The sequence below is a fragment of the Rhizobium vallis genome, assembly GCF_003985155.1.
Lineage (GTDB): Bacteria > Pseudomonadota > Alphaproteobacteria > Rhizobiales > Rhizobiaceae > Rhizobium > Rhizobium vallis.
In genome coordinates this window covers 1-113,897 of the sequence record NZ_ML133692.1, presented here as the reverse complement: position 1 = coordinate 113,897, position 113,897 = coordinate 1, and the positions used below count along the sequence as shown (strand labels likewise).

Annotated in this window: 107 protein-coding genes (1 of these 107 running past the window's edge); 43 read left to right on the top strand and 64 right to left on the bottom strand. The window is 61.5% G+C overall.

The features are described from left to right. From EFQ99_RS20215 to EFQ99_RS20195, 5 genes are all read right to left on the bottom strand, one after another. Positions 1–256 carry the 5' portion of a proton-translocating transhydrogenase family protein gene (locus EFQ99_RS20215; RefSeq protein WP_126923014.1) on the bottom strand. The gene continues 143 nt to the left of window position 1, outside the view, so the window shows 256 of its 399 coding nt (coding positions 1–256); the start codon lies at positions 254–256; the stop codon falls past the left edge of the window. Beyond that, entirely contained in the window at positions 256–1,404 is a 1,149-nt protein-coding gene (locus tag EFQ99_RS20210) for a Re/Si-specific NAD(P)(+) transhydrogenase subunit alpha (RefSeq protein ID WP_126923013.1), read from the bottom strand. The genes EFQ99_RS20215 and EFQ99_RS20210 overlap by 1 nt, the downstream gene beginning before the upstream one ends. Before the next feature lie 155 nt (positions 1,405–1,559). Then, on the bottom strand, positions 1,560–1,784 hold the full coding sequence (locus EFQ99_RS20205) for an aa3-type cytochrome c oxidase subunit IV (RefSeq protein ID WP_126827244.1): 225 nt from the start codon (positions 1,782–1,784) through the stop codon (positions 1,560–1,562). 165 nt (positions 1,785–1,949) lie between these two features. Continuing rightward, positions 1,950–2,702 (bottom strand): N-acyl amino acid synthase FeeM domain-containing protein, encoded by a 753-nt coding sequence (locus EFQ99_RS20200; protein ID WP_126923012.1) that lies wholly within the window; start codon positions 2,700–2,702, stop codon positions 1,950–1,952. A gap of 143 nt (positions 2,703–2,845) precedes the next feature. Then, on the bottom strand, positions 2,846–5,149 hold the full coding sequence (locus EFQ99_RS20195; RefSeq protein ID WP_126923011.1) for a putative bifunctional diguanylate cyclase/phosphodiesterase: 2,304 nt from the start codon (positions 5,147–5,149) through the stop codon (positions 2,846–2,848). Positions 5,150–5,478: 329 nt separating this feature from the next. Between EFQ99_RS20195 and EFQ99_RS20190 the strand changes: the two genes are divergently transcribed. Together EFQ99_RS20190 and EFQ99_RS20185 are read left to right on the top strand one after the other, a co-directional pair. Next, the gene (locus tag EFQ99_RS20190; RefSeq protein ID WP_126923009.1) at positions 5,479–6,018 is read left to right on the top strand and encodes a TRAP transporter small permease subunit; all 540 of its coding nucleotides are present in this window, start codon (positions 5,479–5,481) and stop codon (positions 6,016–6,018) included. 21 nt (positions 6,019–6,039) lie between these two features. After that, positions 6,040–7,530, top strand: coding sequence for a TRAP transporter large permease (locus tag EFQ99_RS20185; protein ID WP_126923007.1), 1,491 nt, complete (start codon positions 6,040–6,042; stop codon positions 7,528–7,530). An 81-nt stretch (positions 7,531–7,611) separates the two neighbouring features. Here EFQ99_RS20185 and EFQ99_RS20180 read toward each other — a convergent pair whose 3' ends face one another. After that, the gene (locus EFQ99_RS20180; RefSeq protein ID WP_126923006.1) at positions 7,612–8,718 is read right to left on the bottom strand and encodes a TRAP transporter substrate-binding protein; all 1,107 of its coding nucleotides are present in this window, start codon (positions 8,716–8,718) and stop codon (positions 7,612–7,614) included. A 292-nt stretch (positions 8,719–9,010) separates the two neighbouring features. Here EFQ99_RS20180 and EFQ99_RS20175 point away from each other — a divergent pair, with 292 nt between their 5' ends. Continuing rightward, the gene (locus tag EFQ99_RS20175; RefSeq protein ID WP_126923004.1) at positions 9,011–9,790 is read left to right on the top strand and encodes a gamma-glutamyl-gamma-aminobutyrate hydrolase family protein; all 780 of its coding nucleotides are present in this window, start codon (positions 9,011–9,013) and stop codon (positions 9,788–9,790) included. A gap of 37 nt (positions 9,791–9,827) precedes the next feature. Here EFQ99_RS20175 and EFQ99_RS20170 read toward each other — a convergent pair whose 3' ends face one another. The 7 genes from EFQ99_RS20170 to EFQ99_RS20140 all read right to left on the bottom strand — a co-directional run bounded on the left by EFQ99_RS20170 (position 9,828) and on the right by EFQ99_RS20140 (position 16,410). Continuing rightward, entirely contained in the window at positions 9,828–10,607 is a 780-nt protein-coding gene (locus tag EFQ99_RS20170; protein WP_126923002.1) for a VWA domain-containing protein, read from the bottom strand. A 2-nt stretch (positions 10,608–10,609) separates the two neighbouring features. Further along, positions 10,610–11,644: a hypothetical protein gene (locus EFQ99_RS20165; protein WP_126923000.1), complete on the bottom strand. Its 1,035-nt coding sequence runs from the start codon at positions 11,642–11,644 to the stop codon at positions 10,610–10,612. Positions 11,645–11,660: 16 nt separating this feature from the next. Then, complete coding sequence (locus EFQ99_RS20160) at positions 11,661–12,368, bottom strand: TerD family protein (protein WP_126922999.1); 708 nt, start codon at positions 12,366–12,368, stop codon at positions 11,661–11,663. 23 nt (positions 12,369–12,391) lie between these two features. Further along, complete coding sequence (locus EFQ99_RS20155; protein WP_126922998.1) at positions 12,392–13,567, bottom strand: toxic anion resistance protein; 1,176 nt, start codon at positions 13,565–13,567, stop codon at positions 12,392–12,394. 202 nt (positions 13,568–13,769) lie between these two features. Further along, positions 13,770–14,726 (bottom strand): 2-hydroxyacid dehydrogenase, encoded by a 957-nt coding sequence (locus EFQ99_RS20150; RefSeq protein WP_126922997.1) that lies wholly within the window; start codon positions 14,724–14,726, stop codon positions 13,770–13,772. A 28-nt stretch (positions 14,727–14,754) separates the two neighbouring features. After that, on the bottom strand, positions 14,755–15,777 hold the full coding sequence (locus EFQ99_RS20145; RefSeq protein WP_064805004.1) for a LacI family DNA-binding transcriptional regulator: 1,023 nt from the start codon (positions 15,775–15,777) through the stop codon (positions 14,755–14,757). 120 nt (positions 15,778–15,897) lie between these two features. After that, the gene (locus EFQ99_RS20140) at positions 15,898–16,410 is read right to left on the bottom strand and encodes a MarR family winged helix-turn-helix transcriptional regulator (RefSeq protein ID WP_126922996.1); all 513 of its coding nucleotides are present in this window, start codon (positions 16,408–16,410) and stop codon (positions 15,898–15,900) included. An 85-nt stretch (positions 16,411–16,495) separates the two neighbouring features. Here EFQ99_RS20140 and EFQ99_RS20135 point away from each other — a divergent pair, with 85 nt between their 5' ends. The 5 genes from EFQ99_RS20135 (at position 16,496) to cysE (ending at position 20,956) form a co-directional block, all read left to right on the top strand. Continuing rightward, the gene (locus EFQ99_RS20135; protein WP_126922995.1) at positions 16,496–17,284 is read left to right on the top strand and encodes a creatininase family protein; all 789 of its coding nucleotides are present in this window, start codon (positions 16,496–16,498) and stop codon (positions 17,282–17,284) included. A gap of 148 nt (positions 17,285–17,432) precedes the next feature. After that, entirely contained in the window at positions 17,433–18,521 is a 1,089-nt protein-coding gene (locus EFQ99_RS20130) for a CobW family GTP-binding protein (RefSeq protein ID WP_126922994.1), read from the top strand. After that, a complete protein-coding gene (locus tag EFQ99_RS20125) occupies positions 18,521–19,510 on the top strand; it encodes a WD40 repeat domain-containing protein (protein ID WP_126922993.1) in 990 nt (329 codons plus the stop codon). The genes EFQ99_RS20130 and EFQ99_RS20125 overlap by 1 nt, the downstream gene beginning before the upstream one ends. A 16-nt stretch (positions 19,511–19,526) precedes the next feature. Continuing rightward, a complete protein-coding gene (locus EFQ99_RS20120) occupies positions 19,527–20,024 on the top strand; it encodes a GNAT family N-acetyltransferase (RefSeq protein ID WP_126923210.1) in 498 nt (165 codons plus the stop codon). A 113-nt stretch (positions 20,025–20,137) separates the two neighbouring features. Next, positions 20,138–20,956 carry a serine O-acetyltransferase gene (gene cysE / locus EFQ99_RS20115; RefSeq protein WP_126922992.1) on the top strand — a complete coding sequence of 273 codons (819 nt, stop codon included), beginning with the start codon at positions 20,138–20,140 and terminating at the stop codon, positions 20,954–20,956. Positions 20,957–21,133: 177 nt separating this feature from the next. On the opposite strand, the gene EFQ99_RS20110 is transcribed toward cysE, so the two are convergent. Together EFQ99_RS20110 and odc2 are read right to left on the bottom strand one after the other, a co-directional pair. After that, entirely contained in the window at positions 21,134–21,724 is a 591-nt protein-coding gene (locus EFQ99_RS20110) for a GNAT family N-acetyltransferase (protein ID WP_126922991.1), read from the bottom strand. Between the two features lie 93 nt (positions 21,725–21,817). Then, on the bottom strand, positions 21,818–22,951 hold the full coding sequence (gene odc2, locus EFQ99_RS20105) for an ornithine/lysine decarboxylase (protein WP_126922990.1): 1,134 nt from the start codon (positions 22,949–22,951) through the stop codon (positions 21,818–21,820). Between the two features lie 531 nt (positions 22,952–23,482). Between odc2 and EFQ99_RS20100 the strand changes: the two genes are divergently transcribed. The 3 genes from EFQ99_RS20100 to EFQ99_RS20090 all read left to right on the top strand — a co-directional run bounded on the left by EFQ99_RS20100 (position 23,483) and on the right by EFQ99_RS20090 (position 26,222). Then, entirely contained in the window at positions 23,483–24,376 is an 894-nt protein-coding gene (locus tag EFQ99_RS20100; protein ID WP_126922989.1) for a LysR family transcriptional regulator, read from the top strand. Between the two features lie 134 nt (positions 24,377–24,510). Beyond that, a complete protein-coding gene (locus EFQ99_RS20095; protein WP_126922988.1) occupies positions 24,511–25,152 on the top strand; it encodes a DUF1007 family protein in 642 nt (213 codons plus the stop codon). Next, positions 25,146–26,222: a nickel/cobalt transporter gene (locus tag EFQ99_RS20090; protein ID WP_126922987.1), complete on the top strand. Its 1,077-nt coding sequence runs from the start codon at positions 25,146–25,148 to the stop codon at positions 26,220–26,222. The genes EFQ99_RS20095 and EFQ99_RS20090 overlap by 7 nt, the downstream gene beginning before the upstream one ends. Before the next feature lie 44 nt (positions 26,223–26,266). On the opposite strand, the gene EFQ99_RS20085 is transcribed toward EFQ99_RS20090, so the two are convergent. The 4 genes from EFQ99_RS20085 to EFQ99_RS20070 all read right to left on the bottom strand — a co-directional run bounded on the left by EFQ99_RS20085 (position 26,267) and on the right by EFQ99_RS20070 (position 28,696). Continuing rightward, positions 26,267–26,473 carry a hypothetical protein gene (locus EFQ99_RS20085; protein ID WP_126922986.1) on the bottom strand — a complete coding sequence of 69 codons (207 nt, stop codon included), beginning with the start codon at positions 26,471–26,473 and terminating at the stop codon, positions 26,267–26,269. After that, a complete protein-coding gene (locus EFQ99_RS20080; protein WP_126922985.1) occupies positions 26,470–27,165 on the bottom strand; it encodes a GNAT family N-acetyltransferase in 696 nt (231 codons plus the stop codon). The genes EFQ99_RS20085 and EFQ99_RS20080 overlap by 4 nt, the downstream gene beginning before the upstream one ends. Positions 27,166–27,228: 63 nt before the next feature. Further along, on the bottom strand, positions 27,229–27,948 hold the full coding sequence (locus EFQ99_RS20075; RefSeq protein WP_126922984.1) for a tellurite resistance TerB family protein: 720 nt from the start codon (positions 27,946–27,948) through the stop codon (positions 27,229–27,231). A 109-nt stretch (positions 27,949–28,057) separates the two neighbouring features. Further along, positions 28,058–28,696, bottom strand: a complete 639-nt coding sequence (locus EFQ99_RS20070) for a 2-dehydro-3-deoxy-phosphogluconate aldolase (protein ID WP_126922983.1) — start codon at positions 28,694–28,696, stop codon at positions 28,058–28,060. A 160-nt stretch (positions 28,697–28,856) separates the two neighbouring features. Here EFQ99_RS20070 and EFQ99_RS20065 point away from each other — a divergent pair, with 160 nt between their 5' ends. From EFQ99_RS20065 to trhO, 3 genes are all read left to right on the top strand, one after another. Continuing rightward, positions 28,857–29,345, top strand: a complete 489-nt coding sequence (locus EFQ99_RS20065; protein ID WP_126922982.1) for a CYTH domain-containing protein — start codon at positions 28,857–28,859, stop codon at positions 29,343–29,345. Continuing rightward, positions 29,323–30,231: a CHAD domain-containing protein gene (locus tag EFQ99_RS20060; protein ID WP_126922981.1), complete on the top strand. Its 909-nt coding sequence runs from the start codon at positions 29,323–29,325 to the stop codon at positions 30,229–30,231. Before EFQ99_RS20065 ends, EFQ99_RS20060 begins: the two co-directional genes overlap by 23 nt. A 61-nt stretch (positions 30,232–30,292) precedes the next feature. Further along, complete coding sequence (trhO, locus tag EFQ99_RS20055) at positions 30,293–31,222, top strand: oxygen-dependent tRNA uridine(34) hydroxylase TrhO (protein WP_126923209.1); 930 nt, start codon at positions 30,293–30,295, stop codon at positions 31,220–31,222. A gap of 6 nt (positions 31,223–31,228) precedes the next feature. Here the strand turns inward: trhO and EFQ99_RS20050 are convergent, their stop codons facing one another. The 7 genes from EFQ99_RS20050 to EFQ99_RS20020 all read right to left on the bottom strand — a co-directional run bounded on the left by EFQ99_RS20050 (position 31,229) and on the right by EFQ99_RS20020 (position 41,665). Further along, positions 31,229–33,442, bottom strand: coding sequence for a putative bifunctional diguanylate cyclase/phosphodiesterase (locus tag EFQ99_RS20050; RefSeq protein ID WP_126922979.1), 2,214 nt, complete (start codon positions 33,440–33,442; stop codon positions 31,229–31,231). Between the two features lie 151 nt (positions 33,443–33,593). Next, positions 33,594–34,967, bottom strand: a complete 1,374-nt coding sequence (locus EFQ99_RS20045; RefSeq protein ID WP_126922977.1) for a GH1 family beta-glucosidase — start codon at positions 34,965–34,967, stop codon at positions 33,594–33,596. A 368-nt stretch (positions 34,968–35,335) separates the two neighbouring features. Next, complete coding sequence (locus tag EFQ99_RS20040) at positions 35,336–36,523, bottom strand: Gfo/Idh/MocA family protein (RefSeq protein WP_126922975.1); 1,188 nt, start codon at positions 36,521–36,523, stop codon at positions 35,336–35,338. Between the two features lie 199 nt (positions 36,524–36,722). Next, a complete protein-coding gene (locus EFQ99_RS20035; protein WP_126922973.1) occupies positions 36,723–37,775 on the bottom strand; it encodes a sugar phosphate isomerase/epimerase family protein in 1,053 nt (350 codons plus the stop codon). Positions 37,776–38,027: 252 nt separating this feature from the next. Continuing rightward, a complete protein-coding gene (locus EFQ99_RS20030) occupies positions 38,028–38,975 on the bottom strand; it encodes a substrate-binding domain-containing protein (RefSeq protein WP_126922971.1) in 948 nt (315 codons plus the stop codon). An 82-nt stretch (positions 38,976–39,057) separates the two neighbouring features. After that, complete coding sequence (locus EFQ99_RS20025; protein ID WP_126922969.1) at positions 39,058–40,062, bottom strand: ABC transporter permease; 1,005 nt, start codon at positions 40,060–40,062, stop codon at positions 39,058–39,060. 76 nt (positions 40,063–40,138) lie between these two features. Continuing rightward, positions 40,139–41,665, bottom strand: a complete 1,527-nt coding sequence (locus tag EFQ99_RS20020) for a sugar ABC transporter ATP-binding protein (protein ID WP_126923208.1) — start codon at positions 41,663–41,665, stop codon at positions 40,139–40,141. Between the two features lie 270 nt (positions 41,666–41,935). Between EFQ99_RS20020 and EFQ99_RS20015 the strand changes: the two genes are divergently transcribed. Continuing rightward, positions 41,936–42,967, top strand: a complete 1,032-nt coding sequence (locus tag EFQ99_RS20015; protein ID WP_126922967.1) for a LacI family DNA-binding transcriptional regulator — start codon at positions 41,936–41,938, stop codon at positions 42,965–42,967. 64 nt (positions 42,968–43,031) lie between these two features. On the opposite strand, the gene xylA is transcribed toward EFQ99_RS20015, so the two are convergent. The 5 genes from xylA to EFQ99_RS19990 form a co-directional block, all read right to left on the bottom strand. Further along, positions 43,032–44,342 (bottom strand): xylose isomerase, encoded by a 1,311-nt coding sequence (xylA, locus tag EFQ99_RS20010; RefSeq protein WP_126922965.1) that lies wholly within the window; start codon positions 44,340–44,342, stop codon positions 43,032–43,034. A 203-nt stretch (positions 44,343–44,545) separates the two neighbouring features. Next, on the bottom strand, positions 44,546–46,000 hold the full coding sequence (gene xylB / locus EFQ99_RS20005; RefSeq protein ID WP_126922963.1) for a xylulokinase: 1,455 nt from the start codon (positions 45,998–46,000) through the stop codon (positions 44,546–44,548). A 19-nt stretch (positions 46,001–46,019) separates the two neighbouring features. Then, complete coding sequence (locus EFQ99_RS20000; protein ID WP_126923207.1) at positions 46,020–47,045, bottom strand: LacI family DNA-binding transcriptional regulator; 1,026 nt, start codon at positions 47,043–47,045, stop codon at positions 46,020–46,022. Between the two features lie 206 nt (positions 47,046–47,251). Further along, positions 47,252–48,850 carry a DHA2 family efflux MFS transporter permease subunit gene (locus tag EFQ99_RS19995; RefSeq protein ID WP_126922961.1) on the bottom strand — a complete coding sequence of 533 codons (1,599 nt, stop codon included), beginning with the start codon at positions 48,848–48,850 and terminating at the stop codon, positions 47,252–47,254. Between the two features lie 27 nt (positions 48,851–48,877). After that, complete coding sequence (locus EFQ99_RS19990; RefSeq protein ID WP_126922958.1) at positions 48,878–50,092, bottom strand: HlyD family secretion protein; 1,215 nt, start codon at positions 50,090–50,092, stop codon at positions 48,878–48,880. A gap of 153 nt (positions 50,093–50,245) precedes the next feature. Here EFQ99_RS19990 and EFQ99_RS19985 point away from each other — a divergent pair, with 153 nt between their 5' ends. The 5 genes from EFQ99_RS19985 to lysS all read left to right on the top strand — a co-directional run bounded on the left by EFQ99_RS19985 (position 50,246) and on the right by lysS (position 56,057). Next, positions 50,246–50,926, top strand: coding sequence for a TetR/AcrR family transcriptional regulator (locus EFQ99_RS19985; RefSeq protein ID WP_126922956.1), 681 nt, complete (start codon positions 50,246–50,248; stop codon positions 50,924–50,926). Between the two features lie 206 nt (positions 50,927–51,132). After that, positions 51,133–51,972, top strand: a complete 840-nt coding sequence (locus tag EFQ99_RS19975) for an AraC family transcriptional regulator (protein WP_126922953.1) — start codon at positions 51,133–51,135, stop codon at positions 51,970–51,972. A gap of 104 nt (positions 51,973–52,076) precedes the next feature. Then, positions 52,077–52,826, top strand: coding sequence for a TerC family protein (locus EFQ99_RS19970; protein WP_126922951.1), 750 nt, complete (start codon positions 52,077–52,079; stop codon positions 52,824–52,826). Positions 52,827–53,071: 245 nt separating this feature from the next. Beyond that, a complete protein-coding gene (gene gltX / locus EFQ99_RS19965) occupies positions 53,072–54,538 on the top strand; it encodes a glutamate--tRNA ligase (protein ID WP_126922949.1) in 1,467 nt (488 codons plus the stop codon). Between the two features lie 22 nt (positions 54,539–54,560). Then, positions 54,561–56,057: a lysine--tRNA ligase gene (gene lysS, locus EFQ99_RS19960; protein ID WP_126922947.1), complete on the top strand. Its 1,497-nt coding sequence runs from the start codon at positions 54,561–54,563 to the stop codon at positions 56,055–56,057. Positions 56,058–56,120: 63 nt separating this feature from the next. Here the strand turns inward: lysS and EFQ99_RS19955 are convergent, their stop codons facing one another. After that, complete coding sequence (locus tag EFQ99_RS19955) at positions 56,121–56,867, bottom strand: hypothetical protein (RefSeq protein WP_126922945.1); 747 nt, start codon at positions 56,865–56,867, stop codon at positions 56,121–56,123. A 179-nt stretch (positions 56,868–57,046) separates the two neighbouring features. Between EFQ99_RS19955 and EFQ99_RS19950 the strand changes: the two genes are divergently transcribed. The 6 genes from EFQ99_RS19950 (at position 57,047) to EFQ99_RS19925 (ending at position 63,644) form a co-directional block, all read left to right on the top strand. After that, positions 57,047–57,955 carry a LysR family transcriptional regulator gene (locus EFQ99_RS19950; RefSeq protein ID WP_126922943.1) on the top strand — a complete coding sequence of 303 codons (909 nt, stop codon included), beginning with the start codon at positions 57,047–57,049 and terminating at the stop codon, positions 57,953–57,955. A 121-nt stretch (positions 57,956–58,076) separates the two neighbouring features. Then, entirely contained in the window at positions 58,077–59,237 is a 1,161-nt protein-coding gene (locus EFQ99_RS19945) for an ABC transporter substrate-binding protein (RefSeq protein WP_126923206.1), read from the top strand. Positions 59,238–59,455: 218 nt separating this feature from the next. Continuing rightward, complete coding sequence (locus EFQ99_RS19940; protein ID WP_126922941.1) at positions 59,456–60,442, top strand: ABC transporter ATP-binding protein; 987 nt, start codon at positions 59,456–59,458, stop codon at positions 60,440–60,442. Beyond that, positions 60,439–61,401 carry an ABC transporter permease gene (locus tag EFQ99_RS19935; RefSeq protein ID WP_126922939.1) on the top strand — a complete coding sequence of 321 codons (963 nt, stop codon included), beginning with the start codon at positions 60,439–60,441 and terminating at the stop codon, positions 61,399–61,401. Before EFQ99_RS19940 ends, EFQ99_RS19935 begins: the two co-directional genes overlap by 4 nt. After that, positions 61,391–62,203, top strand: coding sequence for an ABC transporter permease (locus EFQ99_RS19930; RefSeq protein WP_126922937.1), 813 nt, complete (start codon positions 61,391–61,393; stop codon positions 62,201–62,203). The genes EFQ99_RS19935 and EFQ99_RS19930 overlap by 11 nt, the downstream gene beginning before the upstream one ends. A gap of 13 nt (positions 62,204–62,216) precedes the next feature. Then, a complete protein-coding gene (locus tag EFQ99_RS19925) occupies positions 62,217–63,644 on the top strand; it encodes a gamma-aminobutyraldehyde dehydrogenase (RefSeq protein WP_126922935.1) in 1,428 nt (475 codons plus the stop codon). A gap of 79 nt (positions 63,645–63,723) precedes the next feature. Here the strand turns inward: EFQ99_RS19925 and EFQ99_RS19920 are convergent, their stop codons facing one another. Next, positions 63,724–64,347 (bottom strand): YjbE family putative metal transport protein, encoded by a 624-nt coding sequence (locus tag EFQ99_RS19920; protein WP_208722794.1) that lies wholly within the window; start codon positions 64,345–64,347, stop codon positions 63,724–63,726. 126 nt (positions 64,348–64,473) lie between these two features. Between EFQ99_RS19920 and EFQ99_RS19915 the strand changes: the two genes are divergently transcribed. Continuing rightward, complete coding sequence (locus EFQ99_RS19915; protein ID WP_126923204.1) at positions 64,474–64,647, top strand: DUF1328 domain-containing protein; 174 nt, start codon at positions 64,474–64,476, stop codon at positions 64,645–64,647. 148 nt (positions 64,648–64,795) lie between these two features. On the opposite strand, the gene EFQ99_RS19910 is transcribed toward EFQ99_RS19915, so the two are convergent. Genes EFQ99_RS19910 through EFQ99_RS19900 form a run of 3 tightly spaced genes read right to left on the bottom strand, consistent with a single transcriptional unit; the run spans position 64,796 to position 66,758 of the window. Continuing rightward, positions 64,796–65,242, bottom strand: a complete 447-nt coding sequence (locus tag EFQ99_RS19910) for a DoxX family protein (RefSeq protein WP_208722793.1) — start codon at positions 65,240–65,242, stop codon at positions 64,796–64,798. 59 nt (positions 65,243–65,301) lie between these two features. Continuing rightward, positions 65,302–65,763, bottom strand: coding sequence for a tetratricopeptide repeat protein (locus EFQ99_RS19905; RefSeq protein ID WP_126922931.1), 462 nt, complete (start codon positions 65,761–65,763; stop codon positions 65,302–65,304). Between the two features lie 20 nt (positions 65,764–65,783). Beyond that, a complete protein-coding gene (locus EFQ99_RS19900) occupies positions 65,784–66,758 on the bottom strand; it encodes an MBL fold metallo-hydrolase (RefSeq protein WP_126922929.1) in 975 nt (324 codons plus the stop codon). 300 nt (positions 66,759–67,058) lie between these two features. On the opposite strand from EFQ99_RS19900, the gene EFQ99_RS19895 reads away from it, so the two are divergent. Next, positions 67,059–67,811: a sigma-70 family RNA polymerase sigma factor gene (locus tag EFQ99_RS19895; protein ID WP_126922927.1), complete on the top strand. Its 753-nt coding sequence runs from the start codon at positions 67,059–67,061 to the stop codon at positions 67,809–67,811. Beyond that, positions 67,808–68,602 carry an anti-sigma factor family protein gene (locus EFQ99_RS19890; protein ID WP_126922925.1) on the top strand — a complete coding sequence of 265 codons (795 nt, stop codon included), beginning with the start codon at positions 67,808–67,810 and terminating at the stop codon, positions 68,600–68,602. The genes EFQ99_RS19895 and EFQ99_RS19890 overlap by 4 nt, the downstream gene beginning before the upstream one ends. A 52-nt stretch (positions 68,603–68,654) precedes the next feature. On the opposite strand, the gene EFQ99_RS19885 is transcribed toward EFQ99_RS19890, so the two are convergent. Continuing rightward, entirely contained in the window at positions 68,655–69,323 is a 669-nt protein-coding gene (locus EFQ99_RS19885; protein WP_126922924.1) for a DUF1345 domain-containing protein, read from the bottom strand. 93 nt (positions 69,324–69,416) lie between these two features. Continuing rightward, a complete protein-coding gene (gene tal, locus EFQ99_RS19880) occupies positions 69,417–70,382 on the bottom strand; it encodes a transaldolase (RefSeq protein ID WP_007631886.1) in 966 nt (321 codons plus the stop codon). 427 nt (positions 70,383–70,809) lie between these two features. Between tal and EFQ99_RS19875 the strand changes: the two genes are divergently transcribed. Further along, positions 70,810–71,793: a sugar-binding transcriptional regulator gene (locus EFQ99_RS19875; protein ID WP_126922922.1), complete on the top strand. Its 984-nt coding sequence runs from the start codon at positions 70,810–70,812 to the stop codon at positions 71,791–71,793. Positions 71,794–71,823: 30 nt separating this feature from the next. Here EFQ99_RS19875 and EFQ99_RS19870 read toward each other — a convergent pair whose 3' ends face one another. Both EFQ99_RS19870 and EFQ99_RS19865 read right to left on the bottom strand, forming a co-directional pair. After that, positions 71,824–72,696: a methylated-DNA--[protein]-cysteine S-methyltransferase gene (locus EFQ99_RS19870; protein WP_126922920.1), complete on the bottom strand. Its 873-nt coding sequence runs from the start codon at positions 72,694–72,696 to the stop codon at positions 71,824–71,826. Positions 72,697–72,780: 84 nt separating this feature from the next. Continuing rightward, a complete protein-coding gene (locus EFQ99_RS19865; protein ID WP_126923203.1) occupies positions 72,781–73,278 on the bottom strand; it encodes a DUF2244 domain-containing protein in 498 nt (165 codons plus the stop codon). Here EFQ99_RS19865 and nth point away from each other — a divergent pair. Then, the gene (nth, locus tag EFQ99_RS19860) at positions 73,277–74,083 is read left to right on the top strand and encodes an endonuclease III (RefSeq protein WP_208722792.1); all 807 of its coding nucleotides are present in this window, start codon (positions 73,277–73,279) and stop codon (positions 74,081–74,083) included. The genes EFQ99_RS19865 and nth overlap by 2 nt on opposite strands. Here nth and EFQ99_RS19855 read toward each other — a convergent pair. After that, positions 74,048–74,626, bottom strand: a complete 579-nt coding sequence (locus EFQ99_RS19855) for a TetR/AcrR family transcriptional regulator (protein ID WP_126922916.1) — start codon at positions 74,624–74,626, stop codon at positions 74,048–74,050. The genes nth and EFQ99_RS19855 overlap by 36 nt on opposite strands. Before the next feature lie 86 nt (positions 74,627–74,712). On the opposite strand from EFQ99_RS19855, the gene EFQ99_RS19850 reads away from it, so the two are divergent. Beyond that, positions 74,713–75,138: a VOC family protein gene (locus EFQ99_RS19850; RefSeq protein ID WP_126922914.1), complete on the top strand. Its 426-nt coding sequence runs from the start codon at positions 74,713–74,715 to the stop codon at positions 75,136–75,138. A 2-nt stretch (positions 75,139–75,140) separates the two neighbouring features. Here EFQ99_RS19850 and EFQ99_RS19845 read toward each other — a convergent pair whose 3' ends face one another. Beyond that, a complete protein-coding gene (locus EFQ99_RS19845; protein WP_126922912.1) occupies positions 75,141–75,854 on the bottom strand; it encodes a sulfate transporter family protein in 714 nt (237 codons plus the stop codon). A gap of 236 nt (positions 75,855–76,090) precedes the next feature. Here EFQ99_RS19845 and EFQ99_RS19840 point away from each other — a divergent pair, with 236 nt between their 5' ends. Next, positions 76,091–76,945 carry a MurR/RpiR family transcriptional regulator gene (locus EFQ99_RS19840; RefSeq protein WP_126922910.1) on the top strand — a complete coding sequence of 285 codons (855 nt, stop codon included), beginning with the start codon at positions 76,091–76,093 and terminating at the stop codon, positions 76,943–76,945. A 225-nt stretch (positions 76,946–77,170) separates the two neighbouring features. Here EFQ99_RS19840 and EFQ99_RS19825 read toward each other — a convergent pair whose 3' ends face one another. The 9 genes from EFQ99_RS19825 to EFQ99_RS19785 all read right to left on the bottom strand — a co-directional run bounded on the left by EFQ99_RS19825 (position 77,171) and on the right by EFQ99_RS19785 (position 87,090). After that, positions 77,171–78,754, bottom strand: coding sequence for an FGGY-family carbohydrate kinase (locus EFQ99_RS19825; protein ID WP_126922907.1), 1,584 nt, complete (start codon positions 78,752–78,754; stop codon positions 77,171–77,173). Then, entirely contained in the window at positions 78,754–79,443 is a 690-nt protein-coding gene (locus EFQ99_RS19820; protein ID WP_126922905.1) for an HAD family hydrolase, read from the bottom strand. Before EFQ99_RS19820 ends, EFQ99_RS19825 begins: the two co-directional genes overlap by 1 nt. 95 nt (positions 79,444–79,538) lie before the next feature. After that, the gene (locus EFQ99_RS19815; protein ID WP_126922903.1) at positions 79,539–81,020 is read right to left on the bottom strand and encodes a mannitol dehydrogenase family protein; all 1,482 of its coding nucleotides are present in this window, start codon (positions 81,018–81,020) and stop codon (positions 79,539–79,541) included. Between the two features lie 85 nt (positions 81,021–81,105). Continuing rightward, positions 81,106–82,104: an ABC transporter ATP-binding protein gene (locus tag EFQ99_RS19810; RefSeq protein WP_126922901.1), complete on the bottom strand. Its 999-nt coding sequence runs from the start codon at positions 82,102–82,104 to the stop codon at positions 81,106–81,108. Between the two features lie 18 nt (positions 82,105–82,122). Beyond that, a complete protein-coding gene (locus EFQ99_RS19805) occupies positions 82,123–82,953 on the bottom strand; it encodes a carbohydrate ABC transporter permease (protein ID WP_126922899.1) in 831 nt (276 codons plus the stop codon). A 1-nt stretch (position 82,954) separates the two neighbouring features. After that, positions 82,955–83,827, bottom strand: coding sequence for a carbohydrate ABC transporter permease (locus EFQ99_RS19800; RefSeq protein WP_126922897.1), 873 nt, complete (start codon positions 83,825–83,827; stop codon positions 82,955–82,957). 138 nt (positions 83,828–83,965) lie between these two features. Next, positions 83,966–85,276 (bottom strand): ABC transporter substrate-binding protein, encoded by a 1,311-nt coding sequence (locus EFQ99_RS19795; protein WP_126922895.1) that lies wholly within the window; start codon positions 85,274–85,276, stop codon positions 83,966–83,968. A 145-nt stretch (positions 85,277–85,421) separates the two neighbouring features. Beyond that, complete coding sequence (locus EFQ99_RS19790) at positions 85,422–86,375, bottom strand: sugar-binding transcriptional regulator (RefSeq protein ID WP_126922893.1); 954 nt, start codon at positions 86,373–86,375, stop codon at positions 85,422–85,424. Between the two features lie 136 nt (positions 86,376–86,511). Then, complete coding sequence (locus tag EFQ99_RS19785; RefSeq protein WP_208722799.1) at positions 86,512–87,090, bottom strand: exopolysaccharide biosynthesis protein; 579 nt, start codon at positions 87,088–87,090, stop codon at positions 86,512–86,514. Positions 87,091–87,387: 297 nt separating this feature from the next. Here EFQ99_RS19785 and EFQ99_RS19780 point away from each other — a divergent pair, with 297 nt between their 5' ends. After that, positions 87,388–88,305, top strand: a complete 918-nt coding sequence (locus EFQ99_RS19780; RefSeq protein WP_126922890.1) for an ROK family protein — start codon at positions 87,388–87,390, stop codon at positions 88,303–88,305. Here the strand turns inward: EFQ99_RS19780 and EFQ99_RS19775 are convergent. Next, entirely contained in the window at positions 88,302–90,212 is a 1,911-nt protein-coding gene (locus tag EFQ99_RS19775) for a beta-N-acetylhexosaminidase (RefSeq protein WP_126923202.1), read from the bottom strand. The two genes, EFQ99_RS19780 and EFQ99_RS19775, sit on opposite strands and share 4 nt — an antisense overlap. Positions 90,213–90,469: 257 nt before the next feature. Between EFQ99_RS19775 and EFQ99_RS19770 the strand changes: the two genes are divergently transcribed. Further along, positions 90,470–90,847 carry a glyoxalase superfamily protein gene (locus EFQ99_RS19770; RefSeq protein ID WP_126922888.1) on the top strand — a complete coding sequence of 126 codons (378 nt, stop codon included), beginning with the start codon at positions 90,470–90,472 and terminating at the stop codon, positions 90,845–90,847. A gap of 60 nt (positions 90,848–90,907) precedes the next feature. Here the strand turns inward: EFQ99_RS19770 and EFQ99_RS19765 are convergent, their stop codons facing one another. The 4 genes from EFQ99_RS19765 to EFQ99_RS19750 all read right to left on the bottom strand — a co-directional run bounded on the left by EFQ99_RS19765 (position 90,908) and on the right by EFQ99_RS19750 (position 96,547). Beyond that, entirely contained in the window at positions 90,908–94,054 is a 3,147-nt protein-coding gene (locus tag EFQ99_RS19765; RefSeq protein ID WP_126922886.1) for an efflux RND transporter permease subunit, read from the bottom strand. Positions 94,055–94,079: 25 nt separating this feature from the next. Further along, positions 94,080–95,219: an efflux RND transporter periplasmic adaptor subunit gene (locus tag EFQ99_RS19760; protein ID WP_126922884.1), complete on the bottom strand. Its 1,140-nt coding sequence runs from the start codon at positions 95,217–95,219 to the stop codon at positions 94,080–94,082. A gap of 50 nt (positions 95,220–95,269) precedes the next feature. Further along, entirely contained in the window at positions 95,270–95,878 is a 609-nt protein-coding gene (locus tag EFQ99_RS19755) for a TetR/AcrR family transcriptional regulator (RefSeq protein ID WP_003590122.1), read from the bottom strand. 237 nt (positions 95,879–96,115) lie between these two features. Then, on the bottom strand, positions 96,116–96,547 hold the full coding sequence (locus tag EFQ99_RS19750; RefSeq protein ID WP_088681612.1) for an OsmC family protein: 432 nt from the start codon (positions 96,545–96,547) through the stop codon (positions 96,116–96,118). 260 nt (positions 96,548–96,807) lie between these two features. Here EFQ99_RS19750 and EFQ99_RS19745 point away from each other — a divergent pair, with 260 nt between their 5' ends. Together EFQ99_RS19745 and EFQ99_RS19740 are read left to right on the top strand one after the other, a co-directional pair. Further along, a complete protein-coding gene (locus tag EFQ99_RS19745; protein WP_126922882.1) occupies positions 96,808–97,203 on the top strand; it encodes a DoxX family protein in 396 nt (131 codons plus the stop codon). Between the two features lie 78 nt (positions 97,204–97,281). Then, positions 97,282–98,061: an SDR family oxidoreductase gene (locus tag EFQ99_RS19740; RefSeq protein WP_126922880.1), complete on the top strand. Its 780-nt coding sequence runs from the start codon at positions 97,282–97,284 to the stop codon at positions 98,059–98,061. A 14-nt stretch (positions 98,062–98,075) separates the two neighbouring features. Here EFQ99_RS19740 and EFQ99_RS19735 read toward each other — a convergent pair whose 3' ends face one another. Continuing rightward, positions 98,076–99,293 carry an adenylate/guanylate cyclase domain-containing protein gene (locus tag EFQ99_RS19735; RefSeq protein ID WP_126922878.1) on the bottom strand — a complete coding sequence of 406 codons (1,218 nt, stop codon included), beginning with the start codon at positions 99,291–99,293 and terminating at the stop codon, positions 98,076–98,078. 63 nt (positions 99,294–99,356) lie between these two features. Further along, positions 99,357–100,382, bottom strand: a complete 1,026-nt coding sequence (locus tag EFQ99_RS19730; protein ID WP_126922876.1) for a LacI family DNA-binding transcriptional regulator — start codon at positions 100,380–100,382, stop codon at positions 99,357–99,359. Positions 100,383–100,476: 94 nt separating this feature from the next. On the opposite strand from EFQ99_RS19730, the gene EFQ99_RS19725 reads away from it, so the two are divergent. The 3 genes from EFQ99_RS19725 (at position 100,477) to EFQ99_RS19715 (ending at position 103,586) form a co-directional block, all read left to right on the top strand. Next, positions 100,477–101,664, top strand: coding sequence for a phytanoyl-CoA dioxygenase family protein (locus EFQ99_RS19725; RefSeq protein ID WP_126922874.1), 1,188 nt, complete (start codon positions 100,477–100,479; stop codon positions 101,662–101,664). A gap of 96 nt (positions 101,665–101,760) precedes the next feature. Further along, complete coding sequence (locus EFQ99_RS19720) at positions 101,761–102,582, top strand: SDR family oxidoreductase (RefSeq protein WP_126922872.1); 822 nt, start codon at positions 101,761–101,763, stop codon at positions 102,580–102,582. Between the two features lie 92 nt (positions 102,583–102,674). Next, complete coding sequence (locus EFQ99_RS19715; RefSeq protein ID WP_126922870.1) at positions 102,675–103,586, top strand: SMP-30/gluconolactonase/LRE family protein; 912 nt, start codon at positions 102,675–102,677, stop codon at positions 103,584–103,586. Position 103,587: 1 nt separating this feature from the next. On the opposite strand, the gene EFQ99_RS19710 is transcribed toward EFQ99_RS19715, so the two are convergent. The 5 genes from EFQ99_RS19710 to EFQ99_RS19690 form a co-directional block, all read right to left on the bottom strand. Then, positions 103,588–104,337 carry a ThuA domain-containing protein gene (locus EFQ99_RS19710; RefSeq protein WP_126922868.1) on the bottom strand — a complete coding sequence of 250 codons (750 nt, stop codon included), beginning with the start codon at positions 104,335–104,337 and terminating at the stop codon, positions 103,588–103,590. Between the two features lie 22 nt (positions 104,338–104,359). Beyond that, the gene (locus EFQ99_RS19705) at positions 104,360–105,442 is read right to left on the bottom strand and encodes an ABC transporter ATP-binding protein (protein ID WP_126922866.1); all 1,083 of its coding nucleotides are present in this window, start codon (positions 105,440–105,442) and stop codon (positions 104,360–104,362) included. 19 nt (positions 105,443–105,461) lie between these two features. Further along, on the bottom strand, positions 105,462–106,373 hold the full coding sequence (locus EFQ99_RS19700; protein WP_126922864.1) for a carbohydrate ABC transporter permease: 912 nt from the start codon (positions 106,371–106,373) through the stop codon (positions 105,462–105,464). 1 nt (position 106,374) lies between these two features. After that, a complete protein-coding gene (locus EFQ99_RS19695) occupies positions 106,375–107,262 on the bottom strand; it encodes a carbohydrate ABC transporter permease (protein ID WP_126922862.1) in 888 nt (295 codons plus the stop codon). A 99-nt stretch (positions 107,263–107,361) separates the two neighbouring features. After that, positions 107,362–108,654 carry an ABC transporter substrate-binding protein gene (locus EFQ99_RS19690; RefSeq protein ID WP_126922860.1) on the bottom strand — a complete coding sequence of 431 codons (1,293 nt, stop codon included), beginning with the start codon at positions 108,652–108,654 and terminating at the stop codon, positions 107,362–107,364. A 203-nt stretch (positions 108,655–108,857) separates the two neighbouring features. On the opposite strand from EFQ99_RS19690, the gene EFQ99_RS19685 reads away from it, so the two are divergent. From EFQ99_RS19685 to EFQ99_RS19675, 3 genes are all read left to right on the top strand, one after another. Beyond that, on the top strand, positions 108,858–109,865 hold the full coding sequence (locus tag EFQ99_RS19685; RefSeq protein WP_126922858.1) for a Gfo/Idh/MocA family protein: 1,008 nt from the start codon (positions 108,858–108,860) through the stop codon (positions 109,863–109,865). Positions 109,866–109,874: 9 nt separating this feature from the next. After that, entirely contained in the window at positions 109,875–110,873 is a 999-nt protein-coding gene (locus EFQ99_RS19680) for a LacI family DNA-binding transcriptional regulator (protein WP_126922857.1), read from the top strand. 202 nt (positions 110,874–111,075) lie between these two features. Further along, positions 111,076–113,322, top strand: a complete 2,247-nt coding sequence (locus tag EFQ99_RS19675) for a glycoside hydrolase family 2 protein (protein WP_126922854.1) — start codon at positions 111,076–111,078, stop codon at positions 113,320–113,322. A gap of 95 nt (positions 113,323–113,417) precedes the next feature. On the opposite strand, the gene EFQ99_RS19670 is transcribed toward EFQ99_RS19675, so the two are convergent. Continuing rightward, positions 113,418–113,897: TOBE domain-containing protein (locus tag EFQ99_RS19670; protein WP_126920875.1), on the bottom strand; the 480-nt coding region annotated here is incomplete at its 5' end.

Sequence of the window (113,897 nt, the reverse complement as noted above, 5' to 3'; positions counted from 1 at the left end):
CGCCGACGACGATGACCGAGGAGATCGCATTGGTGACGGCCATCAGCGGCGTATGCAGTGCCGGCGTCACCGACCACACGACGTAATAGCCGACGAAGATCGATAATACGAAGATCGCAAGCTGGAAGACAAAGGGATCGATCGCACCGCCGGTGGCGGCACTTGCCGCTTCCGGCGCCTGAGCCGCCGCCGTGATGACGGCGGTTACGGCCTGATCGAGCTGCTCCAGCGCTCTGTCCATTGCTTCACTGGCCATCAGATATCTCCCTTCTTCGCGCCGCCGAAGGCGGGATGAACCACGTCGCCGGCATAGGTCAGCATCGTCGCCTTGACGAGCTCGTCGTCTAGATTGACGACGGCGCTCCGGCTTTCCTTGTTGACCATGGTCTCGAGGAAGGTGACGAGGTTCTTGGCGTAGAGCGCCGAGGCGCTGGCCGCGACCCGGCCCGGCATATTGGCGAAACCGATCACCCTCACACCCTCGATATCGGCGATCTCGTCGGCAACGACGCCCTCAATATTACCGCCGCGCTCGACCGCGAGGTCGACGGCGACCGCGCCCGGCTTCATCGAGGCAAGCATGCTGCGCGACACGAGCCGCGGCGCCGCGCGACCGGGAATGAGAGCGGTGGTGATGACGATGTCCTGCTTGGCGATATGTTCGGCGACGAGCGCTGCCTGCTTGGCCTGATAGTCGGCCGACATTTCCTTGGCATAACCGCCGGCCGTTTCCGCCGCCTTGAACTCCTCATCCTCGACGGCGATGAACTTGGCGCCGAGCGAGGCGACCTGCTCCTTGGCGGCCGGGCGAACGTCGGTGGCCGACACAGCCGCGCCGAGGCGACGCGCGGTCGCGATCGCCTGGAGGCCGGCGACGCCGGCGCCCATGACGAAGACCTTGGCAGCCGGCACGGTGCCTGCCGCCGTCATCATCATCGGCATAGCGCGGTCATAGATACCAGCCGCCTCGATTACGGCCTGATAGCCGGCAAGATTGGCCTGGGACGAAAGAACGTCCATGGACTGGGCACGGGTGATGCGTGGCATCAGCTCCATGGCAAATGCCGAAAGCCCGGCGCTTGCCAGAGCTGCGATCGCCTCGTCATTGCCATAAGGGTCCATGATGGCGATGACCACGGCACCGCTCTTATAACCCGAGATCTCCGATGCGCTTGGGCGGCGCACCTTAAGCACCACGTCGGCGGAGGCGGCGTCCGCGAAACTGCCGATCCTGGCGCCCGCGGCCTCGAACTCGGCGTCCGGGATGCGCGACGCCACACCGGCACCGGCTTCGACGACGACGTCGAAGCCGAAACTCTTCATCTTCTTTACGGTCTCGGCAGAAGCGGCGACGCGCGTCTCCCCATCCGTGATTTCTCTCGCAACGAAAACGATATTGCCCAACTGCCCCCTCCTCCGGGTCAGCCAGACCGCTGCAGGCTCCCCCGCGCGGGCCGAGCACCAAATTCACAAAGCTTCGGAGAAGCTTCTCCTCCCCTCAGAGCGCCGTGCGTCCTTTCGGACGCACAGGGGACGCTCTGACCCTCTGAATCTGGCGATCAGCGGAATAGGGCGATGCCGACGGCGAGAAGAACGATGAAGACGAAAAGGCCGCCGAGCAGGCCAGCGCCGCCGAAGAAACCGGCGGTCATCGCAAGCAGGAGGACGATGAGGAGCATCGAGCCATATTTCGTACCGGCAATGAACATGTTGTAGGTCTGCTCATGTTCCTTGTAGTCCATCGGCGCGCCGGTCTCGACCGGTCCGGTATGATGTTCGGCCATAAATATCGTCTCCCTCAAATGCCTTTTCGCAGCCTGATTCCCTCGCCAAACGAGGGAAGTCCCTGGCTGCAGGGATTACACAATGACAGGCGAAAGCGCAATGCATGAGAATGCCGCAGCCGCGCTTCGCAACCACCTTCTCTTATGGGCGGGGAGAAGAAGAAATCAGAGCGGCAGGTCGGTGCCGAGCTCGCCCTGCGGCACGAAGCGCGCCGTCGGAATGATGGTGAGCGGCGGCAGCGTATCGTTGGGATTGCGCGAAAACATCATGCGCTGCTCGCTGGCGCTGGAGATGAAGAAGGGATAGCGCGTCAACAGCTTGCGCCCGACCTCGACCACATTCGTCGCCATCAGCGTCACGTCAACCCCGTAACTCTCTGCCAGTCGGCCGGGCACGATGGTATCGGCATAGAAGACCCGCTTGTAGAAGGCAGCATGCGGGGGCCGGACAGACTGAATAACGCGGTCAGCCCGGAAATACGCTGCCGCAACGATGGCGGGTCTCAGCGTCAGATAGGGAACCCATGGCAGGTTGGCGGTGAGTTCCGGATCGGCGGCGAACCGCGCCGGGTCGATCAAGGTCAGTCCGGCATCCAAGAGCTCATCCATCGCCTCGGGAAAGGCCTCCCCGGACCGGCTGATACGGTGCTCCGGCGTGACATAATGAATTCGGATCGTACTGACCAGTTCACCGTAATAGTACAGACCGAAGATATAGGCATGGCTGTCGAAATCGACCTCGTCCAACAGGCCTTCCGGGGCAAGCGACAGCGCGCCGTGGGCCTTGTAGGCCTTGTAGCGCAGGCGCTCCACCTCCTCCATGTCTTCGCCGCTTTCAACACGGCGATATTCGACATGATCCAAAATTTCGAGGATTTTCCTGCTAAAATCGCCACGCGTAAAAAGTATGTCTGACATTCTCTGATCCGCTCGTTAACGGATCATTAATCATACGCCAGCGGCACTTAGGCAAGAAAATCTGAGAATTTGCGTTGGTTTTAAATTGTTAAGGTTAATGGCGGGCAAGATTTTCGGCCGGGTAACCCGTTACTTGCAGGTGCTCAGGCGACCTTGTTGCGACGGCGCTGGACCGTGCGGCGGCCGATGCCCTGTTGCAGCAGCGCGATGTTCTGCGAAGGCACCGGCTGCGAGAAGACGTAGCCCTGTACGAGATCGGTGCTGCGGTGTTTGTTGAGCAGCGCCAGCTGTTCCTCGGTCTCGACGCCCTCGATGACGATCTTCAGGCCGAGTTCCCGAGCGAGATGGACCGTACCGCGCAAGAGCTTGAGGCGGCGGGTATCCTCGACGATGTTGCGCACGAAGGAGCGGTCGATCTTGACGATATCGAGCGGCAGGGTGTCGAGATAGCTCAGGCTGGAGAAGCCGGTACCGAAGTCGTCGATGGCGATGGTGATGCCGCGGGCTCTGAGCTCCGCCAGGATCGCGCGCACGGCCGCCGGCTCGTCGATCAGGCAGCTTTCCGTGACTTCGAGATGCAGCCGCGCCGCATCGAGGCCGGAATGGGCAAGCGCATCGGCAACCACAGACAGGATATCGGCATCGCGCAGGTCCCGCGCCGAAAGGTTGACCGAGACGGCGATATGCTCCGGCCAGGTCATGCATTCGCTGCAGGCCTTGAACAGCACGAAGCGGGTGATGTCGGAGATGATGCCCATATCCTCGGCGAGCCGGATGAAGACATCGGGAGGGATCGAGCCCTTCTCCGGATGCACCCAGCGCGCCAAGGCTTCGGCGCATTCGATCCGCGAGCCGTCAGCCCGGAACATCGGCTGGAAGACCAGATGCAGCGCTTGCGCCGAAACCGCATCGCGGAGGTCCGCCTTCAGCTTCTGCTGCTCGATATAGCGGCCGTCCATCTCGCGCTCGAAGCCTGATATGCCGCCCTTGAAGCGCGACTTGCTTTCGAACAGCGCAAGATCCGCCTTGACGCTCCATTCGTCCATCGCAAAGGCGTCGCTTTCGAGGATTGCATAGCCGGCGCTGAGCGAAACGAGGAACGTAAACTCATCGACCTCGTAATTGCCCTGGATTGCCGCATGCACGCGACGGATCTCGAGGTCGAGCGAGGTCGGCTGCTTCGCATGCGGGAAGAACAGGATGAACTGGTCTCCCATCAGGCGGCCGAGGATAGCGTTGCCGGAGGCTTCCTTGATGCGGGCGGCGATCGCACAGAGCAGATGGTCGCCGGTGACATGGCCGCGCATGTCGTTGACATGCTTGAACTCGTCGATATCGAGCACCATGAAGCCGAGCGGACCCGACTTCCTCGGATGTTTGGCGAGATACTCCTGCACCAGCTGGCCGAAATATTCCCGGTTGGGCAGGCCGGTCAGCGCGTCGAAGCGCACCATGTGCAGGATCTTCTGCTCCGCCTTCACGCGGCTCGACACGTCCTCGAAAATCAGCACGGCGCCGCCGTCGGCCCTGCGGCTGGCAGAGAATTCGAGCGACAGGCTCTCGGGAAAATGAATGAGCGTTCGCGACAGGTTGCCTTCGGCCACCTGGGTCAGCTGGCGCAGGATGAGTTCCGGCTGCGAGGCGTCCATGAAGCTGTGGCGCGCGCCGTAGCGCAGCACGGCGCCAAGGTCTCGGTCCTTCAGCCGCTCGGGCGCACCGATCTTCAGCAACTCGCAGGCTTTGCGATTGACGACCTGAATGCGATTTTCGACGTCGACCATGACGAGGCCGTGCGGCATGTTGTTGAGCGCCGTATCGAACCGATCGGCGATGATGGTGATCTCCCGGCGCGCGATGACGTTTTCATAGAGAAACTCGCGCACGCCATTCGCCATGGCTCGCGTCGTCAGCCAGAACGGGATAAGGAAAATCGACAACACGCCGCGATAGAAATCCATTGCCAGCAGGCTGCAGATGATCATCGGCAGGCAGCAGAAGAACGTCTGGAGGTCGACTGCGAAGCGCGAGCCGTAGTTGCGGCCGACGACGGAAACCATGGTCGCCATGGTGACGGAAATGCAGGCAAGCTCAGCAAAGGAATCATGCACGACGAAGATGGCGTAACCGCTGGCGATGCCGAGGAGCGCGGTGGTGCAGGCTCCGCTGGCGACGAGAATCCGCTCCCAACGCTCGATGTCGGCGCGCGACAGGCTATCCTTGTCGACGCGATCGAACCGTCGGAAGATGACCATGCGAGCGCCGAAGACCAGAAGGAAGGCGGCCGACAGCAGGATGTAGATGGAGTACTGCGTCTTGGCAGCCACTGCAAGGCACGTCGCAACATGCACGATCACGCCAACAAGCAGCGTCATGCGATTCCCGGACAGGGAACTCACAAACGACAGATACACATCTAAAGGGACCCTGTTCGGGTTATCTGGCTTCATCCACACTTTCCCTGTGCGCGGGAATTCTAAGCCCAACCTTTTAAAAATTGATTTCAATGGAATCAAACATTTGGTCAAATTTTCTAAAACCAGAGCGTGAACACCACATCTTTCACGAGATAATGCAGCCTGCTCGCGAGATTATTGAAATAATTTATCCACGCCTGGGTTGTCCAAATATTCGGCAATCGCGCAGTCTGCCCCGCTGGGTCTAAGACTATACTCCAACGCCAGGCATTTATCCTTCCAATTTCAAGGGCCGTGGTCTACATCGATTCCAAAGAGGGAAAGCCGCCGGAAAACGGCGGAACAAGAGCAAGGGGAGGCGAATGTCGGCACTTCTGGCCGCAAGCCGGCTGATCGACGCGATCAGCCGCTTCATGGGCAAACTTTCCGAATATATGGTGCTGTTTTGCTGCCTGATCAGCGCCGGGAACGCCATCGTCCGCTATGCCTTCAACTATAGTTCGAACGGCTGGCTGGAGATCCAATGGTATCTCTTCGCCTTCGTCGTCATGCTCGGCGCCTCACATGCGCTGCGCAACAACGAGCATGTCCGCGTCGATCTGATCTACGGCGCGGTTTCCGATAAGGCCAAGATCTGGATCGACATTATCGGCCTCCTCGCCTTCCTCCTTCCCGCATGTATCTACCTCACCTGGCTGTGCTGGCCCTTCTTCGCGATCTCCTACCAGCAGGGGGAAATATCCGGCAATGCCGGCGGACTGATCCGCTGGCCCGTCAAGCTGATCCTCGTCGCCGGCTTCGCGCTGCTTTCCCTTCAGGGCGTTTCCGAGCTGATCAAACGGATAGCAGCGCTGACCGGCACCATCCAGATCGATACGACATACGAAAAGCCGCTGCAGTAAAGCGGACCGAGAGGAACGGATTTGTTTGATTTCGGCATCATTCCGCCGGCGATGTTCCTGGGCATGGTCATCTTCATGCTCTACGGCTTTCCGGTCGCCTTTTCGCTGGCCGCTGTCGGCCTGTTCTTCGGCATTATCGGCATCGCCACGGGCCATTTCGGTGAGGTCTTTCTGCAAGCCTTGCCGCTGCGCTTCTTCGGCATCGTTTCCAACGACCTCCTGCTTGCCATCCCCTTCTTCACTTTCATGGGGGCGATACTGGAGCGCTGCGGGCTGGCCGAAGATCTGCTTGAAGGCACCGGCAAGCTCTTCGGCGCCGTACCCGGCGGCCTTGCCTATGCCGTTATCCTCGTCGGCGCCGTGCTCGGCGCAATCACCGGCACGGTGGCGGCCTCGGTCATCACCATGGGGGTGATCTCGCTGCCGATCATGCTGCGCTACGGCTACAGTCCGCGCCTTGCCACCGGCGTGATCGCCGCCTCGGGCACGATCACCCAGGTCATCCCGCCCTCGCTCGTGCTCGTCGTTCTCGCCGATCAGCTCGGCCGGTCGGTCGGCGACATGTATCTCGGCGCGATCGGCCCTTCGATCCTGCAGGTGACGATCTTCGTGCTCTTCATCCTGGTCATGTCGATCATCCGGCCGAAGTCGATGCCGCCGCTGCCGAAAGAAGTGCGCGGCGACTTCAACTGGGCGCTGCTCGTCAAGGTGTTGATGGGCATGGTGCCCTCGATCGTGCTCATCTTCCTCGTGCTCGGCACGATCTTCATGGGTCTTGCGACACCGACGGAAGCAGGCGCCCTCGGCGTCGTCGGCGCCATGCTGCTCGCCGCCATGAATCGCCGCCTGACCTGGCCGCTGATCCGCGAGGCAATGTCATCGACCACGCATATCACATCGATGGTGGTGATGATCCTGATCGGCTCCACCTGTTTCAGCCTGGTTTTCCAGGGCATGGATGGCTCGCGCTGGATCGAGCACATGTTGTCGGGCATACCAGGCGGCCCGGTCGGCTTCCTGATTTTCGTCAACATCTTCATCTTCGTGCTCGCCTTCTTCCTCGATTTTTTCGAGATCGCCTTCATCGTCATCCCGATGCTCGCCCCCGTCGCCTCCAGTCTCGGCATCGACTTGATCTGGTTCGGCGTGCTGATCTGCGTCAACATGCAGACGAGCTTCATGCACCCGCCCTTCGGCTTCGCGCTCTTCTACCTGCGCTCGATCGCCAGCAAGGACGTCAAGACCTCGGATATCTATATGGGCGCGCTGCCCTGGGTCGGCATGCAGCTCATCCTGGTGGCAATCGTGATCTTCTGGCCGCAATCGGTGACCTACTGGCTGGATCGCGGTCCGAAGGTTGACCCGAACTCCATCAAGATCGAAGTGCCTGGCTTCGGCAATCAGCTCGGCCTGCCGCCTCTCGGCGGCGGCAACGGCTCGCCGCAGATCCCGGGTCTCACTCTGCCGCCATTGAACGGCCTGCCCGGAGCACCGCCGGCGCCTGCCAAATAGGACGAAAAAGCAAAACCCCGGACACAAATCCGGGGTTTTGATATCACGCTCGTCTAGATGCTGATGCCGCCGGCGAAAAGCTTAAAGCTTCCCGGCCCGCTGCTGGATCATCATGAACGTATCGAAAGTGTATTCCGACAGCTGCATCCAGAGATAGGCATCCCGCTTGAAGGCGGTCTGGTCGTCATAGATCTTCTTGAAATACTGGTTCGTGCCGGAGATTTCGCTGTAGATGCCGGTCGCCGCCTGGAAGCAGGCTTCCATAATCTCCTGGCTGAACGGGCGCAACGTCGCGCCTTCTGCGACAAGCTGTTTCAGCGCCGTCGGGTTTTTCGTGTCGTATTTCGCCAGCATGTTAGTATTGGCGAAGGCGCAGGCGTCGGTGAGCGCCGCCTGATAATGCTTCGGCAGGTTGCTCCACTTTTCGAGATTGAAGAAGGCGTGCACCGTCGGGCCACCTTCCCACCAGCCCGGATAATAGTAGTACTTCGCCACCTTGTGGAAGCCGAGCTTCAGATCGTCGTAGGGACCGACGAATTCCGCCGCATCGATCGTGCCCTTTTCCAGCGCCGGATAGATGTCGCCGCCGGCGATCTGCTGCGGGATGACGCCGACCTTCTCCATGACGCGGCCGGCAAGGCCGGCGATGCGCATCTTCACGCCCTTGAGGTCATCGAGCGTGTTGATTTCCTTGCGGAACCAGCCGCCCATCTGCGCACCGGTATTGCCGGCCGGCAGCGCATACATGCCCTGTGTGGCATAGAATTCATTCATCAGCTTGTTGCCGTTGCCCTCGAAAAACCAGGCATTGGTCAGGCGGCTGTTCAGCCCGAACGGAATGGCCGTGCCGATGGCATAGGTGGGGTCCTTGCCGACGAAATAATAGGAGGTGGTATGCGCTGCCTCGACCGTGCCGGCGGCCACCGCGTCGACGGCCTGCAGGCCGGGCACGATCTCACCGGCCGCGAATGGCTGGATCGTGAAATTGCCGTCCGTCGCGGCGGCGACATGCTTGGCGATATCCTCGGCGCCGCCATAGATCGTGTCCAGGCTTTTCGGAAACGACGACGTCATGCGCCATGCGATCTTCGGATTCTCCTGCGCGATCGCAGGCGCTGCCAATGCCGTTGCGGCAACCGCTCCGGCGCCGGCGGTCCCCGCCTTCTTGAAAAACGAACGACGATCCATCAAAAACCTCCCGTATAGATGGCACTGCGCGGCCGATCTTCACCCCTACCCGCAGCGAGGGCAGAGCTAAGCATGGCGAAGGCCGCGATTCAAGCTTTAGTCTATTAGCCTTTGGCATCAAGACGACAATAAGACAATAAGAGCGCACCTATCAAAATCAGCAGCTTAGCGGCAATCCTGGTGGCCGCAGCGCCGCCTCCGCCGCAATTTGGCCATCGGACACAGCCAACCGTTGACTTGGCGTGCGTTCTGGCGGCAAAACGACAAGCAGAAAGATTTCACTGGGGCAAACATGACGAAACCGATCGTTGCCATTCCTGCCGATATCCGCAGTTTCGACGGCGCGACCTGGCACGCCGTGCAGCATCAATATCTCAATGCCGCACTGAATGCGGCCGGCGTCATGGCCTTCATCATCCCCGCATTCGAGCGAGGCTACGATACCGACGCGATCCTCGACCGCGTCGACGGCCTCTTGGTTTCCGGCTCGGCCAGCAACGTGCATCCCTCGCTCTACGGCGCCGAGGCGACTGAAAGGGACGGACCTTTCGACCCCGCCCGCGACGCCACCAGCCTGCCGCTCATTCGCCGCGCCATCGAGCGCGCCATCCCGATGCTCGCCATCTGCCGCGGCATCCAGGAACTGAACGTCGCTCTCGGTGGCACACTCGCAACCGAGATCCAGGACCAGCCCGGGATCTGGGACCATCGCCGGCCGGAAGGTGTTGACCGCGACGGCATGTATGCCATCCGCCAGACCGTCCACGTCAAGGAAGGCTCCTGCATCGCAGGTATCCTCGGCCCGGGCGAAGTCAGCGTGAATTCCCTGCATCGCCAAGCGATCGCCAAAACCGCGCCGCGCTTGCAGGTGGAAGCCATCGCCGAGGACGGCACGGTGGAGGCGGTCTCCGTCATCGACGCCAAAGCCTTTGCCGTCGGCGTGCAATGGCATCCGGAATATTGGGCCGAAACCGACAAACCCTCGAACAAGCTGTTTGCCGCCTTCGGCGACGCCGTGCGCAACCATGCCGCCGGCAAGCTGCAAGCCATCCCCGCGCAGGCGATCGCCTGACGGCAGGTGCCTTGCGAACCGTCAGGACCGCCCGCCGTCAGTGGTGATCGTCGTCCTCATCGTCATGCTCGTGCTTGAGCCATGCGCAGAGTTCGGCCGGCAGCAGTTTCTGATAGGCGTCGTCGCTACCGACGAATTCTCCGAGATCCCTAACGCTGACGAAACCGACGTTGGGAAATTCCTCGGCCGCTGTGCGCAGGAAGTCGAAGCGCTCTTCGCCAATGCCGACCATAACGTAATAGATTTGGGATTCGGCATGTTCAGCCTGCTCCAGCAAGGCCCAGGCGGCATCCCGGTCTGCATTCTCGCCGTCTGTGAGGAAATAGTTGATCGCGGGAACGCCGGAACGTGTCTCCTCGCCGAATCGGTCACGCCGCATGCCAAAGATCATGCCGAGCAAGCCACCGGCCGCATTTTCCTCCATCAAGCCGTAAGTCATCAGGTTCGACCGGATCACCGGGCCGTAATCGGTGCCGCCCCAGAGCACTGTTTGCAGCGCGGGGTTATCGATGATCTCGCGCTCGACATAACCCTCATAGTTCTTTGCTGTCGCGGGTGCGATCGATGCCATCCGATCCTGATTGGAAAACACCCAGGTGTCGATACGCCCGTCATCGTCGAAATAAAGAGCGACGGGAAGAATACGCTCAAGCGCCGCCTGGACCGCACCCGATTTGAAAAGCTCGGTCATCGAGCCAGAGACGTCGATGTTGAGCCCGACCTGCGCGGGAATGCGCTCGTGAATCCCCTGTTTCTGAAGAACGAAGCCGACGCGGCGAACTTCTTCCTCGGGCTTGTGCAGCTTGAATGTCGTCATGGTCATCCCTCCGGTCTGAGTTTTGCAAGAATGCGCGTGTGTATGTCGCGAAGCAGTGATGTAGCGCTTGCCTGCGCTGGCGGTTGCGCGGTCCGGGCCGCTGTCAGCGCCGCCGAATAGGCCGCATGCCAGGCCGGCAGCTCTTCATGCAGCAGCCCGTCCGCGGCGTGCCCCAGCGCATCGACGTGCCGTGCGATCCCGGCAACGGTGCGCATGCTCATTTCGATCGTCGCCTTCGTGGCCGAGAGGCTGGCGACCCTCGTCTCGATCGCTTCGGCCTGCGAGGCGTAATGCGCCCGCCGCTCGCGATCGGGAAGCTGAACGCCGCCGACATAATCGACCAGGAAACGTCCCGCCAGGATATGAGCACTAAGATCACGGTCGAGCGCCGCATAGGCCTTACCGATCGCACGAAGCCGCTTGGCGACCGCGACGATGTCGGGCGCCAGCGCATCGAGCTCTTTCGCTAAGGTCTGCACCTCGGGATAAAGCCGAAAAAAGAGATCGTCGGCATCGCGCGGCGCCGCCAGCGCCTTGATCGCCTTCAGGACACCGCCGCGAACGGCGAACACGCGGTCGGGATCGAGATCACCAAGGCGCTGGAGCAACTCGGCGCCAAGACGTCTTCCGCTTGCCAACGCCTCGCTGTCGACAAGGGCGAGTTCTCTTTCGGCAAGCTTGCCGTGCTCGGTCTGGAGGCGGGCGCCGAAGCGCACGACATCGTCGAAATAATGGTCGTCGAGATTGGTCCCGTCGATGATGCGCAGCGCCGCCGCCGTAACCGGCATATCGGCGCTGGCGTCGATCTTCAGAAGTGCCTCAATGCCGCAGGGAATGCGCTGGCGAATTTCCCCTGCGGCAAGAACCCGCGGCTTGTCGCCTTTGGGGGTCGGTGGGCGCGGCGAACCGAACAGCACTTTCGGTTCGCCCGCCTGTCGGGAAGGATCGGCACGGGCAGGCGATGCGCTCTCCGGAAAAAGCACCTTGGGCACTCGCCCCGGCTCCTCTCCCGGCGGTCCGTCTACCTTGCCGCTCATCGAATGAGGCTCCCGTTCAGCCGAAATAGGCCTGAATGACGTCGCCAAGCCCGGCGTTCGAACCCGCGCCAACGGCGTGGAATCTCCAGGATCCATCCGGCTGTTTCAGGAAGGAGGCCACCTGTATCGTCGTCTTGCCGGCAAACTCCGCCGTCAGCTGATAGCGGCAAAGCTCGTCGTCCATCGCATCACAAACCTCGATATAGGCGTTCTTGACCTTGCCGAAGTCCTGTTTCTTGCGCTCCGCATCATGGATCGTTGCCCAGACGGCGAGCTCCGAAACCTCCGCGGGCAGCTTTGCCAGCACGATCTTGAACTCCTCGCGAAACCCTTCGTCATGATGACCGCCACCGTGATGGTCGTCATCGTCGTCCTCGTCGGGTTCCGACCTTTTGATCACCCCGCCGCGGCCGGTCCGGTCGTCGCGTTCGTGCCACATCGAGCCGTCATCGGTCTGAAAGGAACCGTCGGCATTCTTGGTAAGCGAGCCTTCCGGATTGCCGGAGCTGCGCACGAAAGCATAGCAGAGCGCATGCGAGCCATCATTATAGAGCCGCGCCCGGTTCGAATCGCCGCCGGGATGGACAAGCGCAAAACAATGCACATCGAGATCGAAGGCCGGCCCCGAGCCCTCGGGCGGATCCCAGACAAGTCCTGAATGGACGAGCTGGATCTCCTTCTGGATCTGAAATGACTGACCTTTGTTGAGCTTGAACGTTGCCATGCGCTGTCTTTCTCCTGCAATCTTCAGATCGGGCGATCGGTCACGATTTGCCGCGCTTGTTCGAGCTTGGCGCGGGCGGCGGCATAACGTTCCTTGTTCCGTTCGCCTTCGGCCACCACCTTGTCGGCGATCGCCCGCAGCCGCTGCGCGGTGCCGAGCACCAGTTCGGCATCGGCAAGCCGGGTCTCGCCGGAGGCCTTGACCGAATTGACCGAGACATCCTCAAGCACCTGCGATCCATATTGCTGGAGCGACGCGCGCAGTTCACGCCGCATGGCGTTCATCTGCTGGATCGACTGCATCTGGAAAAGCGCGTGAAGCCGGATCAGGATCGATTTGATGTCGTTGAACTCGGCATTGGCCGAGGTGACCGTATCCGCAAGGGTCGCGAGCGCCGCACCCCTGGCAATGCCGATCGAATCGAGATCGGCCGGCGCCTTGGCATAGGCGGTCTCGAGAACGAGGACCCGGTTCTGGAAGATGTCGAGCTTTTGCGAGAAATCGCGGGCTTCCTGCACCTTGAGCGGATCGCCGGACGCCGCCTCCCCCGTCAGCCGGTCGAGCTCGCGGGTGGCATCGGCAAGGATGCGTCGGCCGGCCTCGACGAAGACGCCGAGAGAAACGATCGTATCGCGGTATCCCTGCGCCAGCGTGCTCATGCGCGATACTTCGAGAATGAGCTTGCCGCTCTCCTCCTCGATCTGAGCCTCCATCGGCTTGACGAGATCGCCGAGGGACTTGGCCTTGCTCTGCAGCATGCCGCGAACCTCGTCCGTCACCGTCTTGAGGCGCTTTGCCGGGTCGCCAAGACCGACAGCCATCAGCAGACGCTCGAGGAAACCACCCTTCAGCTTCTCGCGGATGTTGGCTTCGAGCCCTTTGAGATCGGCATCATTGATGCCGTCCCGAATCGTCCGGAACAATTCAAACAGCACCGGCGACTGCGCATTGGTGATCTGCGAAAGGATGGCATCAAGCTTGGCGCCGAAGCCGCCGATGGCTTCCTGGCCGAAGGTGATCAAACTATGCGGCTCTACCGTTGCCAGCCTGTACCGCTCCGCCAGATCGGTGACCTCCCCGGCTTTTTCCGGGGGAAGAATGACCGTCACGACGGCGGGCAGGCTGCCGGTCGAAAGCGCCGGCATCAGACCCTGGTTGGTCTCGAGGGTCGTCGTATTTGATGCGCTCGGCTCGGACATGCCGCCAGTCCCCTTTTTGGCTGCCCCATGGAAACGGCCTCAGCCGCACGGAGGGGTTGCGAACACGGTTGTAAAAATCGACGGGAATGTAACCGAAGGTATCGCACCCGGCAATATATCGCCCAGGAATAACAGTCGATTGACAGAGCCGCCCATCGAAGATCGGAGGAGCGTCCGATGATTCAACTTCTGTGCGATGCACCTAGGCCTTTTGCGGCGTCTCCGGTACCGGTGTCAGCGCCGCCCCTTTTTCGAACCACGCAATGAGATTGTCGACGACGAGATCGGCCATGGCATTGCGCGTGGGCACGGATGCCGAAGCGACGTGCGGCAACAGCACGGCATTCTGAGGGGCGAGCAGGCCGGCCGGCACGGTCGGTTCGTCGTAGAAGACATCGAGGCCGGCGGCACCGAGTGCGCCGGACGCAAGGGCTGCACTTAACGCCTCCTCGTCCACCGTCCAGCCGCGGCCGACATTGACGAGAATGCCGTCCGGCCCGAGAGCGGCAAGAATATCGGCATCGATCGTCCTGTGCGTCTGCGATGTCTTCGGAACAATGGCGATCAGCGTATCCACCGCTTCCGCCAGCCCCTTCAGCGTCGGGTGATAATCATAAGGCGCGTCAGCATGGCGCGAACGCGTGTGATAGCTGATCTTCACCTTGAACGGCTCCAGCCGCTTGGCGATTTCGAGCCCGATGCGGCCAAGGCCGTAGAGCCCGACATGGCGACCCTTGAGCGAGAAGCGCGACAGCGGATAGGCAGTGCCCGGCTTCCAGTTGCCGGCACGCAGCCAGGCCTCGGCCCGCGGCAGCTCGCGGATCGTGTTCAAGAGCAGGCCGATCGCCGTGTCGGCGACCTCGTCGTTCAGAACATCGGGCGTATTGGTGACGACGATGCCCTTTTCGGCGGCACGCTTCACATCCATGCCGTCGTAGCCGACGCCGAAACTGGCGATCACCTCGACATCAGGCAGCTGGTCCATCCAGGCGCCGGTGAAGGCGCCGGAGACGGCGACGCCGCGGATGCGGCCGGCAGTTTCGCCATCCAGCGCGAGCCTTTCCTCGCGCGCGACTGTGATGATCTCAAAACGATCCTTCAGCCTTTCGAGAACACGGTCGTGTATCTTCCCGGGAACGAGAATGGCGATGCGGGACATGGCTTTTCCTCTTGGGTGGCAGTCTGGTTCAGGCGCGCGGCCGATGGGGACTGGTGGACTGGCGAATGCGCATTTCCGGCTTGATGAGATGCATGCCATCCGGCTCGTGGCTGCCGGCAAGGCGATCGAGCAGCGCCCGGGCGGCCAGGCGCCCGACCTCGGTCTGGCCGTTCCACACGGTCGTCAGCGCCGGGGTGGCGATCGAAGCCTCCTCGAGATCGTCATAGCCGGTGACGGAAATATCGCGTCCCGGCACCAGGCCGGCGCGTGCAATGCCGTTCATCAGGCCGATCGCGACGAGATCGTTCCAGCAGACGGCCGCCGTCGGCTTTTGCGGCAGCGAGAGGAAATGCACGGCGGCCTCGAAACCGCCCTGCTTCGAGCGCGGGCCGGGAATGCGCAGGTTCGGATCGACCTCGATGCCGGCCTTGCGCAACGCGTTGACATAGCCCTGGTAGCGGTCGCGGCCGGTGGACGTCTGGTCGGTGCCGCCGATCATGGCGATCGAGCGATGGCCGAGGCCGATCAGGTGGTTGGTGGCGAGCGAAATGCCGTAGCTGTCGTCACCGCGATAGGTCGGCAGGTCCTGCCCTTCCATGGAACGGGCGACGAGGATCGCCGGCATGCCGTTTTCTTCGGCCAGCTGCACGTCCTCCGGCGGCGTGCCGATCGCCGGCGACATGATGACGCCGTCGCCACCGAGCTGCAGCAGCGTCTCGATGAAAGTGCGCTGCTTTTCGACATTGTCGTAATGGTTGGAAAGAATGAAGGTGTGGCGGCTGCGATCGAGCTCACTTTCGATCGCCTTCAGGATCTCCCCGTAGAAGGGGTTCATGATGTCGTGGACGACGACGCCGATGATGCCGGAGCGCGAGGTGCGAAGGCTGGCGGCGCGGCGATTGTAGATATAGCCGAGCGCGCGCGCCTGTTCCTTGATCTTCTCCCGCGTATTGCCGGCGACGAGCGGACTGTCGCGTAAGGCAAGCGACACGGTCGCCGTTGAAATGCCGAGCGTTTCGGCGATCGTCGAAAGCTTGATCTTCTGGGCCACGTGTCCTCCTCCAGGCAGCACGCAAAACAGCAAGACCCCGCCGAAAAACCGGCGCGGCCCCTTAAAATGTTTAATTAAAAGATTTAACCGCCGGAAGCAATTCGTCTTTCGGGGGAAATTTCACTCGTCGTCCGGTTCTTCGATATGAAGGGCTTCCGCCTGCAGATTGCCGTCGATCGCCTTCAGCAGGCGGACGAGATTGCGTATTTCCTTTTCGGAGAATTCCAGCGTCGCCAGCCTGTCGCAGGCGGAAGCCGCCATTTCGATCGCCTGCACGCTGCCGCGGCCGAGTTCGGTCAGATAGACCTTGGTGAGGCGCGCATCCTCGGCATCGGGCTTGCGCTCGAGGAAACCCTGCGCCTCCATGCGGCCGATGGTGCGCGTCATCGTCGGCGCCTTGACGCCGAGCTTCTGGGCAAGGCCGCCGGCCGTCATGCCGTCGCTCTCGGCAAGCGAGAGGATGACGCCGTCCTGGCCAGCATAGAGCCCGCTTTCGAGCAGGTTGCGCGAGAGCACGGTGCGCATGGAACGAGCCGCCTGGGTCAGCGCCGGAGAAAGATCGATGAGCGTATACTCGGTCTGGTCCTTCTTCTTGGACTTGTTCTTTTTGCCGTCCTTGTGCTTCTTTCCCATAGCCATCCCTTTGATCTTTAAGCCCCGGCGCCACTGCGATATGACATTGCCCAGGATCTCGTCATAAACAAGAGGCAACCACCGGATGATGACGCCTTCGCCCCGCTTCGAAGACAGCGATCCGGCTTTTGCCCCTGGAGGACGTCGCACGATCGCCGTTCTGCCGCTCGGCGCTCATGAGCAGCACGGCCCTCACCTGCCCTTCGAAACCGACACCCTGATTGCCGAAGGCATCGTCGGACGATTGAAGATCGCCCTGCCCGCCGGCCTGCCGGTCATCTTCCTGCCCGCCGAATCGGTCGGCTATTCCATAGAGCATATGGATGTTGAAGGAACGAAGACGCTCGCCTTCGACGAGGCGGTAAACCGTTGGCTCAGCATCGCCGAAGGGCTGGCGAAGCAGGAAATCCGCAAATTCGTGATGCTGAACGCCCATGGCGGCAATTCGCCGATCACATCAATCGTCGCGACCGAGGCGAGGGTTCGTTTTGGCATGCTGGCGGTGGCGACCAGCTGGACCCGCTTCGGCCTGCCCGATGGAGTGGTGACGCCGGAGGAAAAGGCAATCGGCATCCATGGCGGCGATATCGAGACTTCGGTGATGCTGGCGCTTCATCCCGACAGGGTGGATATGGCGAAGGCAGCGGACTTTTCCTCGCGGCAGACGGACTTCGCCGCTCGTTTCAAACACCTACGCGCCTACGGGCCGCACGCCTTCGGCTGGAAGATGTCGGATCTCAATTCGCAAGGTGTGGCCGGCAATGCGGCAGTTGCGACGGCTGAAAAGGGCGAGGCGCTGATTGCGCATGCGGTGAAGGGATTGGTGGAATTGCTGGAGGATGTCGATGTATTCGACCTCACGCAGTTAAGGTGATGACAGCCTATCGGCGCCGGGCCGCTGATGTGATCTTATAACATTATAAAACCCTTTGAACTGCCACGCCCAAGCCATTATATGAGACCAACTGTTCAAGCGGCCGACCCCAAGCCCCTCGGCCGCATGCTTAATCCTAGAGGTTCTCATGACCGACGCGATTTCCACCCAGAAGCCCATTCCCGTCACCGTGCTCACCGGTTATCTCGGCGCCGGCAAGACGACGCTGCTCAACCGCATCCTTTCCGAAAACCACGGCAAGAAATATGCGGTCATCGTCAATGAGTTCGGCGAAATCGGCATCGACAACGACCTGATCGTTGAGTCCGACGAGGAAATCTACGAGATGAACAATGGCTGCGTCTGTTGCACGGTGCGCGGCGACTTGATCCGTGTCGTCGAAGGCCTGATGCGCCGTCCGGGCCGCTTCGACGGCATCATCGTCGAGACGACGGGCCTTGCCGATCCGGTGCCGGTCGCCCAGACCTTCTTCATGGACGACGACGTGCGCGCCAAGACCGAGCTCGACGCCGTCATTGCCCTCGTCGACGCCAAGCACCTGCCGCTGCGCCTGAAGGACAGCCGCGAGGCCGAAGACCAGATCGCTTTCGCCGACGTCGTCGTCATCAACAAGAGCGACCTCGTGACCCCGGAAGAGCTTGATGTGATCGACGACATCGTCCGCGCCATCAACCCGGCCGCCCGCGTCTACAAGACCAGCCGCTCCGGCGTCGACCTTGCCCGCGTACTAGACCAGGGCGCTTTTAATCTGGAACGCGCCCTTGAGAACGATCCGCATTTCCTGGAGCAAGGCCATGAAGACCATGTCTGCGGCCCGGATTGCGATCACGATCATCACCATCATGACCACGACCATGATCACGATCACCACGGCCATGACCATCATCACCATGGTGCAATGTCGGCGATCCACGACGTGACGGTGCAGTCGGTGTCACTGCGCGGCGGCGAGATGAATGCCGAACGCTTCTTCCCCTGGATCCAGAAGATCACCCAGACGCAGGGGCCGAACATTCTGCGCCTCAAGGGCATCATCGCCTTCAAGGACGATCCCGAACGTTACGTCGTCCAGGGTGTGCACATGATTATCGAAGGCGATCACCAGCGGCCATGGAAGGATGGCGAGAAGCACGAAAGCCGTCTCGTCTTCATCGGCCGCGATCTCGACCGCGAGAAACTCGAAGCCTCCTTCAAGGCCTGCGAGGCAGCCGCCTGATGCCGACAGTTGCACCGCTTGATCTCGACGGCCACGTTCTGGCCGTCGAATTTTTAGGTGATGTTCCCTTCTTCGCAAGCGCAGCCGGCACGTTTCACCGGCTGGACGGCGGCGAGAGGGTTTCAGAAGCCCACCAGGGCATGCTCACCGCGATCCGCGATCCCTATAGCGAAAGCCTGATATCAGGCGGCGAGGACGGCAAGGTCCTGCGCATTGCCGCCGACGGCAGCGTCAGCGAACTCGCGACCGCCCCGCGCAAGTGGATCTCGCAGGTCGCGGCCGGCCCGCAGGGCGCCATTGCCTATTCCTACGGCAAGAGTTCGCTCGTGCGCCTTGCCGACGGCACCACCAAGGAATTCCCCGAAGAGCGCACCGTCGAAGGCCTTGCCTTCGCGCCGAAGGGCCTGCGCATTGCCGCCGCGCGCTATAACGGCGTTTCGCTGCATTGGGTCGGCATGACCACCAAACCGGTCGATCTCGAATGGAAGGGCGCGCATACCGGCGTCACCTTCTCGCCTGACGGTAATTTCCTCGTCACCTCGATGCAGGAAAACGCGCTCCATGGCTGGAAGCTAGACATAAAGCCCGGCGCTGAAGCCCGCCACATGCGCATGACCGGCTATCCCGCCAAGGTGAAATCTCTTTCCTGGTCGGTCAAGGGCAAATGGCTTGCCTCTTCCGGCGCCCCGGCTGCCATCGTCTGGCCCTTCCAGGGCAAGGACGGGCCGATGGGCAAGGCGCCGCTGGAGCTCGGCACCCGCGCCAATATCATGGCGACCTCGGTGAAGTTTCATCCGCTGGAGGACATTCTCGCGATCGGCTTCATCGACGGCATGATTCTGGCCGTGCGCATCACCGACAGCAAGGAAGCGCTGCTGCGCCGCCCCGGCAAGGGCGCGATCACGGCGATGAGCTGGAGCGGGAACGGCAAGCTGCTCGCCTTCGCCTCTGAAGCGGGCGATTGCGGTGTCATCGACATCTCGGCTTGAGGCCGCATTGCCTGAAATGGACGAAGCTCTGACGGAACCTGAAATCGTTATCCTTGGCGCCGATCACATGCAGGCGGCGGCGGGGATCAGGCGCGTGGCGCTGTGGCAGCGCTTGCCTTGGCTGGCGGATCTGCATACGCCCGAGGAAGAAGAGCAGTACTGGCGCATGCATCTGCTGCCGAACTGCACGATCCTTGGCGCCGCCATCGGAATCCGGCTCGTCGGCGTTATCGCCTACGGCGATGACTGGATAGAGCAGCTTTACGTTCTCCCCGATTTCCAGGGCATGGGCATCGGCTCCCTCCTTCTCGATTCCGCCAAGGACGAAATGGACGAGATCCGGCTCTGGACATTCCAGCGCAATATCGGCGCACGCGCTTTCTACGAGCGGCACGGTTTTACCGCCGAGGAGGAGACCGACGGCCTCGACAACGAGGAAAAAGAGCCTGACGTGCTCTATCATTGGCGCCGGCTTCCGGAGCCGGCACTCGGTCTGCAACCGTCCGGCGCTTAGAATATGGGATCGTGCCCAGGCATAGTTATCGGGCTTGCCAAATTCCTTGCACGGGCGAAACATGAACTGCGTGCAGGAAACATCTTGCGCCGCGGCTGACAGAGGAAACGGAAATGCCGAAATCGACCGGCCTCGGTTCGGCCGAGCAACCACCGCAGCCCCTTGGCAACACGTCCGTTTGGGCGGTGATCCGCGCCGAGGCGGCGGAGCTTGCCGCGCGCGAGCCGATATTGCAGCGGCTGCTTGCCACTGAAGTCACCGACACTGCCGGCAACAATGAAATTATCGCCCGCGTGCTGGCCTCAAGGCTCTGCGCAGCGCAGGTGGAAACAGATGGTCTGTTCGATCTCATCCTGTCGGCGTTGAGCGACGATATCATGCGAAAGGTCGAGGCCGATCTCTTTGCGGTGCGCGAGCGCGATCCGGCCTGCACGACATTTCTGCACGCCCTCCTCAATCTGAAGGGCTTTCATGCGCTGCAAACGCACCGCATCGCCCATGCGCTCTGGAATGCCGGCCGGCCGGAGATCGCAAGCTGGCTCTCAAACCTCGCTTCGCTGGTCTTCGGGCCGGATATCCATCCGGCAGCAAGGATCGGCGCGTCCATCATGCTCGACCATGGCTCGGGCATCGTCATCGGCGAGACCGCGGTGATCGAGGACGAAGTATCGATCCTGCAGAACGTCACGCTCGGCGGCACCGGCAAGGAGACCGGCGACCGGCACCCGAAGATCCGCCATGGCGTGATGATCGGCGCGGGCGCCAAGATTCTCGGCAATATCGAAATCGGCGCCTTCAGCAAAATCGCCGCCGGCAGCGTCGTGCTAAAGGCCGTTCCCCCGCATTGCACGGTGGCCGGCGTGCCGGCAGCCGTCGTGCGCATCCATCGCGCCGACGAAATCCCCGCAGAGACGATGGACCAGAATATCTAGGTCGTAGCAGGAGGGGCTTGGGTCTTTCGTGTCTGCGGACGAACCGGTCGCCTCCACCCTCACCTGAAAAAACAATCCGCGCCGCAACCACAGAAGGCCCGCCTGCCTCCAGGGTCAAGCGGCGCGGACATTGCCAGCCGGGGAAAGAATCTAACCCCGGCCGGCGGTCGCGCAGCCTCAGGCTGCGCGGCGAACCGGCGCGCTGGCCAGCATGCGCCCCGAGGGAACGATCATGCCGGCCGCGCCGTCAAGCCAGCCTTCCGTGAGCTCGAGCGCAAGAAAGCGCGAGCGTTCGAACGGGCCTGGCATGACAAGATGGCGAGCCTTTTCGGCAAAGAAACCGAAGCGCTCGTAATAGGCCGCATCGCCGACGAGCAGGACGGCACCATGCCCGCGATGTTTCGCTTCGAGGATCGCCGCGCGCATCAGCGCCGAGCCGATGCCCTTGCCGCCGTGATGAGGAGAAACCGCAAGCGGACCGAGCAACAGCGCATTGATCGGCGTGCCTTCGTCGTTGACGCCGGCCTCGATGTTCCAGAGCCGCACCGAGCCGATGACATGGCCGTCGCGGTCCCGCGCAACGAGCGCAAGGCCCTCGGCCGGAACACGGTTGCGACGGATCTTCTCCGACGATTTCTTGCGGCGATCCGGGCCCATGACACGATCGAGCAGGTTTTCGCGGGCAACGACATCCGAAGGATTTTCGGCGTCGATGGTGAAGGTGGTGGGCGCAAAGAATGCGCGGACAGAATCAAGAACAGCGGCCATCTTGGCCTCCCGTACCCAATACCGTTATCAGCGGCGATGAAGGAAATTGTGAATTTGCCGCCCCGGCTGGTTACGGGGCCGGCGGAAACGACCTTAGATGACGTAGGCCTTCAGCGGCTCGAAACCGTTGAAAGCGACCGCCGAATAGGTCGTCGTGTAGGCGCCGGTGCCTTCGATCAGGACCTCGTCGCCGATCGAAAGGGAGATCGGCAGCGGATAGAGGTTCTTCTCGTAGAGCACGTCGGCCGAATCGCAGGTCGGGCCGGCGATGACGCAGGGCTCCATCTCGTCGCCGTCGCGATCCGTGCGGATCGGGTAGCGGATGGCTTCGTCCATCGTCTCGGCGAGACCGCCGAACTTGCCGATGTCGAGGAATACCCAACGCGCATCGTCATTGTCCGACTTCTTCGAGATCAGCACGACTTCAGCCTTGATGACGCCGGCATTGCCGACCATGCCGCGGCCCGGCTCGATGATCGTCTGCGGGATCTGGTTGCCGAAATGCGTGCGCAGCGCCTGGTAGATCGACTTGCCGTAAGCTTCTGCGGACGGAACGTCACGCAGGTACTTGGTCGGGAAGCCGCCGCCCATGTTGACCATCTGCAGGTGGATGCCCTGCTTGGCAAGCGATACGAAGACGCGCTTGGCATCGGCAAGAGCCGAATCCCAGGCATCGACCTTTGTCATCTGCGAGCCGACATGGAACGAGACGCCGTAGGACTGCAGGCCGAGCTGATGAGCGTAGACGAGAACGTCGACGGCCATCTGCGGCACGCAGCCGAACTTGCGCGACAGCGGCCATTCGGCACCTTCGCCGTCCGTCAGCACGCGGCAGAAAACACGGGCGCCGGGAGCGGCGCGCGAGATCTTCTCGACTTCCTCGTGGCTGTCGACCGCAAAGAGGCTGACGCCGAGCGCATGAGCGCGAGCGATATCACGCTCCTTCTTGATCGTGTTGCCGAAGGAGACGCGGGCAGCGGTCGCACCGGCTTCGAGCGCCATTTCGATTTCGGCAACGGATGCGCAATCGAAATTGGAGCCGAGGCCTGCGAGCAGCTTCAGCACTTCGGGAGCCGGGTTGGCCTTGACGGCGTAGTAGATGGCGCTGTCCGGCATGGCGTGACGGAAGGCGTGGAAATTGTCTCTGATGACGTCGAGGTCAACCACGAGGCAGGGACCGTCGGGACGTCGGGTTGCGAGAAAGTCGCGGATGCGCTGGGTGGTCATATCGATTCCCTCTTCCAATTCCAGAGCTCCGGTATCAACCGGAGGACAAAGGGCATACGAGAACTCGCATTGGAACCAGCCGGTGGAGACCCCGGAACCATAGCAAGCGCTCGATGCGCGGATAATGAACCAACGCCGCGGACGCGGTGTAAGTTCGGCTTTGTCTGCCATGGATTGGAGGGAGAATCCCAACCGCACTTCCGGCAATGATGGTGTGCCTCTTCAGTAACCCCCGCTGATGGAAAGCAGGGAGAGAACAAAAAGGCCCGCACCGTCGTTGCTTCAGGCGTCCTCGCATTTTCCGGTTGGCCGGAATAGCGACTGGAGGGGTTAATTCCAGGTACCTTACCGATTTCCTCACCAATTCGAGGGTTCGGCGGACACCCATGGGCACGTGCGACTTTGGGCTGAGTGGGAAATAAGAATATTCGCCTTCATAATCAAGCGTTTTTTTGATCTTGAGGTCAAAAAAATAATTGAACAAAACGGACCGATTTGTTCAATATTCCAAAACAGCCTTTGGGGATATCAATGGATACCTTGACCCGCATACGTGCCTTCATCGATGTCGTCGAGGCCGAAGGTTTTTCCGCCGCGGCGCGGCGCACTGGCCGCTCCAAGGCGTTGCTCTCCAAATATGTGCGCGAGCTGGAGGACGAGCTCGGCGCCCTGCTGCTCAACCGCACCACCCGGCAGTTCTCGATGACCGAGGCCGGCCACACCTACTACCGCACCGCTTCCGACATTCTGAAGGAGATCGACAACCTCGCCGATCTCGTGCGCGAGAATAATGCGCAGCTGAAAGGGCGCCTTCGCATTTCGGTGCCTCGCACCTTCGTCGATGCCGATGTTGGCCAGTCGCTGATCGATTTCGCCAGGGAGAACCCGGACCTGTCACTTGAGATCGCTGCGGATGATCGATTCGTCGACCTGATCGAGGAAGGCTTCGATGTGGCGATCCGCATCACCAAGCTCGAGGATTCCGGCATGATCGCCCGCAAGATCTCCGATTTCCGCGTTCATCTCTGCGCCACCCCAGGCTTTCTCGAGCGCTATCCCGATCTTGAGCATCCGACCGGTCTTTCGAACGTCCCCTTCATCGTCGATACCAATGCGCGCACCCAGGCGAGCATCCGCTTCTATAACCCTGACAACACCACCTTCGCCGTGGCCGTTGCCGGACCGATAGAAGTCAACAGCCCGCATGCGACATTACGAGCGGCGCTTGCCGGCATCGGCGTCGCCCTCATCCCGGATTTCATCGCCCGCAAGCCGATCGAAAGCGGCGAACTGGTGACGCTGTTCAATGACTACATCCCGACCGACCGCGGCATCTACGCCGTCTATCCGCACCGGCGCTACCTGCCGGCCAAGGTGAGGATCTTCGTCGATTATCTGCACAACTGGTTCAAGAAGCATCCTTAGCGCCGCCTGCGCGGCGCTGCGACATCCGGTCTCGCTCCAGCCGCCGCTCAGATGAATCCGGCACGGAATCCGGTCCCAATTCCGTCCCAATTTCTGGCAAGAAGTCAGGGTCAGCGAACAGGGCAGCGGGATAGATGAGACATTCGACGATACTGATGGCCGCGCTTCTTTCGCTGGTCCCGGCCGCCGCCTTTGCCCATCCTCACATCTTCGTGGAGGCCCGCCTCGAAGTCGTCGCCGGCAAGGATGGCAGCATCGAGGAGCTGCGCAATGTCTGGCGCTTCGACGAAGTCTTCTCCTCCTCCGTCGTCATGGATTTCGACAAGAATACCGACCTGAAGCTGGAGCCAAACGAGCTCGCGGAAGTCGGCAAAACGGTGAAGCAGTCGCTTGCCGATTACGACTACTACATGAACCTGACGATCAACGGGAAGAACATCACCGTCCAGAAGCCGGACACCATCCATGTCGACTACAAGGATGGCCAGCTCCTGATGTTCTTTGCGGTCAAGCCGGTGGAGAAGATGCCGCTCAAGGGCAGGCTCACCTTCGGCGTCTATGACCCGACGCTCTATACGTCGATCGATTTTCCCACAGACAACGAGCTGGCGATCGTCGGCGACGGCTTCAAGGCCTGCAAGCATCAGGTGGTAAGGCCTGATGCCGACGAGGTGATCTCGCAAAACAAACAGTCGCTGACGGACGCCTTCTTCAACGATCCCACGGGCACCAACATGTCCAAACTCTTCGCCACCCGGCTGGAGGTTACATGCTGACGAAACGTCTGCCCCTCATCCTTTCCGCTGCGATCCTCACGCTTCTGACGGCGGTAAGTCTCGTCCATGCGCAATCGCCGCTCGGCATCGGCACGGCGGAGCCGAGTTTCCAGCCGACCGGCGGGCCGCTTGCCCCGCTTCTTCTCTATGTGAATTATGAGCAGCAAGCCTTTTACCGGGCGTTGACCGGCGCCTTGAAAGCGATGCGTCAGGATCCGTGGCAACTGGCGTCGCTGATCGGCCTCTCCTTCGCCTATGGCGTCTTCCACGCCGCCGGCCCTGGCCACGGCAAGGCGGTCATCTCCTCCTACATGATCGCCAACGAGATCGAGTTGAAGCGCGGCGTGGTGATCTCCTTCATCTCGGCCTTCGTCCAGGGCGTCGTCGCGGTGGCGCTGGTCGGCGGCGCCTGGCTGGTGCTGCGCGGCACCGGCATCACGCTGACGGCGGCGACCCACGCAATGGAGATCGCAAGCTTCGTCATGGTCATCCTCTTCGGCGGCTGGCTCTTGTTCCGCAAACTGCGCTCGATGGTGGGCAACATGCCGCGACGCCGGCTGATGGCGACGCCTGCTGGCCCGGTCAGCATGATGCTCGACTGGAAGGATAATGCGGCTGAACGCCAGGCCTATGCCTTCAACGGCAAGGCGCAGGCGGTGGAAGCCGGCCATACTTTCGTTCCCGGCATGGCCTGCGAAACCTGCGGCAATGCCCATGTGCCCGATCCCAGCTTGCTCGGCGGCGATAGATTCAGCGCCCGCGAGGCCTGGTCGGCCATCGTGGCGGTCGGTCTTCGCCCCTGCTCCGGCGCGTTGCTGGTCATGACCTTCTCGCTGCTGAACGGGCTCTATCTCGGCGGCATGCTTTCGGTCGCCGCCATGTCGCTCGGCACGGCGATCACCGTTTCCCTGCTGGCAACGCTCGCCGTCACCGCCAAGGGCGCCGCCGTCCGTCTCTCCGGACGCGGTTCAACCGCCTCGGTCTGGATCGGCAATGCCATCGAAATCCTCGGCGCCCTTCTCGTCATCCTGATGGGCGCCCTATTGCTCGGTGCTTCGCTGCAGGGGTAACAATTCCAGCAAAAGACGCGTCCGGAATTGCGCATGCCGTGGGTCTACTTCCCCCGGCTCCTCTGATAGCGCGCCCGCAGCCAGAAGACCGCGAAAAACGCCATGATGAGGCAGACGCCGACAAAGATTGCCAGCACCGGCGAAAAATTGCCGATCCACAGCACGATGGTCGGCAGGAAATAGATGACCAGGGCGGCGCCGAGCAAGATGATGCCGGCGGCAGTCGCCTGCGAGCGGCTTTCCGGGCTCATACGAGCCTTTCCTTTTCGAGATCGGCTCGGATGTCCTGCAGACGACGGATCTGGTTGCCGTCAGCATCGAAATTGCCGGGCGAAAGCCAGGCCTCGAAGGCCATATTGATCAGCGGCCATTCACTGTCGATCATCGAGAACCAGGCGGTATCGCGGTTGCGGCGCTTGGAGATCATGTGCTGGCGGAAGACGCCTTCGAAGCTGAAGCCGTAACGCGTAGCCGTCGTCTTGCTCGCCTCGTTGTTGTTGTCGCATTTCCATTCGTAACGGCGATATCCGAGATCTTCGAACACGTGCTTGGCCATCAGGTAATGCGCCTCGGTGGAAAGCGGCGAACGCTTCATATCGGGGCCGTGCGCCACCCCACCGATCTCGACGACGCCGTTTGCCGGGTCGGCGCGCATATAGTTCGCCATGCCGACAATCTTACCGGTGGCATTGTCGCGGAAGATATGGGTGAGCCAGCCGGATTTGGTGCAGACGGTTTCCAGCCAGTTGGCGAAATCGTCGATACCGGAAAAATCGTCCTGCGCGAAATAGAGAAGCAGCGGGTTGATGCCCATGCCGCCGAGCCCGTCCCAGAGCGCATCGAGATGCGCCTCGCGCCGATAAGGCTCGACGGTGACGAAACGGCCTTTCAGCGTGACCGGCTTCGGCGCCGGGCAGCCTTTGAAATTTGCAAGATCGCGCATGCTCACTCCCCTTGTCTAGGAGTGGATAGGCCAGCCGCCCGACAAAGGCAACCGGCCTAGATGTTACTGTGACAAGGTAACCTTGGCGGAGGAGACCGTCACCTCGATATGGTCGACCAATTGGTCGGCAAGGCCGAGCCGGCCGGCGAGGAGATCGAGATAACCGCGCTCGGCGCGCGAATCCGGCTCAATGGTGAGCCGTGAGGCGGTGTAGAGTTCGACTCGCTGTTCTTCGGTCGTCGCCGCAGCGACGAGCGCATCGATATCCGTCGGCGAAGCAAGCTCCCGCTCGATGAAGGCCGCAGCCTCGCCGCTGACATCGGCGGCCTTGACCTTGTCCATGATGAGGGCGCGCTCGGCATCGTCGATATGGCCGTCAGCCTTGGCTGCGGCAATCATCGCACGGATCAGCACCAGCACGAATTCGTTGCTGCCGGCAGGCGACGTCGGCCCGAAACCGGATTCGGCAGGCGGCGGCAAGAGGACCGGATTGTTAGCCGACGGCGCATCCGAGGGAGCTGCAGGCGCCTGGCCCGCCTGGTAATTCTTGTAGGCCTGGTAACCGAGGCCCGCGATGGCGGCAAGACCGCCGATCGCCAGCGCGTTGCCAGCAATACCGCGGCCGGTCTTGGTGCCGAGGAGCACGGCTGCGATTGCGCCAGTCGCCAGCGGATTGTTCCTGGCCGTCTGCACGGCCTCACCCGCCTTATCGCGGACCGTACCGCCGAGACCCGGCACCTGCGAACCCAAGAACTGGTCGAGAAGCTTCTTTGCGTCGAACATTCCTCGTCGTCTCCCTGTTTGAGGCTGGAGGAGAACATAGGTTTGCGACGGGGGAAATACAAACAGAGGAGCGGGATTGGCCGTGAGGCAACCCCGCTCCCGCCGAAACTCAGGCCTTCAGCGCCGCGGCCTCTGCCGCGAGCTTGGTGATACCAGCCCAGTCGCCGGCTGCGACCAGTTCCTTCGGTGCCACCCAGGAGCCGCCGACGCAGATGACGTTCGGCAGCGTGAGGTAATCATTGGCGTTCTTCAGCGAGATGCCGCCGGTCGGGCAGAACAGCGTGCCGGCAAGTGGCGAAGAGAGTGCCTTCAGATAGGAAGCCCCTCCGGCCTGCTCGGCCGGGAAGAACTTCAACACCTGGTAGCCTTCTTCGCGCAGTGCCATGACTTCGCTGGCGGTCGCGGCGCCCGGAAGCAGCGGTACGTCGGAATCGGCGGCAGCATCCAGCAGTTCCTGCGTCGTGCCCGGGCTGACGATGAATTTCGAGCCGGCCTGAACGGCAGCCTCCCAATGGGCGGCATTCAGGATCGTACCGGCGCCGACCTCAGCGCCCTCGACCTCGGCGGCGACAGCGCGCACGGCTTCGAGGGCCGCCGGCGTGCGCATGGTGATCTCGATCGCCTTCAGGCCACCTGCGACGAGCGCGCGGGCCAGCAGCACGGCCGACTTCGCATCGTCGACGATCAATACCGGAACGACCGGCTGGAGTTTCAGGATGGAAAGGAGCTTCTCTGTTTTCTCGCCCATGGTCGTACGCCTTCCTTGACTTGAAACGATTGAATTCCGATCCCGAATAACGCCCTCGCGGAACCTTGTCGAGATAAAACCAGTTCCCGTTACAGGATGGGTATGAAATGCGTAGAAATTGGTCTACCGTGTCGCAATCGTCACAAAAGGTTCATCTGGTATGGCGAAAGAGATCGAACGGAAGTTTCTCGTACGCAGCGACGGATGGCGTTCCGCCGTCGAGACGAAGTCCGTCCTCAGACAGGGTTACATCGCCTCGATGGACGATCGTTCCGTACGGGTGCGCACTCTCGACGGCAAAAAGGCCAGACTGACGATCAAGATCGGCCGCAGCGCCATCACCCGCGATGAATTCGAATATGACATTCCGGTTGCCGATGCCGAGGAGCTGCTGCAGAACGCCAGCGGCATCGTCATCGAGAAGACGCGTTACCGCGTTCCGCATGAGGGCTTCGTCTGGGAGGTCGACGTCTTTGCCGGCGAACATCGAGGATTGGTGATCGCCGAGGTCGAAATGTCGTCGGAAACCGACAGTCCTGGCCTGCCCTCCTGGCTTGGCCGCGAAGTGACCGGCGATGTGCGCTATTCCAACCAGGCCCTCGCCACAGAATACGAGCACGACAGGCATGGCCTATCGAATACGGCCTGACGCCGATTTCACCGAAGAATTCCGCAACGTCGCCACCGAGCAGTTGGACCGCGCCGTCACAGTTCTGGAAGAGCGGCCGGACGGTGCGCATGAGGCGATCCATGCCTTTCGCAAGAACCTGAAGCGGCTGCGCTCGCTCTATCGGCTCGTGGCCCGAGAGGTGCCGGATTTCCGGGACCACGAAAATACGCGGCTTCGCGATGCTGCGCTGTCGCTTTCGGCGATCCGCGACGCCACCGCCCTCATCGGCACCGCGCAATATCTGCAGCAGACCGCACGTGGCAAAGAGAAGAAGGAGGCGCTCGGCCGCATCGTCACCATTCTCGAAGGACGCCGCGACTGGATGGCGGAAGCCGAAAGCGGCCTGGAACAGCGGCTGATGGAAACCACGGGCGTGCTGAAGGAAGCGATCACGGCCCTCGATACCGTCTCCTTTGACACCCGCCACCGCAAGAACGCCCGCATGCTGGGCAAGAGCTGGCGACGCACCGCGCGCAAGGCGAAGGCCGCGCTTGCAGCCTGCCATGGCGAGGCGTCGGCCGACGATTTCCACAATCTGCGCAAACGCACCTATGACTACCGGCTCTACCACGGCCTTTTGCGCGACGTCTGGCCGGGCGCGATGGAGGCCAAGCGCGATACCGCCAAGGAGCTCGTCGAGGATCTCGGCCACATCCACGATCTCGCCGTGCTTTCCGAATTGGTCGAGGCCGAACCGCAGCTCTTCACCCGTAACGACGACCTGACGCATCTGCTCGACGCCATCATCTTCCGCCAGCAGGAGGACCGGCGGCAAGCGCTCGTCAAGGCCGAAGCCGTCTTCGCCGATGACCCCGACGAGGAAGCCGAGCGCATCGAACTTCTCTGGCTGGCGTCCGGGAACTGAGAGAAAGCCGCCATTGGCGAAGGCAATTGCGCGATGCGCCGATTTTCTGTATTTCCGGCCCATGACCGACAGCCTGACACACACCAGCCCGTTCCTCGTGGCGGCGCTCTACCATTTCGTTTCCGTGCCGCGCTTTCAGAGCCTGCAGGCACCGCTGCAGGCGCTCTGCGAGGAGAACGGCGTCAAGGGAACGCTGCTTCTGGCGCATGAAGGCATCAACGGCACGATCGCGGGACCGGATGCCGGCATTGGCGCCGTGCTCTCTTTCCTGCGCGCCCAGCCGGAATTTTCGAGCCTGGAACACAAGGAGAGCCGCGCTTCGAAAATGCCCTTCCTGCGCATGAAGGTGAAGCTGAAGAAGGAAATCGTCACCATGGGCGTCGAAGACATCGACCCCAACAAGGTGGTCGGCACCTATGTGGCGCCGAAGGACTGGAACGCATTGATCTCCGATCCCGATACGATCGTTATCGACACCCGCAACGACTATGAGACGGCGATCGGCACCTTTCGCGGCGCGCTCGACCCGAAGACGAAGACGTTCCGCGAGTTTCCTGAGTGGGTGCGCCAGAATCCGGGCCTGCACAACAAGCCGAAGGTCGCCATGTACTGCACCGGCGGCATACGCTGCGAGAAGGCCACCGCCTTCATGAAGGAGCAGGGCTTCGACGAGGTCTATCACCTCAAGGGCGGCATCCTGAAATATCTGGAAGAAGTGCCGCAGGAGGAAAGCCTCTGGGACGGTGCCTGCTTCGTCTTCGACGAGCGCGTCTCGGTCGAGCACGGGCTTAGGGAAGGCGAACACAAGCTGTGCCACGCCTGCCGCAACCCGATCACATCAGAGGAAATGACCTCGCCGCTCTACGAAGAAGGCGTCTCCTGCAGCCATTGCTATCACACACGCACAGAGGAAGACCGGCTGCGCTATCGTCAGCGGCAGCACCAGATCGCGCTCGCAAAGAAGCGCGGCCTGCGGCATATCGGCAGTTGAGCCCCGTCAGGCCGCATCGATGCGCCGCAGAATTGCCGGATCGGCAGCACGTCGCTCCTCCAGCATCTCGGTGATGAGATCTGATGTGACCGGCTTTCCGAACAAATAGCCCTGCAGGCAATCGCATCCGAACAGGCGCATCGCCACCGCCTGCGCCTCGGTCTCGATGCCTTCGGCCGTGACGGGAATATCGAGCGAGCGGGCAAGCGCCACCGTCGCCTGAAGCATCTCGCGCTGCCGCTTGTCCTCGTTCACGCCCATGACCAGCGAACGGTCAATCTTGATGCGGTCGAAGCCGAACTGCCTGAGATAACCGATCGAGGAGAAGCCGGAACCGAAGTCGTCGAGCGCGACCTTGACCCCCAGCCCCTTCAGCCGCTCGATCGACTGGCGAGTGCGCTGCGGATTCTGGATCATGTAGCCTTCGGTGATCTCGAGCGTGACGCGGCCGGCCTCGATTTCCGTCTGCTTCAATACGTAGCGCACATAATCGGTGAAAGCAGGGTTGCGGAACTGGCCGGGTGAGACGTTGACCGAGATGCTGAGGCCCGGCCATTGCTTGGCCGTCTCGCAGGCCTTGCGCAGCACGAACAGGCCGAGCGATTCGATGAGGCCGCTGGTCTCGGCGATCGGAATGAATACTTCGGGTGAAACGGGACCGTGGCCCGGACGGTTCCAGCGCACCAGCGCCTCGACACCCGTTGGCGCATGGGTCGTCGCATCGACCAGCGGCTGATAGGCAAGCGTCAGGTCGCCGCTTTCGATGGCGACCCTGAGATCGATCTCCAGCGCATTGCGTTGCTCGCGGTCGGCATCCATCGACGGATCGTAGAGCGTCATGCGCGCGCGACCGGCTTCCTTCGCCTTGTACATGGCAAGGTCGGAGCGACGCACCAGCTCTTCACGTTCGATCGCACCCGTCGGCGACATGGCAATGCCGATGCTTGCCCCGACGACGACGACGCGGCGACCGATCTCCAGCGGCTCGGCCAGAAAATCGAGGATTTGTTCGGAAAGCTGCAGGGCCGCGGCGTTTTCGCCGTCAGAAAGAAAAGCGATGGCAAATTCATCGCCGCCGATGCGGGCAAGAACGGCGCCTTGCGGAATGAGCACGGCGAGGCCGGCCGCGACCGCCCGGATCAACTGGTCGCCGGTGCCGTGGCCATAGCTGTCGTTGACTTCCTTGAAGCCGTCGAGGTCGAGATAAAGGAGCAGAACGTTGCGCTTGGTCTGGCGAGCCTCAAGAACGAAGCGGTCGACGGCGAGCCCGAGACCGTCGCGATTGGAAAGACCGCTCAGCCTGTCGCGCAGCGCCTCCTCGCGGGCATTGTTTTCCTCACTCTTCAGCCGGCGGCCGGCAAGCCAGCCGATCACCAGCAGCACCATGAAGAACAGCCCGACCAGTCCGAGCGCCTGGATGACCATCGGCCGCACCTGTGCGTAGCCGACATCGCCTGGCGAACGCGAAGTCCAGACCAGCTTGGCGAGCGTTGCCCCCGTGGGATCAGCGATCGGCACGAAATAGTCGGCCTCGAAGACCGGCGGCGCCAGCCTCAGCCCGCCGATGACATAGGTCTGGCCAAGCCCCGCCACTCTTTCGTCATCGAGATGGCGGGCAAAAACGAGATAGCGATGCTGGCCCGCGGGCGCATCCAGCGCGCCTGATTTCTTCCGCACCAATGCCACGCCGACGGCGGCGATGCCGCGCTTGGTGGAAACGAAACCGACCGCCTGGGGACGATCGGCAGGGGCGGCCGTCTTGACCTTGTCGAAAAGCGTCCAGAGCGATGGCGCGAAGAAATCCGCCAGCGGCTCCTCCATCGGCTGCCCGTCGCGATAGGCGATGATCGCCTTCTTCTGATCGTCGATGACGATCGCCATGTCGAAAAGCGAGCTGTTGAGCGACATCTCGCCGTAATTGCTCACCGTCCATGCCATGCCGTCGGGCGCATAGACGTTGACGGCAGCGTCGTCCCAGGCGGAATAATCATCGAGCGTCGCGCCCAGCTGGTCCTCGAAGGTCTTCAACGCGCCGATCGTCGTTTCGCGCGAGCGCTCGTCGTCGAGGAGATTGGCATTTTCGGCCACGCGTTCAAGCGCCGTCAGCACCATGATGGTGACGACGGCGACGATGACGGCGAATGAGAAAAGCACACCCGTAACGGTGATGTGACGGCCTATTCCCGATCCCTTGCTCCGCGATTTCGCAACTGTACGCATTACAACTCCCTGACCGCAGGATTTTGCCAGTCAAGGGTTCAAAAACGTTTAAGCAACCACCTGTTGAAGATTATTGACGATCTATTTCTGCGCCTGCGATCGACCGATGCGGGTTCAGGCAAGCAACTTCGATCGCCTCAGAAAATGAGTCCTAACCCGACTTGTGATTGCCCTTCGGGAATTGCGCCGCCAGGTCGCGATACCACTTGCCGCTTTTCTTCACTGTACGGACCTGGGTTTCATAATCGACATGCACGAGGCCGAAGCGCATGCGATAGCCTTCCGCCCATTCGAAATTGTCCATCAGGCTCCAGGCGAAATAGCCGCGCAGGGGATAGCCGTCCTTGATGAGACCGGCCACGACGCTGAGATGATCGCCGACATAGTCGAGACGCATGGTGTCCTCGACTTTACCATTGACGACACCGGTATTGTCGCAGGCGCCGTTCTCGGTGATGTAGCATTCCGGCAGTTCGTAGCGGCGGTAGAGATCCTCGACTAGGAGCTTCAACCCCGGCGCATAGATTTCCCAGCCGATATCGGTCTTGACGTCGCTTGCCGGCGGCGCTTTCACCGTCCAGGGGAAATCGCCTTTTCGTTCGGCATCGTCTGTGACGCGCTCGGGCGTGTAGTAATTCAGACCCCACCAGTCGAGCTTCTGGCTGATGAGCTTCATGTCGCCATCCTCGATGACAGGCATGCGGTCGCCGAGCGCCTCGACGAATTCCTTCGGATATTCACCCTTGAAGACGGGATCGAAGAAAGCGCCGTTGTGGAACTGATGCGCGCGCTCGGCGGCGGCAAGATCGGCCGGACTGTCGGAGCCCGGAACGATCGCGGCAGCGTTGAGCACGAGCCCGACGGGCACGTTGGGCGCTTCCGAGCGGATCGCCTCGACGCCGAGACCGTGGGCGAGGTTCATGTAGTGCATCGCATGAAGGGCGGCCTGCATGTTGCGCTCGCCCGGCGCGTGGATGCCGTAGAGGTGGCTCAGCCAGACGATGCACCAGGGCTCGTTGAAAGTGGCAACCGCGTCGAGGCGATCGCCGAGGCGGTTCATGACGGTCTTGGCATAACGTTGAAAGGCATGGGCGGTCGAGCGCGCCGTCCAGCCGCCGTCACCGGCAAGTAGCAGAGGCAGGTCCCAATGATAAAGCGTCGCGAAGGTCTTGATCCCACGCGCCTTGCAGCCGTCGACCAGCCGATCATAGAAATCGAGGCCGGCCTCGTTCACCGGGCCTGTACCATCCGGGATAATGCGCGGCCAGGCAATGGAGAAGCGATAGGCTTCGACACCCATCTCCTTGATGAGATCCAGATCCTGCTCCAGCCTGTTGTAGTGGTCGCAGGCGATATCTCCGTTGTGGCGATGATAGACGCGGCCCGGCATATTGCAGAAGGCATCCCAGATGGATGGCTTGCGGCCATCGGCCTTGCTGGCGCCCTCGATCTGAAACGCGGCGGTGGCAACACCGAAGGTGAAGTCGCCGGGAAAGCGCTCTGCGAGATTTTTCGGATCAATCATCTGGGAATCCTATCTCTAAAGCATGTCGCGCAAAAGTGTGCCGCGGTTTTGCGACGACGACATGCGGAAAATCAGAAATCTAAAGTGTGGCAGACGAATCTGAAAGATCGTGCCACGCTTTAGACTGAGGCCATTTGCGCGGGATTTAGCCAAGCCCGAAGGCAAAGTACAGGCCGGCAGCGATAAAAACTGCAACGTTACAGGAAGGGCCTTCCTTCTAACATTCCCACACTCATAACGGCAATGCCAGCGGTCGTGACCTGCGGCCGTCCCGCTGCTACCTGATCAAGAATAAACCAAAAAACGCCGAGATGGCTTCGGCCACCTCGGCGTTTTCATGAGTGCCGCGGAAGACGCGGGTGGTCATATCAGACCTTGACCCAGGCGCCGTTCTTCTTGGAAGACGCGACGCAGGCTTCGACGAAGGCCACACCCTTCACGCCGTCATCGACGGTCGGGTAGACCACCGCCTTGTCGACGTCCTTGCCCTTTTTGCGCGCGTTGATCGCATGCGCGGCTTCCGTATAGATCGTCGCAAACGCCTCGAGATAACCTTCCGGATGCCCTGACGGTACACGCGAGACGCGGCCGGCAGCAGCACCCGCACCGGCGCCGCCCCGGGTAATCAGCCGCTTCGGCTCGCCGAAAGGCGTGTACCAGAGATAGTTCGGGTCCTTCTGGGTCCATTCCAGCCCGCCTTTGGTGCCGTAGACGCGCACCATCAGACCGTTTTCATGGCCGGGCGCCACCTGGCTGCACCAGAGCATGCCCTTGGCCGGTTTCTCCGCGCCCTTCGCCTTGAAGCGCAGCATGACATGGGCATTGTCATCAAGCCGCCGGCCGGGAACGAAACTGTCGAGATCAGCGGCCAGACTGTCGAGTTCCAGGCCAGTGATGAAGGAGGCAAGATTATAGGCATGTGTGCCGATATCACCGGTCGAGCCGCCGACGCCCGACTGCGCCGGATCGGTGCGCCATGCGGCCTGTTTCTGGCCGGTCTGCTCGACCGCTTCCGTCAGCCAGTCCTGCGGATATTCAGCCTGGACCACCCTTATATCGCCGAGCTCGCTGTTCGCGATCATCTCGCGCGCTTGGCGAACCATCGGATAGCCGGTGTAATTATGGGTCAGCACGAAGAGAGCGCCGCTCTCGTCGGCGACCTTCTTCAGCTTTTTCGCATCGGCAAGGTTGGAGGTCAGCGGCTTGTCACAGATGACATGGATGCCGCGCTTCAGGAATTCCTTGGCCGCGTCGTAGTGCACATGGTTCGGCGTGACGATCGCCACCGCCTCGATGCCGTTCTTCAGCTTGGCTTCGCGGATCGCCATCTCGCGGTAGCTGGAATAGGTCCGCGACGGGTCGAGGCCGAGATCACGGCCGGATTGAACCGCCTTCTCAGGCGTCGACGACAGTGCGCCGGCGATGAGATCGTACTGATCGTCGATACGCGCCGCGATACGGTGCACCGCACCGATGAACGCGCCCGCGCCGCCGCCCACCATGCCGAGCCGGATGCGCGGCTCACGGGTCTGTTCGGATGATGCTTCGATTGCCATTCTGTCCTCCTGGTAGATGATCACGCAGGCATTGCCGCTTGTCTCTTCTCCTCAGCGGGGAGAAGTGGCGGCAGCCGGATGAGGGGGCCTCGCGACAGATAGTGCCCTTCGCTTGTCGCTCAGGGCGTCGCTCCGCTTCTCCCCCTCATCTGCCCTGACGGGCATCTTCTCCCCGCCGGGGAGAAGAGAAAGGGAAGGTCTAAAGCCCCAGCATCCGCCGGTTCGCCGCCTGGTCCGTGCCGCTGCCGGCGAAATCGTCGAAGGCTTTCTCGGTGACGCGGATGATATGGGCGGCCACGAATTCGGCTCCTTCGCGGGCGCCGTCTTCCGGATGCTTCAGCGCGCATTCCCATTCGACCACGGCCCAGCCGTCGAAATTGTTGGCCGTCATCTTCGAGAAGACCGCACCGAAATCGACCTGGCCGTCGCCGAGCGAGCGGAAGCGGCCGGCGCGTTCCACCCAGCCCTGATAACCGCCGTAGACGCCCTGGCGCCCGGTCGGGTTGAACTCCGCATCCTTGACGTGGAACATCTTGATGCGGTCCTTGTAGATGTCGATGTTGTCGAGATAATCGAGGCACTGCAGGACGTAATGCGAGGGATCGTAGAGCATGTTGGCGCGCGGGTGATTCCTCACGCGCTCCAGGAACATCTCGAAGGTGATGCCGTCATGCAGGTCTTCACCGGGGTGGATCTCGTAGCAGACGTCGATGCCGTTTTCGTCGGCATGGTTGAGGATCGGCGTCCAGCGGCGGGCAAGTTCGTCGAATGCGGTCTCGACGAGGCCAGCCGGGCGCTGCGGCCAGGGATAGATGAAGGGCCAGGCGAGCGCGCCCGAGAAGGTGGCATGCGCCTTGAGGCCGAGGTTCTTGGATGCCGTCAGCGCCATCTTGACCTGCTCGACCGCCCATTCCTGCCGCGCCTTCGGATTGCCGCGCACCTCAGGTGCCGCAAACCCGTCGAAAGCTTCGTCATAGGCCGGGTGAACAGCGACGAGCTGGCCCTGCAGATGGGTCGAAAGCTCGGTGATCTCGATGCCGTTTTCACGAGCCTTGCCGGCGAATTCGTCGCAATAATCCTTCGACGTGGCGGCTTTCTTCAGATCGATCAGCTGGCTCGCCCAGGTCGGCACCTGGACGCCCTTGTAACCGATGTCGGCGGCCCATTTGGTGATCGCGTCCCAGGAATTGAAAGGAGCGGTATCGCCCGCGAACTGGCCAAGGAAAAGGCCGGGACCCTTGATCGTTTTCATGTCAGATTCCTCCCTGAATATCGACCGTAAACGTTTCTGAAAGACTTGTAGCACGCAATTTGGCGGACGCAAGGCGCTTCCCGCCCTTGGTTCGCGGATTTGATGCGAGAGCGGATGCGATGTGCCCGCGAGCTAATCATGATGGGAAGTGGCGGGCAAGAGGTACGTGCGGCACTTTCCCGTTGCATGCTGTACGCGGGGCATAAAAAAGCGCCCATCCTTTCGAATGGGCGCGTCTTTCCGTTCAGCGGATCAGAACGGAGAATCCGGGAAGTAGAATTCCTTGGCGTTCTCCTTGGTGACGAGCGTGGCGTCGAGGATGTAGCTGCCGTGGACCGGGACCTGATCGTAGAGTGCCGCAGCCGTCAGTTCCATCGCCGTGCCGACCATCGCCGGCGGATAGAGCACGTCGACCGGGATCAGCTTGTCGCCGTCCATGACCTTCTTGACCATGTCCTTCGAGCCGGCGCCGGCGACGACATACTTGATGTCAGTACGCTTGGCCTGCTCGATCGCCTGGAGAACGCCGACGGCCATGTCATCGTCCTGGCACCATACCACGTCGATCTTCTGGTACTTCGTCAGGTAGTCCTGCATGACCTTGAAGGCATCGTCGCGGTTCCAGTTGCCGTACTGGCGGTCGAGAACCTTGACCTTCGAGCCGGCGATACCCTTGTCGAAGCCGTCCTGGCGCTGCTGGTCGATCGGGATCGGCAGGCCGCGGATGACGACGACTTCGGCATCCGGCGTGTTGTCCTTGATGTACTTGCCGGCGACTTCGCCGAGAGCCGGATTGTTGCCGGCGACATAGAGGTCGCGCACGGAATTGTCGTTGTTGCTCGGCGCACGGTCAACGAGGGCGACGAACTTGCCCTTGCCCTTGACTTCCTTGATGGCGTTGACGAGCGGATCCGGGTCCGACGGCAGGATGACGAGGGCGTCGATGCCCTGCGTATCGAGATCCTGCACGGCGTTTGCCTGGCTGGCAGCATCCGGCGAAGTCTTGACGATGACGTTGAGGCCGGGATGTTCGGCCATCAGCAGCTTGGCGACGCGTTCGGCATGAAACACCACGCCCGAGGTCCAACCATGGTCGGCGGCCGGAATGGAGACGCCGATCGTGAATTTCTTGTCCTGGGCGTAAGCGGTGCCGGCGAACGTCACCGCCGCAACCGCGAGACCCAACATCAATTTCCGCATGCTATTTCCTCCCAATGATTTCAGGGACTTTTCCATACCGGACCGGACGCCCTGTAAGCCCGGTCAAATGCAAGCGGTCAGATCATGATTTGCGCACCAGCGAGCGCTGGACGAACATCGCGATGATGATGATCGCACCCTGTATGGCGCCGATCAGGTATTCGCTGATGAAATTCGAAAGCAGCATGATGTTGCCGACGAGTTCGAGAATGAAAGCACCGCAGATCGTCCCCCAGACCCGGCCGGCGCCACCCTTGAGCGCCGTGCCGCCGACGACGACGGCGGTGATCGCCTGCAGCTCCCAGAGAATGCCTGTTGTCGCCGATGTCGAGCCGAGACGCGGAACGTAGAGCAGCACGGCGATCGCCACGCAAAATCCCTGGATCACGAAAGCGATCGTCCGCACGCGGTTGACCGCGATTCCCGAATAGCGGGCGACATCGCTGTTTGATCCGACGGCGACGACATGGCGTCCGTATCGGGTACGATAGAGAACGAAGGCCGCAACCGCCGTCACCGCCAGGATCACCACGATCGGCACCGGCACGCCGGCGATATTGCCGAAATAGGCGGGGCGATAGAGCGTCTGGATGTCGGGGGAGCGAAGCGTGATCGCGCCGCCTTGCGACAACCATGTCGTCAGGCCGCGATAGATGCCCATCGTGCCGAGCGTCGCGATGAAGGGCTCGATCTTGCCAACCGTGGTGATCAGGCCGTTCGCCAGGCCGCAGAGCGCACCGGCGACGATCGTGAAGACGACCGCGACCGTCAGCATGAGCGCCGGGTTTGCGATGGCGCCCGAATTCATCAGCAGGATCATCAGGCTGGCGACGAAAGCCACCATGGACCCCACCGAAAGGTCAAGGTCGCCCGCCGATATCACGAAGGTCGCACCGACCGCGATGATGGCGATGAAGGCGCTGCGTGTGGCGACGTTGGCAAGGTTGGTGATGCCGATGAAGTTGGGATTGACCAGGGCTCCGACGATCAGCAGCAGGGCGAGAGCGACGAACGGCGCGACCGCGCGCAGGTCGACATCCCGCCAGGATCGACGCCGGATTTCCCTGGTCTCCTCGTTGACACTCATTTCCAAAACCAACCTCCCGGCCCATCTTCTCTGGGCATCTTATATACCGTCCACACCTGCGGACCCGCTTCCGCCCTCAGGCGGCCGCCTTCCTTTTGAGCCCGGCGGCGTAGCGCATGATCTCCTGCTCGGAAATCTCATCTCCCTCGAGCATGCCGACGATATGCCCTTCGCGCATCACCGCCACCCGCGTGCAGAGACCGATAACCTCCGGCATCTCCGACGACACGACGATGATCGATCGGCCGTCCCGGGCGAGCGCCGATATGAAATGATAGATCTGCTGCTTGGTGCCGACATCGATGCCCCGCGTCGGCTCGTCGATGATGATGATATCGGGCTCGGTTTCCATGACCTTGGCCAGCAGCAATTTCTGCTGGTTTCCGCCTGACATGCGGCCAGCGACGATATTGCTGTCGCGAACCCTGATATCGAAACGACGCTTGGCCTTCGCAAGCGCCGCCGCTTCGCTGCCCGGGCTGAGATAGCCGTGACGAGAATGTCTTCCGAGCGATTGCAGCGTCAGATTGGTCATCATGCCGGACCGCAGCAGCAGCCCCTTCGACTTGCGGTCCTTGGTCATATAGGCCAGACCGCAACGATTGGCAGCATGCACATCGCCTGAAGGAACCGTTTCGCCCTTGATGACCACTTCGCCTTCGAGACGGGTCCGCAACCCGGCGATCGCCTCCATCAGCTCGGTCCGGCCTGAACCGATCAGCCCGGAGAAACCAATGATCTCGCCCTTGCGGACCTCGAAGCTCGCATCCCTGACATAGCCGGTTGATACCGAGGAAACGCTGAGGACGACCTCTTCGTCGATATCGGGCTCGACCTTGGCGGGATAGAGGCTGGAAAGCTCGCGGCCGACCATCAACTGCGCGATCGACTCCCCGTCCAGAATCGATGTCGGCGACGTCTTGATCCACTGGCCGTCGCGCAGGACCGTGACCCGGTCGGTCAGCTCCATCACCTCGTCGAGTTTGTGGGAAACGAAAACGAAGCTGGTACCCTGGTCGCGCAGCTTGCGGACCTGCTTGAAGAGCATGCTGATCTCTTCCCGTGACAGGACGGCGGTCGGCTCGTCCATGAAGACGACGCGCGCATCGCGGCTGATTGCCTTGGCGATCTCGACCATCTGCTTGTCGGCGATCGAAAGCGTGCTGATCAGTGCATTCTCGTCGACATGCGAACCGAGCACGTCGAGAACCTTGCGCGTCTCGGAACGCATGTATCTGCGGTCGAGCACGCCAAAACGGGTGACCTCGCGCCCCAGGAAAAGGCTCTCCGTCACGGTTAGATGTTCGGCCAGGTTGAATTCCTGGTGGATGATAACAATGCCGAGCGCTTCCGCGGCGCCATTGGGCGGCAGCACGACTGGCTTGCCATCGAGCAGGATCTCGCCGGAACTCGGTTGCTCGAAGCCCGACAGCACCTTGACGAGCGTGGATTTGCCCGCACCGTTTTCGCCCATGAGCGCGTGGATTTCGCCGGCGCGGAGATCGAAATTCACGCTGAAGAGGACCTGCACGCCGCTGAAGGATTTGCATATGCGCCTGGCAGACAGCACCACAGGTGCGGTGTCGGCGATCTCAACGGTCATCATGCTCTCCCCCTAGAGCGCTTCACGTCCGGCAGGCGCACCGACAACGCTCCATCACCTTGAACTAGCGCACATTTCGCTTCTGGAAACCGCTTGGGTTTTCAGGGCTGCGCGCTCGCGGCTCCCATCCGCTTTGACCTTTATGTAAACCTTTACATCACTCATGTAAAGGTTTACATCATTGATTTACACAGATCAGTTGAAGCTTGCCTTTGACCTCTCGGCCAGTCTGTGTAGTGTCGCGGCGAAGACAGCCCCAAGGCAGAACCAGTGTCGAATTCTACGCCCGCAACAATCGAAGACGTCGCCCGGATTGCCGAGGTCTCCATCGCGACGGTTTCCCGGGCGATCCACATGCCGGAGAAGGTCGCCAACTCGACGCGGCTGAAGGTCAACCAGGCGATCGCCATCACCGGCTATACGACCAACGCCATGGCGCGCAGCCTGAGGCTCGGCCGCTCCAACATGATCCTCGTCGTGGCGCCCGATATCGGCGACCCCAATTTCTCCAACATTCTCGTCGGGCTGGAGAACGAGGCGCGCGCCCACGGTTACGGTATCCTGATCGGCCACACCCAGAACGATGCCCAGCGGGGCCTCGAATATCTGAAGTTCTTCAATTCCAATCAGGCCGCCGGCCTGATCCTCTTCACCGGCATCCTGCCTTTCGGCCATCAGTCCATGACCGCCCGGTTGCCGCCGAGCGTCGGCGTTTTCGAACCGGTCTTTAATGGCGGCATTCCCTATGTCGGCGTCGACGACACCGAGGGCGCGCGAAAGGCCGTGGACCTGCTGCTGGCCGAGGGGCATCGCAAGATCGCCTTCATCGGCGATTCCCGCACCCGGCTCGCCTATACCAGGCGCCGCATGGGTTACGATGCCGGTCTGGACGCCGCCGGCGTCCCGCCCGACACCAGGATCGTGCTCGAAGGCGACGGCACGATCGAAAGCGGACGACATGCGGTCGAGCAGCTTTTCATGCGCGACACGCTTCCGACCGCCTTCATGTGCGTCAACGACCAGACCGCGATCGGCGTCATGGTCGGGCTTGGCGCGCGAGGTTACGATATTCCGCGGGATTTCTCGGTGACGGGCTTCGACGACGTGCCGCAGGCCGTCTTCATATCGCCTTCGCTGACCACGATCCGCCAGCCACGAACGGCGATCGGCAAGCAGGCGATGGCGCTGCTCCTGGAGCTCCTGTCCGACGGCCAGCCGGCCGAGACGGAAATTCTGCTGAGGCCGGATCTGGTGGTTCGCAATTCAGTCTCCGCGCCGTCGCGCAATTGGTTGAGGCGCTGAACGGACACGGCAGTAGCCGGCCGGAAGGATAACGCCGGCGACCGATGGCCGCCGGCGCCTGTCATCAGACGTAACGGTTGACGACGTTCTCGAGCAGCTCCTGCTTGCCGGATCTCGGCTGCGGATTGACGTCCTTGGTCTCAACCCAGTTCGTGATCTCATCCAGGGAATACTCGCCGCGGAAAAGCTTCTGCGCCTCGGCCGAATCCCAGCCGGCGTAACGATCGGCGAGCGGCTGCGACAGAGCCTTGTCCTCGATCATCTTGGCAGCGGCCTTGAGACCGCGGGCGCAGCAATCCATGCCGCCGATATGGCCGATCAGCAGATCCGCCGGATCGAGCGACTGACGGCGCAGCTTCGAGTCGAAGTTGGTGCCGCCGGTCTTGAAGCCGCCGCCTGCCAGCACGTGGTAGTAGGCGAGCGCCATTTCCGGAACATTGTTCGGGAACTGGTCGGTATCCCAACCGGACTGGTAATCGTTGCGGTTCATGTCGATCGAGCCGAAAATACCGAGCGCATTGGCAAGCGCCAGCTCGTGCTCGAAGGAATGGCCGGCAAGGATCGCATGGCCCTGCTCGATATTGACCTTCACCTCGTTTTCAAGGCCGTGCTTCTTGAGGAAGCCGTAGACGGTTGCGACGTCGTAGTCATACTGGTGCTTGGTCGGCTCCTGCGGCTTCGGCTCGATCAGGATCGTGCCCTTGTAGCCGATCTTGTGCTTGTATTCGACGACGAGGTTGAGGAAGCGGCCGAGCTGGTCGAGCTCACGCTTGAGATCGGTGTTGAGCAGCGTCTCGTAGCCTTCGCGGCCGCCCCACAGCACGTAGTTCTCGCCGCCGAGCTTCTGCGTGGCGTCGATGCAGGTCTTCACCGTCGCGGCTGCGAAAGCGAAGACATCGGGATCGGGGTTGGTCGCCGCGCCCGACATATAGCGGCGGTTGGAGAAGAGGTTCGCCGTGCCCCAGAGCAGCTTGGTGCCGGTTGCTGCCTGCTTCTCCGCGAAATAGTCGACGATCTCGTTGAGGTTCTTGGTGTTCTCGGCGAAGTTCTTGCCCTCGGGACGCACGTCGGCGTCGTGGAAGCAGTAGTAGGGCGTGCCGAGCAGCGAGAAGAATTCGAAGGCGACATCAGCCTTGAGCTTGGCAGCCTTCATCGTGTCTTCGAACCAGGGACGCAGGAAGGTCTGGCCGCCGAAGGGATCGCCGCCCGGCCAGGTGAAGGTGTGCCAATAGGCGACGGCGAAGCGCAGATGGTCTTCCATGCGCTTGCCGAGGACGATTTCGTCCGGCTGGTAATAGCGGAAGGCCAGCGGATTGGTGCTGTCGGGGCCTTCGTATTTTACTTTCTGAATATCGCCGAAAAATCCGGTGCTCATGTCAGGTCTCCTTGGGTTCGTATTTCTTAACAGTTCTGAATTCTTGTCTGCGCCAGAGGCGGCCCCCTCATCCGCCTGCCGGCACCTTCTCCCCGCTGGGGAGAAGAAACTTGTGACAACGTCGCGTGTCCTTCAGATACGGACGCCACGGGCTCCCCTCTCTCCCCTCGGGGAGAGGGGAGGGTGAGGGGCGCGTCTCGATCTCAATGCGCCAGCGATTTGATCGCCGGGTAGAGCGCACGATAGCGCTTGTAAGCATCCTCATAAGCGCCGCTCAGAGAAACAACCGGCTCGATCGTACCTGCCGTCACCGGCGGCGTGCAGACCGCGATAGGATCTGCCCCCGTTGCCGCGATCAAGCCGAGGCGCGCCGCGCCGAAGGCCGCGCCGAAATCGCCATCGGCGGGCAGATCAACGGGAACGCCGAGCGCGGTCGCGATCGATGCCAGCCAGTAACGCGAGCGGGAACCGCCGCCGATGGCGGTGACGCGGGAGATACCGGTGCCGGCCGAACGCAACGCTTCGAGATTGTCACGGATGGCAAAGGCCACACCTTCGAGCACGGCCTGTGTCAGCACAACGCGGCTGCTTTCATGTTCAAGGCCGATGAAGGCGCCGCGGATGACGGCATCGTTATGCGGCGTGCGTTCGCCGGAGAGATAGGGCAGGAAGGTGACGCCGGTCGGCGCCTTCAGCGTCTCGCCGAGTTCGCCCGTCAGATCGGCGGCCGATTTGCCCGTGACGCCGGAATGCCAGTTGAGTGCATCGGTGGCCGACAGGATGACGCCCATCTGGTGCCAGGTGTTGGGCAGTGCATGGCAGAAGGCATGCACTGCGCTTTCCGGCTTCGGCAGATAAGAGCCGTTGGCGGCAAAAAGCACGCCCGAAGTGCCGAGCGAGACGAAGGCGGCGCCATCACTGACCGTGCCCATGCCGCAGGCCGAGGCCGCATTGTCGCCCGCGCCGCCGGCAACGACGACCGTGCCGGAAATACCCCATTGCGCCGCCAGTTCGGGCCGCAGCGTGCCGGCCTGTTCGGTGCCCTCGACGAGCGCCGGCATCTGTTCCTCGGAAAGGCTGGTGGCGGCAAGCAGTTCGGACGACCAGGCGCGCTTGCCGGTATCGAGCCAGGAAGTGCCGGCCGAATCCGACATTTCGGAAATATATTCGCCGGTCAGCCAGAGACGCAAGTAATCCTTCGGCAGCAGCACCTTGGCGACCTTGGCAAAGACTTCAGGCTCATGCTTTTCGACCCAGGCGAGCTTCGGCGCCGTGAAGCCGGGAAAGACGATGTTGCCGGTAAGCGCCCGGAAGCGCGGATCGGCGTCGAGGGCTGCGGCTTCGACATAGCTGCGCGTATCGTTCCACAGGATGCAGGGGCGCAGCACCTTGTCGGCGGCGTCGATGAGCGTTGCGCCGTGCATCTGCCCCGAAAGGCCGATACCCCTGACCGCGGCGAACTCCTTCGGATGTTTTGCCTTGAGGCCGGCGACGGCCTCTTCCGTGGCGCGCACCCAGTGGGCCGGCTCCTGCTCCGACCAGCCGGAATGCGGGCGTGAAACATCGAGCGAACCATTGGCAGAGCCCACGATCTTCTGATCGCCGTCGATCAGCATCGCTTTGACGCCGGAGGTTCCGAGGTCGAGACCGAGATACATCTGGTATTCTCCTTTGCCGTTACGGCAGATTGTCTTTCAGGAATATGTCGAGACGGATGCGTTCCTGCGCTGCGATGACGGCAAGCCCGTCCGCCTTGGCTTTCAGCACGCGGACTGCACTGCGCACCTCATGTCCGGCGTCCTGGTTGAGGATCGCATCGATCGTATGGTCGAGCAGTGCCGCGCGCGTATGGGCCGTCAGTTCGTGAGCGATAACGGTCAGCGTCCGGTCGACGGCTTTCTCCTTCAGTGCCCGAATGAGGCCGCGATTGCCGGCGCCGAGGCTGTAGACGCCGACGATGCCGGCATTCCTCGACAGCGCATCGGCAACCAGCATATGAGCGATCTCGGGATCGTCGCGGCCTTCCAGAACCGGCAGAATCGCAAAATCGGGAAATTCTTCCGCCATCACCGCGGTGAACCCCTCCAGCCGCTCGCGATGGTCGCGCACCAGCATGGAGCCGGCAAGCACCGCGATTTCGCCCTTTCGTGGCCCGAGGAACCGCCCGAGCAGGCGCGCAGCCGTGCGACCGGCAGCGATGTTGTCGACGCCGGCATAGTGATGGCGAAGCGACCCGGTGAGGTCGGAAACCAGGGTGACGATGGGAAAGCGTTCGCGCACCAGCCTGTCGACGACGGCGCGCACTTCGGGAGCATCGGTCGCAACCATGGCGATGCCGCAAGGCTTTTCCCGTGAGAGCTCTTCGAGCACGGAGACCAGCGCGGCGGGATCGAAGGCCGGCACCTCGATGGTGCGGATGTCGGTGCGCTCCGCCGGCGACCGGAGGATCGCCTGCCGTATCTCGGCATTGAGCCCGTGCATGAAGGAATTGTCGCTGGCCGGCAAGATGAAGACCAGCGGATAGGTGCGCCCCTTGGCAAGATTGGCAGCGGCGACGTCTCTGACATAACCAAGCTCGCGGATTGCGGTCTCGACCTTTTCCCGCGTGACGTGGCGCACGCCGGGACGCTGGTTGAGAACGCGGTCGACAGTCGCGAGACTGACACCGGCTGCGGCAGCGATATCGTGAACGGTTGGCCTCATCATTCCTCCTGACGAGACCATTAGCGCCAATTCTGATGTACGTAAATCAAAAAATCGAAGGAGACGGTTTCCACGTCATTTTTTCGGCCTTGCCAGCCGCCAAGCCAATCGACAAGCAATCATGCGCTGATGACACGACGGCCGGAAAACCGCAAACAAAAAGGCCCTCCGGAGAGGGCCTTTTCAAGGGGCGGCAGGGCCGGAGGTCAGTGGCCGCCGCCACCTCCCCCGCCTTGCGGCGCGGGTTTCTTGATCATCGCGACACCGAGGATCATCGCAACGAAAAGCGCGGTCAGAATCAGGAACACATCGCTGAAGGAAAGGATGACCGCCTGCCTGGTGGCAAGGCCGACCATCTTCTTGATCGCGACCGAAGCCCCATCCATGCCATAGGTGTTGAAGTTGGCGGTCATATTGTTCATCTGGTCGATTACCGCCGGATTGCCCCAGTCCATATTCTCCCGCAGCCGCTCGTAGTGCACGTCCTGCCGGTTGGTGAGCACGGTGTTGATGACGGCAAGGCCGACGGCGCCGCCGAGGTTTCTGGTCAGGTTGAACAGGCCGGACGCACCGCGGATGCGTGAGGGCGGCATCGTGCCGAGCGCGATATTGTTGATCGGCACCATGCACATCATCAGCCCGAAGCCGCGCAGGATCTGGGGGATGAAGAGCTCGTAGAAATCCCAATCCGCCGTCAGGTGGATCATGATATATGTGCCGGCGGCGAAGCTGACGAAGCCGATCACCATCATCAACCGCAGGTCCATCTTCGTCGACAGCCGCCCGGCAATCGGCGCGGTGAAGAACATCGCAAGCCCGGAGACGAACATCGTCTGGCCGATCATCAGCGAATCATAGCCCCGGATACGCCCGAGATAGACCGGATAGATATAGGTGAGCCCATAGAGGCCGATGCCCATGACAAAGGAAAACACCGAACCGAAGGAGAAATTCCGGTTCGAGAATGCCCTGAGGTCGACGACGGGGAAATCCACCGTGAAGGCCCGATAGAAGAAGACGATGCCTGCAGCGCCGGAGGCAACCGCTGCGATGGCGATGGAATTGTCATTGAACCAGTCGTTCGAATTGCCCTCTTCAAGCACATATTCCATCGCACCGAGGAAGACGCCCATCGAGATCAGCCCCCACCAGTCGAACTTCTTGAAGAGCGACAGTTCAGGCTTGTCGAAATCGATGAAGTTCCAGGTGACGAGCGTAACGATGATGCCGGGAACGATATTGACGAGGAACAGCCAGTGCCAGGAGAAGGCGTGGCTGAGATAGCCGCCGACAGTCGGGCCGATGGTCGGCGCCAGCGTTGCGATCAGCCCGATGATCGGCGAGACGATGCTGCGCTTCGATGGCGGGAAGATGGTGAAGGCGGCCGCGAAGACCGACGGGATCATGCCGCCGCCGATAAAACCCTGGATGGCGCGATAGACGATCATCTGGTCAATATTCGTCGCCGTCGCCGCGAGCGCGCTCGCCATGGTGAAGCCGGCCGCCGAAATCGCGAAGAGGTATCGCGTCGATATGATCCGCGCCAGCGTGCCCGATAGCGGGATCATGATCACTTCGGCGATCAGATAAGCCGTCTGCACCCAGCCGATTTCGTCGGAGCCGGCCGACAGGCCGGCCTGGATTTCAGCCAGCGAGGCCGAGACGATCTGGATGTCGAGGATCGACATGAACATGCCGAGCACCATCGCGAAGAAGGCGATGAGCTTCTTCGGATCCATGCGATCCGCCGCATGGGCAGGCGCTACCGGAATGGTTCCCGCTGTTGCTGTTGGGCTCCCTGCCATCAGACCACCTCCGCCTACCCTGAAGGCTTACTTGCTCGGCGCCGTGCGGGTATCGACGTCGACGACGACGCTGAGGCCTGCACGCAGGCGCCCGCTGTCGAGCGCATCCTGCGGCAGCGCGATGCGCACCGGGACACGCTGGATCACCTTGGTGAAGTTGCCAGTGGCATTTTCCGGCGGCAGCATCGAGAAGACCGAGCCGGAAGCCGGCGAGATCGACTCGACCGTGCCGACAACAGGATGGTCGCTATAGGCGTCGACGTGGACGTTGACCTTCGAGCCGGGAACGAGGTGCTGGATCTGCGTTTCCTTGAAGTTGGCGTCGATATAGAGCTCATGCACCGGAACGAGCGCCATCAGGCGCTGGCCGGGTGAGACGAGATCACCTTCCTGGACCGAGCGGTTGCCGACGATGCCGTCATAGGGCGCCTTGAGCACGGTGAAGGAGAGATCGCGGCCAGCCTTGTCCCGGGAGATTTCCAGCGAACGGACCGAACCTTCGGCCTCCTTGCGCTGGGCTTCAAGGATGGCAATATTGGCCTGCGCAGCCACGATATTGGCATCGCCGCCGGCGAGATTGGCCTTGGCCTGATCGAGTGCAGTATTGGCATCATCGAGATCCGCGGTGGTGCCGACCGACTTTGCCTGCAGGTCGCTCTGGCGCTTCTGCTTGATTTCCGCGCCACGAACCGTGGCTTCGAGGGCAGTCTTCTGGGCCTGCGCCTGCACGAGGCTGGCCTTGGCGCCTTCGATCTGCGCATCGATACGGCTTAGCGAAAGCTGCTCGGTCGCGATCTGGGCATTCGCCTGATCGAGGGCATTCTGGTAGTCGCCGTTATCAAGGGTAGCGAGAACATCGCCTGCCTTGACTTCCTGGTTGGCAACAACATTCACCTTCGCGACATAGCCGGTAACCTTCGGCGAGATGGTCGCGATATCGCCTTCGATATAAGCGTCGTCGGTCGACACCATAAACCGGCCGTTCGTCCACCATTCGTATCCATACCAGCCCCCGCCCGCGAGCAGGGCGAGCACCACGATCGGCAGCACCGGACTGCGGCGCTTCTTCGCGGCCTCGGGAGGAGCAACCGGAGCCTGGGCCGGCGCCGGCTGCGCAGGGGCAGACGGCTTTTCCAGTGTTTCCGCCGTCGGAGCCTCGGCAACGGCCACGACCTCTGCCTCTTCGGTTTCGGCGTTTTCGCTGACGATCCGTGCGACGTTGCTCTTTTGATTGCTCGACATGGCCACTTTACCGATCTTGGAGTAAAATAATCGAACTGAACGGTTCGGTTCAGTTGACGTAAACCTGTTTTATCGTCATATCAAGATGTATAGAACCAATCGGTTCGATTTCTTTTAAAGAAAACGCCAAAACATGAAGACGGTTAAGGAGACATGACGCTGAAACCCGACCATGCCGCTGCATTCAGCCCTCCTGCTGCAGGAGGCAGATTTGCCGCTGGCGAAGATCCGGCAAAGCGCCAGCAGATTCTCGCCGGCGCCAAGCGCGTCTTTATGAAGATGGGCTTCGACGCCGCCAGCATGAACGACGTGACGCGCGAGGCCGGCGTCTCCAAGGGAACGCTCTACGTCTATTTCACCAACAAGGAAGAACTGTTCTCGGCGATGATCGAGGCCGAGCGCGCCACCTTCCTGGCGACGATGCGCACCGCGCTTGCCGAACACGACGATCCCGAAGCTGGCCTGTACGAATTCGGGATTAGCTTCGTCACCCATATGACCGACGAAAAGGTCATCAGCGCGATGCGCACCGTTCTTGGTGTTCGCGATCGCATGCCGGCCCTCTGTCAGCGCTTCTTCAAGGGGCCTGAAAACCTGCGCACCGTCCTGCGCGACTTCCTGGAACGGCGCATCGCCGATGGCGCGCTTGAGATCGACGACATCGAATTGGCCGCCGGTCAGTTTCTCGATCTCGCCAGCGGCAGCTTCTTCAAGCTTCGCCTGTTTGGGAGCATGGAAGAGCCGCCGCCGCGCGACGAAATCGAGCGCGTCATCCGGGGTGCGATCCGGGTCTTCATGGCCGCCTACGGCGCACGCCGGCACGGGACCGTCTGAGCACATCCTTCACGGCTGCCTTCCATCGGCCAAAATTCCGCAAGGGCGATCAAACCTCGCTGCCGGCTTTTCTCTAAAGAAGACGTCGCAACCCCTGCGTAATTCCTTAAATCGGAATCGATTTAAGGATAAATTATGCAGCAATTCAAAGTGCTGTAGCGTCCTTTGCGCATCTTAAAGGACGCATGGCACCGTAGGGAGTGAGGATGAGCGCCGTCGCCCGGGCGATCTGGTTCATAGAGAGCCATTTCGAACACGATCTATCGCTGGAAGAGATATCCGACGCAGCCGGATTGTCGCGTTACCATCTGTCGCGCGTTTTTGGGCTCGTCAACGGCCACTCGATCAGCGGCTATATCAGAGGGCGGCGCCTCAGCCGCGCCGTGCCTGCTTTGGTCGTCGGTTCATCCACCATTCTCGAGGTTGCGCTTGCCGCGGGCTACGGCTCGCACGAGGCCTTCACCCGTGCCTTCCGCGACCAGTTCGGCATGACGCCGGACGCGGTGCGCAGACAGGGGCACGCCCGCAACCTTGTTTTACTGGAGCCGATCAGAATGGATCCCGCCCGCCTCAACGACCTCGAACCGCCCCGCTTCGAAACCCTTCAGCCGATGCTCTTTGCCGGCCTGCAGGAGATCTATCCCTATGGCGGCAATGCCGCCATCCCCTCTCTCTGGCAGAAGTTCAACGCCCATTTCGGCCATATCCCGGGCCAGAAAGGTAATGTCGCCTACGGCATCTGTACGCATATCGATGGCGAAGCGGAGAAATTCCGCTATATGGCCGCGGTCGAAATCTCCGATGCCGGCGACCTGCCACCGGATTTCACGACGCTCAAGCTTCCGGGACAGCGCTACGTTGTCTTCAGCCATCGCGGCCATGTCTCCGGCATTCCGCTGACCATGCACCGGATTTTCGACACATGGTGGCCGACCTCCGGCCTCGAACATGGCGACACGCCCGACATGTTCGAACGCTACGATGAGCGCTTCGATCCTTATACCGGCATGGGCGTCACCGAAATCTGGTTGCCGATCAAGGAATAAAAGTAGCGTCGATTTCGTATACCCCCTTGCGGCGACTTGCCTGGCAGGTCGCCGACATTACATTGCTGGCGTCATCACATGCGACGCAAAGAGGGTATACGCTGATGCAGGAAATCATGACGCTCATTCAGGATCCGGCCGCCTGGGTGGCGCTCATCACGTTGGTGGTGATGGAAGTCGTTCTCGGTATCGACAACCTGATCTTCATTTCCATCCTGACGAACAAACTGCCGCCCGAGCACCGCGAGCGGGCCCGCAAGATCGGTATCGGCCTTGCCCTCATTATGCGTCTGGCGCTGCTCGGCACCGTCGCCTGGATCGTGCAGCTGACCGAACCGCTGTTCGAGGCCTTCGGACACGGCTTCTCCTGGAAGGATCTGATCCTGATCGCCGGCGGCCTGTTCCTCGTCTGGAAAGCCACCAAGGAAATTCACCACAGCGTCGACCCCGTGGACCATCAGGAAGATTTCATTGCCACGTCGGCAACGACAGGCTTTGCATCGGCCATCGGCCAGATTCTGCTGCTCGACCTTGTCTTCTCCGTCGACAGCATCATCACTGCCGTCGGCATGACGCCGCATCTGCCGATCATGGTGGTCGCCGTCATAGCTGCCGTCACCGTCATGCTTGTTGCCGCGACCCCGCTTGCCAACTTCATCGAAAGGAACCCGACGATCGTCATGCTGGCGCTCGCCTTCCTGCTGATGATCGGCACGACCCTGATCGCCGAGGGCATGGGCTTCCATGTGCCGAAGGGCTACGTCTACGCTGCCATGGCCTTCTCGGCGCTTGTCGAGGTGCTGAACATGTTCGCGCGCAATGCCCGCAAGCGGAAACGCGAAGGCGCGCATTGAGACTGATACGAGAGGGCGTGCCGCAGCCGGCGCGCCCTCCCTCAGCGCCATGAAGCCCTTGCGGACGCGGTTTTTCTTGACGCGCCCGGTTGAATATGGCCTAAGGCCAGCCGAACGGACGATCGGCGAATGGTGCGGGCGAATGCCCTTTTTCGGCCGGTTTGCCGATGAAGATATCTGCATCCTTCCGGCCGAACGTCGCTTTCCAGCGAATACCGTCCGGCATTCATTGACGGGCACATACAATGACAGTTTCCGGGACAGCTACCGGCGTCCGCGTCCGCATCGCTCCCTCGCCGACCGGCGAGCCGCATGTCGGCACCGCTTACATCGCTCTTTTCAATTACCTCTTCGCCAAGAAGCACGGCGGCGAGTTCATCCTGCGCATTGAAGACACGGATGCGACGCGCTCGACCCCTGAATTCGAGACGAAGGTGTTGGACGCGCTGAAATGGTGCGGGCTGGAATGGAAGGAAGGCCCCGATATCGGCGGCCCCTACGGCCCCTATCGCCAGTCCGACCGCAAGCCGATGTACCAGCCCTACGCACAGGAACTGCTGGACAAGGGGCATGCTTTCCGCTGTTTCTGCACGCCTGAGCGGCTGGAGCAGATGCGCGAGGGCCAGCGCGCCGCCGGCAAGCCGCCGAAATATGATGGCCTCTGCCTGACACTCAAGGCCGAGGAAGTCACCTCGCGCATGGCGGATGGAGAAACTACCGTCATCCGTATGAAGATCCCGACTGAAGGCTCGTGCGACTTTACCGACGGCGTCTACGGCGACGTTTCCATCCCGTGGGACTCCGTCGACATGCAGGTGCTGATCAAGGCCGACGGCATGCCGACCTATCACATGGCCAATGTCATCGACGACCATCTGATGAAGATCACCCACGTGGCGCGCGGCGAGGAATGGCTGGCTTCGGTACCGAAGCACATCCTGCTCTATCGCTATTTCGGCTGGGACCAGCCGGTGTTCATGCATCTGTCGCTGATGCGCAATGCCGACAAGTCGAAGCTGTCGAAGCGCAAGAACCCGACATCGATCTCCTATTATTCTGCGCTCGGTTACATTCCCGAAGCGCTGATGAATTTCCTCGGCCTGTTCTTCATTCAGATCGCCGAAGGCGAAGAGCTTCTGACGATGGAAGAGCTGTCCGAAAAGTTCGATCCCGACAATCTCTCCAAGGCCGGCGCGATCTTCGACATCCAGAAGCTCGACTGGCTGAACGGCCGCTGGATCCGCGAGAAGCTGTCGGAAGAGGAATTCGGCGCCCGTGTGCTGACCTGGGCGATGGAAAACGATCGCCTGAGGGCCGGCCTGCGCCTATCGCAGACGCGCATCTCCAAGCTCGGCGAGCTGCCCGATCTCGCCGGCTTCCTGCTGAAATCCGATCTCGGCCTTCTGCCTTCCGATTTCGCCAAGATCAAATCGCCACCGGAAGAGATCCTGGAGATCCTCAACACTGTCCAGCCGGATCTCGAAAAGATTCTGGAATGGAATGTCGAGACGATCGAAGCCGAGCTGCGTGCCGTCGCTGATCGCATGGGCAAGAAGCTAAAGGTCGTGGTAGCTCCGCTCTTCGTTGCCGTATCGGGCTCGTCTCGCTCGCTGCCGCTCTTCGATTCCATGGCGATCCTCGGCCGCTCCGTCGTGCGCCAGCGCCTGAAGCTCGCCGCACAGGCCGTCGCCGCCCTCGTCGGCTCGAAGTAAAAACAGTCAGAGGATTTCGAAAGTGGCTGACAACAAGACCGAAAACACCCTTTCCTCCGACGCGACTGAGGTGCGCGCCCAGAAGCTGAAGCTGCTGCGCGAGCAGATCGGCGAGGTCTATCCGGCGCATTTCCACCGGACGCTGACCAATTCCGAACTGGCCGCGAAATACGAGGGGCTGGAGCCCGACACCGAGACCCAGGATGTCGTCACCGTCGCAGGGCGCGTCTATTCCTCGCGCAACTCCGGCATGTTCATGGACATCCATGATGCGGGCGGCAAGATCCAGATCTTCAGCCACAAGGACACGACGCCGGAAGAGGCCCGCGCGCTGCTGCCGATGATCGACATCGGCGACATCATCGGCGTCACCGGCATCGTGCGCCGCACCAAGCGCGGCGAGCTGACGATCAACGCGCAGAAGATCGAAATGCTGACCAAGTCGCTGCTGCCGATGCCCGAGAAGTGGCACGGCCTCTCCGACATCGAGCTGCGTTATCGCAAGCGCCATCTCGACATCATGACCAACGAGGATTCGAAGCTGCGCTTCCAGCAGCGCTCGAAGATCGTCTCCGGCATCCGCCGCTTCATGGAAAATGATGGCTTCATGGAAGTCGAGACGCCGATGCTGCACTCGGTCTATGGCGGCGCCACCGCCGAGCCGTTCAAGACCCACCACAATACGCTCAAGCTCGACATGTACCTGCGCATCGCGCCGGAACTGTTCCTGAAGCGCACGCTGGTTTCGGGCCTCACCGACAAGGTGTTCGAGATCAACCGCAACTTCCGCAACGAAGGCGTCTCCACCCGGCACAATCCCGAATTCACGATGATGGAGTGCTACTGGGCCTATGCCGACTACGAGGACATCATGGACCTCGTCGAACGGCTGTTCGAGAGCCTGGCGCTCTCCATTCACGGCACGACGGAATTTCCCTTCGGTGACAAGACCCTGTCCTTCAAGGGACCGTTCAAGCGCGTGCCGATGCCCGATGCCGTCAAGGAAGTCACCGGCATCGACTTCCTCGCCATCAAGACCGATGAGGAAGCCCGCGCCGCCGCCAAGGCTGCCGGCTTCGCGGTCGAGAAGGATTGGACCTGGGGCGAATGTCTCGCCTTCATCTTCGAGGAAAAGGTCGAAGCCACACTGATCCAGCCGTCTCACGTCACGCATTTTCCGAAGGACATTTCCCCCTTCGCCAAGGAAGTGCCGGGCGAGCCGCGCCTCGTCGAGCGTTTCGAGACCTATTGCAACGCCTGGGAACTCGGCAATGCCTTCTCCGAACTCAACGATCCGGAAGAGCAGCGCCGCCGCATGGTCGAGCAGCTCGAGCAGGCCCACGCCCGCGGCGAAAAGGAAAAGCAATTGGACGAGGAATTCCTCGACGCCATCGACCAGGGCATGCCGCCGGCCGGCGGCCTCGGCATCGGCGTCGACCGTCTCATCATGCTTTTGACCAACGCGCCGTCGATCCGCGACGTCATCCTCTTCCCGGCCCGCCGCAACAAGGCTGACTGATAGGAAGCGCATAAAAACGAAGCGGAGTGCCGGCTGGCGCTCCGCTTTTTTCATGCCATTCGTTCAGTGTGTTTTGACCGCTTCTGGCAGCGGCTCTTCGGCCGGTGCCTCTGCCACGACATCGGCGTTGCCGCCTTCGGCGGCAGGTGGGGTTTCGCCTTCGGCCGCCGGTGCTGCACCATGTGCGCCGCCCTCAGCCTTCTTATCCTTGCCCTTTTCCCCGCTCTTCGTCGAGCCAACGGCGACCGGATCGACGCAATCCTCGGGGTCCTTGAAAGCAGCGCTGATCATGGCGATCTCGTCGGACGGCATGTCTATCCGCTCGCCGAAGAACAGCCCGTTTTCGCTGGCCTTGCCGTTATAGTAGCGCGCCGTATAGGGCTTGTCGTCGAGGCCCGGAACGGTCTTGTCAGGATGCGGGATATAGACGACATCGGCGCCGATCGCCCGGCCGCGAATGTCCGCGCGCATCGTCGGGCCATTCTCGTCGAGCACCACGACCTGCACCAGATCCGGCTTCTGCGCGGCATAGACGGCCTGGGCGACGCGAAGCGCGGTCGTGACACGCGTCATCCCGTCGGTCGGTTCGGTCTTGATGTATTTCCGGACCCAGATGTGATCCTGCTTCTTGATCGTCACCAGATTGACGTCGCTGCATTCGAGCCCGTAGGCGCCATCCGAGGAACCGATCAGCCTGTCCTTGCCGACATACACCGCCGCGCCGCCGGAAACGCCCGCCAGAAGAGCGACTCCGCCGATGATGATTGTCAATTTCCGGGAGGGCCGGAATATGCGCAGTAAGGCCTTCACGCCAACTGCTCCGCCATCTGAAACTCCAACGCAGGACTGGTGTTGAGAACGTTAAGGAAATGACGTTTCCGAAAGTTTAAGTGGGCGTGCCAAGCCCGCCTCATTTTAGGAAAATACCAAAAAAGGTCCGCTTTTTTTGGCCGCTTGCCACGCCGCATTCGGCCATGCTCTAAACGTCCATGGCCTTCACCCTTCGCCAGATCCAATATTTTGTCGCCGTCGCCGAACAGGGCTCGGTAACGCGGGCAGCACAGAACCTTTCGATCTCGCAATCTTCGGTGACGGAAGCCCTGAAGGAACTCGAAACCGACCTCGGCGTCGAACTCTTCGAGCGCCACCCGCGCGGCCTGACGATCACGCACAATGGACACCAGTTCCTGCGTCACGCGACGAAGATTCTCGCCTCCGTCTCCGATGCCCGCACCAGCTTTTCCGGCCAGCAAAGCGCGCTTTCCGGCACCTTGAACATCGGCGTCACCTCGCTTGTCGCTGGCTACGTGCTCTCCGACCTCCTGGCACGATACCGGCGGGCCTGCCCGGGCATTGAAGTCAGCGCGATCGAAGACAATGGCGGCTATCTCGAACATCTCCTGGTCGGTGGCGAACTCGATGTCGCCGTCATGGTGATATCAAACCTGCGCGACCGCATGGCGCTGCAGGCGGAAATCCTCGAAACTTCGCCCTATCGGCTATGGCTGCCGATGGGCCATCCGCTGGTGTCGGCCGACATCATCTCGGTTGCCGATATCGCCCGCGAACCGCTGATCATGCTGACGGTCGACGAAATCGAGGAGAATACCGGCAAGCTGCTTTCGGCACTCGGCGCCCGCCCGCATGTCGCCTTCCGCACCCGTTCGGTGGAAGCGGTGCGCAGCCTGGTTGCAACAGGAGCGGGTGTGGCGCTGCTTCCCGATCTCGTCTACCGCCCGTGGTCGCTGGAAGGCGACCGCATCGAGAGCCGCGATGTCTCTGGTTCGCTGCCGGTCGTTCAGGTCGGCATGGTCTGGCGCAAGGGCTCCAGCCTGCCGCAGGCGGCGCGCGATTTCGTCGGCGTTGCCGAAAGCATGCGCTCGGGGCGCACCCGCTGATATCGGAAATTCCGATATCGCCTTTCTGATAAATGAATTTGCGAAAGCGGCCTTTTCGCGTCACCTTTTCATCCGGGAACGAACCGCCACAAAAGTGGCACCAAAAACCGGGAGACGGATGATGAGGAACCTCTTGAAATCCTGCACGGCAGCGCTTGCCTGCCTGGGCTTTGCGACGCAGGTGATCGCCGCCGAACCGCTGAAGGCCCTGGGCAAGGGTGAAGGCGCAGTCAGCATCGTCGCCTGGGCCGGCTATATCGAGCGCGGCGAAACCGACAAGAGCTACGACTGGGTCACTGCTTTCGAAAAGGAAACCGGCTGCAAGGTTTCCGTCAAGACCGCCGCCACCTCCGATGAAATGGTGTCGCTGATGAATGAGGGCGGCTTCGACCTCGTCACGGCATCGGGCGACGCCTCGCTGCGTCTCATCGCCGGCAAGCGTGTGCAGCCGATCAACACCGATCTGATCCCGAGCTTCAAGAATGTCGACGAGCGCCTGCAGAACGGCCCGTGGTATACGGTCGGTGGCGTGCACTACGGCGTGCCCTATCTCTGGGGGCCGAATGTGTTGATGTACAACACCGATACGTTCAAGGAAAAGGCGCCGACCAGTTGGAACGTCGTCTTCGAGGAGCAGACACTGCCGGACGGCAAATCGAACAAGGGCCGCGTCCAGGCCTATGACGGCGCTATCTACATCGCCGACGCCGCTATGTATCTGATGGCCCACAAACCGGACCTCGGCATCAAGGACCCCTACGAACTGACCGAGGACCAATACAAGGCCGCCCTCGACCTGCTGCGCGGCCAGCGCAAGCTCGTCTCCCGTTACTGGCACGACGCGATGATCCAGATCGACGACTTCAAGAATGAAGGCGTCGTCGCCTCCGGCTCCTGGCCCTTCCAGGTGAACCTGCTGCAGACCGACAAGCAGAAGATCGCCTCCACCTTCCCCGAGGAAGGCGTGACCGGCTGGGCCGACACGACCATGCTGCACGCCGACAGCGAACATCCGAACTGCGCCTATATGTGGATGGAGCATTCGCTGCAGGCCAAGGTCCAGGGCGATGCCGCCGCCTGGTTCGGCGCCGTGCCCTCCGTTCCCGCCGCTTGCAAGGGCAACGAACTGATGGGTGATGCCGGCTGCGCCACCAATGGCTTCGATCACTTCGACAAGATCAAGTTCTGGAAAACCCCGGTCGCCAAATGCACGACCCAGAGCGAATGCGTGCCGTATCATCGCTGGGTATCGGACTATATCGGCGTGATCGGCGGGCGATGAACCGCGCCGATCCGCGGGGGTAAAGACCCGCCCCAACCCCTCCCCACAGGGGGGAGGGGCCTCGAGTGGCACCGTCCAATCCTGCCGAAACACCAAGGTACTCGCGAAAGGGTACGGCAGGTTAAGCCCCTCCCCCTTGTGGGGAGGGGTTTGGGGCGGGGTCTTTATGAACCAAGACCGAGCCCTCTCTGAACACATAAGACCCGGAGCTCCCAACAATGACACCCGCTGTCCGCTTCCAACAGGTCTCGCGCCACTTCGGCCAGGTTCGCGCCGTCGATGGCGTCAATCTCGAAATCGCGCCCGGCGAATTCTTCGCCATGCTCGGCCCGTCCGGTTCCGGCAAGACGACGTGCCTGAGATTGATAGCCGGCTTCGAACAGCCGACCGCAGGCCATATCCAGATCTTCGGCGAGACCGCCGAGGGCGTTCCGCCCTATCGCCGCAACGTCAATACCGTGTTCCAGGACTACGCGCTCTTCCCGCATCTCAACATCCTCGACAACGTTGCCTACGGGCTGATGGTCAAGGGCGTCGGCAAGGCGGAGCGCATGAAGGCGGCCGGCGATGCCCTCGAACTCGTCAAGCTGCCGGGCTACGGCGCTCGCCGCCCCGGGCAACTGTCCGGCGGTCAGCGCCAGCGCGTGGCGCTCGCTCGCGCGCTGGTCAACAAGCCGAAGGTGCTGCTGCTCGACGAACCGCTCGGCGCCCTCGATCTGAAACTCCGCGAACAGATGCAGGAGGAATTGAAGAGCCTGCAGCGCGCGCTCGGCATCACCTTCGTCTTCGTCACCCACGATCAAGGCGAGGCGCTGTCCATGGCCGACCGTGTCGCCGTCTTCAACGATGGCAACATTGTCCAGGAGGGCACGCCGCAGGATATCTACCGTCGCCCGAAAACCCGCTTCGTCGCCGATTTCGTCGGCTCGTCGAACGTCATCGCACCGGATCTGATGGCCTTGCTCGGCGGTGAAAAGCGGTGGGCGAGCCTTCGTCCCGAAGCGATCCGGCTGGCAGGTGACGGCATCGAGGCGAAAGTCGAAAATGCAAGCTTCCTCGGCGCAGCCACGCGCCTCGGCGTCGATCTCAACGGCAGCCGATTGCATGTCATGCTGCCGGCGGGGACGCCCGTGCCTGTTATCGGCGCCGGCATCCGCCTCGCCTGGCAGCCTGCCGATATCCACTATATGGACGACGCGGCATGACGGTGCTCACCATGTCAGGCGGCGCGACATCGATCCTGCCCAGGCGCGGCGGCTTCTTCGGCCGGATGTCGGATGCCTTCTGGCGGCACCCGAAACTCCTGCTGTTCCTGATGCTGACGCCGCCATTGCTCTGGCTCGGCATCATCTATATCGGCTCGCTGATCGCCCTGCTCCTGCAGAGCTTCTTCTCGATCGACGATTTTTCCGGGCTGGTGAATTACGAATTCACGCTCTCGACCTATGCTCAGCTTCTCAGCCCGACGAATTTCGACATCATCATCCGCACCGTCGTCATGGCGGCACTGGTCACCGTCGCTGCCGCCATGATCGCCTTCCCGATCGCCTATTATGCGGCGCGGTATGCGCAAGGAAAGTGGAAGGCGCTCTTCTATCTCGGCGTCATGCTGCCGCTCTGGTCGAGCTATCTCGTCAAGGTCTACGCCTGGAAGCTGATCCTCGCCAAGGAAGGCATCCTCACCTGGATCTTCGAGAAGCTCCACCTTTCCTGGCTGCTCGACGGCGTCCTGAACCTGCCCATCGTCGGCGGCAATTCGCTCTCGGTGAGCTATCTCGGCACCTTCATCGTCTTCGTCTATATCTGGCTGCCCTATATGATCCTGCCGACGCAGGCCGCGCTGGAACGCGTGCCCGGCAACCTGATCGAAGCCTCCGCGGATCTCGGCGCCACGCCGGGCCAGACCTTCCGCACCGTGCTACTGCCCTTGGCGCTCCCTGGCATCGTCGCCGGTTCGATCTTCACCTTCTCGCTGACATTGGGCGATTACATCATCCCGCAGATCATCGGCTCCTCAAGGCTCTTCATCGGCCAGGCGGTCTATGCCCAGCAGGGAACGGCCGGCAACGTGCCGCTGGCTGCGGCCTTTTCGGTCGTGCCGATCGTCATTATGGCGCTCTATCTCTGGGCCGCCAAGAAACAGGGGGCCTTCGATGCGCTCTGATCTCAAGACATCGCCGCTGCCCCTGAAGATCGCCGCTGCCGCCGGCCTGCTCTTTCTGCACCTGCCGATCGTGCTGATCTTCGTTTATGCCTTCACGACGGAAGAGAAGAGCTATCAATGGCCGCCGCCTGGGCTGACATTGCAATGGTTCAGCGTTGCCTGGAACCGGCCGGATGTCTGGTCGGCGCTCGGCCTCTCCGTGCAGGTCGCCGTCATCGCCACGGCGATCGCAATGGTGCTCGGCACACTCTGCGCGGCCGCCGTCAGCCAGACGAAATTCTTCGGCCGCGAGGCGATCTCGCTTCTGGTCATTCTGCCGATCGCGCTTCCCGGCATTATCACCGGCATTGCGCTGCGCTCCGCCTTCAGCCTGTTCGACATTCCGTTTTCGGTCTGGACCATCGTGCTCGGCCACGCCACTTTCTGCGTGGTCGTCGTCTACAACAATGCGGTCGCCCGCTTCCGCCGCACCTCCGGATCGTTGATCGAGGCCTCGATGGATCTCGGTGCCGACGGCTTCCAGACCTTCCGCCATGTCATCCTGCCGAATATCGGCACCGCCCTTCTCGCCGGCGGCATGCTCGCTTTCGCGCTGTCCTTCGACGAAGTCATCGTCACCACCTTCACCGGCGGCCAGCAATCGACCTTGCCGATCTGGATGCTCGAAGAACTCATCCGCCCGCGCCAGCGCCCGGTCACCAATGTGGTCGCCATGGTCGTGGTGCTCGTCACTTTCCTGCCGATCCTGGCAGCCTATTACCTCACCCGCGACGGCGACCAGATCGCCGGCTCTGGCAAATAACAGGGAGAACATCATGGATACCCAAATGCTGATTGGTTCCCGCTTCGTGAAAGGCACGGAGACGGAAGAGCACATCTTGAACCCGAAGACGGGCGAGACGGTGCTGGATCTTGCCGAAGCTTCGCTTTCCCAGGTCGACGCCGCCGTCGACGCCGCGGAAAAAGCCTTCGCAAGCTGGTCGCAAACGACGCCCGGCGAGCGTTCCGGTTACCTGCTGAAGATCGCCGACGCCATTGAGAAAGACGCCGTCGGCTTCGCCACGCTGGAAGCTTTGAATTGCGGCAAACCGATCAATTCGGTGCTGAACGACGAAATCCCGGCGATCGTCGATTGTTATCGCTTCTTCGCTGGTGCCGTGCGCAACCTGCACGGACCAGCCGCCGGCGAATATCTCCCCGGCCATACCTCGATGATCCGCCGCGATCCGATCGGCATCGTCGGCTCGATTGCGCCCTGGAACTATCCGCTGATGATGATGGCTTGGAAGCTGGCGCCGGCGATCGCCGGCGGCAACACCGTCGTCTTCAAGCCTTCCGAACAGACGCCGCTGACGGCGTTGAAGATGGCAAAACTGCTCTCGGATATCCTTCCAGAAGGCGTCGTCAACGTCATCCTCGGCCGTGGCGAAAGCGTCGGCAATGCGCTGATCAACAATGCCAAGATCAACATGATCTCGATCACCGGCGATATCGCCACCGGCAAAAAGGTGCTGCAGGCCGCCGCCAAGACGGTCAAGCGCACCCATCTCGAACTCGGCGGCAAGGCTCCGGTTATCGTCTTTGACGATGCCGATATCGACGCAGTCGTGTCAGGCATCCGCACCTTCGGCTATTACAATGCCGGCCAGGACTGCACCGCCGCCTGCCGCATCTATGCCGATGCCAAGGTCTACGACAATTTCGTCGCCGACCTCTCCTCGGCGGTCTCGAGCATCCGCTTCAACCAGACCGACGATACCGAAAACGAGATCGGGCCGCTGATCTCCAGGCGCCAGCGCGATCGTGTCGAAAGCTTCGTCGCCCGCGCTTCCGAGCACAAGCACATGGAGATCACCACCGGCGGCAAGGTCTCCGGCGACAGGGGCTTCTTCTTCACCCCGACCGTCATTGCTGGCGCCCTGCAGGACGACGAGATCGTCCGCCGCGAGGTCTTCGGACCGGTCGTGTCTGTCACCCGCTTTTCCCAAGCCGATGACGCCATCGCCTGGGCAAATGACAGCGATTACGGCTTGGCCTCCTCCGTCTGGACCACGGATATCGGCCGCGGCATGAAGACCGCCGCCCGCCTTCAATATGGCTGCACCTGGATCAACACGCATTTCATGCTGGCCAACGAGATGCCGCATGGCGGTCTCAAACAATCGGGCTACGGCAAGGATCTGTCGGCCTATGCGCTGGAGGACTATACCGCCGTACGCCACGTGATGATCAATCACGGCTGATCGGCGAGGCAAGGGCCTAGGAGCACCAGGCTCGCTTTGAATGTTCGGATATCGATCTCCCCGGTTTGCCGGGGAGATATCAGGCCACGCGGCCATAAAGCGCCAGCAATTGCCCGCCGCCGCTCCAGATCATGTCGAGCGCGACATAGACGATGATCGCAAGGCCGAACCAGCCGATCCACCTGAAACGGTTGAGCAGCTTGGCGACGACGTTCGAGGCGACGCCCATCAGCAGCACCGAGAGGATGAGGCCGAAGATCAGCGCGTTCATATCCTCCTTCGCGGCGCCGGCAACGGCGAGAACATTGTCCAACGACATCGAGACGTCGGCGAAGATGATCTGGCCGATCGCCTGCCGGAAGAGCTTCGGCTTGATATGCGATCCCGCAACGCCGGAATGCACTTCGGCCGCCGCCGTCGAGAGCAGCTCGCGGCCCATCGTCCATGAGATCCAGAGCAGCATGAGGCCACCGGCAAGCGCGATGCCGGTGACGGCAAGAAGCCTGGCGGCAATGACGGCGAAGACGATGCGGATGACCGCTGCCGCCGCGATCCCGACGGCGATGGCCTTGCCGCGCAGCTCGCTGACGAGGCCGGCCGCTGCCATACTGATGATGATGACATTGTCTCCCGACAGCAGGAGATTGATCACGATCACTTCGAAATAGGCGGAAATCGTATGCTGATCCGGAAAAGCTGACATGCTGATGGAGCTTTCATCGATGGGGCAAACCGATAGCTCGTTGAAACAGATCGTACCGGCTTTGAAAAGACCCGGAACAATTTGCCGGCTGCAGCGTCTTCCCCTGCAGACGCAAAGGAGGACGCCATGCTGAAATGGGCCCTGATATTTTTCGTGATTTCGATCATCGCCGGCTTCTTCGGCTTCTCCGGCGTCTCCGCAGCCACCGCGACAATCGCACGCGTTCTCTTCGGCATCGCGCTGGTGATCTTCCTGATCTTCCTCGTCCTCGCCTTGCTGGCCGGCCAGGCAGTCTTGTGAGCGGTTGCAGACGCGCGGCACGTTCAGGCCCTTCCGCCTGAAGCGGCGGAGGCGATGGAGGGGCGGACGTTTGAGCTCGCCCTGACCAAAGACGAAGGTCCCGTCGTCTATCAGCATTCCGGCTACCGGCGACGCACGATGCAATAGGCTACAACACTGCCCTCAGCCAGGCGGGCATGCCGCTCACCCGCCGTTTCAGCAAATTGTCGATCGAGATCGATCCCGCGCCGGAGGCTGCCAGGACGAACATGCCGCCGGCAATCGCCAGATCCTTTTCGAAATGCAGCAGCTCGTTCTGGCTCGCAAAATTCGTATGGAAGAGCGAGGCGGTCGCCAGGCAGAAAAGCGCCAATGCCAGTGCGCCAAACCGGCTGAGGAAACCAGCGGCAATGGAAAGGCCAGCGCCGATCTGAAGGGCGATGACCGCAAGTGCCACCGGCGCCGACAGGCCGAGCGTTGCGAACGTGTCGATGGTCGCGGCGATATTGGACGCAAGCGTCGAACCTTCATGCAGGAAGATCAGCGATAGCAGAAGCCTGCCGAGGAGAAGAATGAGATCGGCCAGTCGCAGCCGGCTTGGGGCATTTTCCATCATATCCTCCGGTTTGCAGAGAGCAGGCGGTTCTGCCGCCTGCTCTTATGTTCATATGCACGTCAATTGCCGGCCTTGGCGGCGATGGCCTTTTGCAGGTCTTCCAGTTCCTCGCAACCATCAGGGCATAGTTGTTTCAGCGATGCCACCTGCTCCTCGGCCTTCGCGGTCTCGCCTGTTTCGACATAGAGTTCGCCGAGATATTCGCGCGCTGCCTTGTGATCGGGCCGAAGTTCCAGGGCCTTGGTATAGTAGGTCAGTGAGGTCCTGTAGTCGCCGGTCTTGCGCAGCGTATATCCCATCAGATTATAGACGTCCGCCTGCTGATTGTCCTCGGCAAGGCCGCGAAGCTCCGACAGGGCGCCGGCATAGTCCTTGGCATCGATCTTGGCGCGCACCGACGTCAAGTCGGGAGCGTCTGTCGATTGCATATTGTCGACGGCAAAGGCCGGAAGCGCCGTCACCGCGGAAAAGCCGGCGGATATGGCGCAAAGCCAGATGAATCCGAGAATTGCATATTTCATGACGATCTCCTTTCGGCCTTTCAGGCCTGGATTGTCGGTGTGAAGCCATAGGCGCTTCCGTCCTTGACGAAGGTGCCTGAGCCGGGGAAGGGGAAATGCGAACCGCAAATGGCGATATTGTCGGCAATGATGCGGTCGATGAGACGGCGGCGTGTGTCGATCGCCATCGGCCCATCCTGGTCGTAGCTGCCCTGCCATTCTGGATGCGGCGCGAGCAGGGCCGGCACATACATGATGTCGGCCGAGACGAGCAGCTGCTTGCTGCCTGACGTCACCAGATAGGTGGAATGACCCGGCGTGTGGCCGGGCGCCGCCAGAAGCCGCACCCCCGGTGCAACCTCGGCCCCGTCGTCCACCAGTTTCCAGTTCTTCCAGTTCGGGAAGACGTCGGCGATGCGCTTGCCGGCCGGCTTACGACCTTCCGCAAGCTTCTCGACCCGGCCGGGCTCCGTCCACCAGTTATATTCGACAGCGTTGACGATGAGTTCGGCGTTCGGGAAGACAGGATCATTCGTTCCCTTTTCCATTAGTCCCCAGATATGGTCCGGGTGGAAATGCGAGAGCATGATCGTGTCGATCTTCTTGTAGTCGATGCCGGCGGCTGCCATGTTCGCCGGCAGGTGCGTGGCATTCGCCTGCCACTGACCGACGCCCGAGCCGGCATCCATCATGATCAAGCGGTCGCCGAGCTTCAGGACGACGACCGTCAGTGGGATCGGCATGAATTCGGTCGTCAATCCCGCCTTGGAAAGCGCCTCCTTCGTGTCTTCGATCGACGCGTTCTTGATGAAGGTCGGGTCATGCGGCTTTTTCCAGATGCCGTCGTAGATCGCCGTGACCTCGACATCCCCGACCTTGTATTTGTAGAAGCCGACCATCGGCTCCAGCGGCGTTGCGGCGAGCGCCGGCATGACAAATTCGAGCTTCGACGACAGGCCGAATGCAGCCGCTGCGGCAGCCGAGCCCAGCACGGCGCGACGTGACATGGTAAACATGAATATGCCTCCTCTTGTTGATGGCATTTCCGGTGGCGAAGACTGCGATTGCTCAGATGTCCTCGCTGACCAACTAGATCGCCGGCGGAGAGCGCTTATTCCTGATCCCAGACACTTTTCCATCAAGTAATTGAAAATGCTTCATCATTTCCTTTGCATGCGGCCAATGTCCCGCTGCGTGCAAAGAAATTGGCGTCGATATGGAATAAAACCGCCTGCAGACCGGTCTAGAGGGCAAGGGACCGCATTGCACGACTGCGGGTCTCACGCCTAAATTCGGCTGCTGTTGAGGCAGGGAGGATGATGACAAACGCTCAGATCGCCTATCCCGTCGGATCGAACGACTGGTTGTTGCCGGCGCGGTTGAGGTCGCAGGTTCGCAATCGACCCTCGCTTCTAACCGTGCTTCTCGGCAGCGCGGCACGGCTGTTCCACCTCATGGTCTCGGAAAAAACAAACAGCGATCGGGTCGCTCCTGCAGCCGATGCGACCGCGCAGCACGAGTTCATGCAGCGCTTTCAGCACATGATCGTTCCGCATCTCGACGCCGCCTATAACTTTGCCCGGTTCCTCAGCCGCGACGCGGACGCCGCGCAAGACATCGTCCAGGAAGCGTTCCTGCGCGCCTACCGCAATTTCGAAACCTATCGTGGTGGCGACCCCCGCGCTTGGCTCTTTGCCATCGTCAGGAACTGCTGCCATGCCTGGCGCCAGCAGGATCGCCGCAAAGCGCGCTTCGAGCGGCATCTCGACAATGACGGCGATGCCGACCTCGACGAAGGAGAAGAGTATCAGATCGCCTCGGAGGAGGATTCGCCGGAGACGGCGACGATCCGGCGAAGCGAGCAGCAGCGCGTGCGCTCTGTTATCAGCCAGCTTCCGGAGGCGATGCGGGAAATCCTCGTCCTGCGTGAACTTGAGGATCTTTCCTATCGGCAGATCGCCGAGATCATCGATGCGCCGATCGGCACCGTCATGTCCCGGCTTGCCAGGGCGCGGCGCGAATTTGGCGAAGCCTGGGATGCATGCAGCAAAGGCGAGACGGCGGGATGAGTGAGGCTCAACAGAAAGGCTGCCCCGAATGGCGCATCATGCTGCACGGCTTTGTCGATGGTGAACTCGATTCCGTCCATGCGGCGCAATTCGAGGATCATCTTGCCACCTGCGCGAATTGCAGGACTGAGATGGAAGGGGTCCGTGCCGTGAGGGGAATCATCGATCAGGATGGCGTCAAGTGGCGACCGCCGGAGGCGCTGCGTTCACAAGTCCTGTCGATGCTGTCTTTCGAACAGGCGGCGACGGCATCCAGCCTCTCGCGCCAGGCGCCTGTATGGCGCCGCGCCCTGGATTTCATAAGGCAGTGGAGCTTCGTGCCTTCGCTCGCGGTTCTGGCAGCAGGCGCCTTCCTGTTCATCAACGCACCGTCGCAGATCCTGCTTTTACAGGACCAGATCATGGCAAGCCATGTCAGGTCGATGATGGCGGACCATCTCACCGACGTGCTGACCTCCGATCAGCATACGGTAAAACCCTGGTTCAACGGCAAGATCGATTTTTCCCCGCCGGTGAGCGATCTCGCCAAGGACGGCTTTCCGCTGGTCGGCGGGCGTGTCGACTATATCGGCGGCCGCGCCGTTGCCGCCCTCGTCTATCGGCGCCACGGACATGTCATCAACCTGTTCATATGGCCCGCAGCATCGGCCGCACAGGCGACGACGGTGCATGACGGTTATAATATGAAGCAGTGGTCGGATGGCGGGCTCGTATTCTGGGCGATTTCCGATGTCGCGCCGAGCGACCTAGCCGAGTTCGAGACACTCTTCAGGGCGGCGGCGAAAGGATGATGCCGAAAAGTGAGCGGTTTCCGGACGACATCAAGCTCTGCTTTGCGATGATCTAAAGTAGGCTTGCCCCGACATTGATCGCCAGCGCCAGGATCGTCGTGTTGAACAGAAACGAAAGCACGGCATGCAGCAGCGTCAGCTTGCGCATGCTGGTCGAACTGACCGCAACATCCGCCGTCTGCGCGGCAACGCCGATCGTGAAGGAAAAATAGAGAAAATCCCAGTAGCCGGGCTCTGCAATTCCGTCAGGAAATTTGAGCCCACCCTCCTCGTCCGCCCCGCCGTAGAAATAATGGGCATAGTGGATGGTGAAGAGCGTATGCAGGAAGATCCAGGAGATCAGGATCGTCACAATCGCCGCACCTGCCCGGGCCAGCGCGACATCAGGTGCTGCCTCCTTGATCGAATGAAGCTCGATACCGATGCCGGCGACGCTGGCAAGTGCTGCACCGATCGAAAGAGCCAGGAGGACGGTGTCGGAGAAATCGAGATCCTCGGAGCGTTTGCGGATGCTTTCAACCGTCGCCCGCAACATCTTGCGCCAACTGAGCACGACAAAAACGCCGGCGCCGACATTCCAGCCGAACAGGATGTTGCCGGCGCTGACTTCGCGCGAGGTCAAAAGCAGAAAGACCACCACTCCGCCAAGAACGGCGATGATGAAGCTCGCATGCTTGTAGGCAAATGCCGCTAGCGAATTTGCCCGTTCCTCATCCGCCATATTGATCTCCGACAGCATATGCCCTTGATAACAGCACGAAAAAGGCGCGCCTGCCAGCCGGCAGCCGCGCCTCCGATTGAATGCCGTGCCCTATCAGGCGGCAGCGAGCTGCAGTTCCTTCTGCACCATGGTGCGCAGCGTTCCCAGATCCTTGGCGAAGGCGCGGATGCCTTCGGCGAGCTTTTCCGTCGCCATCGCGTCTTCGTTCATCATCCAGCGGAAGGTCTTCTCGTCGACCGAGACCTTCGGATCCGGCTTGCGACTATCAGGCGAGAGCTTGCGCTCCAGCTTGCCTTCATCCTTGGCGAGCTCGTCGAGCAGGTTCGGGCTGATGGTCAGGCGGTCGCAGCCGGCAAGGGCTTCGATTTCGCCGGCGCTGCGGAAGGAAGCGCCCATGACAATCGTCTTGATGTCGTTCGCCTTGTAGTAATTGTAGATTTCACGGACGGAGATGACGCCCGGATCTTCCTCGGCAGTGAAGTCCTTGCCGGTCGACTTCTTGTACCAGTCGAGGATACGGCCGACGAAGGGCGAGATCAGGAATACCTTGGCGTCGGCGCAGGCGATCGCCTGGGCCTTGCTGAAGAGAAGCGTCAGGTTGCAGTCGATGCCTTCTTTCTGCAACACCTCTGCAGCACGGATGCCTTCCCAGGTGGACGCGAGCTTGATGAGGATGCGGTCCTGGCCGATGCCGCGATCCTTATAGGCGGCGATGATCGCGCGTGCCTTGGCAAGGGAAGCCTCGGTATCGAAGGAAAGGTCGGCGTCGACTTCGGTCGAGACGCGACCCGGAACGAGCTTCACAAGTGCTGCGCCGACCGAGATGGCGAGGCGATCGGCGACGGCGGAGGAAACGGCTTCGGGATTGCCGCCCTGCTTCTTGCCCCAGGCGACGGCTTCCTTGATAGCGTCGGCAAACATCGGCGTGCCGAGAGCCTTGAGCACGATGCTCGGGTTCGTCGTGCAATCCACAGGCTTCAGGCGGGCGACGGCCTCGATGTCGCCGGTATCGGCGACGACGGTGGTAATCTCGCGGAGTTGGTCAAGCTTGGATGTCATGGTCAATAATCCTTGTTGAATTTGGGATGCGGACCGGCGCGCGTTCCGCCCGGCGAAGAGGGGTGATCTAGGGGCCGATGCTTTGCATGCTGCAGGTAAAGATACGCGCATCCGTCACGGATGATTCATAAACGTGGAGGACAGTGGCCGTGTTCCCGCGAGCGAACGGCTGCCCGAACGCAAGCGGCACCGCCTGCGGCTCAAAGGCCGGTCGTGACTTTCGGCATGCCCGCACTATGTCCTCCTCGGACGGACAAGAACGACTTTATCGTGAGGACTATCGCCGTTCGGCCGAGGAAAAGTCAAGGACATTTGTGCATTTCAATTGACATAAGTGTCACGCCCGTCATTATCCCGACAACAAGCGTATCGTTGCGCCCCTTCATCCCTGTGAAGGATTTAGGGCGGGAATCGTGCGGGAGGAGATGTGGTCAAGCTTAAACGTGGCACGCATACGGCCTATTCCGAGGCATCCTCGCTGCGGCTAAGGGCGGCATGGCTCTATTATAACGAGGGCCTCACCCAGAAGGATGTTGCCGAACAGCTCGGCATCAGCCGCACCACCGTCATCCGCCTGCTCGACGAGGCGATGAAACGCAGCGAAGTCCAGATCTGGATCAACGATTCGATCGGCGACTGTGTCGAGCTTTCGGTGAAGCTCGAGCGCGCCTACGGCCTCGATGAAGCGATCGTCGTGCCGGCGCCGACCACATGCGACGTCAATTCGCTGGCAAGGAATGTCGGCCTGGCGCTCGGCCAGTTCCTGTCGGAAGCCATTCCCGACGATTATACGATCGGCGTTGGCTGGGGCCGCACCATGACGGCCTCGCTGGCGAGCTTCCGTCCGCCGCGCCGCGACAATTGCAAGATCGTCTCGCTGCTTGGCGGCATCGTCGCCGTCCATCAGACGAACCCGATCGATTATACCTGGCGGCTGGCAAACCAGCTCGGCGCCGAATGCTACATGTTCCTGGCGCCGCTCCTCGTCGATTCCATCGAGACCAAGCGCAATCTGATTGAGAAATGCGGGCTGGACACGATCTACCGGCTTGCTGAAAACCTCGATCTCGCGATCGTCAGTTGCGGCGATATCGGCCCGCATTCGACCTCGCTGTCTGAAGGCTGGATATCGAAGGCCGAATTGCAGGAGTTGGTCGATGCCGGCTGCGTCTGCGACACCATGTTCAACTTTCTCGACAAGGACGGCAATTCGGTCGACCACTCGATCAACCGGCGCGTCATGTCCGTCGACCTCGATACGCTGAAGGAGGCGAGGCACATCGTGCTTTCCTCCGGCGGCGCCCACCGCGCCGTCGCCATCCGCGCCACGATCAAACGCATCGGCTGCAACACGCTGATTACCGACGAAAGCGCGGCACGGGCCTTGCTGGCATTGGCAGAGCAGACCTGATGCACCCTCGCTGAAGGGAACCGCCGTCGCTCAGGCGTGCCCCGACTCCCAGCCGAGCATCGCCCGCTTGCGGGTCAGGCCCCAATGGTATCCCGTCAATGCCCCGTTCTTGCCGAGCGCGCGATGGCAGGGCACGACGAAGGAAATCGGGTTGGCGCCGACGGCGGCACCGACAGCGCGCATCGCGGTCGGCCGGCCGATATCCCTGGCGATATCGCTATAGGTCACCGCCTTGCCGAAGGGGATCTTCAAGAGGCTCTGCCAGACGCTGACCTGGAAATCCGTGCCGATCAGAACGACGCGCAACGGCTGGTCCGACGCCCAGCGACCCGGCTGGAAGATGCGTTCCGCATAAGGCGCCGTCGCCTGCCGATCCTCGATGTATTCCGCATTCGGCCAACGGCAGCTCATGTCCTCAAGGCAGGCCCTCTCGTCGCCGGCATCGCTGAAGGCAAGGCCTGCAAGGCCACGATCCGTGACCATGACGAGTGCCGCTCCGAAGGGGCAGTTGTGGAATCCATAGCGGATCGTCAGCCCTCCCCCCTTGGCCTTCCATTCCCCCGGAGACATCGCCTCATGGGTGACGAACAGGTCGTGCAGGCGGCTGGGGCCGGAAAGACCGACCTCGATGGAGGTTTCGAGCAGCGGCATCTCTTCCCGGCGCAGCAGCCGCTTTGCATGATCGAGCGTGACAGCCTGCAGGAATGCCTTGGGAGAAAGGCCGGCCCAGCGGGTAAAGGTCTTCTGAAGCTGCGTCGGCGACTGATTCAGCCGTGCCGCGATCGCTTCCAGCGAGGGCTGGTCGCGATATTCTTCGCTGATGAGTTCGATGACCTGGCGGACGGTATCGTAGTCCGGGCCATCCGGGGTGATATCTGTGTCGAGCTTGGCGATCATATTCATCGTTTTTCTCCTTTAGACAGGAGATAATCAAGGGCAGTCCGTCAAACCACCCGATTCTTGCGCCCCCGATCGAAATGCATCGCCTTAGATCCGCTGCTTGACCGTGGCGAGCGCCCCCTTGAAGGCCTTGGCGAAACTTTCGCGATCATCGGGATTGAGGAAGGAGCCGATATCCGTGCGCCGGCCCTCGCCGAAAATATGCATGGAGAGAATGCCGATCTCGTGATGCCGGCGAACGAGGAAGCGCGCCCAGAACGGATTGAAGTGATGTTCTACCATTCGTCCTGACGGCGTAAACTTGCGCACCGAAACATCGGTGCGCGACACCGTAACCTCTTCGCGCGCCTTTCCCGAGCGGTAGCTCAGCCAGAAGGCGCCATAGAGCAAAACGAAATCCAGCCCGAAGAAGAAGCCGATCGGCCAGGCGCCCGTCGCGACGAAGAACATGCCGTAGAGAAAGCAGATGGCGCCGGATAGTGCCAGCAACACCTTGAATCCCCTGCGTCCGAGCGAACGGTGGGGGAAAAGCTCGGCTGCGAAAACAGGCTGCTCGTTTAAGCTGTCGGCGTTGCTTTCCATCATGGCCGTTGAGTATAGAGTTTCCATGGCAAATCCGAAACTCAAATCCGTTACCAAGATGCCACAGGATGCGAATGTAATCGCTGGCCGCAAACCGGCGGCGGCTGTGCGCACGGTCTATTCACTGGCCGAGCGCGAGGAGATTTTTCGCCGCTTTTCGATCCAACGGCCCGAGCCGCGGGGTGAGCTGGAGCACACCAACCCATTCACCCTTGTCGTGGCGGTGGCGCTCTCCGCCCAGGCCACCGATGTCGGCGTCAACAAGGCGACGCGGGCGCTGTTCAAGATTGCCGATACGCCGGAAAAGATGCTCGAACTCGGCGAGGAACGGCTGCGCGACTACATCAGGACGATCGGCCTCTATCGCAACAAGGCGAAAAACGTCATCGCGCTCTCACAGATGCTGGTCGACGAATTCGCAGGCAAAGTACCGGAAACGCACGAGGAACTGGTTCGCTTGCCGGGCGTCGGCCGCAAGACCGCCAATGTCGTGCTGTCCATGGCTTTCGGCCAGGCAACCATGGCCGTCGACACACACATCTTCCGCATCGCCAACCGCATCAAGCTCGCCCCCGGCAAGACGCCGGACGAGGTCGAGGCTCGACTGATGAAAGTGATCCCGGAACATTACCTCTACCACGCCCATCACTGGCTGATCCTGCACGGGCGCTACACCTGCAAGGCGCGTCGCCCCGAATGCGAACATTGCGTCATCGCTGACATCTGCAAGTCTCCGGAAAAGAGCTGCGATATCCCGGCGCCGCTCGTCGCACTACCGCCGCAGGTGATCGGCGAGGCCGTCGAGTAGAACAGCGATCGCCTGCTCGTAATCCCGCCTTTCCCCACCTGCATCAATCGCGATCGCCGCGCGGTCGAAGGCCGCCGATAGCAGCGACGTTAGCGGTTCGAGCATGGCGCCGGCCTTCGGAAGCATGGCTGCAAGCCCTACCCGCAGCGTCACTTCCGCATTCTCCGCATCGATCGTCGCGGTCGTCGATGGGCCGAGAACGGCAGGCGCCTCGATCAGCAGCAGCCGCGTGCGCCCTTGTGTCATCATCGCATCAAAATAGGCCGAGGCACCGGCGAGCAGCGCGACGCGTGGCGCGTCGTGGGACGCCGAATGCGCCTCGATCGCTCTCGCCACCGCTTGCGCCTCGCTTTCGATTACCGCGCGAAAGAGCGCCTTCTTGTCTTCAAAATGATGATAGAGCGCGCCTCGCGTCACACCCGCCGCCGCCACGATCTCCGGCGTCGCGGTTTCGGCATAACCCTTCTCGACAAAAAGACGCCGACCGGCATCGATCAGCGCCTGCCTCGTCTGTTCCGTCCTCTGGCGATTGCTGCGGCTCATAAACATTCATTTACATACAAGCAGAATGTATGTTAATAGCCAAAAACATACAGAGTGTATGTAAATTGAAAAGGTGGAGGAAAGTAATGAAATCGACGAGCTATTATCCCGTCATCATGACCGGCGACGTCGCCGGCACTGCTAGCTTTTATTGCAAGCATTTCGGCTTCAAGGCGCTGTTCGAAAGCGACTGGTACGTTCACCTGCAATCGACAGAGCAGGAGCACATCGCGCTTGCCATCCTCGATGGCAGCCACGAGACCATCCCGGCGATCGCCCGCGGCAGGGTGTCGGGCCTGCTCCTCAATTTCGAGGTCGCCGATGTCGACGCGATCTATGCGGCCTGCCGGAGCGCCGGCCTGCCGATTCTGACAGAAATCCGTGACGAGGATTTCGGCCAGCGGCATTTCATCACCGCAGATCCGAACGGTGTCCTGCTCGACATCATCAAGCCGATCCCACCGAGCGCCGAATTCGCGGCGATGTACGACGCCGCCGCCCTGCCAGGTTGAACTTAGGCGCGCGCCCCGGCATCCCTGGCGGAAATCAGCTTGTGCAGATGCACCATCATGCCGGCCGCAAAGAGCGGCGTCAGAAGATTGACGATGGGGATTGCCAGAAAGAGCGCAATCACCAGCCCGCCGAGAAAGACGGTCGGCGCATGTTTGGCGCGGAAGAGCCGCGCCTCCTGCGGTGGACGGAAGCGCATGGCGGCGAATTCGAAGAATTCCCGCCCGAGCAGATAGCCGTTCACCAGAAAGAAGGCGATCAGATTGACGCCGGGTATGAACAGCAGCAGCAATGCCACGATATTGCCGAGGATCACCACGCCCAGGAATTTGATCGAGCTTGCCATCGCCGGGCCGAGCGGCATGGCGGTGCCCGGCGCGTCCCTGGGATAGTCGCGCTTTTCGATGACATCCGCGACATCGTCGAGAAATAGGCCGGCAATCAGCGCCGTGACCGGCGACAGCAGCAGCGCCAGCACGAGCGCAAGGCCGATGCCGGCAAGGATCGCAAAGACCAGAGCCAGCCATCCAGCCCAATCCGGCACATCAGGAAAGAAGCTTGCGACCCAGGGAAAGACGAAAGTCAGGAAGGCCCCGCGCAGCGCAAACCACAGGCCGACCAGCACGACAATCGTCAGGCCAAGCACCTTCCAGAAGACAGACCGTGTCTCCGGCGCGAACAGATTGGAAAGCGATAGTCGAGCGGCGTCAAGGATCATGTCTTCGGCGTCTCCGGTTGCGCGGAAAGATGTAGGAAAGGCGGACGCGACCGGCAAGAGAGAATAAAATTGCATGCTGTACTAGAAAACTTGTCGAAATATAAATGCTAATATAATATTGTGAGAAATCAGAATATGCATGGGCAAGAGAAGCAGCTTCCGTAATAGTTGCAAAGACAACGGGCCGCAACAGCGCGTCCGCGGAGCGCCTCTGAGGGAAGACGGGGGAGGCTGATGTGGAAGATTTTGTACACAAACTCAGGCAATACGCTAAAACCGGCACGCCGGCCGAGCGTCGTATCGCGAAATATTTCACCGAACATCTGAACGACCTGCCGTTTGAGACCGCCGCGTCCGTCGCCGACAGGCTGGATCTCTCGCCGATGACCGTCGGACGCTTCCTGCGCGCACTCGGCTATCAGGGGTTGGACAGCGTCAAGGTGGAGATTCGCGAGACGGTGACGACGTCACCGGCACAATTGCAGAGCGCCATGACAGAGCTGCATCAGGACGCCGCCGAGGGCAAACCGCTCGCCGTGCTGGTCGCCGAACAGATCCAGGCGCTTCATCATATCTATCATCTGACGGCGCAGCCGAATTGGGCCGAAGCCGTCGGCCTGATCAGCACGGCCCGCGAAGTGTCGATCGCCACCCATGCTCGGCTTGCGAGTCTCGCCAATCATTTCTGTCAGCGGCTGACGCAAGCCCGTGACGGTGTGCGCACGCTGGACGGCGCCGACAATCGTTTCGCCGATCTTTTCGCCAGGCTGGCGGTCGACGATGCGCTTCTCGTCATCATCGACTGTCGCCGCTTCGCCAAGGCACGCCTGCTTGCCCGGACCGCGCGCCGCTACGGCTACAAGGTCGTCCTCATCTCGCCGCAGCAGGCGGACTGGATGGCCGACCAGTCGAACGTCATGCTGCCCTTGCCCGCCGCCCGCGCGCCCGATCTCGACAATCTTCCGCCGCTGATCGCGCTGCTCGATTGCCTGTCGGAATCCGTCATTCTCGAAGTCGGAGAGGAAGCCGCGCTCCGCCGCCGCCGCATGCTGGAATTCGCGACCGTTCTCGGCGAAACGGCGAACCACTAGAGCCTTTCCGGGTTAGATTGAAGCATTCTGTTGGCTCAAACGGAGTCGGATGGTCGACCGGCCGGCGCGCGTCGTAGCCCAGTTCTACGGCCAAGCCGACCGGTCGATCAGCCGGCCCGTTTCAGCCAACCCTCCCGCAGATTTGCGAAGCAAATCTGCAAGACTCAAATTCGCCGGACGCACTTGCTGCTCCGGCAGAATGCTAACCCGGAAAGGCTCTAATCGCTATTGCATCGCTTCCAGTTCGGCTCGATGCCGGTACATGACAAGCAGGCGGCGATAGTCGCGGTCGTAGAGCGCCTGCTTCGCCTTGTCCGGAAGCCGTTCGTCGCCCCCCGGATACATCGCCTCGCCGCCCGCCGCCAGATCCTTATGCAGGCCGCAGGCGACCGATGCTGCGATTGCCGTGCCGAGCAGCACCGCCTCGTTCATCTTCGGCACCACGACCTTGCAGCCGGTGGCGTCGCTATAGAGCTCCATCAGTACCGGGTTCTTCACATGCCCGCCGGCAATGTGCAGCGTATCGGGCACGTAGCCATATTCCTTCATCTTTTCCAGGATGTGGCGGATGCCAAGCGCGATCGCCATTGCCGTGCGCCAATAGAGCACGCAGAGGCTGTCGAAGGAGGCATCGAGCGTCAGTCCGCTGACGACGCCGACGGCATGCGGATCGGCGAGCGGCGAGCGGTTACCGTGAAAATCCGGCAGCACGAAGATGCGCGCACCAAAGGCATCGCCCTCCTCGGCCCGCAGTTCGGCGATGCGCGCGACGATCTTCTGATGCAGCGCCGACGTCGGCTCACCACCGGCCGCATGCATACGGACGATGTGGTCGAGCAGCGCGCCGGTCGCCGATTGCCCGGCCTCCACCAGCCAGCATTGCGGGAAGACCGCCTCGTAATAGGGACCCCACATGCCGTGGCTCGGCTTGCGCTCTTGTGAAAAGGCGACGATGCAGCTTGAGGTGCCGGCAATCATCGCTAACTGACGCTCGCGTTTCACGGGATCGGCGGCGTAACCGCCAAGCGACCCCAGCGCGCCCGCATAGGCGTCGATCATCCCGGACGAAACATGGCACTCCGTGGTGAGCCCAAGCGACTCGGCCGCTTCCTGCGTCAACCGGCCGACGCTCTCTCCGACGGGCGCGGTCTCTTCAGGCAGGTGCCCGCGCGCCTGAAGGTCCTCGAGCCCGATCCGCTCCAGGAAATCCTGCTGCCAGCCCTTTTCGAGATGGGCGAGATAGTTCCACTTCGCCGTCAGCGTGCAGCGCGAACGGGCAAGCGAGCCGGTCGATTTCCAGGTCATGAAATCGGCGAGATCGAAGAAGTAGCCGGCCTTTTCCCATGTGGCGGGCAACTTCTTCTTCAGCCACATCAGCTTCGGCATCTCCATCTCCGGCGACATCACGTGGCCGGAATGTTCGAGCACCCTGTGCTCTGTCGCCGTACAGAAATCGGCTTCCTTCAGCGCCCGGTGGTCGAGCCAGACGATCGTGTCGAAACGCCTCTCGCCCCCTGTGGAAACGCTGATCTGCCGGCCTTCGACGTCACGGACGACGAGCGAACATGTGGCGTCGAAACCGATCGCGCCGACCGAGGTCGCGGCGATGCCTGATTGCTCCATCGCCCTGCGCACCGCCGTGCAGGCGGCCGACCAGATGTCCTCGGAATCATGTTCGGCATGATTTTCGCGCGGCCGGTTCATGACGATCGGCTGCTCGGCCTTGGCAAGCAACCGACCGCTTGCATTAAAGACGCCGGCGCGCGCGCTGCCCGTGCCGATATCCACCGCAACCACATGATCACGCATCAAGATTTGGTCCCGTCCAGCTTGTGTTTGCGGACAAGGTGTAACAAATCCGGCATGGCGTCAAACACCACTTCAGGCGAGAGACGATCGAGTTCGGCGCGGTATCCGGCAAAGTTGGCGTGCGATCCACCCGTGAAAGCAAAGACCGTCATACCGGCCGCCTTGGCCGCCGCGATACCAGCCGGACTATCCTCGACGACGACGCAGGATGTGGGTTCTACATGCATTTCGCGGGCCGCATGAAGAAAGAGGTCGGGGGCCGGTTTACCGCGCTTGACCATCGTCGCGCTGAAGATATCGGGCAGCCTGTCGAGAAGTCCGGTCACGGACAGCGACAGCCGGATTCGCTCCATCTGGCTTGATGAGGCGACGCAGCAGGGAATGCCGAGCCCGTCGATCGTCGTGGCAACCCCCTCGATCGGCTTCAATTCGGTGCGGAAGCGGGCGTAGAGATCGGTGCGGATGCGCTCGAGGAATTCTTCGCTGGCATGGATGTTGAATTCGGTTTCGAGCGTATCAATGACGGTCGAAAGGCTGCGGCCGAGAAAACGCTCATAGGCCTGGTCCTCGGTGATCGAGACGCCGAGATCGTTCATTGCGCCGACGAGCACGCTGATCGAGATCGGTTCGCTGTCGACGAGCACGCCGTCGCAATCGAAGATGACCAGCCCTGGTTCAGTATCAGCCATGAAAGACCCAACCTGAGTTCAAATCGGACGTGCAACGCTCCGCTTCGCCCGCAAGGCCCGACGGATGGTGGCAGCACACGCCGCCATCCGAATTCCTACACTGCCAGCTTGCCATCGAGATAGAGTTGCAGCGTCTCCCGCGTGCCCTTTTCCCACAGGCTTTTGAGAGCATGGGCGAAACGCTTGCGGAAAAGTTCCGATTTCGCCACCTCGCCGAAAATGTCGTCGAAGACGAGGAAGACCGCCGGATCGTCTTTTGCCTTCAGGGCCGCCGCATGCAGGCGGTCGGCGCTGGCGTCATTGAAGACGATATCCTTGCCGCTGTCGGTCTTGCCGGCGAAATAACGGCACCAGAGCGCCGAAACCAGCGCCAGGCCGACGACATCCCTGCCCTGGCGGAGATTGTCGAGCGTCGAGGGCAGAATGAATTTCGGCTGGCGGTTGGAGCCGTCCTGGGCAAGCCGCGGAATGGTGTCGGCGATCTTCGGGTTGAGCAGCCGGTGTTCGATCAGGGCGAAATAATCGGTCAGCGAGGTGTTCGGGACCGGCGGCACGATCGGAATGATCTCGTCGTTTTCGAGCTTGGCGAGGAAGGCGCGAATGAGCGGATCCTCCATGGAATCGTGGACGAAATGAATGTCCATCAGCGCCGCCGGATAGGCGATCGCAGCATGCCCCCCGTTCAGGATGCGGATCTTCATATGCTCGTAAGGCGTGACGTCTGGAACGAAGGTAACGCCGACCTTTTCCAGCGCCGGGCGGCCGGCGGTGAACTTGTCTTCGAGCACCCATTGCTTGAATTCTTCGCAATAGACCGGCCAGTTGTCCTCGATCTCAAAATTGTCCCTGAGGAAATCGATCTCCCGCTGGCCGGTCGCCGGCGTGATTCGGTCGACCATCGCATTCGGGAAGGCGACATTCGCCCGTATCCAGTCGGCAAGGGCAGGATCGGAAAGCGCGGCCGTTCCGATCACCGCATTGGCGGTAACGATGCCGTTATGCGGAATATTGTCGCAGGACATGACGGTGAAGGGCACGATGCCCTTTTCCTTGCGCGCCTTCAGGCCGGCGACAACAAGGCCGAAGACGGTCTTCGGCGCGGAGGGGTTTTGTCCATCGGCGGCAATGGCCGGGTGGGCCGGATTGAAGATACCCGACGCGTCGATGAAATAACCGCCCTCGGTGATCGTCATCGAGACGATGCGGATCTCGGGATCGGCAAGCTTGGCGATGATGGCGCTCGCATCGCCGACCGGCAGGATGTCGATCATCGGCGCGGTGATGCGCGCCGCAGTCTTGTTGTTGTCCTGCTCGACGACGGTCGTCAGAAAATCCTGGGCGGCAAGCTTTTCACGCATCGCTGCATCCGACGGCAGCACGCCGGCGCCAACGATCGCCCAGTCGTGGTCGGCGCCCTGGTTGAAGAGATCGTCGAGATAGATCGCCTGGTGGGCGCGGTGGAAATTGCCGACGCCGAAGTGCACGATGCCGGCTTTCAGCGACGCCCTGTCATAACCAGGGATGGCGGCAGTGCGCGCCACGTCCGAAAGCGTTGCCAGCGATAGTTTGCACGTCATGTTTCAGTCCTCTTGAAGGTCTTGCCGAGACGGCCGGGCGTCATCGCCCGGCTCTGATGCCTGCCCCCCCAGCCCGACGGCTCGCCTAGATGGCGAGGCCGCCCTCATTGAATTTGTGAATACGCGAACGGTCCGGCGTCAGGTAGACCGTATCACCGGCCTTGGCGGCGAAATCACCGCTGCCGCGCGCCGTCACCATACCGATCTCGTCGGCATCGATATGCAGGAAGGTGTCGGAACCGAGATGTTCTGCGACCACGACCCTGCCCTTCCAGTCGCCGCTCTCCATCGACAGCAGCACATGTTCGGGACGGATGCCGATCGTGTGCGCCCCAAGCTGGGCCGCGTTCTGGCCCTTGATGAAATTCATCTTCGGCGAGCCGATGAAGCCGGCGACAAAGAGATTGCGCGGGCGGCTGTAGAGCTCCAGCGGCGAGCCGACCTGCTCGATATTACCCCTGTTCAGGACGACGATCTTGTCGGCCATGGTCATGGCTTCGACCTGGTCGTGGGTGACGTAGACCATCGTCGTCTTCAACTGCTGATGCAGTTCGCTGATTTCGAGGCGCATGTTGACGCGCAGCGCCGCATCGAGGTTCGACAGCGGCTCGTCGAACAGGAAGGCCGAAGGCTGGCGCACGATGGCGCGGCCGATCGCAACACGCTGGCGCTGACCGCCCGAAAGCTGGCGCGGCTTGCGTTCGAGATAGTCGGTAAGGTTCAGCACCCGGGCGGCATCCGTCACCTTGCGATCGATCTCAGCCTTGTCGACGCCCGCCATCTTCAGCGGGAAGGCGATGTTGTTGCGCACGCTCATATGCGGATAAAGCGCATAGGATTGGAACACCATAGCAAGGCCGCGCTCCGAGGGTGCCTTTTCGGTGGCATCCTTGCCGTCGATGACGATCTTGCCGCCGGAAACGTCCTCGAGACCGGCGATCAGCCTGAGCAGCGTGGACTTGCCGCAGCCCGACGGGCCGACAAAGACGACGAACTCACCGTCCCTGATGTCGAGATCGATCGAAGGGATGACCTTGGCTTCGCCGAAGACCTTGGAAACCTTCTGAAGGGTAATGCTGCCCATGTTTCTCTCCCTTTTATCTTATTTCACCGCGCCGAAGGTCAGGCCGCGGACAAGTTGTTTCTGGCTGAACCAGCCGAGGATCAGGATCGGCGCGATCGCCATGGTCGATGCCGCCGAGAGCTTGGCGTAGAACAGGCCCTCCGGGCTGGAATAGGAGGCGATGAAGGCCGTCAGCGGCGCCGCCTTGGAGGCGGTGAGGTTGAGCGTCCAGAACGCCTCGTTCCAGGCAAGGATGATGTTCAGAAGCAGTGTCGAGGCGATGCCGGGCACTGCCATCGGCGTCAACACGTACACGATCTCCTTCATCAGCGACGCCCCGTCCATGCGGGCCGCTTCGAGAATCTCGCCGGGGATTTCCTTGAAGTAGGTGTAGAGCATCCAGACGATGATCGGCAGGTTGATCAGCGTCAGCACGATCACCAGACCGATGCGCGTATCGAGCAGGCCCGAATTGCGGAACAGCAGATAGATCGGGATCAGCGCGCCCACAGGCGGCATCATCTTGGTCGACAGCATCCACATCAGCACGTCTTTGGTCCGCTTGGTCGGCGAAAACGCCATCGCCCAGGCGGCCGGAATGGCGATGACCAGGCCGATCAGTGTCGAGCCGAAGGAGATGATCACCGAGTTCATGAAGTGGCTGAGATAGTTCGACCGGCTCTGTACCTCCGCATAGTTCTCCGTCGTCCAATGGAAGAACAGGAACTGGGGCGGCGAGGCGATGGCATCGGCTTCCGACTTGAAGCTGGTCAGGAACGTCCAAAGGATCGGGAAGAAAATCAGGATGCCGAGTGCCCAGGCGATCGCGGTCACGATGACCTTGTGCCGAGTTGTGACTTTTCTGGCCATCTCAAGCCTCCAGATTCTTGCCGACGAGGCGGACGAGGAAGATCGCGACGATATTGGCAAGCACGACCGCGACGATGCCGCCCGCCGAAGCTCCGCCGATGTCAAATTGCAACAGTGCCTGCGCGTAGACGAGATAGGTGAGATTGGTGCTGTCGGTGCCGGGTCCGCCATTGGTGGTGACGAGGATTTCGGCGAAGACCGAAAGTAGGAAGATCGTCTGGATCAGGATCACCACGGTGATGGCGCGGGCCATATGCGGCAGGATGATATAGATGAATTTGGAGATCGCCCCGGCGCCGTCCATCTCGGCTGCCTCCTTCTGCTCCTCGTCAAGCGACTGCAGCGCGGTCAGCAGGATGAGTGTGGCAAACGGCAGCCACTGCCAGGCGACGATGAGGATGACGGAAAACAGCGGCGCATTCGCCAGCCAGTCGATCGGCTGCAGGCCGAAAGCTTTCGCCAGATGCGCGAAGAGGCCGTTGACCGGGTTCATGAACATGTTCTTCCAGACCAGTGCTGCCACTGTCGGCATGACGAAGAACGGCGCGATGACGAGGATGCGCACGATGCCCTGCCCGTACATCGGCTGGTCGAGCAGCAGCGCGAAGGCGATGCCGCCGATGACGGTGATCAGGAGCACGCCGGCGACCAGCACCAGCGTATTGATCAGCGCCGCGATGAAGGCCGGATCGGACAGGAAATATTCGTAATTCAGGAAGCCGACAAAGCTTTCCATGCCGGGGCTGAGCAGATTGTAGTTCAGCGTCGAGAAATAGATCGTCATCGCGAGCGGGACGATCATCCATGCAAAAAGGAGCAGCACGGAGGGCGCGATCATCAGGCGCGCTGCGGAGCGAGTGTGTAAGGTTGCCATGGCAATCACCGATCTGGTCTGAAGCGGGGGCCGGTCGCGGGACGGTTTTTACTTAAAAAAGAGGCCGCCGATGCAATTCGGGCAGTCGGCGGCCCAGAGGGGCGGATTGTCAAGTATCCGCCTCTTGCTCAGGAGGTTTTATTTAATGTAGCCGGCTTTGGTCATTTCGCGGGTTACCAGCTGCTGTGCGCTCTGCAACGCCTGATCAACCGACATCTGGCCGGCAAGGGCTGCCGAGAACTGCTGGCCTACCGCCGTGCCAATACCCTGGAATTCCGGGATCGCCACGAACTGGACGCCGACATAGGGGACCGGCTTGACGGTCGGCTTGGTCGGGTCGGCCGAGTTGATCGAGTCGAGCGTCATCTTGGCGAAGGCAGCGGCCTTCTGGTAGTCCGCATTCGCGTAGAGCGAGGTGCGGGTGCCGGGAGGTGCGTTCAGCCAGCCTTCCTTCTCGGCGACGAGATTGGTGTATTCCTTGCTCGTTGCCCAGGCGACGAACTTCTCGGCGGCTTCGACCTTCTGCGAACCTGCCGGGATGGCGAGGTTCCAGGCCCAGAGCCAGTTGCCGCGTTTGCCGAGGCCCTTGTCCGGGGCGAGCGCGAAGCCGACCTTGTCGGCGACCTGCGACTGTTTCGGGTCAGAGACGAAGGAGGCTGCAACCGTTGCGTCGATCCACATGCCGCACTTGCCGGTCTGGAAGAGCGCCAGGTTCTCGTTGAAACCGTTGGAAGAAGCGCCGGGAGGACCGGCTTCCTTCATCAGGTTGACGTAGAAGTTGAGCGTGTCCTTCCACTCGGGCTGATCGAACTGCGGCTTCCACTTTTCATCGAACCAGCGCGCACCGAAGGAGTTCGACATGGCCGTCAGGAAGGCCATGTTTTCGCCCCAGCCGGCCTTGCCGCGAAGGCAGATGCCGTAGATTTCCTTGTCCTTGTTGGTGATCTTCTTCGCAGCGTCAGCGATGAAGTCCCAGGTCGGCGCGTCGGGCATCTTCAGGCCGGCGGCGTCGAACAGGTCCTTGCGGTACATGACCATCGAGCTTTCGCCGTAGAACGGAGCTGCATAGAGCTTGCCGTCCTGGCTGATGCCGCTGCGGATTGCCGGCAGCAGGTCGTTGACGTCATAGGCGTCGCCGAGATTGTCGAGCGGCAGCAGCCACCCCTGCTTTGCCCAGATCGGAACTTCATAGGTGCCGATCGTCAGAACGTCGTACTGGCCGCCTTTGGTCGCGATGTCGGTCGTGACCTTCTGGCGCAGCACGTTTTCTTCGAGGGTAACCCATTCAAGGTCGATGCCGGGATTCTTCGCCTTGAAGTCATCCGTCAGCTTCTGCATCCGGATCATGTCGCCGTTGTTCACGGTCGCGATTGTCAGCGTCTCGGCCGAAGCCATGCCGGCAAACGCCAATGCTGAGCAGGCGCCCAGCAGAAAAGTTCTCAATGTCATATCTTCCTCCCAGAAGACGAGATGTGAGCATTCGCTTTGCTCATGAGCAATTACTCACCAAACGACGAAAAATGTCAATCGGCAATCGTTGCTGCGATGCCGAAGGCGACACTTACGTCATTGATTTAGAACAAGAATTTTTTGCTCAGTTCTTGAGCAAAAACTCAGCGGTGTCTTCGTCGGTAATCAGCGAATTGATCTGGTGGCCAACCACGGCCGCCCTGATCGCCTTGTATTTCCGCTTGCCCTTGGCCAGCCCGATGACCGTCGACGACTCGCGCGATGGGATCGGCGCAGACGCGACACGCTCATTGATCGGGTTGTCGATCAGCTTGCCGTCGGCATCGAAGATCCAGCCGCAGATCTCGCCGGCGGCCCCTCCGCGCATGAGCTCCATCATCTCGTCTTTCTCGAGGAAACCGTCGACGCAAAGCGGGCCGTCGATGCCGAGCTCGCCGATGCCGACAAAGGTGACGTCGGCCTGCGCGCTCATATCGAGCGTGGAGCGCACGAGTTGCTGGCCGTGCAGCAGTTCCCGTTCCTCGGCCGAAGTGACGAGCACCGGCAGCGGCATCGGATAGTGCCGCGCCTTCACCGCATCCGCCATGCTGAAGATGACGTTGTAATAGGCAGCCGATCCGTCCGGCGCGATGTTGCCGGTGAGCGAAACGATGCGATGGTTGGGACATTCGATTGCCGGAAGCTGGTCGACGGCCGCCTTCAGCGTACGGCCGGTCCCGACCGCAAGCACGATCGGCTCCGGCCGCTTCAGCCAGCGTTCGATTTCGGCCGCCGCCGCCTCGGCAATGCCGACCGTCGTGGACGTGGAGCCCGGATCGCTTGGCACCACCTCCACATATTTCAGCCCGAATTTCCGCCGCAGCTGATTGGCAAGCTCAAGGCACGCGGCGATCGGATGGTCGAGCCGCACCTTGATGAGGCGCTCGGCAACCGCCAGCGATACCAGCCGCTGCGCCGATTGCCGCGAGATGCCCATCGAGGCGGCGATTTCGTCCTGTGTGCGCCCAGCGACGTAATAAAGCCAGCCGGCGCGCGCCGCATCGTCGAGCCGTCCGGGGGTCTCGGTTCTTTTTGCCATCGAATGCCTACCGCGCATAGTGAGCCGGCCTTGCCGGCACTGAACATGATTTCGAGTCTTTATCGCGCCAGATCAAAACAAAATTCCTGAAAATGTCGAGCCTGTTCAACAAGACCTGCAGAATAACCGGGCTCGCTCAGCCAAACCATTGCATGACGAGATAGATCCCCGCCTTTACCAGACCGTAAATCACGCCGCCCGCAACGACCAGCGACACGGTCGTCATGATAAAGCCGATCAGCGCGAAGAGCCCGTCACGGCCCATGATGCCGAAGGCGAAAACCGAGATCGTGATCGCCGGCAGGATATTGCCGAGCGGAACCGGCAGCACCAGCACGATCGACAAAAGCAGGCATGAAAGACCGGCAAGATATTCCGCCGGCGGTTCGGCGAAGATCGCAAGCCTCGGCTGCAGCATGCGCTCCGCCCAGGCGAGCCAGCGATGGATGCGCCCGACGATGGTCTCGAAGTCCTCTCGCCGTATCGAACGGGCGGCAATCGCCTTCGGCAGCCAGGGTTTCAACCCGAAGGTCAGTTGCACCGCCAGGAAGACCAGCGGCGCGCCGAGCAGGGCGGAGGTGCCGGGCGGGGTGGGAAAGGCGTTCGGCAGCGCGAAGATCAGCATCAGCGCGCTGATCGCCCTGTCGCCCATCGTCTGGAACAGGTCGCCGATCGAAATCCGCTCCCGGCTCTGGTCGGCGGCCAGCTGCCGCAGGACGGATGAGAGGCGACGGCCTTTGGGACGTGGTGGACGTGGTCTTCTGCGTCTGCGGGAATCGGCGTTTTCGATGGTCATGATACCAATGGATGATGAAAGTGCAGGCTTGGAGTTCTGGCTGCGCAATATGCCAATTGAATGACTTATGGGACGGGAATATCTGCCGCTGGCGATTTGGTCTCCATCATCCGCCTTCTGCGCCGCCGCGCATAACAGGCGACGGATTGAAGGCTTGTAATTCCCCGCCAACAGTGCGAGCAGACGCTGCAAGACCAGAGAAACGGCAGATTGGCAATGATCATTTCGTTCGACATCGGCGGCTCCGCCATCAAGGGCGGCATCGCCCGCTCTGAGACTGACATCGTCCCCCTCGGCCGCCACCCGACGCCTAAGGATGATTTCGCCGCTTTCGTCGGGGCCTTGCGCGGCATCATAGCCGAGACCGGCGAACAGCCGAGCCGTATCGCCCTCTCTATCGCCGGCGTCGTCGATCCCGATACCCAGCGGCTGACCTGCGCCAACATTCCCTGCATCCACGACCGCACACTCGCAGCCGACCTCGAAGCCGAACTCGGTCTGCCGGTGCTGATCGCCAACGACGCCGACTGTTTTGCCATGGCCGAAGCCGGCCTCGGCGCCGGCCGCGGTCACCGCATTGTCTTCGGCGCCATTCTCGGCACCGGCGTCGGCGGCGGCCTGGTCGCCGATGGGCGCCTTGTCAACGAAGCCGGTGGCTTTGCCGGCGAATGGGGACACGGCCCGATCATCGCATCGGCAGCCGGCAATCCGCCCGTCGCCATCCCCGCCTATACCTGCGGCTGCGGCCAAAAGGGCTGCGTCGACACCGTCGGCGGCGCCCGCGGCCTGGAGCGCCTGCACAAGACGCTGCACGACCTCGACCTGTCCAGCGAAGAGATCATCGGTGCGTGGCGGCATGGGGAGGAGAAGGCGACACGCACCATCGACGTCTATGTCGATCTGGTCGCCTCGCCCCTGGCACTGACGGTCAACATAACAGGCGCGACCATCGTTCCGGTCGGCGGCGGGCTCTCAAATGTCGAACCGCTGCTTGCCGAGCTCGACCATGCAGTTCGCGCCCGCATCCTGCGCAAGTTCGACCGCCCGCTGGTGGTATCAAGCGAATGCAGCATCGAACCCGGCCTGATCGGCGCGGCGCTTCTGGGGCTGAAAGCGGAAGCGGCTGCCTCCTAAAGCACCGGCCACATCCGCACGATCGCCGCGAACCGATTCCAGTCCTTCCGCTCCAACCGCGTCCACGCGGCTTCGGCGACGGCTGCAAGGCGCGGAAAGACCAGCCGGTTGAAATAGGCGCGCGAGACGAAGTTCTCGGTCCAGATGCAGGCCTGGATGCCGCGCATCTTCTCCTGAACGGCCTCCGGCAGCTCGCCCTCGGCCTCGTAAGCATAGGTGTGCTCCGGCGGAGCGTAGCCCGCCCATGCCGCGCCAGGCTCGGCCCAGGCTTCCGCCTGCGCCATGTCGAGATAATAGGCCTGCCCCGGCGTCATCACCACGTCGTAGCCTTCCTGCGCCAGCTCGATGCCGACGGCGGGTTTTTCCCAGGCCATCAGCAACGTGCCATCGCGATCGACGCCGCCGCCATGCGAGACCTCGTTCCAGCCGGCGAGCTTCCTGCCGCGCTCCGAGAGCATGACCTTGATCCGTTTCAGGAAATAGGATTGCAGTTCGGCGGTTCCGGCAAGATTTTCCCGCTCCATCAGCGCCTTGCAAAGCGGCGAGGCAAGCCAGGAGCCCCGCGCCACTTCGTCGCCACCGATGTGTAGATATTCGCTGGGAAACAGCGTGACCATTTCGTCGAACACCTTGCCGAGGAATTCATAGGTGAATTCGACCGCCGGATTGAGGGCGTTGTTGGGATAACCCTGCACCGAGCGATAGCTGTCCGGCGCCTCCTGCCCATCGACGAGCTGGGGCAGCGAGAGCAGCGTCGCGGTGCTGTGGCCTGGAATATCGATTTCCGGCACCACCTCGACATGCAGAGAGGCTGCATGCGCAACGATCCGCCTGACGTCGTCCTGGGTGTAATGGCCGAAGCGCGGTTCCGCCCCGTCCCCGAGCTGCGGCACCAGCACTTCATCGGGCCCGCGCCGGGCGCCGATCTCCGCCAGCGCGGGATAAGCCTTGATCTCCAGCCGCCAGGCTTCGTCGTCGGTCAGGTGCCAGTGGAAGATGTTGAGCTTGTTCCAGGCGAGGATATCGATCAGCCGCGTGACATCGGCCACCGGATAGAATTGCCTGGACACGTCGAGATGGCAGCCGCGCCAGTCGTAACGCGGCTGGTCGGCGATCGCGCCGAAATTGGGGAATTTGAAAATCTCCGGCTCCGCGCGCGCACCGTGCAGCAGCTGCGCCAGGCTGATCAGCCCGTATTGCCGCCCCGCCGCATCGGCGCTCGAAAGCACGATCTCATGTGCAGTAAAACGCAGCTCATAGGCGAATGCGGCGATCGACGATTCGGTAACGAAACGAATGGCCCGCCCGCCCTTTACGGTGCTGAGCGAGAACGGCACGTTGTTGGCGGGATAGAGCCGCTGATAGAGTTCAACAACCAGACAGAGCGCCTTGATCGCGTCGGGCTGCGTCTTCGCCGCCGGATAGAGGACGTTGGGCAGGTTCCCAGCTTTCAATCCAAGCGACAGCGGCCAGGGCAGCAGTGAATAAGGTTCCTCGACCCGGCCCGGCGGCAGAAGCGGCGGCGCCACACCGTCGTCCCGGCCTTCGAGCATCAGATCGCCGAAGGCGACGGCAACATGGCGACCGTCGCCAAATGTCAGATAGGCCGATTTGACGCCCGCCGTGGCATGTTTCGGCTCTCTGGTCAGGCCCTCGACGGTAAAGCGCCAGTGACCGCCCGGCGGCACGCTCAGCCCATCATGTGGCAGGAATTCGTGGAAATGCGCGAGCCGCCGCTTCAGGTCGCCGCCATTGCAGACATGTTCGTCGGCAACCCGCGTCTCCGAAGTATAGGCGAGCGAGAAGCCGGACAGCGGCTCGGCCGAAAGGTTGAAGAGCGTGAAGGTGAGGCGCCCGAAGCTGCCTTCGACGGGGTGCCAGCTTGTTTCCAGACGGTAATGGGCGATACTCATGCTCCTCCCGGGACCGATCCGCGGCAATGCACGACCTGGATTGCCGCCGCACTCTCTCCGGCATGCTGCCGCAGCTTGACTTTTTCGAGGCGCCCGCTGCTTTCGAAGCGAATATTCCGTGCTGCGATCTCGTCCCTCGCAACCGGCGAGCTTCCGTTTCGCAGGGTTCTATGCAAGTTTGACAAAGGGACACCGCTCCTGAATCGGGCATGCGCATCGCCGCCTCTGCCATTCATAGTTAGGAACGCGCGATGAGCCCATCCCCTATTCATACGATCACCTTTGGCAGAGCCGCCCCGGGCCTCGCCGTTCGCGACATCCAGGCGGCATTCACTTTCTATTCCGAGGTTCTTGGATTTCAGAAAGTCTTTGAGAACGGGAACCCGGTGGGTTTCATGGTTCTGAAGAAAGATGCCGCCGAGATCCATCTCAGCCAGAATCGGAACCACGTTGCGGCGACCATCAACGTCTTTCATATGTTCGTCGATGATGTCGCCGCACTCTACGAGCTTTGCGAGGCAGCCGGCGTGCGTGTCGTCAAATCACTGAAAGACAAGGATTACGGCCAGCGGGCTTTTGTTCTCGCCGACCCCGATGGCAATCGGATCGATATCGGCGAACGAATTTGAAGCCGTGAAAGTTGAACCGCTCCAGGAACGGAAAACGGCGCGGCTTTCGCCGCGCCGTCCTCACTCAGCTGCCAACGCCGGCGGATATCTGTCATCCGCCTCTTCCTGGGTGGCGTCGGCATCCTCGCCTGGCTCGTCCTTGGCCTTCGGCTCCCGGCCGAAGAAAAGGGCGTAACCGGCGGGCAGAACCAGAATGGTGAGCACTGTTGCGACAAGGATGCCGCCCATCATCGCGTAGGCGAGCGGACCCCAGAAAACACCGCGCGAGATCGGGATCAGCGCCAGCACGGCGGTCAGCGCCGTCAGCATGATCGGCCGGAAACGTCGCACGGCGGCGCCGACGATCGCTTCCTGCCGGTGCATGCCGGCCTTGATATCCTGGTCGATCTGATCGACCAGGATGATCGAGTTGCGCATGATGATGCCGAGCAGGGCGATGACGCCGAGGATCGCCACGAAGCCGAAGGGCGCGCCACTGATCAGCAACGCCGCCGCAGCACCGATGATGCCGAGCGGCCCGGTGGCGAGCACCAGCATCGCCTTGCCAAAATGCTGCAACTGCACCATCAGCAGCACGACGATGACGGCCAGCATGATGGGCGCCTTGGCGGCAATCGACATCTGGCTTTCCGCCGCATCTTCGGCGCCGCCCTGGATCTCGACACTGTAGCCGGCCGGCAGGCTGTCGCGCAGGTCCTTCATGTCGGCATACATCTTCATGACAACGTCGTTCGGCTGCACATCGTCGGGCAGCGTGGCGCGCACGGTGATCGTCGGCAGACGGTCGCGCCGCCATTCGATGCCTTGCTCCATGACGGGCACGACCTTGGCGACCTGCGAGACTGGCACGAAGCCGCCGAAATCCGTCGGAACATAGACGGAGTTGACCGCCGACAGCAGCGAGCGGCTGGCGTCCGGCTCGCGGGCGACGATCGAGACCGTCTCCTCGCCGTCGCGGAAATCGTCGAGTGCGGCACCCGACATGGCGGTCTGCAGCATCTGGCGGACGCGCTGCGAGGTGACGCCGAGCGCACGGGCGCGGTCCTGGTCGATCACCAGCTTCATCGCCGGCACCTGTTCCAGCCAGTCGTCATGGATGGCGCCGAGCATCGGGTTGGCCTCGAAGCGAGCCTTCACCTGATCGGCGATTGCACGCACTTCCTGGCGGTCGGGCCCCATGACGCGCATCTGCACCGGCCAGCCTGTGGGCGGGCCGAGGAACAGGCGGTCGACCTTGCCACGGATCGAAGGGAAATCCTCCGCAAGAATCGTGCGCAGCTTGACGATCAGGCGTTCACGGGCCGGTTCGTCCTTGGCCATGACGAGAAGCTGGGCGAAGTTCGGATTGCGCAGTTGCTGGTCGAGCGGCAGGAAGAAGCGCGGCGCGCCCTCGCCGATATAGGTGGCGATGAACCGCTTGTCGGGATCGTCCATCATCTTCGCTTCAAGCGCCTTTGCCTGGACCTCGACCTCCTTGATGCTGGTTCCTTCGGGCAACCAGAGATCGACGAGGATTTCCGGCCGCGAAGACTGCGGGAAGAAATTCTGCGGAATGAACTGGAAGGCCCAGAGGCTCGTGACGAAGGTGCCGAGCGTCAAGAGCAGCACGATGACCCGGTGGCGAACCGCCCAGCCGACCGTGCCGCGCAGCCGACGATAGAAGCTCGTGTCGAAGGCGTCATGATGCTCGCCGGCGTGATGGCGCTGCTTGAGGATCATATAGCCGAGCCACGGGGTGAAATAGACCGCGACGAACCACGACGTGACAAGTGCGATGCCGACGACATAGAACAGCGAGCGCACATATTCGCCGGCCGTCGATGCTGCGAAGCCGACCGGAATGAAGCCGGCCGTGGTGATCAGCGTGCCCGTCAGCATTGGGAAGGCGGTCGAGGAATAGGCAAAGCTTGCCGCGTCGATCTTGACGAGCCCTTCCTCCAGTTTTCGCTCCATCATCTCGACGACGATCATCGCATCGTCAACGAGCAGGCCGAGCGCGATGATCAGTGCGCCGAGCGAAATGCGCTGCAGATCGATGCCGAGTTCGTACATCAGGGCGAAGGTGGCGGCGAGCACCAGCGGAATAGCGATGGCGATCACGAGGCCCGAGCGCCAGCCGATCGACACAAACGAGACGACAAGCACGATGATCAGGGCTTCGCCGAGCGCGTGCATGAATTCGCTGACTGCATCGGTCACGACATCGGGCTGGTTGGCGATCTGGTCGACGGCGACGCCATAGGGCAACGCCTCCTCGAAGCGCTGATAGGTCGCCTCCACGCCCTTGCCGACATCGATCACGTTGAAGCCCTTGGCCATCACGACGCCGACCTGGACGCTTTCGTGTCCGTTGAAACGGTACTTGCGCTGATAGGGATCTTCGAGCCCGGAACTGACGGTGGCGATATCGCCGAGGCGCGTCACCTGGCCGCCGGCGCGCAGGCGCAGTTCACGAATATCCGCCGCCTTCTTCACATCGCCTTCGACTGAGATGCGCACCGAGCGCAGGCCGGTATCGACCGAGCCAGCCGGATCGACGTTGTTCTGGCCCTTGATGGCGTTCTGCAGATCGAGGATCGTCAGGCCGCGCTCGGCGAGGGATTTGGACGAGACGTCGATATAGATCTTCTCAGGTTGATCGCCGATGATGACGGCCTTCTCGACCCCCGGCGTCGTCAACAGCATGTCGCGCGCCTGGATCGCGAATTTCTTCAGCTCCGGATAGGAATAGCCGTCGCCACTGATCGAATGCAGTGTGATGAACGTATCGCCGAACTCGTCGTTGAAATAGGGGCCGAGCAGGCCCTGCGGCAGTTCGTTGGAGATATCGCCGACCTTCTTGCGCACCTGGTAGAAGGCATCAGCCACTTGTTGTGAATTCGTGTCGCCCTTGACCTGCAGGGTGATGATCGCGCTGCCCGCCCGCGTATAGGACTTGACCCAGTCGATATGCGGCGTTTCCTGCAGCTTGCGCTCGATCTTGTTGACGACCTGATCTTCCATTTCCTGGATGGAAGCACCCGGCCAGATCGCCTGAACGACCATGACGCGGAAGGTGAATTCGGGATCTTCACGCTGACCCATGCGCATCAGGCCGAGCACGCCGGTGATGATGATCAGCCCGAAGAGGAAGCGAGCGATGCTCGGATGTCCGATTGCCCAGCGCGACAGGTTGAAGGGCCGCTTTTCGGTTGTGGTGGCGTCCATGGTCCTGTTTCCCTTTATGACACGATTAGCGGACGGTCTGGTCCGTATCGGCCAGGGCCGACTGCTGGTTCGGCACCTTCACCTTCAGATTCTCATGCATGAATTGCGTGCCGGCCGAAACGACGAGATCGCCGCTATCGAGGCCTTCGATCACATGCACGCCGTCGCCGGTGAAATCGGCGACCTTGATGTCGCGGCCATGCACAGTCGTCGTGTCGCGGTCGACGGTCCAGACCATCTGCTTGCCATCCTTTTGCGCGAGCGCGCTGAGCGGGATCGAGACATAGCTGTTGCCGTTGCTGACGTCGGCCTCGATCGTCGCGGTCATGCCGAGCAAGATGCGCGGATCGTTCGGCAGGCTTACCCGAACCGCAAAAGTGCGCGACTGCTGGTCGGCGCTGCCGGAAACCTCGCGCACCTTGCCGTCGAGCACCAGTCTGTCGTCGGCCCAGAAGCTTGCCTTGACCGTTTTACCGGGCTTGAATTCGGCAATGTCGTTTTCCGGAACCGCGATCTGCACTTCCTTCTCGCCATCGACGGCGACGGTGACGACGGCAGCGCCGGCGCCGACGACCTGGCCGATATCGGCATTGATCGCGGTGACGATGCCGTTCTGGCCGGCCTTGAGCTCGGTATAGCTCACCTGGTTCTTCGCCTGATCGAGTGCGGAGAGCGCGGCATCGCGCTGCGAGATCGCCTGGTCATGGCTGAGCGAGGCCTGTTCGACCTGCGACTTCGGCGCGACGCTCTTGTCGAAAAGCTGTTCGGCGCGTCTGTTGGCGAGATCGGCGGTTTCGACACCCCTTTCCGCCGAAGCGAGATTGGCGTCCGCCGTCTTGACCGCCAGCTGGTAATCCGTGGCGTCGACACGGGCGAGAACGTCGCCGGGTGTCACCCGGTCACCAATATCGACGAGGCGCTCGGTGATCTTGCCGGCGACGCGAAAGCCGAGGTTCATCTCCGTGCGCGCCTTGACCGAACCGGAATAATCGAGCTTGCGCGTGTCGCCTGTTTTGGCGATCTCGACGACCTTCACCGGCCGGATGACCTCCTTAACCTCAGCCTTCTCTTTCGAGCAGGCGGAAACGCCGATGCCGATAGCGCCGACGAGCACGAGGCTGGCGACGGACGGCATGCGATGGCTGAGGGTCTTGAGCGAAAACATCTTCCGCACTCCTGGATCGTTTCGGGGGTCCTGACGGCGGCTGCCGTCCGTTATTTCTTCAGGGCTCTGATCACGTAGTCGATCAGTTCGTCGACGCTTGCGCGGTTGGTTTTGGCAAGACATTGCGCCACCATCTGGGGATGGCAGAGATTAATGGTCGCTGCGCCGAAGCAGCGCGAGGCAACGACCGGGTCCTGTTCGGCGAATTCGCCGGCGGCGATGCCTTCGGCGATGATTTCGGCAATCAGATCGTGAACGCGATCGATATGTTTTTCGATAACGTGCCAGTCGCGCTCGATCGCGACGATGATCATCTCATGCACCTTCATCTCGTCGAGCATCAGATCCAGCGTCAACTGATGCTGGGTCTCGACATAGCGGCGCAACCGCTCGCTGGCGCTGATCGGCTGATGGCGGATGTCGTAGGCGATTTGATAAGCGGTGGCGAGCATGCGCCCGCAGAGCGCCTGGTGGATTTCCACCTTGGAGGCGAAGAAGCGATAGATATTGGCGGGCGACATGCCGAGATCGCGGGCGATGTCGGCCACCGTCGTCTTGCTGTAGCCGTAGTGACGGAACAGCCGCTCGGCGGCATCGAGAATGCGCGTGACATTCTCCTGCCGCGTGACGTCGAGCGTGTTTTCCGTGATGTCGTCCATGAATTTCGATACCTCGAATTACGACTGACGATTTTTGAATTTCGTCAGTCGTAAAATATCAGGCATCATTTGTCAACCTGCGGCAGCGCGACGCAGGGATGCGAGCGGTCAATACGCCGAGCTGCCGGCCCATTGAGCCCAACGAATTTCCCGGAAAGATATGAGAGGCGCTCGCCGTTCCAATTAAAAAGTGCCGCGACACGGAAGCGCGCGGCACCTCTTCTGGGATAGCGGAAATCAGGCGAGCTTGACGTCGAGCGTGATCGGAACGGCGGCGAGCGCCTTGGAAATCGGGCAGCCGGCCTTCGCTTTGTTGGCGAGTTCGGTGAAGGTCGCCTCATCGGCGCCGGGGATGCGACCGGAGAGAGACAGATGGATGGCGGTGATGGCAAAGCCGCCCTCGACGCTTTCGAGCGTCACCTTGGCAGAGGTTTCCATATGCTCGGCGGTAAAACCCGCTTCGCCGAGGATCAGCGACAGTGCCATGGTGAAGCAGCCGGCATGGGCTGCGCCGATCAGCTCTTCCGGGTTGGTGCCGGGAATGCCTTCGAAGCGGCTTGCAAAGCCATAGGGATAGTCCTTCAGGGCGCCACTCTGCGTCGAGATCAGGCCTTTGCCGTCCTTGAGACCACCGCTCCAATGCGCCGAAGCCGTACGATTGATCTGCATGCCATCCTCCTGTTTTCGATTGAGCTTTCGAGGGACAGCGGGATGCCGTCCCATCCGGAAAGAGGACATCGAAGTCCCCACCGGCAATATAACGCTCTATCGGACGAAGACGACATCTTCATAACCCAAATCCGCAATGCCGACGGCAGCTTCGCCGGGTGCTAACAATGAAAGGATCGCGCAAGCGGATTTTTTCATTCTCAGTGTCGGATATGGGGCGCTTCGCCCGTCATAATGGAAGCTCAAAGAGGAGATTTGGAATGGCCAGAGCAGTCGCAATTATCATCGCCCGCATCATCTTCAGCTTCGTCTTCTTCATGGCTGCCGGCTTCAAATTCGCCGATATCGGCGCGACGGCGGCCTATATCGCCGCTGCCGGCTTCCCGATGGCGACCTTTCTCAGCTGGGTCGCAGCCTTCTTCGAGATCGCCCTGGCCCTCGCTTTCATATCGGGGGCCTTCTTCACCGAAGCCAGCCTGCTGGCAGGCATCTATGTGATCTTCCTCGCCTTCTCCTTCCACGGCCCATCCCATTGGCAGCAGAACCAAGCCGAGTTCGGCTTCTTCATCGATCACTTCACCTTCCTCGCCGGCCTGCTCTTTGCCGCCGTCCATGGGCCAGAAAAATGGGCGCTTCGCCGCAGCCTTATCAAATAGTCGGTCGGCCACGACCGTTCCGGAACCAAGAGGCGCTCCGATCATTGCTTACCGGCAATCGGCAAACAGGAGCGGCTCATGACGTTCGAGGGAAAGAGCGCATTGGTGACGGGAGCAGGCTCCGGCATCGGTAAGGCGACTGCACTGAAGTTCGCCGCCGAAGGCGCAAGGGTCGCGGTGCTCAGCCGCACGGAAAGCGAGGTGCTGGAAACCTGCCGGGAAATTGCCGCAGGCGGCGGTCGGTCGATTGCGCTGACCGCCGACACGAGCGACGAAGCCCAAATGCGCGCGGCAATCGACAGGATGACGCAAACCTTCGGCTGCATCGACATCGTCGTCGCCAATGCCGGCATCAACGGCGTCTGGGCGCCGATCGACGATTTGAAACCCGATGAATGGGACCGGACGATGGCCGTGAACCTGCGCGGCACCTATCTGACGCTGCATCTGATCGTGCCTTATCTGAAGCTGAACGGCGGCTCCATCGTCGTCGTATCCTCCATCAACGGCACGCGCACCTTCACGACACCGGGCGCCACGGCCTATACCGCCACCAAGGCCGCGCAGCTTGCCATCGTTCAGCAGCTTGCGCTGGAACTCGGAAAACATCACATCCGCGTCAATGCCGTTTGCCCCGGGGCGATAGAGACCGAGATTGCCGCCAACACCACCACGCGGCATCGTGAGGAAACCGAGGTGCCCGTCATCTGGCCGCAGGGCGAAATTCCGATCACCGACGGCAGGAAGGGCGCAAGCGAGGATGTGGCCGAGGCAATCCTCTTCCTTGCATCCGAGCGCGCCCGCCATATTACCGGCACACCCATCTGGATCGATGGCGGCCAGAGCCTGCTGCGATAGAGCAACTCCTGGGATCAGGTGTTCAGCCGCGCGCTGTCGAGCGTATAAAGCTCCCGCGCGCGCTGAACGCCACGCAACGCATAGCGCCCGATGCAGGCGAGCGATGGGCGCTTTTCCTCCGGTATTGCCGCGGCAAAATCGGAGGAGATCAACAGATTAAGATCGACCGAACGGCACATCGAGGCAATGCGGCTGACCTCGTTGACGGCAGGGCCGATGACCGTGAAATCAAGCCGGTCCTGGCTGCCGATATTGCCGTAGAACACATCACCAATATGCAGGCCGATATAAATATCGGTGGTTGGCCGGCCATCGGCCTCACGTGCGGCGTTCAGTTCGCGCAGTTTTTCCCGCAGAAGCGCTTCGGCCTTGAGCGCTGCGCGGCAAGTCTCCGCCGGCACCTCGCCCTTGAAGATCGCGAGCACGCCGTCGCCAATGAGCTTCAGCACGTTGCCGCCCACCGCATGGACCGCAGAGATCGCCACCTCGCTGTAGTCGTTTAGCAGCGGGATGATTTCCTCCGGCGGCACGCGATCGGAAATCTTGGTGTAGTTCAGGAGATCGGAAAACCAGAGTGCAGCCGAAATCCGCTCCGATTTGCCGCGGGTGATCTTGCCTTCCATGACCTGGCGCGCCGCATCCTCGCCGAGATAGACTTCCGCGATGGTGCGCGCGATACGCCCGAGCGCGATGCACTTGATCGCTAGCCCCAGCACCGGCACGAGCTTGCGCAGGATGGCGAGATCGTGGTCGGAAAAGCCCTCGGGATGTTTGGTCGCGAAATGCGAGAAAAAGCAATCCATTTCACCGATCGTGCCGGCTTCACTGAAACGATGCATCATCGCCACGAAATCGGTGTTGCCGGCTTCCGCGATCTTGTCGAGCATGGTGAAATCGATCGGATCGCCGAAGCCGATACGCCGGCGCACCTCCCGCTCGTTGCCCGACCAAAGATGGTAGAAGGCCGAACGCTGCCAGCTCGACGCCGCTTCGCCCGAACTCGTCGGACCATATTCGAATTCCGTCTCTATCTCCTCCTCGCTGTCCCAGCGGAAGGCCCGGCCTTCATGAACCGGATGAAGCGTATCCATCAGCGCCATGCCGCGGTCGAGCGGCAGGCCCGCATCCCGACAGGCCGCGCAGAAGCCGGTCATCAGCTCGGCTTCGGAAGCGCCCTTCAGCCCCTGCTCCGTGACCCAGGCTGCGATACTGCTGACGTCGCTGTAATCCATGTCACTCACCCCGTTCATGCCAAGCTGTAGCCCGATTTCGCCATGGAAGGAAACCCGATTGGCTCAATCGCCCGCGGGCATATTATAGGGCGTCACGATTTCGACGGAAGAAAGTGAGGCTGGTATCGGCCGCCCCGATGCCGCGCTCCGGCTCATGATCGCCCTGAAGGCCGAACGCGCATCGGTTCTGAGATCGTGATGCAGCACGAAGCCGATCCGGCGCGCGGCAAGCAAGGCGCGATTGTCCGCATCCAGATCATGGGCAACGAAAACGCGGACCGGACGTTCGGCTGCATCGAAGGCCGCCAACACCGCCCGGTTGCCGCCGCCGATCGAATAGACGGCGTTGATGGCTGGATCGGCGGCAAGCGCTGCCGCCGCAAGCGTCCCCGTCGCGGCATCGGTGCCGTGTCCCTCACTGATTTCGGTGACGCCAATTCCGGGATAATGGGCGCGGATAACCCGGCGAAAGCCGATTTCGCGCTCCTCCTCGCCGCGGAACCGCCCGCTCGACAACGTCACCAGCACCTTGCCGCGATGATCTACGAGAAATTCGCCGATCAGATAGGCGGCGGTCTCCCCCGCCGCCCGGTTGTCGGCGCCGGCATAGGCGATGCGCGCCGAATTTGGCAGGTCTGTCACCAGCGTTACCACGGGAATGCCGGCCGCATCCGCCCGTGCAACGGCAGTTGTCACCTCGGCAACATCAGGCGCCTTGAGCACGATGCCATGCGTGCCGCGCAGCCGGATGCGATCGAGAAGCTGCACCAGTTCGGCCGGCTTCATCACCTCGGCGAAATGAAAACGGCAGCGGAAGATGCCGGGCAGGAAAGCCGCCATCTCCGCCTCGAAGGCGGCGCGCACCGCATCGCTGAACCGCTGCGGCGTCTCCATGACGATATCGATCGCCAGCGTGCGCCCGCTGCCCACCGCACCGGCATGCTGCTTCTCCAACTCGGCGATCGCCGCCCTCACCCGCATTTCCGTCTGCCGGCGCACGCCCGGTCTGCCGTTCAGCACCCGATCGACGGTCGCCGTGCTCAATCCGGCCTGGAAGGCAATATCCTTGACGAGAAAGAGATGTGCCATAGGGCTCGATCTGATGGTTTTTTGATGGGTTTCTGATCTATATCACCTGATATCGCGGCGTATAGTGCCTCCATGGGAAGAGGAGATGCCCGCCATGAAAACCGACAACCGGCAGGAGATGCGCGCAGACCGCGTCTGGCTGAGCGAAGACGCCTGCGATCTCGACGATTTTCGCCAGCTTGCGGAAAAGACGACCGCGCTTGCCGATTATCCCTCGGCTTCCGCGGTCGAAAAAAACGTGCTGATCTATGACAGCCGCAAGGTGATGGAGGCCGCCGCAACGCCTGACGGACGGCGCGCCGTGCTGGCCGAGATCTGCGAAGCCTTCGGCGAAGGTCCAGGCGTCGTCGTATTCAAGCGGGCTTTCGAGGATACCGGCATCATTGACCGCGCCAGCACGATCTTCGACGCGATCATCGAGGAGCAGCACCGTACCGCAACCGGCGGCGGCGATCACTTCGCCAAGCCCGGCGCCAACGACCGCATCTGGAATTCGCTGGAAAAACATTGCCTCGCCGATCCTGCGAATTTCGCCGAATATTACGGCAACGCCATCATCGCGCTGGCGAGCCAAGCCTGGCTCGGCCCGAGCTACCAGATGACGGCGCAGGTGAACCGCGTCAATCCGGGCGGTTCGGCGCAATCGGCCCATCGCGACTACCATCTGGGTTTTCAGTCGTCTGAGGTGATTGAACAGTTTCCGGCGCATGTGCACCGGCTTTCGCCGGTGCTGACGCTGCAGGGCGCGGTCGCCCATTGCGATATGCCGCTCGAAAGCGGCCCGACACTGTTCCTACCGCACAGCCAGACCTACGTGCCGGGCTATCTCGCGCTGAAGCGGCAGGAATTTCGGGATTATTTCGAAACCCATCATATCCAGCTGCCGCTCGAAAAAGGCGATGTCGTCTTCTTCAATCCCGCGCTCTTCCACGCCGCCGGCACCAACCGCTCGGCCGATATCAAGCGTGTCGCCAACCTGCTGCAGGTCTCCTCCGCCTTCGGCCGGGCCATGGAAACCGTCAACCGCAAAAGGATGAGCGCCACGCTCTTTCCCGCCTTGAAAACCTTGCAGGGCAAACTCTCGCCTGATGAAATCGCCAACGCTGTCGCCGCCTGCGCCGAAGGCTATTCCTTCCCGACCAATCTCGACCGCGACCCACCGCTCGGTGGGTTGGCACCAAAGACGCAGGCGCAGCTGATGCACGAAGCGTTGCGGGAAGGCTGGAGTGACGACGCCTTTACGGCAGCCCTTGCCGAGCAGGCACAGAAGAAACTGACCTGACTTGGAGGCTGGAGCTGCCCCTCTCATCCGCACTGACATAAAGGCCTTCCGCACTCGCGGGAGGCCATGCACATATCATCAACAAGGAGGAAACACATGAGCACGGACCACGGCCGCCTCGACGGCAAGATCGCCATCGTCACCGGCGGCACGCAAGGATTGGGAGCCACCATTGCCCGCCTCTTCGCCGAACGCGGTGCGGAAGGCATCGTCATCTGTGGGCGCAACGAAGCCAAGGGCAAGGCGAAGGCCGCGGAGATTTCGGCCGCGACCGGCACCAAGGTCAATTACGTCAAGACCGATCTCGGAAGGGTGGAAGATGCGCAGAATGTCGTGCGCGCCTGCGACGAGGCCTTCGGCCGTGTCGATGCACTGGTCAATGCCGCCGCCATCACCGATCGCGGTACGATCCTTGACACAAGCCCGGAACTCTTCGACGCCATGTTCGCCGTCAATGTGCGCGCGCCGTTTTTCCTGATGCAGGAAGCGGTGAAGGTCATGCGCCGCGAAAAGATCGAGGGAACGATCGTCAATATCGGCTCGATGTCGGCCAAGGCAGGCCAGCCCTTCATCGCCGCCTATTGCGCCTCCAAAGGTGCGTTGGAAACGCTGACGAAGAACACCGCCTACGCGCTGCTGCGCAACCGCATCCGCGTCAATGGCCTCAACATCGGCTGGATGGCCTCCGAAGGCGAGGACCGGATCCAGCGCGAATATCACGATGCGCCCGCCGACTGGCTGGAAAAGGCGGCCGCCGGCCAGCCCTTCGGCCGTCTCGTCGATCCGCATGAGGTGGCACGCGCCTGCGCTTACCTGTCGTCTTCCGAATCCGGCCTGATGACCGGCTCGGTCATCTGCTTCGACCAGTCGATCTGGGGTGCCTATGACGGCTCGCCGCATCCGGTCGCAGCCCTCTGAGAAACAGGAGCCCGGTAATTCCATGCCGCGCTCTGGCACCTCCCAGGATTTGCCGCTAGGAGAAGGGCGGTAGCATTCAGGGAGGAACTGGCGTGGCCGACAATCCGCTTTACGACATTCGCGATGAACGTTTCGGCGCCCTGGTCATCGGCAGCGCGTCGCTCGAGGAGCTCTATTCCGGCTGCCGCTGGACGGAAGGTCCGGTGTGGTTTTCCGACCTGAACTGCCTGCTCTGGAGCGATATCCCGAATGAACGCATGATGCGCTGGACAACGGATGGGACGGTTTCCGTCTTCCGCTCGCCCTCCAACTACGTCAACGGCAATACCCGCGACAGGCAAGGCCGGCTCATCTCCTGCGAACATGGCGGCCGCCGCGTCACCCGCACGGAGACGGATGGCACCATCACTATTCTCGCCGACAGCTACAAGGGCAAGCGGCTGAACTCGCCGAACGACGTCGTCGTGCACTCCGACGGCGGGGTCTGGTTCACCGACCCGACCTACGGCATCCTCTCGGATTACGAAGGCCACAAGGCCGAGCCCGAGCAGCCCACCCGCAACGTCTACCGTATCGACCCCGCCAGCGGCGCGATCGAGGCGGTGGTCGAGGACTTCATCCAGCCGAACGGCCTTGCCTTCTCGCCCGATGAGACGAAGCTTTACATCGCCGATTCCGGATCGGCAAAACATGAGGTGCCGCGCCACGTAAGAGTTTTCGACGTGATTGACGGCAGAAGGCTTGCGAACAGCCGCTATTTCTGCAGCCTCGACGTCGGCAATCCCGACGGCTTCCGCTTCGATGTCAGCGGCAATCTATGGACGAGCGCGTCTGACGGCGTGCACTGCTTTTCGCCGGATGGCGCCCTGCTCGGCAAGATCCTGGTGCCGCAGACGGTGTCCAACCTCACCTTCGGCGGCCCCAAGAAGAACCGGCTCTTCATCACCGCGACGCGCTCGGTCTATTCGATCTATACCAAGACGAACGGCGCACAATATCCATAGATCAAGCCTTCGGCTTATCGGGGCGCCCGTGCAGCGGCTCGGCGCGGTGCCAGTTCTCCAGGATGCGGCCGTCGGTATGTTTCTGCCGCGCCCAGCGGATGCCGTTCGAGATCACCTTATGCACCGTCTTGTCGTGATAGATCGGATAGGTCTCGTGGCCGGGGCTGAAGAAGAAGATGCGCCCGCGCCCGCGTTGGAAGGTGCAGCCGCTGCGGAACACCTCGCCGCCGGAATACCAGGAGATGAACACCAGCTCGTCCGGCTGGGGAATGTCGAAAGGCTCGCCGTACATTTCCGAGGCATCGACCTCGAAATAGGGCGGCAGGCCTTCGGCGATCGGATGCGAGGGATTGACCACCCAGACCCGCTCGAGATCGCCGGCCGGGCTCTCGCGCCAGGAAAGATTAGCATTGGTGCCCATTAGCCGGCGAAAGAGCTTGGAATGGTGGCCGGAATGCAGCACCAGCAGGCCCATTCCCTTCAGAACACGCTGCTGCACGCGGTCGATCAGACCATCGCTGACCTCCTCATGCGCCATATGTCCCCACCAGAGCAGCACGTCGGTATCGTTGAGCACGCTATCCGGCAGGCCCTCGTCGGGATCGTCAAGCGTGCCGCGGCGGATTTCGAAATCCGGATGGGCAATGCCGGCGGCGATCGCCCCGTCGATGCGATCGGGATAGATTTCCTGGACCTCCCTGTGGAGCTGCTCGTGGCGTCCTTCGTTCCAGATGGTGACCTTGATTGTCATGGCATTCCTCTATGTGTCAGTGTCAAACGGTGGCCGGACGGATGACCCGGCCGGCGGAATCGAACAGGTGGCAGGCGGCGGGATCGGCCGTCAGCGACACGCGGTCGCCCGGCCGCACGGCGATATCGCCCTCGGCGCGCACGACGATCGGCTGCTGCGGCGAGCCGACGGTCATGTAGGTCTCGACGCCGAGCCGCTCGACGATGACAACCTCGGCCGTGAAATTACCTTGCCCGTCGGGCGCGATCTTCAAATGCTCCGGCCGTATGCCGAGCTTCCCCTCGCCTTGCGGCACCGCACCGTTGTTGTCGGTGAGATCGAGTGAAAGGCCCATTGAACTATCGAGATGCAGCTTGCCTGACGACGGACGCGTCGCCGTGACCGGTATGATGTTCATCTTCGGCGAGCCGATGAAGGTCGCGACGAATTCATTGTCCGGCTGATGATAGAGCGCCATCGGCGCCCCTTCCTGTGCCACCACACCCTTGTTCAGCACGACGATGCGGTCGGCCATCGTCATCGCCTCCACCTGGTCGTGGGTAACATAGACGACGGTCGCCTTCAGCTCGCGATGCAGGCGCTGCAATTCGGCACGCATTTGCACGCGCAGCGCCGAATCGAGATTCGACAGCGGCTCGTCGAACAGGATCAGCGAAGGTTTCTTGATGATGGCGCGGCCGATCGCCACGCGCTGCCGCTGGCCGCCGGAAAGGGCGCCCGGGCGGCGGTCGAGATAATCGGTAAGCTGCAGGATCTCGGCGACACCCTCCACCTGGCGGCGGATCTCCGCCTCCGGCACCTTCTTCAGGCTGAGGGAGAAACCGATGTTTTCGGCAACCGTCATATGCGGATAGAGCGCATAGGACTGGAACACCATGGCGATTCCGCGCTTATCCGGCGGCACGTCGTTGATGCGCTTGCCGTCGAGGATCAGATCGCCGTGATCGATGCCTTCAAGCCCGGCGATCATGCGCAGCAGCGTGGACTTACCGCAGCCCGACGGGCCGACGAAGACCGCGAATTCACCGTCTTCCACGGTGATATCGACACCCTTGATGACCTCGAGCGCGCCGTAGAATTTGCGAACGTTTCTGAGATTGATCATCTGTTTCTCTTTCTTGATCTCAGCCCTTCACGCCGCCCGAAAATGTCTGGACGAGGAAGCGCCGCGCAAAACCGAAGGCGACGACGGCAGGCAGCAGGTAGATGAAGGCGAGCGCGGTCAGCAGGCCGTAGTCGATCTCGTTGATACGCAGAAAGGCGCGGAAGAGACCGAGCGGCAGCGTCTGCAGCTCCGGCGATGACAGGAAGATCAGCGGCAGCAGGAAATCGCCCCAGGCCGACATGAAAGCGAAGAGCCCGGCCGCTGCCAGCCCCGGCAGCGCCAGCGGGATCAGCACTCGGCGGATGCGCTGGATGAGCGTCGCCCCATCCATCAGCGCCGCCTCCTCATAGTCCCTCGGCAGCCCGTCGAAGAAGGTCTTCATGATCCAGAGCGCCAGCGGCAACTGCATCGTCGCCAGCACCAGGATCAGCCCGAGATAACCGTCGATGAAGCCGGTCCAGCGCATGATGTCACGGGCATAGCTGCCGAAGATTGGCCTCAGCACCGCCGCTTCGGCATTGTTCAGCGTCAGCAGGAACTTGTAGAGCGGCACGACGAGCGCGGTTGGGGGCAGCACGCGGATGAGCAGGATCGCGTAGAGGAAAGGCAGCTTCCACCAGGCCCTTGTGCGCGACAGCGCATAACCGCCAAGCCCCGCAAGCACCATGACGAGCAAAGTGGCGCCGCCGACCACGAAGAGCGAGTTGAACAGCCACTTCGCCCCGTCTTCCTTGGTGAAGACCCTTATATAGTTGGCGAAGGTCCATTGCTCCGGCCAATGCAGGAAAAGCTGCGCATTGCCGTCGAGCGAGGCAAGCAGCACCCAGAAGAAAGGAATGGCGCAGAAGATCGAGATCAGCGACAGCGTCGCATAGGCGATGAGGTCGGACCGAACCTTGTTTGCGGTCTCGCTCGGGGAAACGACTGTCATCTCAGACCTCCACCTTCATCGCCCGGACATAAGCGATGCCGAGAATTAGAGAGATGACGAGCGCGACGACGGCGACCGCAGCGCCATATCCCAGTTGGAACGCCGTGAAGGACTGGTTGTAGATATAGATGCTGACGACCTCGGTCGCCCCGCCCGGCCCGCCGCGCGTCAGCGCATAGACGAGGCCGAAGACGGCGATGGTGGAGACGGCCGAGATCAGCATGTAAAGCAGGATCGTTGGCATCATCAGCGGCAGGGTGATGCGGCGGAACATCTGCGAGGGCGTGGCGCCATCCATGCGGGCCGCCTCGTAGATCTCGGCCGGAATGGTGCTGAGGCCCGCGGTCAGCAGGATCATCGCTGTCGCGATGCCGCGCCAGGTGTTGACGATGATGATCATCGACAGCGGGAAGACCTGCAGCCAGTCGGCCGGTGTGAGGCCGAAGAAGCTGACGATGCGGCTGAGCGTGGCATTGTCGCCACCCGCCAGCATCGAGATCCACATGAAGCCGGCAACCACCTCGGGGGCGGCATTCGGCAGCAGGATGATCGAGGAGAATATTCGCCGGAAGCGGATCGGCCGGCGCAGCGCGACTGCCGAGATCAAGCCGAGCACGAACTGGCCGATTACAGCCGACCCGATGACGAAGACGAAGGTGACGAACAGCGCGTTCCAGAATTTCGCGTCGTTGAAGAGCCGCGCATAATTCCGGAAGCCGACGAAGCGGGGCCGAAGTGCGGCCGCCCCGGTCAATGCTTCATTGGTGAAGCTCAAATAGATCGAATAGACGGCCGGATAGATGACGAAGGCCAGAAGCAGCACCAGCGAGGGCAGCAGGATCAACAGCCATTGCCGCTCGGCGCGCGTTTCATGAGAGTTTCGGGCCATGGAAGCTCACAACCTTGCCGAATGAAGCGGCCATCAGATGAAAGCGGGAACGCGGGCGTTGGTGCCGCGTCCCCGTTCGCGAGGAAAGAAAGACTAGGCTTACTTCACCTTGTCGTCGCCGAGCGTTTCCTTGACGTAGTCGACAAGGATCTTCTGGGCGCCGGCGGCATCGGTCTCCTTGCGCAGCAGCGCTTCGGTGGCGCGCGCCACACCTTCAGAGACCGTGCCGAAGCCGGAGGCCTGCTTCAAAAACACGCCGTTTCCGGCCGCTGCATGAATCGGAACCAGTTCCGTCAGCTTCTGGAAGTCGGCATTCGTTGCCGCATCCTTGCTCGCCGGAATGTTGCCGATGCGGGCGGCATAGGAAACCTGCGTCTCGATCGAGCCGATCTCCATCAGCGCCTTGATCGCCAATTCCGTATTGGCAGACTTGGAATTGACCGCCCACGGGGCAGCAAGGTTGGCGAGCACGTACTGGCCGTTGCTCTGGCCGGGAACCGTCCAGGTGCCGACCACCTTCGTCACGTCAGGGATCGGGTTTTTGCTTTCGCGGCCCCAGTCGAAAATGTAGCACCAGGAGCCGCAGGTGGTCGCAACAAGCTTACCGGCCGGGAACATCTGATACTTCGGCACGACCCAGGGCTCGGGCCCGAGCAGCGGCTGCGTCGGCATCAGATCCTTGTCGATCAGTTCCTTGTAGACGTCGAAGACATCCTTGACGCCTTCACCATTAAGATCGAGCTTGCCGTCGGCATCGACGAGCTGCGGCGTCTTCGAACCGACGAGCAGATGCTGGAAGCCTTCGTCGAAGGCGCCGCTTCCCCAGGAAACGCCGGCCGGGAACAGCAACCCGTAGGCGCCGGTCTTCTGCTTGATTTCCGCGGCGCGGTCGAGAAGCTCCCGCCAGGTCTTCGGCTGCTCGGTCGAGATGCCGGCCTTTTCGAGAACGTCCTTGCGGTAATAGATTTCCTGGATGCCGAGCATGAACGGCATCACATAGGTTTCGCCATCCGGGCTGACGGCAAGTTCCTTGGCGACGTCATAAAGGTTGCCGTAGCCGTCCCAGGCCTTGAATTCCTTGGTAACAGGCGCGAGGTAGCCGGCTTCCACCATGTCGGCAACGGCAGCCGTCGTCGGAATGGAGAAGAGGTCGGGCGCGTTGCCGGCACCGAGTTCCGTCAGCAGCTTGGTCAGGTAATCCTTGTCAGGCGCCGGATATTCGATGACCTCGACGGTCACGCCATATTTCTTTTCGATCCGCTCGACCGTCGACTTCATCGCGTCGATGCCCGCCTGACCGTGATTTGCAATTCGGATTGTTTCAGCCTGCGCCAGTGTCGAAACCGCGCTGAGCAGAATGGCGCACAGGCCACCAAGAACCGTCTTTTTCAACGGAAGTCCTCCCTTTTCTAGAGACACGGCGCCCTCCAGCACCAGTCGCCGAAATGTACACGTATTCCAAATGCTGGCAAGGCGGGATTTTGAAAAGATTCGAGATCGAGTTTTAATACATTGATATTACACATATATCTAAAACTTGCCATCATCACGCCATTTGTGTAATCGTGTACAAAATGCATTCAGGGAGGAATTTCATGTCTGAGAAATTGCGCCTCGGCGTCATCGGCGCCGGATTGAAGGCCGCCGAATATGCCGAGAGCTGGGTTGGGATGCCGGAGATCGAATTTACAGCGCTGGCGGATACCACGGCGGCCTCGCGCCAGCGCCTGATCGACGTCTGCCTCGCCGCCGGCGCGTCCGAACCGAAAGGTTTCGAGGACTATCGCCAGATGCTCGCCGAAATGCGCGGCGAACTCGACATCGTCTATGTCTCCACCCCGCATGCCTTCCATGCCGAGCAGGCGACCGCCGTCGCCGAGGCCGGTCTCGATCTCTTCCTGGAAAAGCCGATGGTGACGACGGTCGCTGAGGCCGAGCGGCTGATCGCCGCGCAGAAGAAGAGCGGCGTCACCATCGTCACCGCCTTTCAGGGCGGCCTGTCACCCCTCGTGCTCGACACACGCAGGCGGGCGCTATCAGGCGAATTCGGCGAACTGATCGCCATATCGGGCATGATCTGGGAAAGCTGGTCATCGAACTACGACGGCCATTGGAAGCAGCAGCCTGAAATCTCCGGCGGCGGCTTCATGTTCGATACCGGCGCCCACATGATGAACACCGTCTGCCTGCTCGCCAATTCCGATTTCGACAGCGTTTCGGCCTACATGAACAACCACGACAAAAAGGTCGACATATCAACCGCCGTCTCCGCCCGGCTGAGGAATGGCGCACTGGCGACGCTGACGGCCGCCGGCGAGGGCCCTCCCGGCTGCGCTTCCTACATCACCTTCTTCTATTCGAAGGCGATCGTGCGCATCGACGCCTGGGGCGGCTGGCGCGAAATCAGCGTCGGCCGCAACGCCGAGCCGCGCGAGGAGGCCGAGATTCTCGGCAATCCGATGAAGAATTTCCTCGCCATTCGCGCGGGAAAGATGGAAAACTCCGGCTCCGTTGAAATGGGCCTCAGATTCGCTAGGCTATGGGATGCAATTAAGGAATCGGCGGCGGCCGACGGCGCTTCCGTCAGGATCGTCGCCCGATAGGCGCTGAAGATGAGCGGAATGAACAGACGGCGGATCACCTCCAAGGAACTGGCCAAGCTCGCCGGCGTCTCCTCCGCCACCATTTCCCGCGCCTTCTCGCCGGATTCGCGCATCGGCAGCGCGACGCGCGATCGCATCCTCGCCGTCGCCCGCGAGCACGGCTACCAGCCGAACGCCATCGCCCGTTCGCTGAACAATCAACGCTCACGCCTGGTGGCCCTCGTCGTCAATGCGATCGGCAATCCATGCGAGGCGGAGGAGCAGCAGCTTCTCGTCCACCGCCTGCAGGCGCGGCAACTGCTTCCCATCATCCTCTGCTGCGCCGACCATTCCGATCGGCTGCAGTTGATGCGGCTTGCCTCCACCTATCAGGTCGATCACGTCGTCGTCTTCTCCGACATGGTGTCGATGCAGGATGCCGTCGACATCTTCCACACGACGAAGCCGATCATCGTCTCTTTCGAGCCGCTCGAAAGCGAAAACGTTTCCAGCATCCGCATTGACGGCTCCAAGGCCGCCGACGAAATCATCGAGAAGATCGTGCGCGACGGTAAGAAGCGCTTCGCCTATCTCTCCGGCACCAATTCGAGCTGGATCGACAAGCTGAGGCGCAAATGGTTCGCCGATGCGCTCGCCAAACGCGGGCTCTCCTTCGAGGCGCAAGCCTTCGGTGACTATTCCTATGATTCCGGCTTCAAGGAAGCCGTGCTCCTGCTGCACCGCGACAAGGTCGACGCCATCATCTGCGGCAACGACGTCATGGCGATCGGCGCGCGCGATGCCGCGCGCCGCGTGCTCGGCAGGAATACGCCTGATGATATCGCCATCGTCGGTCAGGACGGCATTGCCATGGCCGCCTGGGATTGCAACGACCTCACGACGCTGAGCCTCGACCACACCGCCTTCATCGATGCCGTTGTCGAATTGATCGAACGTCACGATGCCGAGATCGAAGGCCCGCACAGCATCACGCTCACCTGCACCCCTCGCTGGGGCTCGACCGCCTGATGCATGCCATCAGGACGGATGAGGCGGTTCCGGATGACGGCATCACGGAAAAAAGCTAAAGCGCATCGCATGAATCAGATTTGACGCGAAGCGCTTGAACGGCCCGCACCCTATTGCATCAAGGAGGAATATCCGATGACCCGATTTTCACGCGCCGAAATGCGCCGCACCACTCCTGATGCCATGATCGGGAGAGGCTGAAATGCGTTCCATCGTTTCCTTCAACGAAGGCTGGAGTTTCCATGAGGGCTTCGGCCAGCGTCTGCTCGAGAGCTTCGACGCCGCCAAGCAGGTCAGCCTGCCGCATACCGCCGTCGAACTGCCCTTCAACTATTTCGACGAGACCGGCTATCAGCGCGCCTTCACCTATCAGAAGGTGCTGCGCTGGCTGCCGGAATTCGAGGGCCGCGAGGTCTCGCTGGTTTTCGATGCCGCCATGGCCGACAGCGTCGTCTATCTGAACGGCGAGGAAATTATCGCCCACAAGGACGGCTACACACCCTTCGAGGCCCGCCTCACCGGCAAGCTCATCAGGGGCGAAAACCTCGTGACCGTGAAGATCGACGGCAGTGAGAATCCCGGCATTCCGCCCTTCGGCGGCCGCATCGATTATCTCACCTATGCCGGCATCTACCGCGATGTCTGGCTGAAGGTCACCGATCCGGTCTCGATCCGCAATCTGAAGATCGAGACATCAGACGTTCTTCGCCCTAAGAAATCAGCAACCATCCGCGTCGACATCGCCAACCCGGAAGCTCGTACCTTCTCGGCAACCGTCACCGCCACGCTGAAGCAGGCCGACGGCACGATCATCGCCACCGCAGCAACCGAAACGATCGGCGAGCGCACCCGGCTTTCCTTCGGCGGCCTCACCGGCATCGCGCTCTGGGATATCACCGATCCCAACCTCTACGAGGTCACCGTCGAGCTTAGGACCGAGCATGGCTCCGACCGTCTCTCCGCCCGCTTCGGTTTCCGCACTGCCGAATTCACGCCCGAAGGCTTCCTGCTCAACGGCACGCCGCTGAAGCTACGCGGTCTCAACCGTCACCAGGCCTTCCCTTATGTCGGTTATGCCGCCGGCCGTTCCGCCCAGGAGCGCGACGCCGACATCATGAAAACGGTGCTGAAGTGCAATATCGTCCGCACCTCGCATTATCCGCAGTCGAAATGGTTCCTCGAACGATGCGACGCTATCGGCCTGCTCGTCTTCGAGGAAATCCCCGGCTGGCAGCATATCGGTGATGCCGACTGGCAGAAGGAATCGATCGAGAATGTGCGCCGCATGATCGAGCGCGACTGGAACCATCCCTCGATCATCATCTGGGGCGTACGCATCAACGAGTCGCAGGATAGTCACGACTTCTACGTCGAGACCAACCGGCTGGCCCGCGAACTCGACAGCACCCGCCAGACAGGCGGCGTGCGTTATCTCACAGAGAGTGAGCTGCTCGAAGACGTCTACACGATGAACGACTTCATCCTCGGCAACGAGGAACTGCCGGGCGCCAACCGCCCGCGCACGGCGCTCCGCGCCCAGCAGGAAAATACCGGTCTGTCCGCCAAGGTGCCGTACCTCATCACCGAGTTCAACGGCCACATGCACCCGACGAAGATTTATGATCAGGAGCAGCGCCAGGCCGAGCATGTGCGCCGTCACCTTGATGTGCTGAATGCCGCCTACGGCGATCCCGATATTTCGGGCGCCATTGGCTGGTGCATGTTCGATTACAACACCCACAAGGATTTCGGCTCCGGCGATCGCATCTGCTATCACGGCGTCATGGACATGTTCCGCGAGCCGAAATTCGCGGCCTATGCCTATACCAGCCAGTGCGATCCCTCAGACGAGATCGTCATGAAACCGGTGACCTTCTGGGCGCGCGGCGAGCGCAATATCGGCGGCGTTCTGCCGCTGATTATCCTCACCAACTGTGATGAGATTGAGCTGCAATACGGCTCGCTCAGCAAACGCATCGGTCCCGACCGCGAGAACTATCCGCATCTGCCGCATCCGCCTGTCGTGCTCGACCATCGGCACTTCACAGCCGATGAACTTGGCACCTGGGGTCTCGAATGGATCGACGGCACCTTCACCGGCTATATCGGCGGCGAGCCGGTGGCGAGCCTGACACTGGCGGCCGATCCGCTGCCGACGACGCTCGAAATCGTTGCCGACAGTTCCACGCTGAAGGCCCGGGAACGCGACAGCACGCGCGTCATCATCCGTGCGCTCGACCAGTGCGGCCAGCGCCTGCCCTTCATGAACGACAACATTTCGCTGAAGGTGCATGGCCCGGCAAAAATCGTCGGCCCGACCAATGTGCCGCTGCAGGGCGGCACTGCAGGCTTCTGGCTGGAGGCGACGGGGTTCACCGGCGAGATCACCGTCGAAGCGGTCTCCTCGCGTTTCGCACCGGTAACACTTGCCGTGACGGCCGTCGCCTAGCGCATATCCGAAAATCGAAATCGGTTTTCGGAAAGGATCATCCCGGACTCAAGGTGTTGGCGCGTCTTATCAGACGCGCTGCACTTCCATGGCTGTCACGCGATCCTTGCCTGGCTTTCCGGATCGAAGAACACGGCCTTGTCGAGATTGAAGGCGAGGCGGGTGTTTTGTCCTGGAGCGATGCGGGTATCGGCGCGCAGGCGTGCGACGACGGATTTGCCGCCGAGCTTGGTGACGGCGAAGGTGTCGGAGCCGGCGGGTTCGACGACCTCGATCAGGCAGTCGCCCTCGGTCAGCGAGCGCGCCTTGCGGTCGGCGCCGTCGGGATCGGTCAGGGCTTCGGGGCGGATGCCGAAGATCACCGGTTTGCCGGCATAGGAAGACAGGCCGTGATTGCCTGACATGACCGGCAGCCTGAGCGGGGCGGCATTCGGCCGTTCGAGCGAGACTTCCAGTCCGCCCCCGCCGTTTTCGACGGTGGCGTTGAGCAGGTTCATCGCCGGCGATCCCATGAAGTCGGCAACGAAGATATTGGCGGGATTGTTGTAGATCTCGGCCGGCGTGCCGAACTGCTG

Excerpts from the sequence above, each read along its gene's own strand:
- EFQ99_RS20200 (WP_126923012.1), bottom strand. The coding sequence starts at position 2,702 with ATGTCAGACATACTTTTTACGCGTGGCGATTTTAGCAGGAAAATCCTC.
- EFQ99_RS19950 (WP_126922943.1), top strand. The coding sequence starts at position 57,047 with ATGGCCTTCACCCTTCGCCAGATCCAATATTTTGTCGCCGTCGCCGAA.
- EFQ99_RS19705 (WP_126922866.1), bottom strand. The coding sequence starts at position 105,442 with ATGATCAATCTCAGAAACGTTCGCAAATTCTACGGCGCGCTCGAGGTC.
- EFQ99_RS19810 (WP_126922901.1), bottom strand. The coding sequence starts at position 82,104 with ATGGGCAGCATTACCCTTCAGAAGGTTTCCAAGGTCTTCGGCGAAGCC.
- EFQ99_RS19825 (WP_126922907.1), bottom strand. The coding sequence starts at position 78,754 with ATGCGTGATCATGTGGTTGCGGTGGATATCGGCACGGGCAGCGCGCGC.
- EFQ99_RS19920 (WP_208722794.1), bottom strand. The coding sequence starts at position 64,347 with ATGTCAGCTTTTCCGGATCAGCATACGATTTCCGCCTATTTCGAAGTG.
- xylA (WP_126922965.1), bottom strand. The coding sequence starts at position 44,342 with ATGAGCACCGGATTTTTCGGCGATATTCAGAAAGTAAAATACGAAGGC.
- EFQ99_RS19685 (WP_126922858.1), top strand. The coding sequence starts at position 108,858 with ATGTCTGAGAAATTGCGCCTCGGCGTCATCGGCGCCGGATTGAAGGCC.
- EFQ99_RS19730 (WP_126922876.1), bottom strand. The coding sequence starts at position 100,382 with ATGGCACATCTCTTTCTCGTCAAGGATATTGCCTTCCAGGCCGGATTG.
- EFQ99_RS20030 (WP_126922971.1), bottom strand. The coding sequence starts at position 38,975 with ATGCGGAAATTGATGTTGGGTCTCGCGGTTGCGGCGGTGACGTTCGCC.
- EFQ99_RS20170 (WP_126923002.1), bottom strand. The coding sequence starts at position 10,607 with ATGACGACATTCAAGCTGCACAAGCCCGAGGAAGAAGTTCGCCGCGTC.
- EFQ99_RS20160 (WP_126922999.1), bottom strand. The coding sequence starts at position 12,368 with ATGGCAACGTTCAAGCTCAACAAAGGTCAGTCATTTCAGATCCAGAAG.
- EFQ99_RS19805 (WP_126922899.1), bottom strand. The coding sequence starts at position 82,953 with ATGGCCAGAAAAGTCACAACTCGGCACAAGGTCATCGTGACCGCGATC.
- EFQ99_RS20140 (WP_126922996.1), bottom strand. The coding sequence starts at position 16,410 with ATGGGAAAGAAGCACAAGGACGGCAAAAAGAACAAGTCCAAGAAGAAG.
- EFQ99_RS20025 (WP_126922969.1), bottom strand. The coding sequence starts at position 40,062 with ATGAGTGTCAACGAGGAGACCAGGGAAATCCGGCGTCGATCCTGGCGG.
- EFQ99_RS19885 (WP_126922924.1), bottom strand. The coding sequence starts at position 69,323 with ATGGCGGATGAGGAACGGGCAAATTCGCTAGCGGCATTTGCCTACAAG.
- EFQ99_RS19740 (WP_126922880.1), top strand. The coding sequence starts at position 97,282 with ATGACGTTCGAGGGAAAGAGCGCATTGGTGACGGGAGCAGGCTCCGGC.
- EFQ99_RS20040 (WP_126922975.1), bottom strand. The coding sequence starts at position 36,523 with ATGGCAATCGAAGCATCATCCGAACAGACCCGTGAGCCGCGCATCCGG.
- EFQ99_RS20035 (WP_126922973.1), bottom strand. The coding sequence starts at position 37,775 with ATGAAAACGATCAAGGGTCCCGGCCTTTTCCTTGGCCAGTTCGCGGGC.
- EFQ99_RS19870 (WP_126922920.1), bottom strand. The coding sequence starts at position 72,696 with ATGAATATGATCGCCAAGCTCGACACAGATATCACCCCGGATGGCCCG.
- EFQ99_RS20110 (WP_126922991.1), bottom strand. The coding sequence starts at position 21,724 with ATGGCCGCTGTTCTTGATTCTGTCCGCGCATTCTTTGCGCCCACCACC.
- EFQ99_RS19710 (WP_126922868.1), bottom strand. The coding sequence starts at position 104,337 with ATGACAATCAAGGTCACCATCTGGAACGAAGGACGCCACGAGCAGCTC.
- EFQ99_RS20050 (WP_126922979.1), bottom strand. The coding sequence starts at position 33,442 with ATGCGTACAGTTGCGAAATCGCGGAGCAAGGGATCGGGAATAGGCCGT.
- EFQ99_RS19945 (WP_126923206.1), top strand. The coding sequence starts at position 58,077 with ATGAGGAACCTCTTGAAATCCTGCACGGCAGCGCTTGCCTGCCTGGGC.
- EFQ99_RS20065 (WP_126922982.1), top strand. The coding sequence starts at position 28,857 with ATGGCGAAAGAGATCGAACGGAAGTTTCTCGTACGCAGCGACGGATGG.
- EFQ99_RS19855 (WP_126922916.1), bottom strand. The coding sequence starts at position 74,626 with ATGAGCCGCAGCAATCGCCAGAGGACGGAACAGACGAGGCAGGCGCTG.
- EFQ99_RS19995 (WP_126922961.1), bottom strand. The coding sequence starts at position 48,850 with ATGGCAGGGAGCCCAACAGCAACAGCGGGAACCATTCCGGTAGCGCCT.
- EFQ99_RS19970 (WP_126922951.1), top strand. The coding sequence starts at position 52,077 with ATGCAGGAAATCATGACGCTCATTCAGGATCCGGCCGCCTGGGTGGCG.
- EFQ99_RS20020 (WP_126923208.1), bottom strand. The coding sequence starts at position 41,665 with ATGACCGTTGAGATCGCCGACACCGCACCTGTGGTGCTGTCTGCCAGG.
- gltX (WP_126922949.1), top strand. The coding sequence starts at position 53,072 with ATGACAGTTTCCGGGACAGCTACCGGCGTCCGCGTCCGCATCGCTCCC.
- EFQ99_RS20120 (WP_126923210.1), top strand. The coding sequence starts at position 19,527 with ATGGACGAAGCTCTGACGGAACCTGAAATCGTTATCCTTGGCGCCGAT.
- EFQ99_RS20190 (WP_126923009.1), top strand. The coding sequence starts at position 5,479 with ATGTCGGCACTTCTGGCCGCAAGCCGGCTGATCGACGCGATCAGCCGC.
- EFQ99_RS19850 (WP_126922914.1), top strand. The coding sequence starts at position 74,713 with ATGAAATCGACGAGCTATTATCCCGTCATCATGACCGGCGACGTCGCC.
- EFQ99_RS20175 (WP_126923004.1), top strand. The coding sequence starts at position 9,011 with ATGACGAAACCGATCGTTGCCATTCCTGCCGATATCCGCAGTTTCGAC.
- EFQ99_RS20125 (WP_126922993.1), top strand. The coding sequence starts at position 18,521 with ATGCCGACAGTTGCACCGCTTGATCTCGACGGCCACGTTCTGGCCGTC.
- EFQ99_RS19910 (WP_208722793.1), bottom strand. The coding sequence starts at position 65,242 with ATGATGGAAAATGCCCCAAGCCGGCTGCGACTGGCCGATCTCATTCTT.
- EFQ99_RS19905 (WP_126922931.1), bottom strand. The coding sequence starts at position 65,763 with ATGAAATATGCAATTCTCGGATTCATCTGGCTTTGCGCCATATCCGCC.
- EFQ99_RS19845 (WP_126922912.1), bottom strand. The coding sequence starts at position 75,854 with ATGATCCTTGACGCCGCTCGACTATCGCTTTCCAATCTGTTCGCGCCG.
- EFQ99_RS19985 (WP_126922956.1), top strand. The coding sequence starts at position 50,246 with ATGACGCTGAAACCCGACCATGCCGCTGCATTCAGCCCTCCTGCTGCA.
- EFQ99_RS19750 (WP_088681612.1), bottom strand. The coding sequence starts at position 96,547 with ATGCAGATCAATCGTACGGCTTCGGCGCATTGGAGCGGTGGTCTCAAG.
- EFQ99_RS20095 (WP_126922988.1), top strand. The coding sequence starts at position 24,511 with ATGAGACATTCGACGATACTGATGGCCGCGCTTCTTTCGCTGGTCCCG.
- EFQ99_RS19765 (WP_126922886.1), bottom strand. The coding sequence starts at position 94,054 with ATGGACGCCACCACAACCGAAAAGCGGCCCTTCAACCTGTCGCGCTGG.
- EFQ99_RS19890 (WP_126922925.1), top strand. The coding sequence starts at position 67,808 with ATGAGTGAGGCTCAACAGAAAGGCTGCCCCGAATGGCGCATCATGCTG.
- EFQ99_RS20195 (WP_126923011.1), bottom strand. The coding sequence starts at position 5,149 with ATGAAGCCAGATAACCCGAACAGGGTCCCTTTAGATGTGTATCTGTCG.
- EFQ99_RS19975 (WP_126922953.1), top strand. The coding sequence starts at position 51,133 with ATGAGCGCCGTCGCCCGGGCGATCTGGTTCATAGAGAGCCATTTCGAA.
- EFQ99_RS19935 (WP_126922939.1), top strand. The coding sequence starts at position 60,439 with ATGACGGTGCTCACCATGTCAGGCGGCGCGACATCGATCCTGCCCAGG.
- EFQ99_RS19770 (WP_126922888.1), top strand. The coding sequence starts at position 90,470 with ATGAGCCCATCCCCTATTCATACGATCACCTTTGGCAGAGCCGCCCCG.
- EFQ99_RS19680 (WP_126922857.1), top strand. The coding sequence starts at position 109,875 with ATGAGCGGAATGAACAGACGGCGGATCACCTCCAAGGAACTGGCCAAG.
- EFQ99_RS19895 (WP_126922927.1), top strand. The coding sequence starts at position 67,059 with ATGATGACAAACGCTCAGATCGCCTATCCCGTCGGATCGAACGACTGG.
- EFQ99_RS19675 (WP_126922854.1), top strand. The coding sequence starts at position 111,076 with ATGCGTTCCATCGTTTCCTTCAACGAAGGCTGGAGTTTCCATGAGGGC.
- cysE (WP_126922992.1), top strand. The coding sequence starts at position 20,138 with ATGCCGAAATCGACCGGCCTCGGTTCGGCCGAGCAACCACCGCAGCCC.
- EFQ99_RS20130 (WP_126922994.1), top strand. The coding sequence starts at position 17,433 with ATGACCGACGCGATTTCCACCCAGAAGCCCATTCCCGTCACCGTGCTC.
- EFQ99_RS20080 (WP_126922985.1), bottom strand. The coding sequence starts at position 27,165 with ATGCGCGATCTTGCAAATTTCAAAGGCTGCCCGGCGCCGAAGCCGGTC.
- EFQ99_RS20070 (WP_126922983.1), bottom strand. The coding sequence starts at position 28,696 with ATGGGCGAGAAAACAGAGAAGCTCCTTTCCATCCTGAAACTCCAGCCG.
- EFQ99_RS19695 (WP_126922862.1), bottom strand. The coding sequence starts at position 107,262 with ATGGCCCGAAACTCTCATGAAACGCGCGCCGAGCGGCAATGGCTGTTG.
- EFQ99_RS19815 (WP_126922903.1), bottom strand. The coding sequence starts at position 81,020 with ATGACGTGCAAACTATCGCTGGCAACGCTTTCGGACGTGGCGCGCACT.
- EFQ99_RS20085 (WP_126922986.1), bottom strand. The coding sequence starts at position 26,473 with ATGAGCCCGGAAAGCCGCTCGCAGGCGACTGCCGCCGGCATCATCTTG.
- EFQ99_RS19820 (WP_126922905.1), bottom strand. The coding sequence starts at position 79,443 with ATGGCTGATACTGAACCAGGGCTGGTCATCTTCGATTGCGACGGCGTG.
- EFQ99_RS19925 (WP_126922935.1), top strand. The coding sequence starts at position 62,217 with ATGGATACCCAAATGCTGATTGGTTCCCGCTTCGTGAAAGGCACGGAG.
- EFQ99_RS19700 (WP_126922864.1), bottom strand. The coding sequence starts at position 106,373 with ATGACAGTCGTTTCCCCGAGCGAGACCGCAAACAAGGTTCGGTCCGAC.
- EFQ99_RS19795 (WP_126922895.1), bottom strand. The coding sequence starts at position 85,276 with ATGACATTGAGAACTTTTCTGCTGGGCGCCTGCTCAGCATTGGCGTTT.
- EFQ99_RS19900 (WP_126922929.1), bottom strand. The coding sequence starts at position 66,758 with ATGTTTACCATGTCACGTCGCGCCGTGCTGGGCTCGGCTGCCGCAGCG.
- EFQ99_RS19990 (WP_126922958.1), bottom strand. The coding sequence starts at position 50,092 with ATGTCGAGCAATCAAAAGAGCAACGTCGCACGGATCGTCAGCGAAAAC.
- EFQ99_RS19930 (WP_126922937.1), top strand. The coding sequence starts at position 61,391 with ATGCGCTCTGATCTCAAGACATCGCCGCTGCCCCTGAAGATCGCCGCT.
- EFQ99_RS20150 (WP_126922997.1), bottom strand. The coding sequence starts at position 14,726 with ATGTCCCGCATCGCCATTCTCGTTCCCGGGAAGATACACGACCGTGTT.
- EFQ99_RS19800 (WP_126922897.1), bottom strand. The coding sequence starts at position 83,827 with ATGGCAACCTTACACACTCGCTCCGCAGCGCGCCTGATGATCGCGCCC.
- EFQ99_RS20090 (WP_126922987.1), top strand. The coding sequence starts at position 25,146 with ATGCTGACGAAACGTCTGCCCCTCATCCTTTCCGCTGCGATCCTCACG.
- EFQ99_RS19760 (WP_126922884.1), bottom strand. The coding sequence starts at position 95,219 with ATGTTTTCGCTCAAGACCCTCAGCCATCGCATGCCGTCCGTCGCCAGC.
- EFQ99_RS19790 (WP_126922893.1), bottom strand. The coding sequence starts at position 86,375 with ATGGCAAAAAGAACCGAGACCCCCGGACGGCTCGACGATGCGGCGCGC.
- EFQ99_RS20180 (WP_126923006.1), bottom strand. The coding sequence starts at position 8,718 with ATGGATCGTCGTTCGTTTTTCAAGAAGGCGGGGACCGCCGGCGCCGGA.
- EFQ99_RS20000 (WP_126923207.1), bottom strand. The coding sequence starts at position 47,045 with ATGAGGCCAACCGTTCACGATATCGCTGCCGCAGCCGGTGTCAGTCTC.
- EFQ99_RS20165 (WP_126923000.1), bottom strand. The coding sequence starts at position 11,644 with ATGAGCGGCAAGGTAGACGGACCGCCGGGAGAGGAGCCGGGGCGAGTG.
- EFQ99_RS20135 (WP_126922995.1), top strand. The coding sequence starts at position 16,496 with ATGATGACGCCTTCGCCCCGCTTCGAAGACAGCGATCCGGCTTTTGCC.
- EFQ99_RS20100 (WP_126922989.1), top strand. The coding sequence starts at position 23,483 with ATGGATACCTTGACCCGCATACGTGCCTTCATCGATGTCGTCGAGGCC.
- xylB (WP_126922963.1), bottom strand. The coding sequence starts at position 46,000 with ATGTATCTCGGTCTCGACCTCGGAACCTCCGGCGTCAAAGCGATGCTG.
- EFQ99_RS20060 (WP_126922981.1), top strand. The coding sequence starts at position 29,323 with ATGGCCTATCGAATACGGCCTGACGCCGATTTCACCGAAGAATTCCGC.
- EFQ99_RS19725 (WP_126922874.1), top strand. The coding sequence starts at position 100,477 with ATGAAAACCGACAACCGGCAGGAGATGCGCGCAGACCGCGTCTGGCTG.
- EFQ99_RS19720 (WP_126922872.1), top strand. The coding sequence starts at position 101,761 with ATGAGCACGGACCACGGCCGCCTCGACGGCAAGATCGCCATCGTCACC.
- EFQ99_RS20045 (WP_126922977.1), bottom strand. The coding sequence starts at position 34,967 with ATGATTGATCCGAAAAATCTCGCAGAGCGCTTTCCCGGCGACTTCACC.
- EFQ99_RS20205 (WP_126827244.1), bottom strand. The coding sequence starts at position 1,784 with ATGGCCGAACATCATACCGGACCGGTCGAGACCGGCGCGCCGATGGAC.
- EFQ99_RS20075 (WP_126922984.1), bottom strand. The coding sequence starts at position 27,948 with ATGTTCGACGCAAAGAAGCTTCTCGACCAGTTCTTGGGTTCGCAGGTG.
- odc2 (WP_126922990.1), bottom strand. The coding sequence starts at position 22,951 with ATGACCACCCAGCGCATCCGCGACTTTCTCGCAACCCGACGTCCCGAC.
- EFQ99_RS20155 (WP_126922998.1), bottom strand. The coding sequence starts at position 13,567 with ATGTCCGAGCCGAGCGCATCAAATACGACGACCCTCGAGACCAACCAG.
- nth (WP_208722792.1), top strand. The coding sequence starts at position 73,277 with ATGGCCGTTGAGTATAGAGTTTCCATGGCAAATCCGAAACTCAAATCC.
- EFQ99_RS19755 (WP_003590122.1), bottom strand. The coding sequence starts at position 95,878 with ATGGACGACATCACGGAAAACACGCTCGACGTCACGCGGCAGGAGAAT.
- EFQ99_RS19865 (WP_126923203.1), bottom strand. The coding sequence starts at position 73,278 with ATGATGGAAAGCAACGCCGACAGCTTAAACGAGCAGCCTGTTTTCGCA.
- trhO (WP_126923209.1), top strand. The coding sequence starts at position 30,293 with ATGACCGACAGCCTGACACACACCAGCCCGTTCCTCGTGGCGGCGCTC.
- EFQ99_RS19745 (WP_126922882.1), top strand. The coding sequence starts at position 96,808 with ATGGCCAGAGCAGTCGCAATTATCATCGCCCGCATCATCTTCAGCTTC.
- EFQ99_RS19940 (WP_126922941.1), top strand. The coding sequence starts at position 59,456 with ATGACACCCGCTGTCCGCTTCCAACAGGTCTCGCGCCACTTCGGCCAG.
- tal (WP_007631886.1), bottom strand. The coding sequence starts at position 70,382 with ATGACATCCAAGCTTGACCAACTCCGCGAGATTACCACCGTCGTCGCC.
- EFQ99_RS19735 (WP_126922878.1), bottom strand. The coding sequence starts at position 99,293 with ATGGATTACAGCGACGTCAGCAGTATCGCAGCCTGGGTCACGGAGCAG.
- EFQ99_RS19915 (WP_126923204.1), top strand. The coding sequence starts at position 64,474 with ATGCTGAAATGGGCCCTGATATTTTTCGTGATTTCGATCATCGCCGGC.
- EFQ99_RS19780 (WP_126922890.1), top strand. The coding sequence starts at position 87,388 with ATGATCATTTCGTTCGACATCGGCGGCTCCGCCATCAAGGGCGGCATC.